Origin of the sequence: Flavobacterium orientale (assembly GCF_014638005.1) — a bacterium.
In the GTDB taxonomy this organism is placed as follows: Bacteria; Bacteroidota; Bacteroidia; order Flavobacteriales; family Flavobacteriaceae; genus Flavobacterium; species Flavobacterium orientale.
Genome location: NZ_BMFG01000004.1, coordinates 1 through 115,343 on the forward strand (window position 1 = coordinate 1; position 115,343 = coordinate 115,343).

Consider the following 115,343-nt stretch of genomic DNA (forward strand, 5'->3'; position numbering starts at 1 on the left):
AGCCAACCAAACAGATTTTGAAGAACACCACAGGGTCAATGCTCTCTTGTCCTTCGTCTCCATAATAATCTTGTGTAGCTTTGTATAAAAACCGAAAGTCAATGGCTTTATCCAACAATCGGTAGAAATTATGCTCTGGAATCAAGTCCTGTAAATGAACTTGATAGAGCATTTTTGGGGTGAGTTCTTTTTTTCCTTGCATGACTAAAAATACAAAAAGTGAATCTTTTTTGCAAGATTTTTTTGGTATATTTGGGGAGTTGTGCAACAAGCACAACAGTCGTGCGTCGGGTAAAAACTTAGTAGTACCCGGTAACTTACAAGGGAATTGGACGAATGCATTAAACAATCAAAATATTACCTTAACAGGGAATCTTGAGCTTACTGCACACGATTATTTGATTTTGAAGAAATAACAGTAAATTTACTTTCCTAATTTTTAGATAGAAATTAAGTGACCGACAATTTGAGAATAATAAAAACATCAGCATTGGGTGAGCAAGAAAAAATCCAACTGTTTGATTTGTGGAACACTGAATATCCCGAGCAACTTTCCTACCAAGATCAGTCTGAATTGGATACTTATTTGTTGAAATTAGGTCCTACTACTCATTTTTTGTTACAAAATGACATAGGAATTATAATGGGTTGGGCCTTTTCTTTTGTACGAGATAATCAAAAATGGTTTGCCATTATTCTATCCGAAAAAGTGCAACGTAAAGGGTTTGGAAAAAAATTGCTTGATCTGCTTAAACAATCGGAAGCGTTGTTATATGGATGGGTAATCGATCATTCTAAGGATAAGAAAAGAAATGGAAATCCGTATCTTTCTCCCCTTTCTTTTTATAAAAAATGTGATTTTGTAGCACTTGAAGAAGAACGACTTGAACTTGATACAATCTCTGCAGTGAAAATAAAATGGATTGCTACTGATACAATTGCTTGATGAAAGTACTACTTCTTCCCTTACAACTACTACCTTATTCTACTGTCATATGAATAAATACTTTTTTATTATACTGTTGGTTTTAGCTTCCTGTCAATCAAAGATTGATTCCAATACGGTTGTTGGGATTCAGCCTTATGAAGGTTTTCCAAAAGAGAAAACAGATACCATTGCCCACACTATTGCTACTTTTTATACTGTAAAAACAGTGATTTTACCGGAGCTACCACTCCCGAAAAATGCTTTCATTCAAGTAAAATCGGCAAGATACCGAGCTGACAGTTTGATACGGATACAACAACGTGAAAAAGCGGCAAATCTGGATTATATTATTGGAGTAACCCATAAAGATATTTCTGTTACCAAAAAAGGGAAAGACGGCAAGGTCAAACAACCATCGAGTAACTACTCCGATTGGGGAATTATGGGTTTGGCTTATTGTCCGGGAAACAGTTGTATTGTTTCTACCTTCCGAATCCAACACCCTAGTACCGAAAAACACTTTACACGCTTAAAGAAAGTGGCCGTTCATGAATTTGGTCATAATTTGGGATTACCTCATTGTGCCGATAAAACCTGTGTGATGACGGATGCTGTTGAAAGTGTGGCAACAATTGATAAAGCTCAATTGGCTTTGTGTAAAAGTTGTGTTTCCAAATTAAAGTAAAAAAGGACACGTTTCCATGTCCTTTAGTTGTATGCTTGTCCTTTGTTTAATTCAATGTAAACTCAACAGATATTGCGGTATCCAATAGTTTAGAAATCGGGCAGTTTAGTTCGGCATCTTTTACCAATTCGGCAAATTTTTCTTCAGAGATGTCTGCCACAGTGGCTTTTAACACCAAATGTGATTGGGTTACCGCACCATTTTCAAACGTTACTTGTCCTTCCGTTTGCAATTCTTCCGGCGGAAAACCTGCTTCGGTAAGATTGAAACTCAACTTCATGGTAAAACAACCTGCGTGAGCGGCTGCAATCAATTCTTCGGGATTGGTTCCGATACCTTCTTCAAATCGCGATCCAAACGAATATTGGGTTTTGTTTAAAACAGTGCTTTGTGTGGTTAAATGGCCTTTGCCTTCTTTACCTGTGCCGTTCCATACGGCTGTTGCTTTTCTTTTCATTTTTAGTTGTATTTGGTGATAGCCAAATTTAAAAAAAGATAATTTGATTTATGGTAAGATTATCTTAAATGATTGATACGAATTGGTGTTAATTCACTAAAAGAAGTTTCAACCGAATAACTACATAGTATTTAAATAAAGTTGAAGTCTCTTCGCTTTATTTTAGTAGACATAGCTATACAATGTAGTTTTCAGTTTGAGACAAAACCTGATGAATCAAAAGTTCATTTGGTTATGAGGTTACTTTTAAATTAATTTACTTTAGCTTTCTCATAGAGCTCCGATAGACCCACAGTTAAAAATTCTTTCAGAAGTCGGGAAGTCTCTTTTTTATATAATTCGCCATCACAAGTCACCGAATGCGAGGCGGCTAAAGATTTATCTGTTGTAACATACACATAATTCGCCCAATTTGGAATATTGGTTGCTTGAGCTTGAGTAGTTTCACTAAATTTTTCATCTTTGAATACAGGAGCCTCAATCGGAATACTTTTCTTTAACACATTTTCAATTGCGGCGGTTGCGGCTGTAAACGTTTTTCCGTAGCTGAAGCTCACTTTTGACATATCCATGGAAGGACCCGGTGTAACATCAACTTTAAAATTTACTTTCCCTTTTACATTAGATATTTTAAGCAATTCCGAACGGAATACTTTCATATCAATAAAATCAAAGGTAAACGAAACATTCGCAATAATGGCGTCGCCCAATTCTTTTGAAAGTGCCGGTGAGCGGTCGAATACTGTTGTTCGTTCTTTTCCGGATTTCTTTTCACCCGGTACAAAATAATCAAAACCTGCAGGGGTAACCCTTACGAATCCTGTTGCTTCTGCACTACTTAATTCGCCTCCCGATTTTCTGGTCCAACTACTGTAAAGATCCGTTTTTGCTGCAACGTCAGGCGAAACAATTTCAAAACCTTTGCTGATTAAATCATTTTTAAAATACTCGTATGCCTGATTGGTGATTTCTAAAAAATCATCACTGTCTACACCATATAAGGCAACACCCATGGCTGTTTTGGTACCGGAATGAACCCTGCCAAAGCTTTCGCCGCCGGTAGTAGACGCTTCAGCACTTCCAAATACTTCAAAATAAACATTAAAACTATTGATGAAAACCTTTTTTGGGGCACTTTTAAATTTGGCTTGATTAAATCCATTGCCGCCGCCGGTCTCTTTGTCGGTGATTGTTTGCGAAAAGCCGTTAAATGATAGTGTAAAAGTGAACAATAACAATGCAATTGTGTAACTAGTTTTTTTCATGTAACTAAAATTTTATTTTCTTACTCGTTTGGCTTTTCAGTAACGCCTCGTTTTTATTGTGGTTTCTGAACTCCACTTTTCAATTCATTTTGTCGTTTATTCCTCTTGCTTTTGATTCAATTATTTTTTTTAATAATTTATTTGGGCAAGAATAGTAAATCAACTTTGTAAATTTGATAAATGATTGAAAGTGAAACAATAGGGCATTTGCCTTATAAATGTTTTAGGAAGTGTAAGAGAGAAAAGTGTAGGTTTTTAAAAGAATAGAGTTACAATTATTGATTGGTATTTTTAATAGCAAAAAGCATCGGTTTATTGCCGATGCTTTTTTAGTTTTACTATAATAATAAACGTTATGATGAGTATAGGAATGGAAAATGCAAAATAGATTCCGTATGTTCGGAGCATTACAATTCCTATTACTAGAAATAAGGAAAAAGCGATACTATATTTTAAGAATTTTATCAATAGTTTCCATTCAATAATTCGCCACCAATACTTGATTTGGCCTCAATACCCAATTTTTTCATCATTTCATAAGTGGTACAAACTGCTGCTGACGTTACAGGAATACCACATTCCGCTTGAATCATATCAATTGCTTCCAAGGATGGCATTTGAACGCAAGCAGAAACCACTAAAACGTCCACATCAGTTAAATCCAATTGTTTGTAGATTTCTAATAAGTTCATTGGATTTTGTGCGGCTACTTCTAAATTATCCGGAATTTCAAGTGCGATGCTTTCTTTTACTTTGAATCCTTGGTGTTCGATATAATCTACTACCATATTGGTCAAAGGACGCATGTAAGGTGTTATGATTGAGATTTGTTTGGCACCCAAAACTTTCAACCCGTTGATCAATGCTCCTGCAGAAGTGACGATAGGCGTAGGGAAGTCGTTGGCAATAGTTTCCTGATGTAGATTCACTTCCGAAACGCAATGGTAGCCTCGACCCATGCTCATGATGGCGACCAAGCACGCATAACCCATAACATCAACATGAGCATCCGATAATTCTTGGGCACATTTCAGGCTCATGGCATCCATGGCTTCTAGTTCTTCTTTGGTTACTTTTTTCATTCGCATTCTGCTGGAATGAAAGGTGAAACGTTCAGGTAAAATGGTTTCCCTAGCTCTGAAAATAGCAGGGATTTCGGTTTCCATGGTGATGTTGGAGGAGGGGACGATTTGGCCTATTCTGTATTTCATTTTGTATAATTTTTTGAACACAGATTGAAAGAATCTGAGAAATTTTAAAAATCTATATTAGTTTTTGTAATTGTTTTTTTTTGAACACAGATTTAAGAAATTTTTAAAATTATTATAATTTCTAAAATCTGTGTTCTACATTTAAATTTCTTTCACTGTATTAATTATCGTTCCAATGCCTTCCACAGTTGCTTCTACAACATCGCCATCCCACATCCATTCTTGTGGATTGCGGCCGGCACCAACTCCTGCGGGTGTTCCTGTTGCGATAATGTCGCCGGGTTCTAGGGTGAAAACGGTGCTTAAATCTTCAATTAAAGCATTGATGTTGAATAATAAGAATTTGGTATTGGAATTTTGTTTTTCCACGCCATTTACTTTTAAGGATAAATTCAAGTTATGTGGATCCGGAATTTCATCTTTTGTTACCAAATACGGTCCCATTGGTGCAAACGTGTCTTGTCCTTTAGAAACAATCCATTGGCCTTCACGGCGGCAATCACGTGCTGAAATATCGTTGATAACCGTATAGCCAAAAACATAATCCAACGCTTCTTTGTTTGGAACATATTTTCCGTGTTTTCCAATAACTACAGCCAATTCTACTTCCCAATCTAACTGTTGTGTCAACTTAGGATTCATCAAAATATTGGTATTTGGCCCCGTAACTGTTGTTGGCGGTTTAGAAAAGATGATTGGTTTTTGAGGTAATTTTCCGGTAGTATCTAACGTTCTGGCACTTTCTGCCACGTGTTCGGTATAATTCAAACCAATTCCGATAATGTTTTTTCTCGGACGTTGAATAGGAGCGAGGATTTCCACTTCCTCGAAAGTATATCCGATTTGCTCGAAGTCGATTTCTCTGGTTTCATTGATCATTTCGGTGATTTCTTCGATGATTTCATAACCCATGTCAATCAAATCCAACATATCAATTGGAAGAGGAAAATTGGATATTTCGCCAAAATCTTCCATATCAATGATGCGATTGTTGTGTAAAAAACCTAAGCGAGGTTCGGTGTGTTTTGTTTTGTAGGTGAGTAGTTTCATTTTTAGAGTTTCTGAGGTGCAAAGGTACTGAGATTATTGTTCTATTTTTACTGTTTTGGTTTCCGTTGTTTCTTTTGATTTTACTTCTAATTCATAAGATTCTATATTTTTTCTGAATTCTTTGATTTTTACTACGTCACAAAATTCCATTTCATTGATAATAAAAGAATCCACTCGGATGATTTCGTCACCATAGTTCAAGATATCTTTAAAAGCGGCATCCCAAACAAATCCAATTGAATATTTGGTATCAATCAATGTTGCCGAATAAACAGGTGGTTTTTCGGTTAAAGCAATTTTTTCTGTCGCTTCAAAATAGAATTTTTTGTTGATGAAATCAATGATAATATCGCCATGTAATAATAAATCCAATCCGATTCTGGAATTGTTGTCATCGGTTGTATTGGCAATTAGATTTTCAAATGTGGTTTGATTTAATTTATAAAAAGGAGTCCTAAATAGGATTTGTTCTTTTTCAGGAGCTGAACCAAATAAGCCAATACCACTGGAACCGGTAGCTCGAGCTAATTCTTCAAATACGTTTTCATTGGATAAAATACCGAAAGCACGATTTGACATTTCATAAAAACCATCCATTCCGGTATCAATAAGCACATCTTCAGTAACTTTTTTTTGACTTTTAGCATTGAAATTAATCGTAACATAAGGTGATTTTTGCTCTCCAAATAATTTTAACTTTGTAGGTTTGGCAGTCGTATTCAGATTTTTGATTTTATCTGTAATGGTAATTTTTTTATCTTTTAAACTGATTTTAACTATCGAATTTTGAAATAAATTACTACCAATAAAACCATCCATTTGGTAACATTTCAAAATAAAATGATTGTCTAAATCACTGACTAAAGCTACATTGTTTTCAAAATTAAGTTTGCCGATTTGAATGGAGTTGACCGAAACCAATTCCATCGTATCACTTTTGTTATTCGCATCTGAGACATTTATTTTTAAGGAATTTTGAATGTTAAGTTCATTTAGTACTCTTTTTGATATGACATTTGGAGCTCCGGTGTCTAATAAAAAACGATAGGTTTTGTTGTTAATCACCACCGGTAACATTATTTTATTATTTACCAATTCGAAACTAATCTCTTCGTAATAGTGCTTTTGGTTTATTTTACCTTGGTCAAAGGCTATTTTTTGGGAAACTACTAGTCCGGAAATGAATAAAAAGAGTAAAGTAATATATAACTTATTCATTTAAATAAGGTTAATTAACAGATTGATTTCCATTATTTTCGGAATATATTTTTTCCTGATACAAACCTAAACCTTCAATCACCGGTAAGTCATTAAAAGAAAATAAACAGGCATCTTCCGAGTCTGAAAGATTATGATGTTCATGCCAAGCCCAAGACGGCACACAGAAAATATCTCTTTCCTTCCAATCAAAACGTTGCCCGTTGATAATGGAATAGCCTTTTCCTTTGGCACATTGATAAACGAACGAACCCGTATGTCGGTGTGCCTTTCCACTAAAACCAGCAGGTAATAATTGCATCGAAGCTCCCATGGTTTGCATCACGTGACCACCCGTTAACGGATTGGAATATTTCATGAAAATCCCATCAAATGGATTGACTTCATTTACTTTTTGAGCTGCCACTAAAGCAGGATAGACGTTAGACCACGAGTATTTGAATAATGGTGAATACGGTTTGTCCCAAGATTTATCCGCAGGAATGAGTCCTGCACAACCGTAAGTTATTGGTGAATAGTTTAACGGAGCTACTACTTCCTGTTTGCCATCATATACAGCGTAATCATTAGCTTCCAAGGCATTTACAAGCGGAATATCGAGACCGTCTTGCCAAATGCAGGTTTTCCCGCCTTCTTCCACGCCGTGTTCGTGCCAAGTGGAATTTGGAGTAATCACAAAATCGTTGACTTCCAACATTATTTTATTGCCATCTACGACGGTATATCCTTTTTCGCCTTCCATAATAAAACGCAGGGCAGAAGCACGATGTCGATGAGCCGACGTGAATTCACCCGGACGGGTAACTTGAATTCCGGTGTATAACCAACCCACAGCGGCGGCAACGTCTTTTCGTTTGTCGTTAACCAAATACACCACACGTCTTCCGGCTTGTTCGGGAGTAACGAGTTCGGATGATTTGAGTACCAAAGATCGTAAATCATCATATTTCCACAACATGGGAACAGAATTAGCACGAGGTTCCCAAGGCTCAATATCATTGGCAACTGTCCATAATGCACCGGCTCCTAAATCTTCCAATTCTTTGTAATAGGCTTTTAGTTCATCAGAATCTTGAACTCTAGCTCTACCGTATACGTCGTCTGAATGTTTTGCGTCCATCTCTTATAATCTTAATACTTAATACTTCAATCTTACTACTATCTTTTATTAAACTCCTCATGATTATCAATAAACGTAATCTTTCTTGTTGGAGCGGTATTTACCCGTAAATCAAAGATATCAAATCGGTTGTAATGTCCCAAAATATCATGCATTTGTTTCGGTTGAATACATTTTTCCAAATCGATGTCTGCATACACAATTCCTTCATCATCTATCAAAGGTTCACCAACAACAGCTCCGTTTGGACCTATAATTCCTGAGAAAGCAGAACTTTTTCGAGTTAATAACTCTTCAATATTCGGAACATCCGGTTTTAAAACATCCATAATTTCTTTTGAAATCGTAGAACACGAAACAACGGTGAATAATTTCCCTTCGAACGAATGAGCAGCAGCACGAATTTTAATCGCTTCCGCCATATTGTAATCGGGTGGAGCAACAGGAAGAGAAATGTAATTGGCAATGTGAATTAATTCACCTTGTGATAATAACGTAAATCGAGCCAACGTATTTGTGTTTTCGCCACAAGCTAAGGTTCCAATGGGTCCGATTTCGGTTTTATAGACTTTTAAAGAGGAACCATCACCACTTGACCACGTTAGTTTTTCTGCCCAAGTTGGGACTAACTTTCTGTGCTTTCCGATTAGGTTTCCGTGGTTATCGATGATGAGATTGGTGTTATAAATTTCGCCATAACTATCGCCACGTTCGTTAATTCCGATGACCACGTGCATATTGAAATCTTTTGCAGCTTTGAATAAGGGTTTCATCGACTCATCCGTAACAGCAACCGAATTTTTATATAATTGTTCGTACCATTTGCTACCTTGAACCGGAGTCATAATCCAGTTCCAATAGGGGTATCCGGCTATGAAAACTTCCGGAAATGCAATTAATTGAGCTCCGTTTGAACTAGCTTCTTTGATGAAAGAAATTGCTTTTTCAATGGTTTTCTCTACGTTTAAAAAAAAGGGAGAGGTTTGGACGGCGGCGGCTTTGAATTTTGGAAAGTTCATTTTGAAAGTATTAAGACGGGAGTATTAAGTATTAAGACAATAGTATTAAGACAATAGTATTAAGTAGTAGGATTGATGAATTTCGAAATTTTCTTTTTCATTTCTTCTGAAAAGCCTTCTGCTTTTATTTTTTCTCGGTCTTCGGCGATTTTTACGTTAACGAGGGTTACTTCGCCGTCTAAAACGGTTACTTCATTTTCATTAACGAATTGAAATCCGCACAACACAGAGGCAAAACCAAGTTCTTCTACCCATAATTTTTTGGTTAAGACTTCTCCCAATCGAGCAGGGTTTTTAAACTGTATCTTCAAATCTACCGTTGGAATACCATTGGTTTCGTGCATTTTAGAAAACGGTCGGTCGAGTGCTTCTTCAAACCAATCTTCTACTAAATCATTGAGCATTTCCAAAAATCGCGGATAGAACACAATGCCGGCATAGTCGATGTGTTTGAATTTTATTTTTTCTAGTTTGGTGAAGATTTTACTCATTATTATTCTTTTTTTCCTTATACTTTTTATATTTTTCTTCCATTGCGTCGGATTCCTCTTTCCTTTTTCTTTTAAATTCCTCTTTTTCTTCTTCTGTATCATCAAAATAGGTGATTCCAAATTCTTTAAATAATTTTTTTTGTCTTAATGTACATTCTGCTAGAAATTCTAAGTTTTTAGAAGAATAAGCTCGATTACAGTCAAAACATATTTCAATATATCCAATAATTTCATCATCTTCATTGTAGAATACTATTATATGTCTTGGCATATAACACATTATTATTTCGGAAAATTCAGATTCACAATTCTCAAATCTAGTTTTTAGTTTATAAATCTGTTCTTTATTTAAAGTAATTATATTTCTTAAGTATTTTTCTCTAATCTCAATTTTATTATTTTTAATATAGCTTACTTTTTGATACATATAACTCGGTTTGTCTTCACGCTCCCATTTATATCTGTCATAAAATGCTAAAATTTCAATTTTTTTTGTTTGATTAAAAATAGAATCAAGAGCTTCATTTTTCTGAGCTATGCACGAAGAATAGATCATCAAAAAAAGTAAAATGAATTTTGTTTTCATAAGTTATGTCTTTATACTTAATACTCCCATCTTACTACTTCCTTACTTTAATTTAAACCTTTGTATTTTTCCCGTTTCCGTTTTCGGTAAAGCATCCGTAAAATAAATCACTCTAGGGTATTTATAAGGAGCAGCTACTTCTTTGAACCAGTGTTGGATATGGTTTTTCATATTGTCTGTTGCTTTAGCTGTATCTTTCAAAACAATATGAGCACAAACCAACATCCCACGTTCATCATCGGGTAAACCCACTACGGCACATTCCAGAATTTCTTCGTGGGTTAAAAGTACGGATTCTACTTCAATAGCCGCGATATTATAGCCGGAAGAAATGATCATATCATCACCACGAGCTACAAACCAAAAGTAGCCATCTTCGTCTTGTTTGAAAATATCTCCCGTGATATTCCAACCGTTTTGCACGTATTCTTGTTGTTTTTCGATGCGATTGAGGTATTTGCAACCTGTAATTCCGCGAACGGCTAAACGTCCGGGTTCGTTTTTAGTAACTTCATTTCCATCATTGTCAATGATTTTCGCTTCATAACCTGTGATAGCCAAACCGGTTGATCCTGGTTTCATATTCTCTTCATTAGATGAAATGAAAATATGTAGCATTTCGGTTGCTCCAATTCCGTCAATGATTTTTAATCCGGTGGCGTTGTACCAATCTTCCCAAACTTTTAAAGGTAACGTTTCTCCGGCAGAGACACATTTGCGTAAGCTTGAAATATCATAATCCTTGACTTTAGTCGTAATAATTCGCCAAGCAGTAGGAGCGGTAAAACAAATCGTGATTTTATGTTCCTGAATAGCTTGCAACAAAATATCCGGTGTTGGTTTTTCTATTAAAAATGTGGAAGCACCAAAATACAACGGAAACAAAACCAATCCTCCCAAGCCAAAAGTAAAACCAATGGGCGGACTTCCTGTAAAAATATCATTTGCGGTTGGTTGAAGCGAATATGTTGGAAATGCTTCGCAAATATTCAAAATATCTTTATGGTAGTGAGCCGTCATTTTGGGTAATCCTGTTGTGCCGGAAGTAAAACCAATTAAGGCAACACTATCTGATTTGGAATGAAAATTAGTAAAGGTTTTTGGTTTATTAATCATCAGATTTTCTAATTCGGAAGTGCCGCTTTCTGAACCACAAAATTTACAGATTCTTTTCAGAAAATCGGAATCCACTAAATCCATTTCACTTTCTAAAGCAATATCACAAAACACGTGGGAGATTTCGGCACATTCGATGATTGTTTTGAGTTCTTTGGAACGTAATAAAGGCATCGTCGCCACTACAATTCCGCCTGCTTTCAGAATTCCGAACCACAACGCCACCATCATAGGATTATTGGCAGAACGAATGAGCACACGATTTCCGGATTGTAAACCTAAATCATCGACTAAAACATTAGCAATTTGATTGGCTTTTTCAAATAAATCCTGATAAGTCCACGTTTTTTTGAAAGTACGAAGACAAGGAGCATTTCCGTTACCGTTTTTGATGTGAGAATCTAAAAGTCGTTCGACACAATTAAGCATCTCATTTTCGTACAAACCTTGTAAATAGGTAGGTTGCAAGTTGATGCTTGGTAGGGAATCGTGAGCGAAGTTGTCGGTGTAGTGGTTCATCTATTCTTTCAATTTAGTAAATAAATCGTTAGCTGTAATTGATTTTAGTTGTAAAATCGCTATTTGATTAAGTTTCAATAATCGTTCTTTTTGAGGAATTTCCATTCTAATAAATTCAGCATTCATACTTTCAATATTTGCCAAAACTAACAATTGTTCAATCGTTGCATAATCACGAATATTTCCTTCAGAGCTTTTGTTTTCTTCACGCCATTGTTTTGCTGTTTTTCCAAATAAAGCTACATTTAATACATCTGCTTCTGAGGCATAAACAAAGTTTGCTTGATCTTTAGTTATATTTTTTGGAATGATGTGTTCTTTAATGGCGTCTGTATGAATTCTATAATTTAACTTTGATAAAGTTCTGTTTAAATTCCATTCCAATGATAATCTACTGTTTTCTTCTTCCTTTAATCGTTGAAATTCTTTAATCAGATATAACTTGAATTCTGCCGAAATCCATGAAGCGAATTCAAAAGCAATGTCTTTGTGAGCAAACGTTCCTCCGTATCTACCGGCACTTGAAGTTAATCCTATTGCATTTGTTTTATCTATCCATTGTTTAGAAGAGAGAATAAATCCATTACTACCCGCTTCATTTTTAATGTTACGGAATTCAGTAACATTAAAATTTTTGTTATGCATTTGTTCCCATAAACCCATGAATTCGATAGTAAATTTTGTACTCAACCAATGTGCAATAACTAATCCTGTTGATTCTGCATTTTTTTGTTTGGCAATATCTGTCAAAGAAATATAATCGCTGTTACTTTGATTCACAACGGCAATTTCAAAACCTTGAACATCTATTTTAGATTTTTTTTCTTTCATTTTTTTATGGCTTAGATATTTTCTGAGTAATCAAATTTTTAAACTTAATTTTTTTTATTGCTTTTCGGCTTCAACGCTTTCTTCATTCCTTCCACTTGTTTTCGTTCTGATGCTTTCAACGGATACAAATGTGAACTTCCCATTTTATATTGTAATGAAATATCATCCGTTTGCACATTTTCATACGCTTGAGCATTTCTAACAAAATTCGCATCGGCTAATAAAGGTCGGCCCAATGCCACTAAATCAGCTCTACCGTTTAAAATAATGGTATTGATTTGATCAATGTCTTGGATATAACCTGCTGTAATCGTTGGAATATGAACCGTATTTCTAACCAAATCCGAAAAAGGTGTTTGCCACATTCTTCCCATTTGAGGTTTTTGGTGTTCAACTGTATTTCCGGTTGAAACGTTGATGATGTCTGCTCCGGCTGATTTGAAAGCATTGGCGATATAAATTACATCTTCTTCCGAAATACCGTTTTCAGCCCAATCTGAAGCGGAAATTCGAACTGACATTGGTTTTTGTTGCGGAAATACTTTTCGCATTTCTGTGAATACTCGTAGTGGAAATTTGATTCGATTTTCAATACTTCCTCCAAATTCATCACTACGAATATTTGTCAAAGGCGATAAAAACGAAGCCAATAAAAATCCGTGATGAGCTTGTAATTCAATCATATCAAAACCAGCTTTTTCTGTATTTTTTGTGGCTTGGACAAATTCAGCAGTAACTTTATCCATATCTTCCAAAGTCATTTCCTTCGGAGTTGCCATTTTGGAATTGAATGGAATAGGAGAGGCGGAAAGCAATTCCCAAGCCTGATCAATTGGTTCGTTTTGACCTTCCCAAGGTTTTTTGATTGCACCTTTTCTGCCTGAATGTCCGAGTTGAATTCCGATTTTAGTTGATGTGTTTTGATGAATAAAATCAGTAATTTTTTTCCATTCAACAATCTGATTTTCATTATAAATACCGGCACAACCTAAAGTGATACGTCCATTTAGAGAAACGGCTGTCATTTCGGTTAAAATCAATCCAACACCTCCGGTTGCTCGGCTTCCGTAATGAACTAAATGCCAGTTATTAATTAATCCATTTTCAGCTGAATATTGTCCCATCGGAGCCATTACAATTCGGTTTGATAATTCTAAATCCCGAAGTTTAAATTTTGAAAAAGCAGCCGATTTTGAGTTAGAAGTTGAGAGTTGGGAGTTGGGAGATTCTGAAACAAGTTCAGAATGACAGTTGTTCAAAGTATTGAATTCATTCAAAACTTTATCTGTAAAGGATTTATCTCGAATTTGAAGATTTTCAAACGTCACTTTTTTAGAACGCGTCATACAACCAAAAGCAAATTGATAGAAGGGATGTTGCATGTGTCTATCCATATTTTCGAACCAATCTAATGAAACCAGAGCGGCATACTGAATCATTTCTACCGTATTTCTTCTGGTTTTGTCATATTGTTCGAAAGCAGCATGTACATTGGTGGGATTCGCAACCACAGCATCGGAAAGTCCAATCGCTGAATCCATCGCCAATTTTGTTCCTGAACCAATGGAGTAGTGGGCGGTTGCTTTGGCATCGCCTAATAAAACGATGTTGTTATGAAACCATTTTTCGTTCGTTACATGCGGAAATTGTCGCCAGTGTGATTTGTTGGAAATTAATGGATGTCCGTCTAATTCTGCTGCGAAAATTTCAGCTATTTTTTTAATCGTGTCTTCTTCATTGGTTACTTCAAAACCAATGTTTTGCCAAGTTTGTTCGGAACATTCAAAAATCCACGTACTCATTCCTTCTTCATATTGATAAGTGTGAGCTACAATGGTTCCGAAAGGTGTTGTTCTGAAAAAATAGGTAAAAGCATCCAACGGTTTTGTGGAACCTAACCAAACAAAACGATTCTTTTTAAGTTCAATTTTAGTGCCGAATTCTGTGACAAATTGCGTTCGAATAGCACTTCCAATCCCATCACAAGCGACAATTATATCTGAGTCGGCAAATTGACTTAAATCATCCACATTTTGTTCAAAATGAAGATTTACGCCTTCTTCACGACAACGTTGGTGTAATAGTTTCAATAAGGTTTTTCGAGAACAGCCGCAAAAACCATTACCTGAACTGTTTACGGTTTGTCCGTCTCGAGCAATGATAATATCATCCCAATACGCAAATTCACTGCGAATAAGTTCATAGGATTTTAAATCACGCATTAAAAATTCGCCTAAGGTTTCATCGGAGAATACTACACCAAAACCGAAACTATCCTCGGGTTTATTGCGTTCATAAACATCGATTTGGCAATTGGGCATTGCTTTTTTGGTTAATATGGAAAAGTAGAGTCCGCCAGGGCCACCACCGATTACTGTTATTTTTTTCATTTCTCGCAAAGTCGCAAAGACGCGACATTAATATTATATTGTTACAATTTCTCAAATTTTTAAAATCAGTGTTCTCTTGTTTTGAACACAGATTAAAGAAATTATTAAAATTTTTAAAATTCTATTGTTATTATTTCTCAAATTTTTAAAATCAGTGTTCTCTTGTTTTGAACACAGATTAAAGAAATTATAGAAATTTTTAAAATCAGTGTTCCAAAATTTTACGCTCTTTTTATCGAAAAAAGTTCTCCCAACGTACTATAATTAGAACCCGCCAAACGAGCTACAGGTTTATAAACCTCTAAATTAATACGGTTGTTCTCCATCAAAATAGCATCATCAATATGCATCGTTTTTATTATTCCGATGACAATGCAAGCACCGCCACCTTCGCTGTTATCCATAAAATAATGATGAATCATTTCGCATTCCAAATGAATCGGACTTTCTTTGACGCGTTTGGGTTTAATGAAAACAGCATCAATAGGAGTAAGGCTGGCCAATTCAAATTCATCTATATCGGAAGCAACTGTGGCTGATGTAGCATTCATTTGTTCCACCACAGCTAACGTTGCTAAATTCACCACAAACTGTCCGTTTAGCAACACATTATTCAAAGTATCTTTATTTTTATTATTGTCTCTCGCTGTGGAAAACATTACACATGGAGGATTGTGGGACACCATATTAAAATAAGAAAAAGGGGCGAGGTTGTTGATTCCGTCAGCATCTACGGTCGAAATCCAGCCAATTGGTCTCGGAATAATAGTTCCGGTCAATAATTTATATAAAACAGCGGGATCTGTTTCATCAGTATTAAATTGCATAGTTGGTTTGTTGTTTCTACAAATTAAAGAAATTTGAAAGAATATTGTTGTTTAATACACACTAAAATTATCAACTTTTTGATGAATTTTGTTTCAATTTGCAGTAATTCACTGTTACGTATGAATTTAATTAAAATTATGTTGTTTATAAATTTTAGCCAATAAAAATGCATACTTCATAAATTTATCTGAAAAAAAGTAAAGAATCTGTTTTTACATAGTTGCTAATTTAATATATTTATGCAAATTTTTTATATATGGAGATTTTAGCGTGTCCGAAATGCCAAAACAATCAGATTGTTAAAAGTGGTATTATCAAAGACAGACAAAGGTATTTATGCAAAAAATGCAACTATTATTTTACCGTTAATAAGTTAGGCAAAAAGATAGATGACTACTATGTTACCAAAGCACTACAGTTGTATTTGGAAGGGTTGAGTTACCGTGAAATTGAACGCATCATAGGAGTTTCACATGTAACAGTGAGCAATTGGGTAAAAGAGTTCAAAATCAAAAAACCGGCTCACACCGATTATCATCCCACCTATAAGATATACAACCATTTAGAGTTGGTAGAATTCTTAAAAAACAAAGACCAACTCAAAGGAGCCGGAATGATTATTACGGAACTTGGAGACAAATTTATGCTTATAAAATGGGAACGTTTTAAAGATTAACTATAGTCATTAACAAAAATATATAGAAGAATTTTTTTCTTCATGATAAAAATAGAATTTGGTACTGTCAAAAATAGACAATCTAACCCTTAACTAACCCAATTTCTATTTATGAAAAAAAGTATTCTAACAAGTACCATTATGTTATTGTCATTCTTTGCTTTCTCGCAAGGTTCACCCGATTACGGTGGCGGAATGAAATTCAACATAAATCCCGAAGGTACAAAATACATGCGATTTATAGCTTGGAATCAAATTTGGCTTCGGTCATCTCAAATGAATCCGGGTACAATGATTGGTGACGAAGGAATTTCACAACAAGAAGATATCGGACTCCGACGATTGCGATTGTTGGCTTATGCACAAATTTCGCCTCGTTATATGATTGTAACCCATATTGGTATCAACAATCAAACGTTTATTAACGGCGGAGCTTCCGGATCCTCAGGAACGGGTGGATATGGAAACGGAAAAAAACCGGGACTGTTTTTTCACGATGCTTGGAATGAATATGCTGTTGTACTTCCAAAAGAAGACAAACCGTTCAGTTTGAGTTTGGGAGCCGGTTTGCATTATTATATGGGATTATCCCGCATGACAATGTCATCCACACTAAACTACATGACCATTGATGCCCCAATATTCAATTGGCCATTGATTGAAAATTCCGATCAGTTTGCCCGACAAATTGGTGTTTTTGCTAAAGGGAAATACAATCGTATTGAATACCGGTTCAGTATTAATAAACCGTTTGCTACCAATCAACTACCAGTTGATGTTGCCGATGAAGCTGTTGCTAGAGCGGTGGACAATAATAACAATGCTCATTGGTCTAAAGCCGGTTATGTGGAATACCAGTTTTTTGATAAAGAATCTAACTTTTTACCTTTTAAAGTTGGTACCTATTTGGGAACGAAAAAGATGCTTAACATTGGAGCAGGGTTTTACACCGCTCCGAGTTCCACTAAAACTTCGGTAAACGGGGAAACAGAACGTCATGCTACCAATTTATTTTCAGGTGATGTGTTTTTAGATTTACCCATTGGAAATAAAGAGAAAAAAATGGCCTTTACGGGATACAGTGTTTTTTATTCCTATGATTTTGGTCCGAATTATTTGAGAAATATCGGAATTATGAATGAAGGTGTTGCTGATTCTAACTTCACAGGAGATAGAGCATTGGCCGGACCGGGCAATTTACAACCCATGATTGGAACCGGTTCTATATGGTATACTCAAGCCGGTGTTTTATTACCCAACAAAAACGAAAAACCAAAGGTGCGAATTCAACCTTTTGCAGCCTATACTTATAAAAACTTTGATGCTTTAGAAAAAGCGAGTAATCAATTTGATTTTGGAACCAATTTTTTCTTAGATGGTCATCATGCCAAAATAACGGCTCAATATTCAAACAGACCTATCTATACGGCTGTTGATAAAATTGATTCCTATAAAGGAGAATTTTTATTGCAATTACATATTTATCTATAACAACCTAAAAAACAAAAACAATGAGTAATCAAGCCAATGCAACCGCCTACTGGAAAGAGAATTTACGATACCTTCTCATTCTCTTGGCCATCTGGTTTTTAGTTTCCTACGGAGCCGGAATTTTATTTAAAGATGCTTTAGATGCTTTCAAAATTGGTGGTTTTCCACTCGGATTTTGGTTTGCACAACAAGGTTCCATCTACGTATTCGTGATTTTAATTTTTGTCTATGTTCGATTGATGAACAAGTTAGATAAGAAGTATGGATATGACGAAGAGTAATCTTCGGTTGTCTGTTATCAGTTAAAAAATATATAAAAAACTAAAAACTCAGTTGCTCAGTAACTCAGCTATTCAGCAACTCTAAAAACAAAAGAAAATGGATGTACAAATTTGGACATATATAATAGTAGGGATCACATTTGCTCTCTACATCGGAATCGCAATTTGGTCAAGAGCAGGTTCTACCAAAGAATTTTATGTAGCCGGTGGTGGTGTTTCACCTTTGGCAAACGGAATGGCTACAGCAGCCGATTGGATGTCGGCCGCATCTTTCATCTCAATGGCCGGTATTATTTCCTTTGCAGGATACGATGGAGCCGTTTATTTAATGGGATGGACAGGAGGTTATGTTTTATTAGCCTTATTATTGGCTCCTTACCTTAGAAAATTCGGAAAATTTACGGTGCCTGATTTTATTGGTGATCGTTATTATTCAAAAACCGCTAGAACTGTAGCTGTTATTTGTGCGTTGATTGTTTCGTTTACATATGTAGCCGGACAAATGCGTGGTGTAGGAGTGGTTTTTTCCAGATTCTTAGAAGTTGATATTAATACCGGAGTAATTATAGGTATGATAATCGTTTTATTTTATGCTGTTTTAGGAGGCATGAAAGGAATCACATATACTCAAGTAGCACAATATTGTGTATTGATTTTTGCGTTCATGGTACCTGCGATTTTTATTTCTATTCAAATGACCGGAAATCCTATTCCGCAACTAGGAATGGGTGGTACTGTGGCTGACGGATCAGGAACTTATTTATTAGATAAATTAAACGGATTACAAACCGAATTAGGTTTTACAGAATATACCAGTGGTACAAAATCGTTAGTTGATGTCTTTGCTATTACTTTAGCCTTAATGGTTGGTACAGCCGGTTTACCTCATGTTATTGTTCGATTTTTTACGGTTAAGAAAGTACGCGATGCACGTAAATCTGCCGGTTACGCTTTATTATTAATTGCTATTTTATATACCACAGCTCCTGCAGTTGCCGTTTTTGCTAAAGCTAATTTGATTCAAACCGTTAGTGATAAAGAATACAGTTCGATGCCACAATGGTTCACCAACTGGGAAAAAACAGGTTTATTAACTTTTGATGATAAAAATGCCGATGGTAAAATTCAATACGTTGCAGACAAAGAAGCCAACGAATTAAAAATAGACAATGACATTATGGTATTGGCCAATCCTGAAATTGCGAATTTACCAAATTGGGTAATCGCTTTAGTTGCTGCAGGAGCTTTGGCGGCTGCACTTTCAACGGCAGCGGGATTATTATTAGTAATCTCATCTTCGGTATCTCACGATTTAATTAAAAAGATGATTAACCCAAATATCTCAGATAAAAATGAACTTTGGGCAGCTCGAATTGCAGCTACAGTTGCTGTTTGTATTGCAGGTTATTTTGGTATCAATCCACCCGGTTTTGTAGCGGCAGTCGTCGCCCTAGCTTTTGGTCTAGCAGCAGCCTCCTTTTTCCCGGCTATTATTTTGGGTATTTTCTATAAAAAAATGAACAAAGAAGGAGCGGTAAGTGGAATGATTGTAGGGATGTTGTTGATGCTATATTATATGCTAAAATTCAAATTCGGAATATTTGACGGAGGTAAAGAAATGGTTGATGCTTTAAAACCCGATTGGTGGTTTGGCATTTCGCCTGAAGGTTTTGGAACCGTTGCTATGATTGTTAATTTTGTTGTTGCCATAGTTGTTAACAGATTTACACCGGAGCCACCACAAGATGTGCAAGAAATTGTTGAAAATATCCGCATTCCCTCGGGTGCAGGTGAAGCAACAGGACATTAAATAGTTTAGTTGATTACTTTGGTTAGTAATTACTTTCTCTGCTCTTGTTTTTCGGGAGCAGAGTTTGTAATTTTAGAAATTTAGAAACAAGAGCATGAAAAAAAGACATATTCAAAAGTTAATCGTACTTGGCATAGGGTTATGGATGTTATTCAACGTTCCTTTTATTCTCTTGTGCAATAGTGCCGATGCCTTTTTCGGAATTCCAATTTTTTATGCTTACCTGTTTTCTGTTTGGATTTTGGCGGTAGTACTAAGTTTTTTAATCATTCACAAATACAATGAATAGCATCGGATTATTACTTATTGTATTAGTTTATTTGGGACTTTTGTTTCTCATCGCTCAATGGGCGGAACGAAATAGAAATTCAAAATGGACTAACAATCCGTATGTTTATTCGTTGTCATTAGCCGTTTATTGCACAGCTTGGACGTATTATGGTAGCATTGGTGTTGCAGCCGATTCGGGGTTGAATTATTTACCTATTTATATCGGACCGGTTATCGCTTTTCCGTTGTGGATTGTTATTCTAAAAAAAATCATCCGAATTTCAAGAGTTAACAAAATTTCAAGTATTGCCGATTTCATTTCTTTGCGTTATGGAAACAGTCGATTTTTAGGTGCTTTGGTTACCGTAATTGCACTTTTAGCTATTATTCCGTATATCGGATTGCAACTAAAAGCCATCTCGGAAACATTTCATATTGTCTCACAAACATCAGAAAGCACGAATATATTTTTTGATACTTCTACCTACGTAGCTTTTATTTTGGCTTTGTTCGCTTCTTACTACGGAACTCGCTATGTTGACGCTTCAGAAAAACGAATAGGTATGGTTACAGCTGTTGCTTTTGAATCGGTTTTAAAGCTCTTTTTCTTCATAATCTTGGGCTTATATGTTACCTTTTATGTGTTTGACGGGTTTGCTGACATCCATAATCAAGCTGTTGTTTTAGAACATTTTGAAGAACGAAATACCATCGGTGGATTAGAAGGTGCTGTAAATTGGATGATGTTGATTGTTTTATCCTTCTTTGCCATTTTTTTACTTCCGAGACAATTTCACATGAGCATAGTGGAAAATAACAGAGAACGTCACGTTCAAACAGCAATTTGGTTATTTCCATTATACCTCTTATTATTTAATTTTTTCATCTATCCAATTGCTTGGGGCGGCAACATCCTATTTGACGGCCAAGGTATGAATTCCGATATGTTTTCATTATTAATTCCGCAATCCAGAGGAAATGAGTTCATGACAGTTTTGGTTTTTTTGGGCGGATTTTCAGCTGCGATTTCCATGATTGTAGTTTCTTCAATTAGTCTGTCAAACATGTTGAGTAATAATTTATTAATTCCTTACGGATTTTTAGGTTCCCTCCAAAAAGACAACCAAGAACGCAACTCCAGTCGAATTATGCGTATCAGACGTATCGGAATTTTCAGTTTGATTATTCTATCGTTTTTGTATTACCGTTTTTTTATCATGGATTTCTCGCTCGTTTCTGTCGGGTTGATATCGTTTGTGATTGTGGCTCAATTGGCACCTGCATTTTTTGGAGCTTTATTTTGGAAACGCGGTTCTTTAATTGGAGCCATTAGCGGTGTTTTTGTTGGTTTTAGCATTTGTTTTTACACCTTATTATTACCCTTTTTTTTAAGTTCATTGAATCCTGACAGTTTGTTTTTTAAAGAAGGTTTTTGGGGATTTGAATTATTGCAACCCTTTCAGTTATTTGGATTAAACTATCTTGATCCTGTGCCTCATGCCTTGTTTTGGAGTTTGTTTTTTAACTTGATGGTTTATTTGGCATTTTCGGTAAGTTTTAAAGGTAATTACAGAGAACGCAATTATGCCGAAATGTTTGTAGATATTGACAAATACATTACCAACCATGAGAATGCATTTGTATGGAAAGGAACTGCTTATGTTTCAGATATTGAAAAAGTATTAAAACGTTTTTTAGGTGAAGAACGAACAAATAGAGCGTTGCATCTTTTTAAAATGAAATACAATATTGCTCCGGATAATTTGATGGCAGATGCCCGATTAATCAAATTTGCAGAGAATTTATTAACAGGACATATCGGAACTGCTTCGGCAAAAATTTTAATTGACGGTGTTACCAAAGAAGATAAAATCAGCTTACCGGAAGTATTAAAAATATTGGAGGAATCTAAAGAAAACATAACCATCAACAAAAAATTGGTGGAAACGTCAAACGAACTCAAGCAACTGTCGGGACAATTGAAAGAAGCTAATTTTGCGTTGTTGGTAAAAGACAAACAAAAAGATGAATTTTTAGATACTGTGACACATGAATTGAGAACCCCAATCACAGCCATCAGAGCCGCCAGTGAAATTTTACATGACGATGAAGATATTCCGGAAGCTATGCGAAAACAGTTTCTTCAAAATATCATTTCAGAATCGGACCGATTAAATCGATTGATTGATAAGATTTTAGATTTAGAAAAATTTGAAACCGGAAAACAAAAAATCAGTTTAACAGAGCAAGATATTATTACAACCATTGCCAACTCCATTAGACCGTTACAGCAGTTGATTTCCAATAAAAAAATCTACCTTGAATTTAACGAAAATCAAAAAGCCATAAAGTTGTATTTTGATGAAGAACGCATGATTCAAGTCATCACCAACTTGGTTTCAAACGCTATTAAATTTTGTGATGAAAAGGAAGGCGTTATCATTATTTCTTTGCAGAATAACGACACCGAATACAGTATACATATATTTAATAACGGAAAAGGGGTGAACCCTAACGAATTGGAGGCCGTATTCGAAAAATTCTACCAATCTAGTGACCAGACTATCAAGAAGCCAATTGGAAGCGGATTAGGATTAGCCATTTGCAAACAAATTATTGAAGCCCATAAAGGAAAAATATGGGCTACAAATGTGGAAAAAGGTGTTACATTTTCGTTTACCATTCCCAAACAATTAATTGATTAAAATAGAGCTTATGAAAAAGATATTATTAGTTGATGATGAACCCAATATCATTATGTCGTTGGAATATACGTTCAAGAAAAACAATTTTGAAGTGTTCATAGCCCGAGATGGTCAAGAAGCTCTGGATATTCTCAAAACAGAACAACCCGATTTGATTATTCTGGACATCATGATGCCAAATGTTGACGGTTATGCCACGATTGAAGCCGTTAAAAAAGACGAAAAATTGAATGCTTGTAAAGTGATTTTCCTTTCTGCAAAAAATAAAGAAAGTGATATCGAAAAAGGAATGAAATTAGGAGCCAACGCTTATATGACCAAGCCGTTTTCCATTAAAAAATTAGTGGAACAGGTGAATGTCTTGCTTTTGGAAAGTGATTAATCACTCCTTTAGTGAAAAGTAAATTATTAAATCAAACTCAGCAACTCAGCATCTCAGCAACTTAGCACCTCAAAAAATGAACTACAAAGATTTCTATCAAAAAAGTCTTGAACAACCGGAACAATTCTGGAAAGAACAAGCCGAACAAATTGAGTGGTATGCTCAACCTCAAACCATTTTATCAAAAGATCAAAATGACTATCCGCTTTGGTATGCTGATGGCGAACTCAACATGTGTTATTTGGCTTTAGACAAACACATTCAAGATGGCTTTGGTGATCATGTGGCGATTATTTACGATTCTCCGGTAACACAAACAGTAATAAAATATACTTATCATCAAGTTAAAACGGAAGTAGCTAAGTTAGCCGGAGGTTTACTTTCTTTAGGTTTGAAAAAAGGAGATACCGCTGTAGTTTATATGCCAATGATTCCTCAAGCTGCCTTTGCTATGTTGGCTTGTGCTCGAATTGGTGTGACACATTCTGTTGTTTTTGGCGGATTTGCACCGCATGAACTAGCTATACGTATCAACGATTGCAAACCTCGCGTTATTTTAACGGCTTCGTCAGGCATTGAAGTAGATCGATTGATTGCTTATAAACCTTTGGTAGATGAAGCTATTGAATTGGCAGAACACAAACCTAAAAAAGTGGTAGTTTTCAATCGCAAATTAGGAGCAAGGGTGCCTTTTAAAAAATACGATGTCGATTATGATGCCTTGGTTTATGGTTCTGAAGAAGTGCCTTGCGTTGCAGTAAATGCCACGCATCCTTTATATGTATTATATACTTCCGGAACAACCGGAAAACCAAAAGGAATTGTGAGAGATACAGGAGGTTATGCAGTGTCACTTAAATTTTCAATGCACTATATTTACGGAGTAAAACCCGATGAAGTTTTTTGGGCGGCTTCCGATGTGGGCTGGGTGGTTGGTCATAGTTATATTGTTTATGGTCCACTAATCAATCGAAATACAACCGTACTTTTTGAAGGGAAACCCATCAAAACTCCCGATGCCTCCACTTTTTGGCGAGTCATTTCTGAACACAAAGTGGCTGTGATGTTTACTGCTCCAACAGCTATCCGAGCCATAAAAAAAGAAGATCCTAAAGGAGATTTTATCAAACACTATGATTTGTCGTGTTTGCGAACGCAATTTTTAGCAGGAGAACGTTGTGATGTGGCTACTTTAGAATGGTACAACCAACATATTCCGGTACCTGCCATTGATCATTGGTGGCAAACCGAATCCGGATGGCCTATGATTGCCAACATGATGGGAGTGGAGTTTCTGGCTATAAAACCCGGGTCGGCAGGAAAAGCAGTTTGCGGTTATGCTATTCAAATTTTAAATGAAAACGGACAAGAAAACGGTCCAAACGAAGAAGGATTTGTAGTAATCAAATTGCCGTTACCTCCGGGAACCATGTTGGATTTATGGAAGGATTCTCCACGATTCAAATCGGGTTATTTGAGTGCGTTTCCCGGTTATTATTTTTCAGGTGATGGCGGATTTAAAGATACTGAAGGTTATATTTATATCACCGGAAGAGTTGATGACGTAATTAATGTTGCCGGTCATCGTTTATCAACAGCAGAAATGGAAGAAATTGTTGCTTCGCATCCCGCTGTTGCAGAATGTGCTGTTGTTGGAATTCATGATGAATTAAGAGGACAAATTCCTTTAGCCATGGTAGTCACCAAAACCGGAGAGTTAATGGAACATTTTCAATTGGAATATGAAATTGTACACTTAATACGAGATCAAATTGGAGCTGTGGCCTGTTTGCGAAATGTGATGGTAGTGCAACGCTTACCCAAAACACGTTCCGGTAAAATATTGCGTAAACTGTTACGAAGTATTGTTGATAAAGAAAACTTTCAAATTCCATCCACAATTGATGACGAAGCAATCATTGGTGAAATTCAGGAAGTGATTGATAAATACGCAACTAACAAACAAAAATAATATCAAATTCCTAATTTTAACTATATCTTTTTAGCAAACATACATTGGTATGAAACAATAGAATGGTTATTTTTACAAAAAATTACACACAAAAAAAGAAGATTATGAGCTATTATAAAATCCATGATTTAGAGAATTATTTTAAAATGTATAAAAAGTCGGTTCGCGAACCCCGAAAATTCTGGGATCGAATTGCCGATGAAAACTTTACTTGGTATCAGAAATGGGACAAAGTATTTGAATTTGATATGCAAGAAGCTAAATTCAAATGGTTTGTAGATGCCAAAGTAAACATAACTAAAAACTGCATTGACAGACACTTAGCCCGAAGAGGAGATAAAACCGCTATTATATTTGAACCTAATGATCCAAAAGAAGAAGCTCAACATATAACTTATTCTGATTTATATGCCAGAGTGGCCAAAATGGCGAATGTTTTGAGAGATCAAGGTATAAAAAAAGGGGACAGAGTTTGTATTTATCTGCCAATGATTCCTGAATTGGCTGTTTCTGTTTTAGCTTGTGCCCGAATTGGAGCCATTCATTCGGTTGTTTTTGCCGGATTTTCAGCTTCTGCAGTTGCTACACGAATCAATGATTCTGAATGTAACATGGTTATCACTTCTGATGGAGGTTTCAGAGGAAATAAAACCATCGATTTAAAAGGTATTATTGATGAAGCTCTTGAAAAATGTCCAACCGTTGAAAAAGTATTGGTTGCCAAACGCACACATGAAACGGTAAACATGAAAGAAGGTCGCGATTTATGGTTACAACCCCTTTTAGATGAAGCCATTCCAAACAATGTAGCTGAAATTATTGATGCAGAAGATCCGTTATTCATTTTATATACATCCGGTTCCACCGGAAAACCAAAAGGAATGTTGCATACCACTGCGGGATATATGGTTTATACTGCGTATACGTTTAAAAACGTTTTCAATTATGAAGAAAATGATGTCTATTGGTGTACCGCCGATATTGGTTGGATTACGGGACATTCTTATATCTTATATGGTCCGTTATTAAACGGAGCTACAACTGTATTGTTTGAAGGCGTACCATCCTATCCTGATTTTAGTCGTTTTTGGGAAGTGATAGAAAAACATAAAATCACACAGTTTTACACTGCTCCAACAGCCATTCGGGCTTTAGCTAAAGAAAGTTTGGATTTCGTGCAGCGTTTTCCTTTGAAATCTTTAAAAGTTATTGGTTCCGTGGGTGAACCTATAAACGAGGAAGCTTGGCACTGGTACAACGACCACGTTGGTGGAAAACGTTGTCCATTGGTAGATACCTGGTGGCAAACAGAAACAGGCGGCATTATGATTTCCCCGATTCCATTTGTTACACCAACCAAACCAACTTATGCGTCGTTACCATTACCCGGAATTCAGCCGGTTTTGATGGATGAATTGCGTAATGAAATTGAAGGCAATCAAGTTACCGGAAGTTTGTGTATTAAATTCCCGTGGCCGGCAATGGCACGATCAATTTGGGGAGATCATGAACGATATAAAGAAACGTATTTCTCTGCTTTCCCCGGCAAGTATTTCACCGGAGATGGAGCTTTACGCGATGAAGTAGGTTATTACCGAATTACCGGTAGAGTTGATGATGTAATCATTGTTTCCGGACATAATTTAGGAACAGCACCAATTGAAGATTCAATCAACGAGCATCCGGCTGTGGCAGAAAGTGCGATTGTTGGTTTCCCTCATGATGTAAAAGGAAATGCGTTGTATGGATTTGTAATTTTAAAAGAATCGGGAGAAGGTAGGAATCAAGACAATCTTAGAAAAGAAATCAATCAACAAATTTCCGATCAAATCGGACCAATTGCCAAATTAGATAAAATCCAGTTTGTCTCCGGTTTACCAAAAACAAGAAGTGGAAAAATCATGCGTCGTATTTTGCGAAAAATAGCCGAAGGTGATTATTCAAATTTTGGCGACATTTCAACTTTATTAAATCCTGAAATTGTGGAGGAAATAAAAGAAGGAAAATTATAATACTTTTTAAGTTTTAAATAGTTAAAAGTCGTTTCAGTTGCGAAACGGCTTTTTTTATGGTTACTACTTAGTGATTTCTAGTTCTACTAGTTCTTTTTATAAAATTAATAAGTTTAAAACAATACGCTATAGTTTTTATCTATTAATAATTAAAAGTTATACGAAAAGCTTTTACTATATTAGCAGTATCAATAATTTCAATACACAATAATTTACCTGAATAATAATTAGTATCGTAAAAACTACCTTACTAAACATTGTATAACTAACCTTTTTTAAAATTATGGACAATTCAACATCCGGAAAATGCCCCTTTAACCTTGGAGCAAATACTGAGAGTAGCCGATCAATTATGGAGTGGTGGCCAAAATCACTTAACTTAGACATCCTTCATCAACATGACACCAAAACAAATCCTGCAGGAGAAAAATTCAACTACGCAGAAGAATTCAAAAAACTAGATTTAACAGCTTTAAAAAACGATTTAAAAGCGGCAATGACAGACAGTCAAGATTGGTGGCCTGCTGATTGGGGTCATTATGGCGGTTTAATGATTCGTATGGCTTGGCACGCAGCAGGAACATACAGAGTTGCAGACGGTAGAGGTGGAAGTAACACCGGAAACCTTCGTTTTGCTCCATTGAGTAGTTGGCCGGACAACGGTAACTTAGACAAAGCCAGAAGATTATTATGGCCAATTAAGAAAAAATACGGAAATAAAATTTCATGGGCAGATTTATTCATTCTAGCCGGAAACATGGCCTATGAGTCTATGGGATTCAAAACCTTTGGCTTTGCCGGAGGTCGTGAAGATATTTGGCATCCTGAAAAAGACATCTATTGGGGTTCAGAAAAAGAATGGTTAGCTAAATCAGGCAGTGAAGGAAGTCGTTATTCCGGGGAACGTGATTTAGAAAATCCATTAGCCGCTGTAATGATGGGACTTATATACGTAAACCCTGAAGGAGTAGACGGTAACCCAGACCCTTTAAAAACCGCTCGTGACATGCGAATTACGTTCGAACGTATGGCGATGAATGACGAAGAAACAGTAGCCCTTACTGCAGGTGGGCACACCGTAGGTAAAGCTCATGGTAACGGAGATGCATCTATTTTAGGACAAAATCCCGAAGCAGGAGATATCAAAGACCAAGGTTTTGGCTGGATGAATCCAAAAGGAAAAGGAAATGGTGGTGATACAGTAACCAGTGGATTAGAAGGAGCATGGACCACACATCCTACGAAGTGGGACAACGGTTATTTTGAAATGCTTTTCAACCATGAATGGGAATTGAGAAAAAGTCCGGCAGGAGCATGGCAGTGGGAACCTATCAACATTAAGGAAGAAGACAAACCTATAGATGCTCACAACCCAAACGCACGTCAAAATCCAATTATGACTGATGCGGATATGGCGTTAAAAATGGATCCGGAGTATCGTAAAATTTCAGAGCGATTCAAAAATGATCCTGCTTATTTTGATGATGTATTTGCCAGAGCATGGTTCAAATTAACCCACCGTGATTTAGGACCAAAAAGCAGATATCTTGGATCGGATGTTCCAAGTGAAGATTTGATTTGGCAAGATCCAATTCCGGCTACAGATTATGCTTTGACAGCTAATGAAATTGAAGATTTAAAAGAAACCTTATTAAACAGTGGTTTAACACAAACAGAGTTGATTAACACCGCCTGGGATAGTGCGAGAACCTTTAGACAATCTGATTTCAGAGGAGGAGCAAACGGAGCTCGTATTCGTTTAGCCCCACAAAAAGATTGGGATGGCAACGAACCGCCACGTTTACAAAAAGTACTAAACAAACTCACTGAAATTCAAAGTAGTTTAGCAAAAAAAGTCAGCCTTGCCGATTTAATCGTATTAGGCGGAACTGCGGCAGTTGAGAAAGCAGCCAGACAAGCAGGTGTAAACGTAACTGTTCCATTCACCTCAGGTCGTGGTGATGCCACAGCAGAAATGACAGACGCAGCATCTTTTGAAGTATTAGAGCCTTTACATGACGGTTTCAGAAACTGGCAAAAAAAGGAATATACCGTAAACCCGGAAGAATTACTATTAGACAAAGCCCAACTTCTTGGCTTATCAGCCCCTGAAATGACAGTATTGATAGGAGGTATGCGAGTGTTAGGCACTAACTATGCCGGATTCAAACAAGGTGTTTTTACAGACAGAGTAGGAGTATTGACCAATGATTTCTTTGTGAACCTAACAGATATGAGCAACTCATGGAATCCTGTGGCTAACAACCTTTACAACATAGTAGACCGAAAAACCGGAGCCACAAAATGGACCGCTACACGAGTAGATTTAGTATTCGGTTCAAATGCCGTCTTGAGAGGCTATGCAGAATTCTATGCCCAAGATGACAACAAAGAAAAATTCGTAAACGATTTCATCGCTGCTTGGAACAAAGTGATGAATGCAGATCGTTTTGATTTAGCATAATTCAAATTTTTTCATATCAAAAAGGTGGTTTGGCAAACAAGCCACCTTTTTTTTAATGGTCAGCGTGTCTTTTTAAAATACCTCCAACAGTTTCCTTAATTGTATTTGTAAATACAAAAGCTTTTGGATCAATATTTTTGATTTCGTTTTTTAATCGTCTTACTTCCAGGCGGGTTACAACGGTATAAATAATATCGCAATCGTTATGTTCATGAAAATTATCTTTTAAATAACCTCTTTCACCTTTATAAACTGTTATTCCTTTATCAAGTTTGTTAACCAAAACGGATTTAATAGCTTCACTTTCACCTGAAATAATAGTAACCCCTGTAAATTCTTCCAATCCATTAACTACATATTCAGTAGCTTTTGTAACCATATAATAGGTTAAAATGGCATAAAGTGCCGTTTCAAAACCAATAAAATGAGCCGCTGATAAAAAGATTAAAACATTAATTCCTAATATAACTTCACTCATCGAAAAGCTAGTGCGACGAAGCGTATATACAGCTAAAATCTCAATACCGTCAAGAGCACAGCCACCTCGCATTCCCAAGCCGATTCCAACTCCAAGAAAAACACCTCCAAAGGTAGATATCAATAGTTTATCATAAAAAAATTCAGGATAAGGGAAAAAAGCTAGAAACAAACCCAGCAAAACTACTCCAACAATAGATCGAATTACAAAGACTTTGCTCATAATTCGTGATCCCACCAAAATAAATGGAATATTAGCCAGTATAATAACCAAAGCAATGTTCCAATGTTTAATTTCGTGGACCAGCAAAGAAATTCCAGTTACGCCGCCATCAAAAAAATGATTGGGAACCAAAAAACCTCGAAGTGCAAAACCACTTACCCAAGCTCCCAATAAGATGTAAATAAAATCTATTGTATGGTATTTAAATGATGAATTAGTTTTCATATGTTTGATTTTTAAGGGTTAGTTCTTTTATATATTCTGCTTTTTGAGGTTGTCTCTCAGATAATGAGGTGGCTGTAAAATAAGTGTGAGCTTTTAAAAAGTCCAATTGAATTTTGTTCCATTCCTTTCGATCATTTATACTTTTAGAATCCAATAATTCTTTAAACAATAAATCGCCAATTACATAAAAATCACCTCTTCCTAAATAGTCTAAATCGGCATCACAAAGTATTTCTTCCATAAGAGTTTGAGGCTGATGAGGAATCTTAGTAGCCAAAATCATGTTACAAATTATTGAAATATCAGAGGAGGAATAACCAAATTGTGGTAGACTATTTTTCGCAATCTCACAAGAAGCCGTTTCATGGTCTATTGTAGAAATCATATAGCCACAGTCATGATATAGAGCGGCAGTTTTTACCAATATAGTATCATTTCTACTTAAACCTTCTTTATTTGCAATACGTTTTGCCGCTGCATAAACATCCAAAACATGTCGCAATGAATGATAATATAAATGAGAAGAAAGTGCTTCTTTTTGTCTATTCAAGATATAAGCTTTCGCACTTGGGAAGTTTTTTTTGTTTGTCATAACATCCTATTCCTAAAATAGACTTGTGAAATGTTTAAATATAAAAAGGTATTTTGTAATTAAACTAGTTGTTTTTGAAACTTAGCATTATTTCAAATGTATAAAATTTTACTTAAAAAAGTAACTTTTATCATATATTTATATAATTTTAATGACAATATAATTGTATTTTTTATAAATTATTGTTTTTTAAAATAGGATAAATTAAAGGAGTTTTTAAATGAATCAAATAAAACAACGCTTAATTATTGGATTTTTTTACAAGTGTTACCATTTGAATTACTGGAAAAATTATAAAATCTTGATTACAATTTTTAAAAATTTAAAGCTATTTTTGATTTGAAATAGGGTAGGTAAACTAATGTATATTTAAGTTAAATCATTAGTTAACAATAAGATTTTGATTATTTTTCTCATTATTTTTTCTCATAATAGCATTTTTAACAACCAAAAATTATACATATTTTAGTTTTATTAAAAATAATTATTATATTTGTGTAATCGATTACAACAAATATACTCATGACAAATTTCAGTTTTAGATATGCATCAAATCCTATTGATGCTAGAAAATATGATACACAAGAAATCAGAAGTCAATTTCTAATAGATAATTTATTCTCAGAAAATGAAATAAATTTAACCTATTCCATGTATGATCGTTACATTGTGGGAGGAATTATGCCGGTTTCAAAAGACTTAAAACTAGAAACAATTCCGTACTTAAAATCAGAAAACTTTTTAGATCGTCGAGAATTAGGAATTGTCAACGTAGGCGGAAAAGGAACGGTAACCGTTGACGGAGAAGCTTTTGAACTAAACAAAAAAGAAGCTTTATATGTTGGAATGGGAGCAAAAGAAGTTGTTTTTTCAAGCAATGAAGAAATTCCGGCTTTGTTTTATATTAATTCAGCACCCGCTCACACTCATTTTCCAAATAAAAAAGTTACCAAAGAAAATGCAATCGTAATTCAGTTAGGCGAAGAAAAAACGGCTAACAAACGAATTTTAAATAAATTGATCGTGAACGAAATTGTTCAGACCTGCCAACTTCAAATGGGTTTGACCGAATTATTGCCCGGAAATGTTTGGAACACAATGCCGGCTCACACGCACAACCGCAGAATGGAAGCCTATTTCTATTTTGATTTAGAAGAAGGTCAAACCATTTCTCATTTTATGGGAGAAACACAACACACACGTCACATTTTTATGCAAAATAATCAAGCGGTTTTATCGCCGGAGTGGTCTATTCATTCAGGTGCCGGAACATCTAACTATTCTTTTATTTGGGGAATGGCGGGTGAAAATTTAGATTATAGCGATATGGATATTTGTCCACCAAACGAACTAAGATAAGATGAAATTATTCGATTTAACACATAAAAACGCTTTAATAACCGGTGGAACACACGGTTTAGGAATGGCCATTGCTGATGCATTAGCTCAAGCCGGTGCTCAATTAATCATCACGGGAACCACGCCATCCAAGATGGAGGAAGCGATTTCGTATTACAAATCCAAAGGCTATCAAGCAACAGGTTATTTATTTGATGTAACCGATGAAATTGATGCCGCTAAACACGTTGAATTAATTCAAAAAGAAATTGGTGACATCCATATTTTAGTGAATAACGCCGGAATCATCAAAAGAGAATTGGCCATCACAATGCCGGTTTCCGATTTCAGAAAAGTGATTGATGTAGATTTAGTTGGTCCATTCATTATGTCGCAATTAGTTGCAAAACAAATGATTGAACGCAAAGAAGGCAAAATCATCAACATTTGTTCAATGATGAGCGAGCTTGGAAGAAACAGCGTTTCGGCTTATGCTGCGGCAAAAGGTGGGTTGAAAATGCTGACTAAAAACTTAGCAACCGAATGGGCAAAGCACAACATTCAAGTGAACGGAATTGGTCCGGGTTATTTTGCCACTTCGCAAACAGCTCCGATTAGAGTGGACGGTCATCCTTTTAACGAGTTTATCATCAGTCGTACGCCTGCAGCACGATGGGGAGATCCGGAAGATTTGGCGGGGGCAGCGATATTTCTATCGTCTAAAGCGAGTGATTTTGTAAACGGACAAATAATTTATGTGGATGGTGGAATTTTAGCTACCATCGGAAAACCATCGAACGAAGATTAAAAACAATCATAATGAGCACAAAATTCATACACGATAATTTTTTGTTAGAAAATAAATATGCTGAAGAATTGTATCACAACTATTCTAAAAATCAGCCTATTATTGACTATCACAATCATTTATCGCCAAAATTAATAGCTGAAAATAATCAATTTAAAAACATAACCGATGTTTGGATTAATGGCGACCATTACAAATGGAGAGCTATGCGAACGTTGGGTGTGAATGAGAAATTCATTACCGGAGATGCTTCCGACAAAGATAAATTTATTCAATGGGCAAAAACGGTTCCGTACACCATGCGAAATCCTTTGTATCATTGGACGCATTTGGAATTAGCTCGCTATTTTGATATTTATGAATTATTAAATGAAAAGTCTGCAGAAGCTATTTACGAAGCAACATCTCAAAAATTAAGCACTCCAGAATTTTCATGTCAGAATTTATTAAAGAAAGTAAATGCCGAAGTGGTTTGCACAACAGAAGATCCAACAGATGATTTGGCGTATCACAAGCAATTAGCCAACAGCGATTATTCAGTAAAAGTAAGTACTGCTTTCCGACCTGATAAAGCGATTTTGATTGCAGGTGAAATGTATAATAGTTACATTGATTCATTAGCAAAAGTAGTTGATTTTGATATAAATACATACTCTGACTTATGCAATGCTTTAAGTAATAGAATTGCCTATTTCAACGAAAATGGTTGTCAACTTTCCGATCATGGTTTAGATCAAATTCAGTTTGAAAACTTTACCGAAAGTGAAATCAATTCCATTTTTGAAAAAAGAAGAAGTAATCAGCCGATTTCTGCTATAGAAGATGCTAAATTCCAAACGGCAATCTTATTGTTTTTATGTGAAAATTATCATCAACACGGTTGGGTGCAACAGTTCCATTTGGGAGCTTTGCGTAATAACAATGCCAGAATGCACCGAATTTTAGGACCGGATACAGGATGGGATTCAATTGGCGATTTTTCACAAGCCAGAAATCTTTCTGCCTTATTAAATGCATTGGATTCCAAAGATAAATTAACCAAAACGATTTTATACAACCTAAATCCTGCCGATAATGAAGTAATGGCAACTATGATTGGCAATTTCAATGATGGAAGCATTAAAGGAAAAGTGCAATTTGGTTCCGGTTGGTGGTTTTTAGACCAAAAAGACGGAATGACCAAACAAATGAATGCCTTATCAAATATGGGTTTAATCAGTTGTTTTATTGGGATGTTAACCGATTCCAGAAGCTTTTTATCCTTTCCAAGACACGAGTATTTCAGACGTGTTTTATGTAATTTATTAGGTGACGAAATCAAAAGAGGTGAATTGCCAAATGATATGGAATGGATAGGAAAGATGGTCGCTGATATCAGTTACAACAACGCTAAAAACTATTTTAATTTTAAGTAATTCAAAATGGCTGAAAGCAAAATGTTTTTTGAAAACAAATCAACTCATTGGGAAACTATTGATGAGCATATCGATCGACAAATTGTGGGTTATAATCAATCGGTGATGATGGTTAATGTACAATTTAAAAAAGGTGGAATTGGTGTGATGCATCACCACGTACATTCACAAGTCACTCATATCGCTGAAGGCAAATTTGAAGTTACAATTAATAATGAAACGAAGCTATTACAAAAAGGAGATTCATTTTACGTAGCTCCAAACCTGGAACACGGCGTAGTTTGTATAGAAGATGGTTTATTAATTGACGTTTTTAGCCCAATGCGAGAAGATTTTATAAAAGTATAAATGAGTAGAGTAGTAACATTTGGAGAACTTTTACTTAGGCTTTCGCCGCCAAGTCATTTACGACTCACGCAAGCAAGGTCGTTTGATTTGTATTATGGTTGTGCCGAAGCAAATGTTGCTGCCTCTTTATCAAAATTTGGAGTTTCCGTAAAATTTATAACGGCGGTTCCTGACAATGAATTGGGCGAATCATCGCTCAGTATGTTACGTTCTTTTGGTGTGGAACCCATTTCCTTTATTCAAGGAAAAAGGCTCGGCATCTATTATTTTGAACAAGGTGCATCTGAGAGACCGGGAAAAGTGGTTTATGATAGAGAAGATTCCTCATTTTCTACCTTAAAAAAAGGAATGATTAATTGGGAAGATGCGTTCAAAGATGCCGATTGGTTTCATTGGTCAGGCATCACACCATCATTGACACTTGAATTAGCAGAAATCTGTGAAGAAGCATTAACAGTTGCTTCACGAATGGGTTTGACGATTTCAGCCGACTTAAATTTTCGTCCAACCCTCTGGAAGTACGGAAAAAAAGCGAATGAAATCATGCCTAACTTAGTTCAATATTGCGATTTTCTTTTGGGTGGTGCCGATGAATCAGAAAACGTTTTAGGCATTACGGTTGAAGAAAACGCCACAAGAGAAGAAATTTATACCAAATGGATGGAAAAATTTCCTAAACTCAAAAATATTGTTTCCACACGAAGAATCAAAGCCAATGCTTCTTCTAATGGATTAAATGCTGTTTTTTGGGATGGAAAAAAACTCTATCGCTCACAAAAATATTATGTGTCACACATTATTGATAGAATTGGAGCCGGAGATGCTTTTATGGCGGGGATTATTTATGGCATGATTACCTGGCCGGAAGATCATCAAATGGCATTAGAATTTGCAGTAGCTGCCACTTGTTTAAAACATTCGATTTCGGGTGATATCAATTTAGCAACTGTAAATGAAATAAAAGCATTAATGGAAGGTTCAGGCGGGGGAAGAGTGTCGAGATAATCTAAAACCTGAAACAAATTATATAATAATAAATTTAAAAAAAATGTCAAAAAAAGTAGTAACATTCGGTGAGATAATGTTAAGATTAGCACCACAAGGATTTTTAAGATTTTCACAAGCAGACAATTTTGATGTAGTTTATGGCGGAGGAGAATCAAACGTAGCAGTTTCATTAGCTAATTATGGAATTCCGGTTGATTTTGTAACCCGTTTACCAAAAAATGATATTGGTCAGTGTGCCATGATGGAAATGCGTAAAAGAGGCGTTGGTGTTGATAAAATTGTTTGGGGAGGCGATCGTTTAGGAATTTATTTCTTGGAAACAGGAGCCGTAAGCAGAGGTAGTAAAGTAGTTTATGACAGAGCCCATTCTGCTATGGCGGAAATTCAACCGGGAATGATCAATTGGGAAGAAGTTTTTCAAGGAGCAGATTGGTTCCATTGGACAGGAATTACGCCTGCCATTTCTCAAAGTTCTGCCGATGTTTGTTTGGAAGCGGTTAAAACAGCCAGTAAAATGGGTGTAACCATTTCAACCGACTTGAATTACCGTGCTAAATTATGGAAATATGGTGGTGACAGAGAAGCGATTATGACAGAACTAACTTCTTATTGCGATATCATTTTAGGAAACGAAGAAGATGCAGAAATGCATTTCGGAATCAAACCGGATGGTGCAGCAGTTCAAACGCATGGTCATGACGTAAAAGCGGAAGCCTTTTTATCAGTTTGTAAACAAATGATGGAAAAATTCCCAAGAGCAAGCAAAGTGATTACCACTTTACGTGGTTCTATCTCAGCTTCTCATAATACATGGGCCGGAGTTTTATATGATGGAAAAGAAATGTTACAAACGCGTCAATATCAAATTACAGATATTGTAGATAGAGTAGGTGGTGGCGATAGTTTTATGGGTGGATTAATCTATGGTTTATTAACCTATCCGGACGATGATCAAAATGCATTGGATTTTGCTGTAGCTGCTTCTTGTTTGAAACACACCATTAAAGGTGATGCCAACTTGGTTACTGTAGATGAAGTTCAAAAATTAATGGGAGGCGATGCTTCCGGCCGTGTAGCAAGATAATTATGATAGTAGACACACTAAATAACGCATCAAAATACACGAGTTTACATCCATTGTTTACAAAAGCTTTTGAGTTTTTAAAAACAAATGATATCAATTCGTTGGAAGATGGAACAATTGAAATTACTGATGGTTTAAAAGTAATCGTTAGCAATAAAAAAGGCAAAACAAAAGAAGAAAGTTTAGCCAAATTTGAATGCCACAATCAAAATATTGACATTCAATTTTGTGCAAAAGGAATAGAAACCATCGCTTGGAAACCAAGAGAAAAATGTGTGACACCAAACGGAGAATACAACACTGAAAAAGATGTTTTATTTTTTAATGACAAACCGGATATGTTTTTTCAATTAACGGATAATCAATTTGTTATTTTCTATCCGGATGATGTTCATGCTCCAATGATTGGTGATGATGAAATCAAAAAATTAGTATTTAAAGTAAAAATTTAAGAGATGAATAATAGTCAAAAAGTTTCTGAAGCTATTGTAAAGCAAGGTATTTTACCCTTGTATTTCAATGCAGATGAAATCGTAACCATAGAAGTACTAAGAGCCATTTATCGAGCAGGAATCAAAGCGGTAGAATATACCAACCGTGGTGAAGCTGCTTTGAAAAACTTCGCCAAAATGGTTGAAGTTCGAAATGCTGAAATGCCCGATTTGTTGCTTGGAATAGGAACTATCAAAAATTTAGAGCAAGCCAAAGCATTTGAAAGCGTTGGAGCAGATTTTTACATCAGTCCCGGCTTTGTTCCCGAAGTAGCTCAGTATTTAATAGCAAAAGATTTATTTTACAGTCCGGGTTGTATGACGCCAACTGAAATTATTGCCGCTGAAAATGCCGGAGTAAAATTCATCAAACTTTTCCCCGGAAATATGCTTGGTCCTGATTTTTTAAGTGGTATCAAAGATATATTCCCAAAATTACTATTCATGCCAACAGGAGGTGTTGATACAACCAAAGAAAATATTTCAGGTTGGTACAAAGCAGGTGTTTCTGCTGTTGGAATGGGAAGTAAGCTAATCAGCAAGCAATTAATGGCTGATCAAGATTATGCTACAATTGAAGCTGAAACCAAAAAAGTATTGGAAGTAATTCAATCTATAAAATAGAATTTTTTTAACACCCTGTTGCGTGTAATCATCAACGAAATTTGACCGAAAGCACGCAACAGGAAAAAAAACAATTTTAAAAATGACGACATTAAAAAAAATATCACATTTAACGGGTTTTTCCATTTCAACGATTTCAAAAGCGTTGAACGATAAACATGATATTAATGTCGATACCAAACGAATTATACAAGAATTTGCTCTAAAAACGGATTACAGGCCCAATAAAAATGCGTTGGCTTTACGAAGCAGTAAGTCCAGTATCATAGCGATTATTGTTCCTAGAATTAATAACGCACTTTATAGTGAAATGCTTTATGATATTCAAAAATGTGCTTCCAAAAAAGGGTACAGAATAATGTTGTTTCAATCTTTTGAAGAAGTGGCAACAATCAAACATTATTTAGAAGATATTAATGATGGTAGTGTTGATGCCGCAATTGTACTAACTATCAATAAAAACATTGAAAACGAAATTAGTTTGTCAAAAAGAAGAAATTTACCAACGGTATTTATTCAAATTAATCATGAACAATCTAATTTTAACATCAAAGAAAGTTGTGCGGAATTATTTGAAAATTTACTCAAACAAATCAATTAAGAAATGCGACAAATTATCAAAATAGAAATGGGCCGAATCACAAATAAAAGGCATTCATTGACGGTTAAACAACTAAATAAGTAAAGATGAAATTAAAATCAACTATACTACTTTCATTTTTAATGCTGTTGACTTTCAATCAATGTGCAGAAATTAGTCAAACAAAAACATTGAAATTGGCTCATGGTTTGGATGTTTCGCATTCTGTCCATTTAGCAATGGTAAAAATGGGTGAAGACTTAGCCGCAATTTCAGGAAATAAGATAAAATTAGAAATATATCCCAATCAGCAATTAGGAACGGAAAGAGAATGCATCGAATTATTGCAAATTGGAAGTTTGGATATGACCAAGGTTTCTGTTGGAGTTTTAGAAAATTTTGCACCAAAGATGAAAGTGTTTGGACTTCCTTTTCTTTTTAGAGACAGACAACATTCTTTTTCGGTTTTAGATGGTCCGGTTGGAAAAGAATTATTAGACGAGGGACTAGAGTATTGGATAAAAGGATTAGGATATTACGACGCAGGAAGTAGAAGTTTCTATACAAAAACCCGACCAATTGATTCACCTTCTGATTTAAAAGGCATGAAAATCAGAGTAATGGAAAGCCCAACGGCTTATGAAATGATAAAAAGTTTTGGTGGTTCACCAACGCCCATTTCTTGGGGAGAATTATATACTTCGTTACAACAAGGTGTAGTGGATGGAGCTGAAAACAATCCGCCAAGTTTTTATTTATCAAGACATTATGAAGTTTGTAAATTCTATTCTATTGACGAGCATACTGTTTTGCCGGATGTTTTAATCATTGGTACAAACACTTGGAATCGTTTTACAAAAGAGGAACAAGCTTGGATACAACAAGCAGTTGATAACTCGGTTGTTCACCAACGAAAACTATGGAAAATAGCCGAACAAGAAGCTTTGGATGAAGTAATTAAAGCCGGAGTACAAGTTTCTTATCCTGATAAAACAAAATTTAGAGCTACGGTAAATGGTATTTATGAACGAGTGAAACAAGATAAAAAAATGGCTCGACTAGTAATGAAAATTCAAGAAACGAAATAGTATGAAATTTAGAAGTAAAGTAGATAAAGTACTGGAAGTTGCCCTAATTACAATTTTAAGTATTATGGTTCTGAATGTGCTATGGCAAGTTACTACTCGTTTTATTATGGGTAACCCCAGTTCGTTTACAGATGAATTGGCTCGCTATTTAATGATATGGTTAGGCGTCTTAGGAGCTGCTTATGTTTCAGGTAAAAATATGCATGTGGCAATTGATATTTTACCACAACAATTTTCTTTAGAAACCCAAAAGAAATTCAAATTTGTAGTGTTTTCAATGGTGATATTATTTGCTTTTTTTGCCTTTTTTATTGGCGGACTCCGATTGGTATATATTACTTACACTTTAAATCAATATTCCCCCGGAATGCAAATGCCTTTAGCCGCTATTTATTTTGTTATACCACTTAGCGGATTGTTGATTGTATATTATAAAATTTCAGATATTTTAAATCTTAAATAATGGATTATTTACCAATTTTTGTTTTAGTATTTAGCTTTGTGTTTTTTCTAAGCATAGGAACTCCCGTTGCTTGGAGTATTTCAATAGCATCGCTATTAACCATGCTGGTTAGTATTCCATTATTGCCATCGGTTACCACAGTTTCACAACGAATGGGAACGGGTTTGGATAGTTTTGCACTACTCGCCATTCCGTTTTTTATATTATCCGGACAATTAATGAACAAAGGCGGCATTGCTCATCGACTGATTGCTTTTGCTAAAACATTAGTGGGAGCTTTACCCGGCGGTTTAGCATTAATAAATGTCATTGGAGCCATGCTAATGGGAGCCATTGCAGGTTCTGCAATGGCATCAGCCTCTGCGATGGGAAGTATTCTTGGTCCTGAAATGGAAAAGGAAGGCTATTCGAAAGAATTTGGTGCAGCGGTAAATATAACTTCTTCAACATTAGGTCTTGTAATTCCTCCGAGTAATGTGTTGATTGTTTATTCTTTAGCTAGCGGTGGTGTTTCCATTGCGGCATTATTTTTAGCAGGTTACATTCCGGGAATTTTGACCGGTTTGTTCTTGATGGTATTGGCTTATTTCTGGGCAAAAAAGAAAAAATATAAATTGGGAGAAAAAAGCAGTCTTAAAAATGTGGTAAAAACATTTTTTGCCGCTTTACCGAGTTTATTGTTATTGATTATTGTTATTGGCGGTATCGTTGCCGGCGTTTTTACGGCAACGGAAGCTTCAGCTGTAGCGGTACTTTATACGCTAATTTTAGGTTTTGTATACAAAGAAATTCGCACTCGTGATTTACCGAAAATTCTTTTAGAATCTTCAATGACAACTGCGGTTGTCATGCTGTTGATTGGTGCTTCAATGAGTATGTCATGGGTAATGTCGTATGAAAACATTCCACAAGATATAACTACCAGTTTATTGTCTATTAGTGACAACAAAATAATCATTCTTCTGATAATCAACCTTTTATTGTTGTTTGTTGGAATTTTTATGGACATGACTCCGGCAGTATTAATTTTTACACCTATTTTTTTACCGGTAGTCACCAAATTAGGAATTGATCCGGTGCATTTCGGAATTATCATGGTGCTTAATTTGAGTATCGGTTTGTGTACGCCTCCTGTTGGGTCCGTATTGTTTGTTGGAGTAGGGGTTGCCAAAACTACTATCCAAAAAGTCATAAAACCATTGATACCCTTATTTTTAGTAATGATTTTTGCATTGCTTTTAGTCACCTATATACCTGCACTTTCAATGTGGTTGCCACAATTGTTTAACTTATAATACCCTTACTTATGTTTGAATCAAATGCTGTAAAGAAACAATTAAATAGAGACACTACTCAAAACACGAATAAACTCCCAATCAAAGTTTTACAATTTGGTGAAGGTAACTTTTTGAGGGCCTTTGTTGATTATGCTTTTCAAGTTTTAAATAAAGAATTGAATTACAATGCCGGAATAGCGGTAGTGCAACCTCTAGATAATGGATTGGTGCCAATACTTAATCAGCAAGACGGATTGTATACTTTATTTTTGAATGGTGTAAAAAAAGGTGAAAAAATTCAAGAAATTGAATTGATTACCAATATTGTTAAAGGAGTGAATACCTATACTCATTTTGACGATTATGTAGCTTTAGCAAGAATTGAATCGTTGGAGTTTGTAATCTCGAACACCACAGAAGCCGGAATTGAATATGTGGATACTGACACCATTTTAATGCGACCACCCAATTCTTTCCCTGCAAAATTGACGGTTTTATTATACGAACGTTACAGCTATTTTAAAGGTGATACCTCAAAAGGATTGACCATTATTCCATGTGAATTAATCAATTACAATGCCGATACGTTAAAAGAAATTTTATTGAAACTTGCCGATTTATGGCAATTGGAAGAAGGTTATAAAAATTGGCTAACATCAAGTTGCTCTTTTCATAATACGTTAGTGGACCGAATTGTTCCGGGGTATCCAAGAAATGAAATTGAAGAATACAATAGCAAATTGGACTATCAAGATAATTTGATGGTTACAGCCGAACCCTTTTTCTTGTGGGTTATTGAAGGCGATGAAAAACTGAAAGCGAAATTACCGTTCCACAAAACCAATTTAGATGTAAAAATTGTTGCGGACATGCAACCGTATCGTACAAGAAAAGTGCGTATTTTAAACGGAGCTCACACGGCACTAGTCCCTTTTTCAATTTTATTTGGAAATGAAACCGTGAAAGAAACTTTAGACAATCCTTTTACCGAAGATTTTGTAACCAAAGTAATTTTTGACGAAATCAACCCAACACTTCCAATGGAAAAAGAGGAGTTAGATATCTTTGCTGAGGAAATTTTAGATCGTTTCAGAAATCCGTTTATCAAACATCAATTGTCCGATATTGCTTTAAATTCAGTTTCAAAATTTAAAGTGAGAGTCCTGCCAAGTTTGTTAGAATATGTGGAATTGAATAAAAAATTACCGGTTCATTTGACATTTTCACTGGCTTGTTTAATTCGATTTTATAAAAAAGAATGGCAAGAGAGAATACTGCCAATTAATGACACAAAAGATATTGTATTGTATTTTGAAACTATTTGGAAATCAAATGATTTAAATAACGTAGTTAAACAAACACTTTCGAATTTAGATTTTTGGGAACAAGATTTAAATAACGTTTCCGGTTTATCGGAAGCACTAGTTTTTGCTTTAAATGAAATAGAAAATAACGGTATTGAAATTGGATTTACAAATTTTAAAAATCACTATCGTTCTTAATTAAACGACCATGCAAAAGAAATTAATAAAAGTACACCCTTCAGATAATATAATCGTTGCTTTAGTCGACATTGAGCAAGGCGAAACCATTGCATTTGAAGAAAAAGAAATAATTACAGCCACCGCTGTAAAAGCAAAACATAAAATTGCAGAAGTTGATTTTGCCATTGGTGACAGCATTTATATGTATGGTGTTTTAATTGGAAAAGCGAGCCAACCCATTCAAAAAGGGGAAGTAATCACAACTTCTAACGTAAAACATCAAAGCGGAAAAGTTTCTCACAAAACAGAAACAACTTCTTGGAATCCACCAAATGTTGACAAATGGAAAGACCGAACTTTTATGGGGTACCACAGAAGTGACGGACAAGTGGGAACTGCCAATGTTTGGTTGTTCTTCCCTTTGGTTTTTTGTGAAAATAAAAATATCGAACGTTTAAAAGAAGTTTTCGAAGAATTAGTTCCAAAAAAAACGGATGCTTATAAACAGCTTTTACGTTCATTAATTTCTAATAATCCGGAAACTTCCCTAGAAAACGAACGTGTTGAAAAACCAACCTTTGACAACATTGAAGTAAAATTCATCACACATCAAGGCGGTTGTGGGGGAATCCGACAAGATTCTGAAAGTTTAGCCCGACTTCTTGCCGGATATGTCAACAACCCTAATGTAGCCGGTGCAACTGTTTTGAGTTTAGGTTGTCAAAATTTGCAAATTGAATTGTTTCAAAAAACCTTAAAAGCAATCAATCCAAATTTGAATAAAGAAGTGATAATCTACGAACAACAACAAATGGGAACCGTAGATCACATGCTTCAAACTATAATTAAAGATTCTTATGAAGCAATAAAACGAGCCAATCAAATTGAACGCAAACCCGCACCATTATCTAAACTTTGTGTTGGATTGGAATGCGGCGGATCGGATGGCTTTTCTGGAATTTCTGCTAATCCAGCGTTGGGACATGTGTCCGATGTTTTAGCGGCTTTGGGCGGAAAAAGTATTTTGGCCGAGTTTCCGGAATTGTGTGGCGTGGAACAAGAGTTAATGAACCGCTGTGTCACCGAAGAAAAAGCCAACAAGTTTTTATCATTGATGAAAGCGTATGAAAAATCAGTAGTAGATGCCGGTTCCGGTTTTGACATGAATCCGTCACCAGGAAATATAAAAGACGGCTTGATTACCGATGCGATGAAATCGGCTGGTGCAGCAAAAAAAGGAGGTACATCTCCTGTGGTTGATGTTTTGGATTACGGAGAATATGTTACCGAATCAGGATTAAATTTATTAAATACGCCCGGTAATGATGTGGAAAGTACCACAGCGATGGTAGGGTCTGGAGCAACCATTGTTTTGTTTACAACAGGCTTGGGAACTCCAACAGGAAATCCAATTACTCCGGTTATTAAAGTAGCTTCTAATTCAATATTAGCTCAACGAATGAGTGATATTATTGACATTGATACCGGTGCTGTAATTGATGGCTCAAAAACAATCGAAGAAGTAGGAGAAACTATTTTAGACTATATAATAGAAGTGGCTAGCGGACGAATTATTTCTAAAGCAAGCCAATTAAACCAAGATGATTTTATTCCTTGGAAACGAGGAGTTTCATTATAATTTTTTTTGTTGATAATTAATTGTTGAAAATCCGTTTAGATGCATTTCTAAGCGGATTTTTTATTATTTTGAAGTAATTTTCCGTGTTGATTTTCTAAGAATTAATTCCGGTTCTAAAACTACTTTCTTTTCAATTTTTACATTTTCAGAATTGGCTACTTGTTCCAAAAATACTTTTGCAGTCATTCGTCCCATCTCTAACGGAAACTGATCAATAGTGCTGATCGACAACTCCATGAACATCGTAAAAGGCTCATTACTAAATCCAATCACTGAAAAATCAGTAGGTATTTTTATATTTTTTGCTTTTAATTCCTGAATAGCACCCAAAGCTGCAAAATCACTCGATGAAAAAATAGCATCGGGTGGAGGTGTTGATTTCATTAATTTTCTAACGGCCTTTCTACCATCTTCAATCGTACTTTTGGTTTGAACAACATATTCTTTGTTAAAATCTATTTTATTGTCTAGCAAAGCTTGTTTATAACCTAAAAAACGATCTTTAAAAATTTCAATATTAGTATCTCCAGAAAGGTAGGCTATGCGTTTACAGCCTGTTTCAATAAGATGTTTCGTAGCTTTATAACCACCATCAAAGTCATTGATTGTAACAGAACTCACGTTTTTCATGGTTTTTTTTCTGTCAAAAAAGACCAGAGGAACTTCCTTTTTTATAATTCTATCAAATGTTGCCGTATGATTACTCGACGTTGAAATCAAAATACCATCAACTTGTGAGTTTAAAAGGGCTTCAATATTAGCTACTTCTTTTGCTTCAATTCCATCTGTTTGACAAATAATTACGTGATAGCCGTTTTTGTTCAATTCTTCCTCGATGCCATGAATTACAGAACCAAAAAAATTACTGTCTATTCTAGGCACCACAACTCCTACATTGTTACTTTTACCACTTTTTAAAGCTAAAGCCAGTCGGTTTTGTTCATAATTCATTTTCTCAGCAGTTGAAACAACTAATTCTCGGGTTGCATCACTGATGTTTGGATTGTTATTTAAGGCTCTTGAAACTGTAGCTGCCGTTATATTTAACTTTTTAGCTATGTCATAAATGGTTGTTTTTTTCTTCATAAAGCAAAAACCTAAGGAATATTCTGTTATAAATTCTATATAGTATGTCGCAAATGTAACAATTCCATTTAATTTTTTGTTTTTTTTATAATAAAAGGACTAGTAAATAAAGGGTTGTGTTATCAATATGCCATTTTTTAAGTACTTTTTTTTAATTTTATAAAAAAAAACTTGGTTATTATTATAGTATTATTTATTTTTGGTAATCGATTACATTAATTAAAATCATCAGAATGAATTTTACAAACAAAAGAAAACCTTTTATCCTACTATTTTCAGCATGTATTTTACTGACACTTCTTTTTTCATGTAATGCGAATAAAACAATAAATACTTCTAAAGAAGTAGATCCTTGGCTTCAATTAGAACAAATTTTAAAAACCATAAAAGAACCAACATTTAAAAATGCAGACTATTCCATTTTAGCGTATGGAGCTGTAGCTGATGGAAAAACCAATTGTACAGAAGCATTTAAAAAAGCAATTAAAGCTTGTACAGAAAATGGAGGAGGCAGAGTAATCGTACCGGTTGGAAAATTTTTTACAGGACCTATTCATTTAGACAATAATGTAAACCTTCATCTGGAAGAGGGTGCAGAAATACTTTTCAGCACCAATCCAAATGATTTTTATCCGTTAGTGCACACTTCCTTTGAAGGAATGGAATTAATGAATTATTCGCCTCTAATCTATGCAAAAAACAAAAAAAATATTGCTATTACAGGAAAAGGAATTTTAAATGGTCAAGCTGATAAAACAAATTGGTGGCCTTGGAAAGGTAAAACTTCTGAAGATTATGGTTATGTGCAAGGACAACCCTCTCAATTAGACAGTTTAAATCTTCCGGCATTGATGAAAATGGCTAATGACAATGTTCCGGTTGAAAAACGTGTTTTTGGAAACGGACATTATTTACGGTCTAATTTTATTGAGCCTTTTGAATGCCAAAACGTACTTATTAAAGATGTGAAAATTATCAATGCTCCTTTTTGGATTATTCATCCAATAAAGTGTAACAATGTGATAGTTGATGGTGTAAATATTGACAGTCACGGACCAAACAATGATGGTTGTGATCCTGAATATTCAAAAAATGTACTGATTCAGAATTGTACTTTTAATACCGGTGATGATTGTATTGCCATAAAAGCCGGAAGAGATAACGAAGGTAGACGAGTAGGCATTATGAGTGAAAATATTGTGGTTAGAAACTGCAAAATGATTGATGGTCATGGCGGTGTTGTGATAGGAAGTGAAATGTCTGCAGGTGTGAAAAATGTGTTTGTAGAAAATTGTTTTATGGATAGCCCGCAACTTGATAGGGCAATTCGCTTGAAAACAAATACCAAAAGAGGCGGAGTTGTAGATGGCTTGTATGTTAGAAATATTCAAGTTGGAAAGGTAAAAGAAGCCGTTCTACATATCACTATGAATTATTCGGTTTATGCCGGTCAAAGAGATGGTGATTTTATACCAAAAATAAAAAACATCGTATTAGAAAACATCACTGTTAAAGATGGTGGTAAGTATGCCATTTTTGCCGATGGTATTGAAAGTTCTCCAATAGAAAACATCACTTTTAAAAATGTAAAAATTGAAAATGTAAAGAAGAACTTCATGCTAAAACATGTCACAAATTTAAAATTAATAGATACCTATATTAACAATCAAAAAATTGAACAAGCAGACTAAAGAACAAACTAACCCAATTAAAAATTAATCAAACAAATCATGAAAGTAAAATTAGTACTTACGAATAGCATAAGAATTGCTTCGCTACTATTCGTGTTTTCAATCTTTTTTTCGGCAGCTTCAGTAGTTGCCCAAAATGTGGTTGAAATTTCCGGAACCGTAGTTGATTCCGGTGACAAAATATCAATTCCGGGAGTTAACATTATTGAAAAAGGAACATCAAATGGAGTCTCAACAGATTTTGATGGAGCTTTTTCATTTAAAGTAAAATCAGCCAATTCAATAATTGTTGTGAGTTATATTGGTTATAAAACACAAGAAATAGAATTGAAAGGGCGAACAAAATTAACCATAGAATTGGTTGAGGATCAACAAGCTCTGGAGGAAGTAGTTTTAGTTGGATACGGTTCGGTAAGAAAAAAAGATTTAACAGGAGCTGTTTCTGTACTTTCCGGTCAAGATATTGAAAGACAACCGATAGCAAATGTGGGTGAAGCTCTAACAGGTCGTTTAGCGGGAGTTCAAGTGACCTCTTCAGAAGGTTCGCCTGATTCTGACATTAACATTAGAATTAGAGGAGGAGGTTCTTTAACACAAGATGCTTCACCTTTACTAATTGTTGATGGTTTTCCGGTGAATAGTATAAATGAAATTGCACCTTCAGATATTGAGAATGTTACTGTATTAAAAGATGCATCATCTACCGCTATTTATGGTGCCAGAGGTGCTTATGGTGTAATTTTAATTACAACAAAAAGTGGTAAATCAGGTGAAAAAGTGAGTGTAACTTATAATATGTTTACCGGATTTAAAAGAATTGCAAATACAATAGATGTTCTTAAACCGGCTGATTTTGCAAAGTGGCAATATGAATATGCTTTACTTGAAGATGACTTACCTTCATATGAAGACTTTTTTGGAAGTTATAGTGAAATTGGTCAATATGATAACGCACCAAATACGAATTGGCAAAAAGAAATATATGGTCGCAACGGTGCTGTTGAAAGTCACAACATTGGAATTAGAGGCGGTTCAGAAAAACTAAACTACAACTTTAACTTTGTAAGATTTACAGACCAGACCATTATGGTGGGTTCTAATTTTAGAAGAGATAATATTTCCATGAACTTGAAAAATAAAGTTAATGAAAAAATTGAACTTAATTTCACATTTCGTTACTCTAATTCAGTAATTAAAGGTGGAGGGGCCAACGAACAACGTGAATTTTCATCATCTGCAGATGCTCGTTTAAGACATAGTATTGGTTATTCTCCAATTCCAATTCCGGGTCTGACTGATGATGATACTGATGAGGCCGTTGCCGGATATCTAGTAAATCCATTCTTAGCAGTAGCCGATAATGATCGTTTACAAGAAAGAAGAAATTATAACATGCTGGGTGGTATTACATACAAAATCACTAAAGAACTACAATTTAGATCCGATGTTGGTTTAGATTACTTCAAAAACGATGACTACCGTTTTTATGGACGCTCAACATTTTATGTACGAAACATTCCTGCGGCGGAAAACCAAGGTTTACCTTCTTTATTGATGAGTAATCGTAATGATAATCGATTTAGAAATGCAAATACGCTTAATTATGATTTTAAAAAAATATTGAGTCCTGACCATAAATTAAAATTATTATTGGGTCAAGAAACGATTATATATAAATCAAATAATTTACAAACTGTTATCCACGGTTACCCTGACTTCTTTACTTTTAATAATGCAATAAACTTAACTACTTTAGGTACACCACAATCAGTTAATAATTTCAACAATCCTGAAGATAATTTAATGTCCTTTTTTGGACGTGTTAATTATGATTTAAAAGATAAGTACTTATTTACTGCAACATTCAGAGCGGATGGTTCAAGTAAATTTCTTGGAGACAACAAATGGGGCTATTTCCCTTCAGCGGCTGTTGCATGGAAAATCAATGAAGAAAATTTTTTAAAAGATGTTTCATGGTTGGATGCACTTAAAATAAGATTTAGTTACGGGCAAGCAGGAAATAACAATATTCCTACCGGTCAAACCATACAAAATTTCCTTTCTACAAATTCTACTTGGATAAGTGGTGTAGATAATTTTTGGGCACCTTCAAATGTATTGGCTAACCCCGATTTAAAATGGGAAACTATGATTTCTCAAAATTTAGGTTTAGATTTTGAATTATACGACCGTCGTATTAGTGGTTCTTTTGAATTGTATAAAAATATCACTAAAGATTTATTAATCAATTTCCTAATACCGGGTTCAGGTTATAATTCTCAGTTCAGAAATATGGGAGAAACTCAAAACATGGGTCTTGAAGCTTCTTTAAATCTTGATGCCATTAGAAAAGAAAATTACGGATTGAGTTTTGGATTCAACATTGGAATGAATAAAAACAGAATTAATTCAACCGGTACATTAGGTGATTTTGGAGTTCCAACCAACTGGGCTTCAACCGCCATTGGTAATGATTTTGCTGTACAAGTAGGTCAACCTATTGGTTTAATGTTGGGTTATAGAAATGATGGTCGTTATGAAGTATCCGATTTTGATTATAACGATGGTGTCTACACCTTAAAACCGGAAGTAGCTAATGCATCAACAATTGTTGGGCCTGTTAGACCGGGATCTATGAAATTAAAAGATCTTAATGGAGATGGCGTCGTTAATGGTGAAGATGTTACTGTTATTGGTAATGCCAACCCAACAAGTACCGGTGGTTTTACTATTAATGCAAATGCCTATAATTTTGATTTATCAGCGGCTTTCAACTGGAGCTATGGAAATGATATATACAATGCCGGTAAAATTGAACATAATACCGCAACAATTACATCTCCTGATGGACAATATAGAAATTTAACAACAACAATGGCAGATGGTAACAGATGGACAAATTTAGACCCTGTTAGTGGTCAATTAGTAACTGACCCTACGGCATTAGCAGCGTTAAACGCTACTACTTCTTTATGGTCTCCTTATATGCCAAGATATGTTATGACTGACTGGGCTGTTGAAGACGGATCATTTTTGAGGCTTAACACGCTTACATTGGGTTATTCATTACCGGAATCGATTATTTCAAAAACTAAAATATCCAGATTGAGAATATATGCAACTGCAAATAACGTATTCATATTAACCAATTATTCAGGATTAGATCCTGAAGTTTCAACCCGAAGAGCATCACCATTAACACCGGGTGTAGATTATTCACCTTATCCAAGAAATAGACAATTTGTACTAGGATTAAACGTAAACTTTTAAATAAAAAAATAGTATTATGAAAAATAAATTAATAACCTCAGGACTATTCTTCCTATTGCTTTTGGTTTCCTGTAATGATGATTTTTTAGAATCTCAAACGAAATCAACTTTAGATGAATCAGTGATTTTTTCAACACCGGGCTTAGCTGAAGGTGCTGTTAATGGAATAAAAATTCCTTTTGGTGAAACCAATTCATACAGAGGTAGATTTTTACCTTGGTATGGTTTAAATACCGATACAGAATGGTACAACTCAAATGAAACAACCTCAAATGACAATCCGGATTTGTGTGTGTATGACGCAAAACCAATCAACAGTCAAATGAACACAAATAATAATGCCTGGGCAATGATGTATTCAGGTATTGAACGTGCTAACATTTGTATTAGAGGTCTTCGTACCTATGGTAACCCTACTGCAAATGAAGAAATGGGTTATTTATTGGGTGAAGCTCTTACTTTAAGGGCGGTATATTATGCTGATTTATTAAAAGCTTGGGGAGATGTTCCCGCACGTTTTGAACCTGTAAATACTAATACTATTTATATTCCTAAATCGAATAGAGATATCATTTATAAACAATTGATTCAAGATTTAGAAGAGGCTGCTACTTTAGTAGCTTGGCCAAATGAAATTGCTAAAACAACTAGTGTTGAACGTGTAAACAAAGCATTTGTAAAAGGTTTACGTGCCCGATTAGCTTTAGCAGCAAGTGGATTTCAACAATATCCTGATGGAATTAGAAGAAGTAATGACCCTGATCTTTCAGTAGCTACTATGTATGCAATTGCACTTAACGAGTGTAGATCTGTTATTCAAAGTGGAACTGCCCATCTGGAGCCTTCTTTTGAAACTTTGTGGAGAAAATACAACCAAGATGTAACTACTGCAGGTGGTGAATCTTTATGGGAATTACCTTTTGCTGACGGTAGAGGAAGAATGTTGTTTACGTTTGCAGTAAGACATACTAATAACAATCAACATCATGCCAATGGTAGTAATAGAGGCGGACAAGCTGGGCCGCTACCTTATGTTTTTTATGATTATGATGAGGCAGACAGTAGAAGAGATGTCACTTGTGTTCCGTATAGATATGGTCCTGCAGTTAATGGCTTTGCAAAACAACAATTAGGTGCTTTCAACTTGTGGTATTTTGGTAAATACCGTTATGAGTGGATGTCGCGTTTTGTAACATCAACAAATGATGATGGTGTTAACAAAATGTACATGCGTTATGCTGAAATTTTAATGATGGCTGCTGAAGCAGCAAATGAATTAGAAGGTCCTGCATCTGCTGCTATATATTTAAAAGAAATTCGAATGAGAGCTTTCCCACCACAAGATCATCCAATAAAAGTGGATAATTATGTGAACGGATTAACTAGCAAAGCAGCAATGTTTAACGCGATTGTTGAAGAGCACAAATTTGAATTTACAGGAGAAATGGAACGTAAACAAGCATTAATTCGATGGAATTTATTAGCCTCTAATATTGATGCGGCAAAAGAAAAATTATTCCGTTTAAGAGACAGAACCGGAGAATATGCAGATGTTCCAACGGTATTATATTTTAAATATGCTGAAGACAATGAAACATTAATTATTCACGGATTAAATAGAGGTGAAGATACTAGTCCTGGTGCAGAGTATACCTCATTCACTTGGAGTGCAATCACAGATTCAAAAATTAATGCAATTTATAGATTGAATCCTGATACAAGACAATTTTGGCCAATTTGGCAAGTGTTTCTTGATGGAAGTAATGGGGCTTTAGTTAATGATTACGGCTATTAATTACATCTAAAATAATTAATAACTATAAACTTAAAACTCATCATTTTAGAAATCAAATTGATGAGTTTTTAGTTATAACATAGATGGTTCTTTGCATCAATTTATAGATCGAATCTATTCTTTTTAAAAATTTTAATTATGAAAAAACATACTAAGTATATCGCAATTGCATTTATACTATTTTCTTCCTTTATTTATGCCCAAGACAAAAAAATTACTTGGAAAAGTATAACTGAAATTAAAGACGAAAGTTGGTTTGAAACAGAAGAAGCAAAGAAAATTGCAGATAATGTTCTTTTATATCAAAGAGATAATGGGGGATGGCCTAAAAATGTTGAAATGCAAAATGAGCTTTCTGCCAAAGAAAAACAAAACCTTCTTACGTTAAAATCAGACCCAGCGGGTTGTACAATTGACAATGGAGCCACTTGTCAGGAATTACTATATTTATCAAAAGTCTATAAAAAATTTCCGGAAGAAAAGTATAAAACTGCTTTCTTGAAAGGTTTGTTATACCTGATTTCTGCACAGTATAAAAATGGCGGTTGGCCGCAGTTTTATCCTTTAAAGGATGGCTATTATACACATATTACTTATAACGATAATGCCATGGTGAATGTCTTGAATTTATTTAAAGAAATAAAAGATAAAACAGGTTATTATTCGATAGAGGTACCCAATGATATCACAAAACGAATTTCAGTTTCTTTTAATAATGGAATTCAATGCATTTTAAAAACACAGTACCAACAAAATGGTGTCCTTACAGCCTGGTGTGCCCAACATGACAGAGAAACTTTAGCACCTGCCAAAGCCAGAGATTATGAATTACCTTCTCTGAGTGGAAAAGAATCGGCAAAAATTGTGTTGCTTTTGATGTCAATTGAAAAACCTTCAAAAGAAGTGATAGAGGCAGTTGAAGCTGCCGTAGCTTGGTTTGACAAAACCAAAATTGAAGGGATCAAAATTGAAACGGTTCCAACAAGTAAAGGAAATCAAACCGATAGAGTAGTAGTTGAAAGTCCGGATGCAGAGCCTTTGTGGGCAAGATTCATGGAGTTAAAAGACAACAAACCTTTTTTCTGTGACAGAAACGGGAAGAAAAAATATACCATCGCAGAAATCAGTCACGAACGAAGAAATGGCTATGGTTGGTATACCAACGAACCTAAAGAAGTTTTGAAGCGATATAACCAATGGAAAAAATCTTTAGAATAAACAAACTATTCAAAAAAAAATCATGATAAAAAAAATACAATTTATAGTGCTTTTTTGTGTGTTTTACACAACGGCAACTTTTTCGCAATCCACAGATGTTTGGGATTTTGGTTCCACACAATTGGATAATACGCTACACAACAATCGGTTGAATGAAGCCATTATCAATTCTTGGTATGATGCTTCAATTACTCCTGGAAGTGTTGCTACTACTAACACCATGCCTGTCAGTTTTATTTCCGGGCCATTAACGTGGGTGGGTGCCGCTAGTGATCGGTTGCGTTCAACCAATACGGCTATTACCCGATATGATAATAATGTGGCAAGTGTGGCATCCCACAATGGTCGTGTATATTGTAATGGAAACGCCGGGCTTTCAAACGGTTCTCCTACGTCGCGGTATTTTATTTTAAACGTAAATGAAGATGACGAAGTAACGATCATCGCCAGAGGTGATACTGCCGGTTTGCTAAGTTTTGTATACCAATCAAATCCAACTTTACAAACCGATACTTTTCCAATTACTGCTACAGCGGGAAGTGTGACTGAAGTAAAATTTGTGGCAAAATATACCGGAAATTATCTTTTTTATGACACCACTTCAAAAGTAAGTTTCTATAGGATATATAGAAAAGATGCCGTTTATACTTCGGTTACCGGAGCTATAGATGTTTCTCAAGCTGCTGGAATTACCGATGGTTATTCGATTGTATTCACCAATGAAGCCGGAAAATCTTGGACGGCTCAAATTAATGCTGGTGTTTATAGTGTGAATGTACCTGTGGGTTATTCGTATACCATTAGCTTGCTTAACGCCAGCGGTTATATTATCAGTAGTGGTGATAGTTTTGATACAACTGGTGTTACTACGCCAACAGTAAATCATCCGATTGCTATTGCTGCAGTAAGTTTATATACGGTAACCGGAACTATTACCGGTTTAGGAACGTCCATTTCTAATCTGAATTTGAACTTTGTACCAAACCCTTCCAGTGGTTCTTTGTATGTTCCCTCTCCTATAGTTAATACTGCAAATGCTACTTATTCGGTTCAATTAGAACCAAATGTTCAATACACAATTAGTGGTAGTGGTGTTAATGATTATGAAATAGTGGAAAATACGTTGACTATTCCAGCTGAAAACACAACACATGCTATAGCTTTTTCCTCAAAACCGGTTCATTCGGTTACTATGAATATTTCGGGTTTAAATGCCACTCAAGCAAGTAATCTGCAATTGATTTTTACAAATTTAAATGAGAGTGGTTATGTGTATGAATTCAATAATGTAGCTTCAATTGCTTTGCGAAACGGAACGTATGGAGTTTCATTTAATGGCTTAGATAATCATCCGGTTGAATTAGGTTTGGTTTCTAACTTAGTAGTCAATAACAATCCCGTAACTAAATCATTGGAATTTCAACCCGTAACTGTTTGGTCTTTTAATGACAAAGTGATCAACTCAACCACGACAGCTTTTTATAAAGGGATGCAATTAAACGGACAAATAACCACGGTAGTGGCTTCCGGACATTTAACGGCTAAAACAGGAGCAACGCTTTTAGTGCCTATCAATCCCGGATTTAAAGTGGTTGTTTCTTATTATTACACGGCTAACTTTTCTATTGAAGGGGGAGCAACAATTACTACAGCTACAAACAGTACATCAATTGTTGAAAATGTTGAATATTCATATACCGGAAACACTCCGGGATTTGTAACCATCACAGTGGGAGGTCTCGCTTCATTAACCACCTATTTTACTGAAATAAAAGTGGTGCCAAATGTTGCTTATAGTCAGAGTATTACAGTGGGAACGGATAAAGACTATCAAACGATTAACGAAGCTTTATTAGCGGTATCCTACATGGTTAGATCAGCTACAGATCGAGTGACCATTCTGATTGACTCAGGAAATTATGAAGAAATGCTGGTGATTGACCAACCCAATATCACCTTAAAAAATGCAGCTACAACACCTAATACAAATCTGGTTAACGGTGGCGTGAATATTACCGAAGGTGCCGTTAGAGTAACTTCGTATTACGGTCATGGCTACCATTATTATAGTATGGGAAGTAATCAAAAATGGAACCAAGACGTGCTGAATGTCAATATGGCTAATGGAAATTATTCGCATACTAATGCCGGTGCAGGAACAACAAATGGTTCCTATTGGAATGCTACTGTGGTGGTACGAGCAAATGGTTTTGAAGCAGAAGGAATTATTTTTGAAAATTCATTCAACCAATATATTTCTACAAAAGAGTCACAAGATGTTGTTGTGGCTTGGTCTTCAGGAAGTCCGGGTGTCAGACCAATTAATTACGGAAACACAAGTGTTCAAAATAAAACTTTTGTTGAAAGAGCGGCTGCTATTGCTATTGCAAACAATATTGACAAAGTCATTTTAAACAAGTGCAGAGTAGTGGGACGACAAGATTCCTTTTTTGGAGGTACAGGTTCCCGAGTGGTTGTTTACAAAGGGGATGTAATGGGTGCTGTTGACTTTATTTTTGGTGGAATGGACGCTGTTTTTTATAAAACCAATTTGGTGATGAATACCAGTGATCAATCTAGTGATTTGTCTTATATCACGGCTGCTCAACAATCATCAGGAAGAGGATTCTTACTATACGAATGTATGATTACTACCGCTCAACCTCTAATCGAAACCGCCTCTGTGTATCGTTCAAAACCGGGTTATTTTGGCAGACCTTGGCAAGCCAATACCAGTGAAGTTGTTTTTTACAACACTACTATTGAAACTTCAAATTATCCCGGGTTTATAGATCAATCCTTAATCATGCCGTTAGGTTGGTTGAGCACACTTGGTGGCACCTCAAGCGGTATGTATGAAATTGGTACTATTGAAAATTCAGGGGTAAACAACATTCCTTTTAGAGCAAGTTGGGCAACTACGTTAACAACGCCTGTGTTGAATGACGGAACAGCAATTACTACTTTTAATTTTACAAAAGGTAATGATAATTGGGACCCACTTCCTTCATTAATAAACAATGATACGTTGAGTAGCAATGATTTTAATCCGCAATCTTCTGTAAAAGTATTTTCAGCTAATAAAGATATTTATATAAACAATGTAAATGGAACCACAACGGTTACTGTTTATGCTTTAAGTGGTGCAAAAGTAAAATCATTTGTAACCAATGAAGATGTAAAATTCAACATGACTCCTGGTCTTTGGATAGTAAATGTTCAAGCTCAAGATGGTTCAAAATCAATTAAAGTAATAACAAACTAAAAAATTATAGGCTATGAAAAAAAAATATTTTTTACTTCTTATTGTATTTAGTTTTATAAACGTTTTTAGTCAAGATTACTATGTGGCTACTCCTCAAGGTTATGGGGCTGCAACTACCGGTGGTGGAGCTGTCACCCCTATAACTGTAACCACTTGGGCAGCTTTAAGAACCCAAATGCAATCCGCAGGCTCAAAAGTTATTTTGGTTTCCGGCGTACTGACAGTACCGGCAACTCAACAGTTAAGAGCAATAATTAGCAATAAAAGCTTAATCGGACTTCCCGGTGCAAAATTAGTGAGTAATACATTAGCTCATCCTGGCGGAGGAATTATTTATCTCAGACCGGGTTCTAACAATGTAATCATTCGAAATTTAATTTTTGAAGGGCCGGGTGCTTATGATATTGACGGAGAAGATTTACTTACTGCCGACGGATGTACCAATTTATGGGTAGACCATTGTGAGTTTCAAGATGGTTTAGATGGTAATTTTGATATCAAAGGATTGACCGATAATGTCACCGTTTCGTGGTGTAAATTCACCTATTTAAAACCTCCTGTTCCCGGTGGTTCCGGTGGTTCAAATGACCATAGGTTTTCAAATCTTGTGGGTTCAGGGGCAAATGATGCTCCTGCCGATGGCAATTTTAGTGTGACTTTTCAAAGTTGTTTATGGGGTACAGGTTGTCGTGAAAGAATGCCAAGAGCCCGAAATGCTCAGCTTCATATTTTGAATTGTTATTATAATACGGAGGTTACAAACGCCAGAGCTCTCGGACTTGGTGGTGGCATCAACAACACCACTTGCTTTGTTCAAAACAGTGATTTTTCAGGAATTTCAAATGTTTATACCAACTATCCCGGAGATGGCGGAACAGTGGCACTTGCTTTTAATAATTGTATCAATGGAGCTACCAACATTGGTACAGTTACGCCTCCAACTTATACCACTACGATAATACCGGTAAATGAGGTAATCACCAATTTGACCGATGCAACCTGTGGAGCAGGAGCAACGCTAAATGTGACTGCTACCGGTGTAATCACACCAAATGAATGTACGTTTTTGGGAATAGCTGACATTGAAAATGAAAATAACATTCGTTTGTATCCGAGTTTAGTAAAAGACATTTTGAATATTGAATTATCTGAAAGTAATTTTGGAAAAACAGAAATTACGATCTACAATCTAAATGGACAAGAAGTTTTCAACTATACTGAAAATTCTACTTCAAACGAAATACTACAATTAAATTTAGAAAAACTGGCCAAGGGAATGTATGTCTGTAAAATAGAAAGCAACGAAAAAATAGTGTTTAAAAAATTTATTAAGCACTAATATTTTTTTAAAATAGTTTTGATAAATTGCTATAAAAACACCCTTAAAAATAAAAATTAGACCTAAAATTAAATAAAATATAAAAATTAACTCCTTTTTTTTTGCATTTACAAAAAATACTATTATTTTTATGCAATCGATTGTATTACAAATAAACAATAAACTTTAAAACAAATTATTATGAAGAAAAAATTACTTTTTATGGTGTTTGCTGCTTTAGCAATTACTACAACAGCTACAAATGCTCAGACAACAGTTTGGGATTTTGGAAATAGTACAGATTGGCCTGAGAATAGTGGATATTCTACAAATACAGTTGTAAATAATTTCGGAATCTTCCCTGGACAAGATTTGAGTGGAAATGCATATGCAAACACTGGTCAACTGGAAATTGGTCAAAATTCTGGAGCATTTCCAGATGGATTTACTGCTACAAAAAGATTTAAATTTAATGGATCTAGTTATGAAACAGGTTTTCTACCAGTAACCACACCACCAACCAAAAGATATTTTTATTTTGCTGTTGCTGGTCCTGTTACTGTTAAAGTATGGTTTAGAACTGGTGGTTCAGGTACTCGTACTCTTTATATTACTGACGGAACAAATTTAGTGGGTTCACTAGGTTCAGATTCATCAAATGATAGACTTATATTGACTGCTAATTACACTGGAACAAGTGGAAATCTATATATTTCTTGCGACGCAGCCTGTAATATTATGAAAATTGAAGTTACCGGAGCATTAGGAACAACTCAGACACTTAGCGTTAACGATTTTGATCAAATTGCTACAAAAGTGCATTCATACAAAAATCAAGTTTTTGTTTCAAATGTTTTAACCGCAACTGAAGTTAAAGTGTATAACGTTTTAGGTGCTTTAGTAAAATCATTTACAACGTCATCAGATACCGATTTCCAATTAAATCAAACCGGTGTTTTTGTCGTGAATGTAAAAACAGACGAAGGTGAAAAATCAGTTAAAGTACTTTTAAATTAAGACACTTTAGTGCTTTAAAAAATTAATGAGTAGTTAATTAATATTTATAGTTTTTGGAAAACAGTAGTAATTTTTTACTACTGTTTTTTTGTGTTTGTTTCATTCTATATTTAGATAGTTATAAATTGAATGTCAGTATGGCTATTTCAGCATGAGTAACGACAAGTCAAAGTCATATCAAAGCCATGTCAAAGTCAGCCTTGTGGTACCCCTACCAACTCTTTTACTCAAATAGTTCCTCAACCTGCAAAACCATTTCTTCTTTCAAAATAGGGTGGAAGAAGCTGAGTTGTTCCGCATGAAGATGAAGCCGGTTTGCTTTGGTACCATAAAGGTCATCACCCACAATAGGAGCATTTAAACCCTCCGGATGAGCGGCATGCACACGAAGTTGATGCGTTCTGCCTGTAATAGGGTAAAAGTAAACCAACGTCTGATTGCCCCGGTGCTCTATAACTTCCCATTTTGTTACTGCCGGTTTGCCATAGGTATAACACACCAATTGATTGGGACGGTTGTCTAAATCAACCCGCAACGGCAATTCTATTATTCCGCTACTTTGTGTAACCTTTCCATCCAACAAGGCCACATATCGCTTCTTAATAGTTCGCTTAATGAATTGTGATTGCAACTGTAAGTAGATAGCACTGCTTTTAGCAACCAACAACAATCCGGAAGTAGACATATCCAGACGGTGTACAATCAAAGGTCCTGTAGCTTCAGGATAGCGTATTCTCACGCGATCATAAACCGAATCGGTGATTGTCTTTCCAGGCACAGAGAGAAACTCTGCCGGCTTGTTGATAACTGCAAGATAGTCGTCTTCATAAACAATAGTGATGTCTTTTCCCAAAGCAGGATTAACTTCTAAAGGGTTGTCATCCATAACAATTCCTTCAAGCATATGTGCCAAAATGGGTTTGCATTTTCCTGTACAAGCCGGATAAAATTGACCATGCTTCCGCACTTCCGACTTAGGTGATTGACCCCACCAAAACTCAGCCAAAGCAATAGGTTTTAATTGGTTGGCAAAGGCATATTGCAACAACTTAGGAGCTGCACATTCACCGGCACTGGCAGGTGGATTCTCTTCAAAAATAGCTCCCAAACTCTTGGGAATTCCTTGTTGGTTTAAAAAGGCATACTGATGAAATAACTTTTGCTGTAATCGTGCCGATTTCTGTTTCCTTTCTTCCTTCAAAGCATCAATTTTCGATTGAAAAACAGCCACATTCTTTTGAGCCGCATCAAGCGTTGCTTTCCAATATTGATTCATCATCTTCAATTGAATGCTTTCTTCACGACTTTGCTGACTGAGTTGTTTCTGAAGGGCTTTGTACGCTTCAAAAACAGCCTCTTTTTCCGATTTTAAACGCAAGGCATCCCGTAGCAATTTGTTTTGCTTGCTGGCATCTTTCTTTTCTTGTTTGTCTTTTTCAGCCGTTGCTTGAAGAGCAACCCATTCCTTTTTAGCTTCTAAAAAATCAGTATCGTTTTCTAAAGCTTCAATTTTCCGGTTGTATTCGTTGAGAATTTTTTCTTCCTTTTTAAAAAAGCCGTCCTGCTTTAGCATATCAAAAACAGGCGGCACAAAGTGTTGGTGCTCATTACTATCAGCAAGTTTTCCCGAAAAAGCAGCGAGATAGCCCAATTCACCCTGCTTGTTTTGTACTACCAAAACACCAAACATCTTACCAATGACCAATCCTTTTTGTCCTGCTTTCAACCCAAAGTTGTGTTCCCAATCCGTCTGTGTTTCCAGATAGTTTTGCAGTTCCGTTGCAGCTATTTTACTAAGCGGATGTGGTTCGTAATAAAAAGGGAAAGTAAACTTTTCAGGTAGTGTAATGGAAGTAACGTCGTGTTTAAAAGTGATAAAATGAAAGTCTTTTTTCATGGTACTATTTTCAGTCCTTCACAGACTTTTCCATTCCATTAACGAAATTGATCCATTCCCGGAAGGTTTGGCATGCCTTCTTTGGCAACTGCTGCTAATTCGGCTTCGTTAATTTGTGTAGCCCGAGTGATGGCTTTGTTTATAACCAATACCAAATAATCTTCCAATTGGTCTTTATCTCCTAATAATGAGGCATCAACTTCTATCGATTTAATTGTGCGATTTGCAGTAAGTGTCACCTTCAAAAGCCCGTCATTGCTTTGTTCATCTATCAAAACATGGTCCAACTGCTTTTTAGTTGCTTCTATTTTTTGTTGGGCCTCTTTAAGTTTACCCATCATTCCCATCAAGTCTCCAAACATGTTAATAATTTTTATGTTATATGAATTGCAAATGTAGTATATTGCATAGTTTTGATAAACTATTTTTTATGAATTATAAGTTAAGCATTAGTTTAATTTGCGTTATTTTTGCAACCTCTTGTCAAAAAAAGGAGACCACTATGACCGATACCCTTGTTCCGCCGCTTGCGGCAAAAAAAGATACCGTGTTGGAAAAGCACGGAGATAAACGCCTCGATTCCTATTTTTGGCTAAACGATCGTGAAAATCCCGAGGTAATTCAATACCTAAAAGATGAAAATGAGTACTATCAGCAAATGACGACTCACACGCAAGCTTTTCAAAAAGATTTGTTTGAAGAAATGAAAGCCCGTATTAAGGAAGATGATGAATCGGTTCCTTATTTATACAATGGTTATTACTACATCACTCGTTTTGAAAAAGGAAAAGAATATCCCATTTTTTCCCGTAAAAAAGGAAGTCTTACTGCCGAAGAAGAGATTTTGTTCAATTGTAATGAAATGGCAAAAGGACAATCCTACTTTAACTTAGGTGGATTAAATATTAGTGAAGACAATAAATTAGCTTCTTTTTCTACTGATTTAGTTGGTAGAAGAATTTATACTTTACAAGTAAAAAACTTAGAAACCGGAGAAATTCTGGCTGACAAAATTAAAAATGTTTCCGGTACTGCAATCTGGGCAAACGACAACAAAACGTTGTTTTATACCACAAAAGATGAAGTAACCTTGCGTTCGGATAAAATTCACAAACACGTTTTAGGCACTGATGTAAAAAACGATGTATTGGTATTTCATGAAAAAGATGAAACTTTTAACAGTTACATTGCCAAAACAAAGTCTAAAAAATTCTTAGTTATCAATAGTAGCAGTACTTTAACCTCCGAATTTCAGGTTTTAGATGCCAATAAGCCCAATGACAAGTTCAAAGTATTTCAACCCAGAACAAGAGGGTTGGAGTACAACATTTCTCATTTTGATGATCACTTTTATATTGTGACCAATAAAGATAAAGCAACCAATTTTAAAGTGATGAAAACACCGGATAACGCTACCACCAAAGAAAATTGGGTAGATGTTATTCCGCACAACGATGCCGTTTTAATTGAAGGAATTGAAATCTTTAAAAATTATTTAGTCGTTGAAGAACGTTCGAACGGTTTAAACAAAATTCGTATCATGCCATGGAATGGCGGTGGGGAGTATTACTTACCGTTTGAAATTGAAACCTATTCGGCTTTTGTGGGTACCAATGTTGATTTTGATACTGAAATTCTAAGATATGGTTATCAATCTTTAGCAACTCCTTATTCGGTTATTGATTTTAATATGCGAACTAAAACTAAGGAAGTTAAAAAAGAACTAGACGTTTTAGGAGGTAAGTTTGATAAAAACAACTATAAGGAGGAACGTGTTTGGGCAACAGCGACAGACGGCACGAAAGTTCCAATTTCATTAGTTTATCGAAAAGAAGTAAAGAAAGACGGCAACAATCCGTTGTTGCAATATGCTTATGGTTCCTATGGTCATTCGATGGATCCTAATTTTGATTCCACCATATTAAGTTTGTTAGACAGAGGTTTCATCTATGCAATAGCTCACATTCGTGGAGGTGAAGATATGGGTCGTCAATGGTATGAAGACGGAAAATTATTGAAAAAGAAAAACACGTTTACTGATTTTATTGATTGTTCTAAGTTTTTAATCGAACAAAAATATACCAATCCGAAAAAGCTTTATGCTCAAGGCGGCTCTGCAGGAGGTCTCTTAATGGGTGCTATTATTAACATGGCTCCGAAATTGTATCATGGCGTTTTAGCGGGCGTACCCTTTGTAGATGTAGTAACCACAATGTTAGACGAAACTATTCCTTTAACCACGGGAGAGTATGATGAATGGGGAAATCCGAATGACAAATTATATTATGATTACATGAAGTCGTATTCACCTTATGATAACATAAAAGCACAAGATTACCCTAACATGTTGGTAACAACCGGATTACATGATTCACAAGTGCAATATTGGGAACCGGCAAAATGGGTAGCCAAACTGCGTGTTATGAAAACAGATAAAAATTTATTGTTTCTAGATACGAACATGGATGCGGGTCATGGCGGGGCTTCAGGCCGATTTGAGTCGTTGAAAGAACTGGCCAAAGAATTTAGTTTTTTATTAGATTTGGAAGGAATTAAGGAGTAATTAAAAAAATTTTATACATTTGCAAAGTTATAAGGTATCCAAAATTTTTATTTAAAATTTGCCTTGACTAACCTATTTTTTATGAAAGAACATATAAAAGCTTACAATAGTGTGTTGGACTTAATAGGGAATACCCCATTAATCAAGCTCAACAAAGTCACATCAAATTTGGAAGGTAATTATTATGCAAAAGTAGAGGCTTTTAATCCGGGTCATTCTACTAAAGATAGAATAGCACTTTATATTATTGAAGAAGCTGAACGTCAGGGACTACTTTCACCGGGTGATACTATCATAGAAACAACTTCAGGAAATACCGGCTTTAGCTTGGCTATGGTTAGTATTATAAAGGGTTATAATTGTATTTTGGCCGTTAGTTCTAAATCATCAAGAGATAAAATTGACATGTTACGCAGCATGGGAGCGAAGGTTTATGTTTGCCCGGCTCACGTTTCTGCAGATGATGAGCGTTCTTACTACAACGTTGCCAAACGCTTGCATGAAGAAACAAAAGGTTCGATTTATATCAATCAATATTTTAATCAATTGAATATTGATGCTCATTATAAAACTACAGGCCCAGAGATTTGGGAACAAACCAACGGAAAAATCACCCATTTAATCGCTTGTAGCGGAACAGGTGGTACCCTTTCAGGAGCTGCCAAGTATTTAAAAGAGAAAAATCCAAACATTCGAATTTTAGGTGTTGATGCTTATGGTTCGGTATTAAAGAAATATCACGAAACCAAAGAATTTGATAGCGAAGAGATTTATCCTTACCGTATAGAAGGTTTAGGGAAAAATTTAATTCCAACGGCAACTGATTTTGATGCGATTGATAAATTCATCAAAGTAACTGACGAAGAAAGTGCTCATACCACACGTGAAATTGCTGTCAAAGAAGGCTTATTTGTTGGATATACTTCAGGAGCTGTGGTTCAAGCCATTCGTCAATTTGCTGAAGAAGGAGAGTTTGATGAAAACTCTAATGTTATTGCAATTTTCCCTGATCACGGTTCTCGTTATATGAGTAAAGTATTCAGCGATGACTGGATGAGCGAACAAGGATTTTTTGACAGTGTGAATATGGAAGAAGTTCAGAAGATTGAGTTTATTAAGTAAGAAGAGAATAGAAGAAAGAAGAAAGATAAAGATTAGTATAGAAAAACTCCAAGTGGAAAGCTTGGAGTTTTTTATGTTTAAGAATTTTTTAATCGAATGGTTTTAAACTCATTCGCAAATAAATTATTCCTGCATGGTGTGATACACATTCATCACATCATCATCTTCTTCAATTTTTTCTAATAATTTTTCAATGTCGGCCATCTGTTCAGTAGTCACTTCTTTGGTGATTTGTGGAATTCGTTCAAACCCTGACGATAAGATTTCGATGTTTCTGTTTTCTAATTCTTTTTGAATAGCACCAAAACTTTCAAAAGGAGCATACATTAGAATTCCGTCTTCATCGGCAAAGATTTCTTCTACACCAAAATCAATCATTTCCAATTCTAATTCATCAACATCTTGACCTTCGGCAGGAATTCTGAAATTACAAGTGTGATCAAACATGAACTCTACCGAACCTTGTGTTCCTAAAGTACCGTTACATTTATTAAAATAGCTTCTGATATTTGCCACCGTTCTATTGTTATTATCCGTAGCAGTTTCAATTAAAACTGCGATTCCGTGTGGTGCATAGCCTTCAAACAATACTTCTTTGAAGTTGGCGGTATCTTTATCTGATGCTTTCTTGATGGCACGCTCCACATTGTCTTTTGGCATGTTAGCAGCCTTTGCATTTTGAATAACAGCCCTTAATCTTGAGTTGGTTTCCGGATTTGGACCACCTTCTTTCACGGCCATTACGATATCTTTTCCAATTCTGGTAAACGTTTTGGCCATGGCTGACCAACGTTTCATCTTTCGTGCTTTTCTAAATTCAAATGCTCTTCCCATTTCTATTTATTTCAGTATTCTTTAGTAGAAATTAATTTTAAAAATTTGTTATGCAAAAGTATAAAATCAACTTGCTATAAAAAACTTTATTTACCATAAAAATTAAAGTATTATTCTATATTTGTGGCCTTAAACTTAATTTTTTATTAAATGAAAAAATTTATTTATTTATCAATTCTTTTGACAGGTTTTTTTGGTTTTTCGCAAAACAGAGAAAAAGGAACTATTGAATTAACACCAATTGTTGGTTTTTCTTCTGCCAATTATTATGGTGATAGTGCATTAGACAATTCTTCTATCAGTGCTGTTGATTTTGGAGTAAATGGCGATTATTATTTCAATGACCGTTGGAGTTTACGTTCAGGTCTCCTTTATCAAACTATGGGAAGTAAATATTCAGGTTTTGATGGTAATCAAATTATAAATCTTGAAGAAAAATTAAAATATGTAACCATCCCTGTTAACGCAAATTGGCATTTTGGAAGTACCAGAAAATGGAGCCTAAATTTTGGACCAAGTATTGGTTTTTTAACTTCTGCTGATGTAAATGGTCAAGACATTAAAGATTTAGCAAATGCAACACAAGTTGGTTTCAATTATGGTATTGGTTATAAAATTGAAATTTCTGAAAAATTCAGCATATTAGTAGATTTTCAAGGTATGACTGGATTGACTGAAGTTCCTAAAGAATCAGATTTTACAATCAAAAACTCTTATGGTGCTTTCAATGTTGGAGGTGTATTTAAATTATAAATAATCTTATATAAATAAAAAAATCCGCAATTGCGGATTTTTTTATGTTCAAAATTTTAAGTTTTACTTCTTATAAAACGGCAATTTTACCACTTTCGCTTTAACTTTATTGTTTCTAATTTGAATAAAAATTTCAGAACCTTCTGAAGCAAATTCGGTTTTTACATAACCCATTCCAATTCCTTTACCCACAGTTGGAGCCATAGTTCCTGAGGTTACTATTCCAATGTTACTTCCTTCAGCATCCACAATTTGGTAATCATGACGTGGAATTCCTCTTTCCAACAATTCAAAGCCTACTAGTTTCTTTGTAACACCTTCTTCTTTTTGTTTTTTAAGGTTTTCGGAATTGGTAAATTCTTTTGTAAATTTTGTAATCCATCCCAAACCTGCTTCAAGTGGCGAAGTAGTATCGTTGATGTCATTTCCATACAAACAAAAACCCATTTCCAAACGTAAGGTATCGCGGGCTGCCAATCCGATTGGTTTGATACCAAAAGAAGCACCGACTTCAAACACTTTTTTCCAAATGTGTTCCACTTCGTCATTTTTACAATAAATTTCAAAACCACCTGAACCTGTATATCCGGTTGCTGAGATGATTACATTTTCAATTCCTGCAAAATCGGCCACTTCAAAATGGTAATATTTTATGGTACTTAAATCGATTGAAGTAAGCGTTTGCATGGCTTCCACACTTTTTGGTCCTTGAATAGCTAAAAGGGAATAGTTTTCAGAAAGGTTTCGCATGTCAACACCTAAATCATTATGCGACGCAATCCAGTTCCAATCTTTTTCAATATTTGAAGCATTCACCACCAAAAGGTATTGTTCCTCTTCTAATTTATAGACAATTAAATCGTCAACAATTCCACCGGTTTCATTGGGCAAACAAGAATATTGAGCTCTACCTACAGTTAAAACCGAGGCATCGTTGGAAGTAACTTTTTGAATTAAAGCCAAAGCATTTGGCCCGGAGAGAATAAATTCACCCATGTGTGAAACATCAAAAACACCAATTCCGTTTCTTACGGTTTCGTGTTCTGCAGAGACTCCTTCATATTGCACCGGCATGTTATAACCAGCAAAGGGTACCATTTTTGCTCCTAAACTTTCATGAATGTGTGATAAGGCGGTATTTTTCATTTGATTGTTGTGTAAAATTTGAAGTGGCTAATTTATTAAAAATAATGCGATTTCAGGTTGCTTAAAGCAGTCAAATTTGATTAATTATTACTATTCCATTCAAAATTCAACAATTCCTTCATTTATCTGATTTCCGTTAAAAAATATTTTCATTCACCATCCTAAAAAGCTATATTTACTTTTTGAATAATTAAAATTTTCGTTTCCAAAACGCATGAAGTCAGCAGAAAATATACTACCACCCTCACCGGAAAAAGAAATAAAAGAGCCCCATCTAAATATAATTTTAACTACTGATGAAGATGATGACCGCCCCGTTTACCTATCCGGTAATTTTAATCAGTGGGTGACACAAGACAAGAATTTTTTAATGGAAAAAGTGGGTCAGGGCTTATATCATTTTAAATTCCCTGAAAATTTCAAATATCCTGATGAATTGCTTTATAAATTTACTCGAGGCGACTGGAGTGAAGTCGAGATTGATAAATATGGCAACCGTACAGAAAATAGGTCTTGTAAACAACACAATGGCGTTCGACGGGAACACGTTGCTAAATGGCGTCACAATTGGTTGCCTTTTAAGTCAACTTTTTTACCGCAGGTACATTTGATTTCAAAAGAATTTGAAATTCCGCAATTGAATAAAACCCGAAAAGTTTGGGCCTTATTGCCCCATGATTATGATACAACTACGGAACATTATCCGGTGATGTATTTGCAGGATGCTCAAAATTTATTTAATGAAAAAGCCAAGTATGGCAATTGGGAAATTGATAAAAAACTTGCCGTTATGGCAGAATATAAAATAGGCAAAATCATTGTCATTGCTGTTGAACATGCCGAAAAAGAACGCTTAATTGAGTACAATGTCGGCAACACCGTTTTGGGTTCCGGTCAAGGAAAAAAGTACATTCGTTTTTTAACCGATACGTTAAAACCCTTTGTGGATACTAACTTCAGAACAAAACCTGAACGAGATTATACCGGAATTGGCGGCAGTTCAATGGGAGGTTTGGTGAGTATTTTTAGCGGCATCATGTATCCGGAAGTATTTGGAAAATTGATGATTTTTTCGCCATCGCTTTGGGTGGTTCCCAAAATTAAATTGTCCTTTTTGGATATGGAAGAGCCGCAAGAAACACGTATCTATTTGTATGCCGGTGGTGATGAAAGTGCCACAATGATTGACCATGTGCAACATTTCAAAAAACGATTATTGAAAAGAAAAACACTGGAAGACAAAATGAAAGTACGACTAAGTATCAATGAGTTTGGCAAACACAATGAAGTTCATTGGAGTGATGAATTTCCAAAAGCGATTGAGTGGTTGTTTTTTAGTAACAAAGATGAATAACAATTACAATGTCAAAAATCTAATTGAAAAAAATTATGAAAATCCATTATACAAATAATCAATCCTATAAAGCATTAAATTTAATTCCGTTTTTGGAGACAGAAACGGCTATTGTTTTTAATGACTTTCAAATTTCCCATTCCACCTTTTCAGGAAAAAAAGACAGTCATCACCTTCTAGAAAAAGAGGAACAACTGTTTTTGTTTATCGGTTTAGGAAAAAATCCGGACTATAAATCGGTCAAAACAGCTTTTAGAAGAATTGCTGCAAAACAAACGTCACATTTTAAAAACGAAGCCAAACTATTTCTATCTTCTGCATTTAAGGGAGATTATATTGAAGCACTTATTTCCGGTTTGTGGTTAGGAACATATCAGTTAGGTCATTACAAAAAAGAAAAAAAGCAACATCCTTTAACTTCAACTGATTTTGTTTTAGAAATCAATACGTATACAGATGTTACAAATGCTGTTGAAAGAGGATTAAAAATTGCCAATGCACAATTAGAAACTTTTCACTTAGTTGATTTACCTCCTAATAGAGTAACCCCAAAACATTTGGCCGATTGGTCAATCACTTCTGGAGAGAAGTATGGCTTTAAAGTAACAGTGTTCGGATTTCAACAAGCAAAAGAATTGGGACTTGATGCCTTTGTGTCTGTTGGAAAAGGAAGTGCCAACGATTCTCAATTTATTATCATGGATTATGTGCCTGTTGAATCCAAAAAACACATAGGTTTGGTTGGGAAAGGGATCACCTTTGATACCGGAGGTTTGAACATCAAAACAGCAGGAATGGTTCATATGAAGTGTGACATGGCGGGAGCTGCAGCAGTTTTAGGAACCATGCAACTGATTGCAGATTTACAATTGCCTTATCGGGTTACAGCTATAGTTCCTGCGTGTGAGAATTCGGTGGATGCCAATTCTTTTTTACCCAGTGATGTGATTGGAAGTTATAGCGGCCATTCTATTGAAATTATTGATACAGATGCCGAAGGAAGATTAATCTTGGCCGATGGATTATCTTATTTAATTAAAAATTACAATCCTGAAACGGTTATTGATATTGCCACTTTAACAGGAAGTAGTGTAGCCACTTTAGGTAGTGAATGTGGAGCTTTATTTACCAACAATCCGGATTTATCAAAACAATTGCAACATGCCGGAGATGAAATTGGGGAGCGATTATGGCCTTTACCGTTATGGGATGCTTATAAATCAGACATTGAAAGTGATATTGCTGATGTAAAAAACTACTCCGGAAAACCGGTTGCAGGAGCTATTTCAGCAGCAAAATTTTTAGAATTTTTTACTAATAATCATACATCTTGGGCTCATCTTGATGTTGCAGGAGTAACATTTATTGATGATGAATTTGCAAAAACAAAACATGCCTCAGCATTTGGGGTACATTTACTAACCAATTTTATTGAAAACCTGTAGCTTATGGATACGACTGCTAAAACTTTTATCTGCATTTCCAATTATTTTAAAGGAAATGATTTTTTAATCAATATGAAAAAATTAGGAAACAAAGTATTCTTAATTACTTCCGAAAAGTTGCGAAACAAACCTTGGGCTTTTGATTCGATAGACGAAATTTTTTATATGCCGGGTCAGGATATTGATTGGGATTTAGACATGTTGCTTCAAGGCGTTGCCGGAATCATGCGGAATGAAAAAATAGCCGCAATTGTTGCTTTGGATGATTTTGATGTTGAAAAAGCGACTTATTTACGAGAAAATCTTCGTGTAGATGGAATGGGTCAAACTACAGGAAGGTATTTCAGAGATAAATTGGCCATGCGAGTAAAAGCACAAGCAGAAGGAGTTCCGGTTCCGGCTTTTAGTGCATTGTTTAATGACGAATACATCAACACTTTCGCAGACAGCGTTTCGCCACCATGGGTTTTGAAACCACGTTCTGAAGCATCAGCCTCCGGAATTATGAAAGTACATTCCAAAGAAGAATTATGGGAAAAAATAAATGAATTGGGTGATAATCGCATTAAATATTTAGTAGAGCAATTCAAACCGGGAGCAGTTTATCATTGTGATGGCCTGAATTTTAATAGTAAAGTTTTATTCAGTTTAACATCTCAATATTTAGCCACTCCAATGGAAATTTCACAAGGAGGCGGAATTTTTAGAAGTGCTAACATTCCATATAATAGTGCTGATGAAAAAGCCATAAAAAAAGTGAATGAGCAGGTAATGAAAGCTTTCGGAATGAAACACGGAGCTACGCATACGGAATTTATTAAATGTAATGAAGATGGCAAAATTTACTTTTTGGAAACATCTTCCAGAGTAGGTGGAGCTCATTTGGCTGAAATGGTTGAAGCCGCTTCAGGAATTAATTTATGGGGAGAATGGGCAAAGATTGAAGATGCTTTGGTGCGACAAGAAACGTATAAAGTACCCTCACAAAAGAAACAATTTGCCGGAATTGTGTTGACTTTATCCAAATTTGAACATCCTGATTTGAGTGGGTTTAATGATGCTGAAGTGTGTTTCCGTGTTCCTTTGGAATATCATGCAGGATTAATTATAAAATCAGAGAAACATGAACGCGTTCGTGAATTATTAGACGATTATGCCGAACGATTGGTTAAAGATTTTGCAACTGTAGCAGCTCAGGAGAAAGTGAAGAAGTTACATTAATTTTTTAGCCACTAATTAACACTAATTTCACGAATTAATTTGATTGTATTTTTTTAATTAGTGGGAATTCGTGTAATTCGTGGCAACTGACAAAATGAAAAAATATAACTCTAAAAACTTTCACAAATACACTTTTTGCCTTTGGAAAGAAGTTTCTCAAACGGATTTTGAATTACAAAAATCGCATTTCAAAAGTAAATCGGGTAGCGAATATTATTTCACTGACGAGGGTGTTTTCCGAATTTCCAATCATTGGGGTAGGGTAGCCAATTGCCGATGGCGGTTAGTTCCTTTAACTGATTATAAAAACCAATATACCAAAGTAGGTTTTGCACGTTGGAATGATTTTTTGCCTAATGATGAAAATGCAAAGTTATTCTTTATCCAAGTGGATTGGGAGCAAAAAACAGCTGATTTTTTTCATAAAGACTTATCGTTTTACGACGGAAAAGCAGTTTTAAGAAATGCTGCTGAAACTGCAAAAGTGATGAAAACTATCAAACAAGTTTTGAATGAAGAAAATTGGGCGAAACATTTGGAGTATGAGGATTTGGATGTGATTCGGAAAGAAATCGTTGAAAGTATGGTTACTACAGATTTAAGTTTTTTGCAAATAAGAAAAAAAATAATGGAGTAAAAACGAATTGAATTAATTTTTTAATATGCTTCCCTATACTTGTTCAAAGCAATATGAGATTGATAAAAATAAGGTCATTTTAAGAGTAAAAAGATCTCCTTTTTTTGTACGGTTTTCATTATATAGCATAACATTTTTATTATTTTTTTTACCAATTTCTAGTGTTATATATTCAATACAAAATGGAGGAGAATTAAAATTTTTAATGATTGTAATGATTGGTTTTTTCGGTTTAATTTGTTTTTATATGTTACGAGTTTCTCTTTGGAATACGTATGGCATTGAAGTTTTACATTTTGATAAAGATAAAATCACATATAGTGCCGATTACGGATGGTTTAAAGACGGAACAAAAGATTACGAAATAAAGGCACCGGAACTAGAAATAAAACAAATTGGATATGAAAATGATTCAAAAGGAGTTTTGTTGATCTTTGATTCTAAGAATTATATTGAAACAGTAACTCAAATTCCTATTAAAGAATTAGAATCTTTAATTTTAGAGATTCAACATATAATCAAATAATCCTTCAATTTAAAACTCGAAATATCTTATTGTTTTTCAAACATCCCAACAGTTCCGCCAACCCAATCTTTGTCTTTGTTGAATTTTACACCAATCATTTCACCACGACTTAATCGAACTAAATTGGTAACCGGAATAGGAGCGGCAGCATCTTTTGGCCAAACACACAAAATGCGGACTTCTGCTTTTACTTTACCATCAGGTGATTGAATAATAGGCAGGTAGTTTACTTTTTTCTGTAAAATATATAAGTCCTTTTCTTTTACGGCTTCAATATCTTCGGGTTTGACATGAAATACAACACCACTCCCTGAAAAGGAAAATAAAGGCTTGAGCACATAATTCTCTAAATCGGATGGGATTTCTTTTAATTCACTAAGCAATGTAGTTTCAATAAAATACTTCCCTTTGAGATAAGGCAAAATAAACTTACTGATACGGAAAAACCAATTGGGATGTCCAGCCCATTCTACATCCAAATCATCAGAAAAATCAAAGTTGAGTTGCAAATCAGTTCGCAAATCTAATTCGTCAAATATGACACGATTGTAAATGCGTTTCACTTCAATTTCAACTCCATCAGCATTGGTGTAAAATAGCTTTTTACCTTTCTGAATGAGTTCTGTTACACAAACAATCGGAATTCCAATGTCACGTTTGCAGTAATAAAAATCAATCTTTGTATTTTGCTTTTCAGGTTCAATTTCTAAAAGGATGACATTTTCTTTTGGGTACTCATCACAAATCACTTCTTCAATTAACTTCAAATAGGAATCGTGATTTAATCCGTTAAGATAGGGAGTCAGTTCAGAAAGAAAAGGGTAGTGGTTCGTAAATTTTTGAGCCAAATTATTTTGAAAATTGAACAACGAAGGAAAACCTTGTACTTCAATTAGCTTTGGAATCAATTGATTGTTTTCTTCACAAATACCAAAATCAATAGCTAAAAAAGAAGTGTGATTGTCTTCGTTAGGCACTTTTCTATTTAACTCTAAAGCTATGTTTGTTAATTCTTTAAAACCTTCTTTCTGAATAAAAACTATAACTTCATTACAACCTTCAAGTAACTGAGATTTTAATTCATTAGAAATAAAAAACGGAGTTTCCCCAATACGAAATGTAGGTTTGTAATCAAACTCATTAGTTATTGAATCGATAAGTTGGTTATATTTTTCAACAGAGAATTGTTCGTTAAAAAGCTTTCTATATTTAGTATTCATGTTAAAAAATCGTTTTAAAAAAGGCACAAAAGAAAAACTTGTGTGCCTTTACAATTGAAATAAATTGAGATTTCAGTTAGAGAGTATTCTTTTGTGTTTCATCAAATCGTTTATGGCTATGCGTAAAAAATTTGGAATAATAGTTTCGTTGGTTTTATAAATTTTATCTTCTTCAACCAAATTTTCAAGCATTCTTAAAAACTTCATTCGTCCTTTCATTTCAATAATTTTTTCTCTGAAAGTTCTATTTTTCATATGAGCTAAGAAACTTATAGGATCTGCTTCGGGATGAAATTGAACACCAACAAATTCTTTCGAAAAACGAATTCCCATAATGGCTCGTTCGTATTGCACATGATCTCTAATTTTTTCTAAGGCAATAATCTGAGCTCCCATTTTTTTGAAAATTTTTAAATGCGGTTGCACAACTTGAAAATCACGACTATCAATTGTATAAAATGGATTTTCGAGACCTTCAAATAAAGTATCATTCAAACCTTCATTAACTTTATGGGTTGTCATTATTCCGAACGAAGTATCTTTTCGCTTATTAATTTCAGCTAAACCGAAGTGTTTACAAGCCATTTGAAAGGAATGGCAAATAAACAACACGTGTTTTTTCATTTCATTTTCCTTGTTCCAATTCCAAAGACTATCAATCAATTCAAAATATTTTTTATCCCAAATTCCGTTACCTTCCAACGGATTTCCGGGTCCGCCACTTGAAATGTAAATGTCAAACTTGTTTATATCCGGAATTTCATTTTTGCCTCTAACATCAAAAACCTGAAAGGAAACCATTTGGTTGAAACGATTTATGATATCAAAAATGCATCGCATTCCTTGATTTGCCTCTCCGTCATACATATCTAATACGGCAATTCTGATTTGTCTATCCATTTGATTTTGATTTAATAAAGCAAATATACCTATTTTTTAAAAGAAGCTATTTAGCTTTAACTTGGGTTTATTACTAAATCTATTAACATTTTTCACATTTTAATCAATCCCTTTAGTAAATTGAGCTGTAATGAAATCTACTACTTTGGTTAAATCTTGAGTTTCTTCAAAAATAGCTAATTGTTTTGCTGCTCCTGTTCCTTCTCTAAGGATAGTATGCACATAATTAATTTCTTCACGACTACCCAATTCGTCAACTACATCTTCAATAAACTCGAGAAGTTCCAGAATGAGTTCTTTGGTTGGCACCTCTTTTTGTAAACCAAAATCAATCATATTACCCTGAACACCATAACGTGCAGCTCTGAACTTATTTTCTTTTATCAAAGCCAATCTGTAAATATTAAAACTTGTGTTAGCTTGTGTCAATTTATACAATTTAGCCACAACAGCTTGAATGATGGCGACAATACAAATGGTTTCATCAACTGTTAAACTCATGTCGCAAATACGAAATTCAATAGTGTTATAGAACGGATGCAGACGTAAATCCCACCATATTTTCTTAGGATTGTCAATGCAATTTGTTTTAACCAATGTTTCCAAGAAATTATCATAAGATTGGACCGAATCAAAATATTCAGGCAAACCCGTTCTTGGAAACTTGTCAAATACTTTTGTTCGAAACGATTTGTAACCGGTGTTTCGTCCTTCCCAAAATGGGGAATTGGTAGATAAAGCAAATATATGCGGGAGGAAATAGCATGCTTGGTTCATCAATTGCAAGCCAATTTCGCGACTTTCAATACCAACATGGCAATGCATTCCAAAAATCAAATTGGAACGAGCAGCGTCTTGTAATTCATTCACAATAGTATGATAACGCGGATCGTCAGTGATAGGTTGATCTTGCCATTTTGAAAAAGGGTGTGTTCCGGCAGCACCAACTACTAAACCTTGCTTTGCGGCTAGTTCAACAATTTTTTTTCGCAGAAATGTAATTTCTTCGCGAGCTTCTTTGACATTTTTACAAATATTGGTACCAACTTCCACCACTGATTGGTGCATTTCGGCCTTAACTTGTTCTTGCAAAATTATTTTGGCTCCATCCACAATTTTAGACATGTGGGAACGTAAATCTCTGGTTTCAGGATCAATAATTAAATATTCCTCTTCAACACCTAGTGTGAAAACAGGCAGTTCTTTCTTCATAATTTAATTTTTACTTCTTATTTGAATCTTGGAGCTTGATTAACAGAACCGTTCATAAAAGTTCCCCAAGTTAAATTCATTTGTCCGTCTTTGTGTTTCTTAGCATATTCAATGGCCATTTTTGCTGCTTCTTCTACAACCCATTCAAAATTTTCTTTACCAACCGAAGTTAATTCAGCATCGGGAGCCGGATTTCCAAAATCGATGGCATATGGAATTCCGTCACGAACTGCAAATTCAACTGTATTGAAATCATATCCTAAACCTTTGCAAAGACGTAAGGTATAATCTTTAACTGTAGCTAATAATTTTTTGTCAGCAGGAGGTCCGTCAACAACATAACGCAAATGATGTGGGTTTCTTGGTTCGTAAGGCATGATTCTAACTGCTTTTCCACCTAAACAATATACACGAAAATAAAGGTCAAAAACAATTTCTTCTTGTAACAACATTACCAATTGTCCAGTTTCACGGTGTACTTCCCAAAATTCATCTCTGTTTTCCAATCGATACACATTTTTCCAACCACCACCGGCATATGGCTTCATGTAGGCCGGAAAACCAATATAATTGAACATTTCTTCCCAATCTAAAGGGTATTTCAAATTACGGAATGACTTACTGGTTGTGTCAGTAGGGTGTTCGGCAGAAGGAAGAAGAACGGTGTTTGGTAATGGAACGCCCAATACATCGGCTAAACAATTGTTGAAAAACTTATCATCAGCACTCCACCAAAAAGGGTTATTGATTACTGCAGTTCCCGTAAGAGCTGCATTTTTTAAATAGGCTCTATAAAAGGGTACATCTTGTGAAATACGATCAATGATTACGGCATAATCTGATGCTTTATTTTGAACTACCTTGTCAATAGATACGGCTTCTGCAATAATCCCTTTTTCATTTTTTGAGTTAACACGATCTATAAAAGCTTGTGGAAAGGTGTCTTCCATTCCGAATAAAATTCCAATTTTTTTCATATACTTTTTATTTAGTTGTACTTTTTTTGAACTTTTTTGATTTTAATTAAATTTAATTCGTGATAAATAATGGGGAAACATTTCTCTCCAAACCGGCCAATCATGTTCGCGGTTTTGTCTGATATCAAGCCAATGTGGCACATCTCTATGGGCAAGAATTCTACTTAATCGCAAATTGGCATCCAAACAAATATCCCAATTTGAAGTACCTAATACAATATCCATTCGCCATAACTCAGGATCGTTTAAACCGTGTATAAAATCTTCGGGGCTATTGTAAAACACATTTTCATCGTGATGACCATCCATAAAACTTTTGATGCTAAAAGCACCACTCATGGCAAACATATGACTTACATAGCCAGGATGTCTGAAAGCAAAGTTTGCGGCATGATATGCACCAAAACTGCAGCCTGCAACGGCAACTTTTCCAACTGAGGTATTGTTTCGCACACGTTCTACAATTTCATGACAAATCATTTTGTCATACCATACATGGTTTTGAATACGATGAACCGGATGAATGTTTTTATTGTAAAAACTATCTTTATCGATACTACCCGGGCAAAAAATTTGAATTAATCCTTGTTCGATATACCATTGAGCTGATTTAATTAGTCCTTGATCTCGATTTTCATGATAACTTCCCATTGAAGTAGGAAAAACAATTACCGGATATCCGGCGTGACCAAAAACCAACATTTCAATTTCTCTATTTAAGTTGGGCGAGTACCATTTAAAATATTCTTCTTTCATACTTATACTTTTAACAATAATACAGAAAATTGTACAAAAAAACTCGTAAAACCTAAACTTTTGAAAATTATTATGATAAATAAACAATACTACTTATATGACTAAAAATATCTTAAAAAACTAGTTATAATTGGGTACTCATTTTAAGTTTTTTCAATAAATTGTGTTAATAAGAAACAGACAAACAGCACTTATGTACTTATTTTAGTAAAAAAATCAGTTTAAAACGCCAATAAATATCGGAGAATTGGAATTATTTAATAAATTTATACTTAAAATATAGAATATGAGAACTACAATTTTAACACTATTTTTAATAGGAATGGTAGTATCCTGCAAAACCAATTCAAATTTGAAACCATTACCTGAGGAGACGATAGAAATTCCGACTAAAATAACGTTGAGTTATTTTAAAGCCATTGGAACAGAACCGTTTTGGAGTTTGGAACTATCTGAAGCTTTGATAAAATTTACGGCAGTTGACGAAAGTATGAATTTTAACGCACCACATGTTGAACCAATTCTGGCTATGGATGCTAATGTAAAAATGTATCGTGCTGCAACAGAAAGCGGAACTATTGAAATTACGATACGTAAAGCCACATGTTCCGATTCGATGTCTGATACAGTTTATTCGTATGCTGTAGAAGTTCGATTAAAAAAAGGGGTTGCTTCGGACTATACTACTCTTACTGGTTGTGGAAATTATATTGTAGATTACAGATTGCATGATATTTGGGTCTTGGAAGAATTAGAAGGAAAAAATCTTTCTAAAGATTACTTTTTAGATGATTTTCCGTTCTTAGAAATCAACAGCAAGGAAATGAATTTTTCAGGTTTTGGCGGGTGCAATCGAATCAGAGGAAATTTATTTCAAGAACGAAAAGTAGTACGATTTATGGATATAGCAAGTTCAAAAATGATGTGTGACCCCAAGAATAAAGAAGATATGTTTTTAAAAGCATTAACAGCTGCAACTACTTATGAAATAAAAAATAATAGACTATATCTTTCCAATCCGGATGGAATGAAAATTATTATGAAAAAAGTGGACTAAATTTATTCCAATTCAAAAAGCTGCACTTGACTTTTGAGTCGTTCAATCACTAAATTCATCATTCGTTTGTTTAGATTGGATGAATTTTGAATGTATTCAATATATTCATTAACCGTAAACAAACCAATGACAATTCCTTTTAATGAGTTTCTGAATTTGATATCTTTTTGAATGGCATTTTCTATAAACTGCAATTTTTTCTCAATAGAGTAGGAGTAGAAATCCGTTTTATGTTTTGAAATATAATTTTTAAAGACCTCTATTAACAAGTCGGTTTGCAATTTTAAGACAGGTCTGATGGTACTGTTTTGAAAACGTTCTTCAGAAGATGATTGTTCTGTAACGATTCCCAGCGTTTCACCACGATTTTCGGATATGTAAAAGTCTCTTGCTGTCATTTTTTCTTTTAAAATTATAAAAAAACCTCTGTCAAAAAACAGAGGTTTGCTTATAGTTATTAAGAATTGATTGTTAATTATTTTACTCTAAACGTTACACGTCTAACCAAACGTCTTGCTTCAACTGAAGAAGCATCTACGCTTGTATCTTCACCGTTTGATATAGCATTTAAACGAGAGGCATTAATTCCTGCTTTTACAAGCGTTTGTTTTACGTTCTCAGCTCTTTCTTTTGCTAATTTATCATTGTAAGGTGTTCTTCCAATTTCATCAGCATGACCAATGATATCGATTGAAGCTTCAGGATTATTTCTAAGATAAGTCAACATGAAATCAATACCTTCTGTAGAAACGTTGGTTGGTTTACGTTTATCAAAATCAAAATAAGTTGCTACATAACCGTCATTGATGAATTTTGTTACCATTTGTTTGTCAGTAACGGTAATTGAATCTTTAGTAGCATAAGTACGCTCTAAATATTTTTCTAATTCATCAGGAACACCATTCTTATTTTGATCAATCATTCTACCTTTAGTATCCACTGCGATTCCTGTAATAGAATTTGGTTCAACATCTAAATAATCAGGAACACCATCTTTATCGCTATCTGTTAAGTCAATTTCAATTTTAGCAACTCGTTCTTCAAGAGCTTCTAATTCTTTTCTGGTTTTATCGCGTAAGATTGCAAAATCTCCATGTACCTTTTCAGAACCAAATGAAATTGAAAGTCCTAATGAAGTGGTAAACAAACTGCCTGCTAAGTTGTTATTTGGTTCAGAATAAGCTCCATCCCAATTAAAATGTTGTCTGATATTAGAATTAAATGTGAAGTCGGTATTAAATGCAATGTTTTTTGTAATTCTGAATTCAGGTGTAATTCCAAACATAATACCGCCATTTCTTTCAGTTCTTCCTTCATTTATTCCCATTTGAGGTGTCATAAAAGCAACTTGAATACCCCCATGAAACAAAAAACTAAATCGGCCTAAGTTATCTTGAATATCAAATAGACGAGCTCCATTAACAACACCTTGAAGACCGACGCGGATGTGACGCATTTCAAAATCTAAACTACCGCTATTTTTAAAATTTTCCAGATTATCATAAGCTCCATCTAATTTTAAACCAAATTTTGGGCTAAACATATAACGAACGCCACCACTAAAATGGTTTATAGCGATACTTCCAAAATTTTTGCCCGGATCGCTTGCAAAATAACCAACCGAATAAGGTTTAATTCCTTTGCTTTGTCCAACATTAAATTCAATGGACCATTTGTTGTATTCATCATCAACAATTTTTTCTTCTTGAGCACTAACAACAGTGTTATAACTAATAACTATTGCTATGGTAAGTAAAATTTTTTTCATAAATTCATATAGGGTTTTTGGAAAATTAACAAAATTTTAATTTTTACAAATATATAAGAATTGTAATGAAAATGAATTGAATGTTAAAAAAATATAATAAAATTAATATAGACCTAATAATTTAATTACAAACGATTTAATAAGTTCTACATTTTAATAGTAGATTGTTTACTAATAGTTATAAATATTTTTTATCAACATAAAAAGTTCCAAAAGGAATGATTGAGGCAAAGGAAACTATAAGTAGTTTGGAAAATGGCCATTTTTCTAAAAAACTGAGCCTTAAAGCTATTACTATGTACAGAATAAAGAGAATGCCGTGAGCCATTCCAATATATTTTACTAATATGGGTATATCCAAAAAATACTTAAAAGGCATTGCAATAAACAATAAAACAATGAGTGATATACCTTCCCAAAAAGCTATTTTTTTAAAAAAATCTTTCATTAATTAAGCATTTGATAAATCGCAAAACCATAGATTACGAAACGAAGAAATCGCAATAGAGCAAAAATTAAAAAATTTCTGAAATCAAATCGAATCATTCCGGCAGCCATTGCTGCAATAGCAAAAGGTAAGGGGAGAAGTGCACCGGCAGCAATAAGCAAGCCGCCCCATTTTCTCATATTTATAATGTGTTTAGCCATTTTTTCTTCCATGTATTTTTGAATAGATGGAATCAAAAGCATTGCTTTACCTAATATGTAGGAAATAACACCTCCTAGATAAGATAAGATGGCTAATACACCAAGATATAAAATGGGAAAGTTTGTGTTTTTTGTCCAAGCAATAAAAATATCAGGAGGAAGTAAACCTAATATGGATTCAGAAATAAAGAAAACACTAAAAATAGTTAGGTCATCATATCTTTCAGTTAATATTTTTAATAAATCATTAATTTTTATAACTTCATAATTAACATACAATAAAGCTACAACAACAAGAACAATAGGTAATGATGCTTTTTTTATCCCATCAAGAATAAATCTGTAAAATCCTGTATAAGAATAATACTGATGCAAAAGTCGCCACCTGTTCTTTTTTAATCTATCTTTTGACATCTTTCAATTCGATTCAAACCTTTAAAGGAACTATAAAACTAAGAAAACACATTTTGGGGGTAAATTTAGCAATAATAGTTTATGGTTGTTTATCCGAAAGCCCCACCAGTCTTATTTTTAAGTTAAATTTAACCTTTCGAAAAGTTTATTGTTATTCTAACGATAAAGTAGCTAATAATGTACTTTTTGTATGTATTTTTGCAAAATTCGAAATTACAAGAAGCCTTCTTAATGAAAACTAAAGAGTTACTTAAAGACTATGAAGAAAAAAAACAACTTTATTGTTATCAATTAGGGGATATTGATGCTATTTTTGATAGAATTGACAATAAACCTTCAAATCATCACTTACTCTATCAATTGCCAACAGGAGGCGGAAAAACGGTAATTTTTTCTGAAATAGTCAGACGTTATATTGAAAAATTTGACAAAAAAGTAGTCATTCTTACTCACAGAATTGAATTGTGTAAACAAACTTCCAAAATTTTAAAAGGATTTGATGTAAAGAATAAAATCATCAACAGCAGTATTAAAGAAATTCCTGATCAGGAAGATTATTCGTGTTTTGTTGCAATGGTTGAAACATTGAAAAACAGGTTGTTAGATGAAAAACTAGAAATTGACAATGTTGGTTTAGTAATAATTGATGAAGCACATTACAATTCGTTCAGAAAATTGTTGAGTTCGTTTAAAAATTCGTTTGTTTTAGGAGTAACAGCAACGCCGTTAAGTTCGAATTTTAAATTGCCGATGTATGAAAATTACAATGAATTATTGGTTGGAGAATCTATTGCGTCATTAGTTAATAAAGGGTATTTAGCAAAAGCTACAACATATAGTTATGACGTAGGTTTAACCAGTTTAAAAATTGGAATTAATGGTGATTATACCGTTAAATCTTCAGATGAACTATATACTAATATTGCACTGCAAGAGAAGCTAGTACATGCTTATAAAAACCATTGTTTAGGAAAAAAGACATTGATTTTTAATAATGGAATTAAAACCTCAATTCAAGTCTTAGAAACGTTTAAACAAGCCGGTTTTCCTATAAAACATTTAGACAATACCAATTCGAATGAAGAGCGAAAAATGATATTGGATTGGTTCAAAAATACTCCGGATGCCATTTTAACTTCTGTCGGAATTTTAACCACCGGTTTTGATGAACCAACCGTTGAATGCATCATTTTGAACAGAGCTACAAAATCTTTGACCTTATATTTGCAAATGATTGGAAGAGGCTCTAGAAATCTTCCTAATAAGAATACTTTTGCTATTGTTGATCTAGGAAACAATGCGTTGCGATTTGGATTATGGACTGATCCGTTTGACTGGCATCATATTTTTAAATATCCGGAACAATATATCCATAATCTAAGAGATGATATGGAGATTGAACGTTATTTTACTTATAAAATGCCACCGGAAATCAGAGCACTTTTTTCTAAAACTAATGACATTTCATTTGATGTGGAATTAGAATACAAATTAGCCGTTCAATCTTTACAACGACCAAAAATTGTTATTGAGAAATCAATTCAACAACATGCAGAAATGTGTGTTGATAATTCAGAAAATTTAAATCAAGCAAAAGCTTTAGCAAAAATTTTAGATGAAGATATTGAAAGTAGAATGCGTCATTATGCTAATTGTTTAAATAATGCAACCAAGAATTATAAAGATTGGTTAATTGAAGATTACAAAATCAAACTTATCATTGCTATTGGTAGAACATATCGAATTAGAATTATGGAATCTGAGTAATTTAATAATGTATATTATTTGAACTATAATTTATATTATGTAAAATAGAAAATTCAAGAACTACCTTCTACTAAATCGAACAGCTATTAAAGAAACAACTACAAAAGCCAGTAAAACAATGCAACTGTTTACCACTACTTGATTATATCCTATTTTAAAAACATCGATGAACGGATAAGGATAATAATTTGAAAAATGACCTCGAATTAAAATCAAAACTAAATAAGCAGCCGGAAAAAATAAAATTTTAAAAATATACTTATAATATAATTGAATTACATCAGTAAATTTAATCCAATAAAAAACATATAAAATCGGAACTATAACATGTAATAATTCATCTGTGACCTTTTGTAAACCTTGTGGTTCCCAAATAAACCGAAGCACTAAATTATATACAATTGCAACAATACTAATATAAACCACCAAAGCAGTTTGTGTTGCATATCTTGTAAAAAAGTTTTTTTGATTGAAATAAAAAAAAGTAAAACTTAAAGTCACTAGTATATTAGACAAAATGGTAAAAAAACTAAAAAAACGAATGGTAGTTTCAATAGTATCCGTAGCACTATTTTGGATAATTAAAACATATTGCGTGCTTATGGCAAACCATCCTAACAGCATGCCAATCAAAGTGGTAACTTTTTTCAAAATTGTAAGATTAGATTATAAAAATACTAAAATTAATTCGCGTTGCAATTTGTTTTACGTTTTTGTACATTTATAAACATTATTTCTTTTTTCTATGAAAAATTCTATTGCCGAACGTATAGCAGATTTTTTAAAAAATTTTCCGCCATTCATTAGTCTGCCCTTTCATGATTTAGTAACTATCGCCAGCGAGGTTAAAGTTGTTCATGCTGAAAAAAACCAAGTGTTGTTTAAAGTTGGAGATGCCACCCACCCCAATTTTTATATTGTTAAAGAAGGAGCAATTGGATTATCGGTTACTTCTGATGCAGAAGAAGCATTGATCGACAAATGTGACGAAGGTGATATTTTGGGATTGCGACCTTTTTTTGCAAAAGACAACTATCTAATGACTGCAAAAGCTCGTGAAGAATCGTTACTTTATGCTATTCCGATAGAAATATTCAAACCATATGTAGAAAAAAACACCGAAGTTTTATCATTTCTATTGGAAAGTTTTGCTTCCAACACCAGGAATCCATATGATAAAGTAAACAAAGGAAAATTAATTTCTGAAAATGTAATTTATGATGATCAAAGTTCTGAAATTCAGTATTTTCAACCTATTTCTTATATAAAAAATCCCATTACAACCAAACGGAAAAATCCGGTTCAGTCGGTTGCACAATTAATGACTCAATACAAAATTGGAAGTATTATTATTGAAGAAAATGATATTCCAATTGGAATTATTACGGATAAAGATTTGCGATCAAAAATTGCAACCGGGCAATTTCCAATTACTACTCCGGTTGAAGAAATAATGTCAGCTCCAGTGGTTACCGTTCCTGAGAATATTTCAGTGGCCGAAACCCAATTAATGATGTTAAAACACAATATTGGCCACCTTTGTGTAACACTTGATGGCACCAATAAGTCAAAAATAATGGGAATTATTTCAGAACATGATGTGATTGTTGCCCAAGCTAATAATCCGGGTGTGCTTTTAAAGCAAACAAAGCGAGCCAATCGTTCCAAAGAATTGAAAGGCATTCGAGAAAAATTAACCGATTTAATTCAAAATTCTTTAGACAAAAATATTCCCATTCAACACATTTGTAATTTGGTTGGCGAAATAAATAGTGCCATTACCAAAAGAGCAATCGAATTGGCTATCGAAAAAATGGAGAAGCAACCCCCTGCCCGTTTTGCTTGGATGAATATTGGAAGTCAAGGCAGAAAAGAACAATTGTTGATGACAGATCAAGATAATGCATTGGTTTTTGAAGATGTTGAAGAAGAAAACTATGACGATGTAAAAAAATATTTTCTAGAATTAGCTGATAAAGTAACTAAAACGCTCAATAAAATAGGCTACGAATTTTGTCCGGCAGAAATGATGGCCAATAACCCAATGTGGTGTAAATCAATAACTGATTGGAATAAACAATTTAATGCTTGGATAAATACGCCTGGTGAAAAAGGAATTTTAATGTGTTCGATATTTTTTGATTATGATTTTATTTATGGAGATGCCGCTTTGGTTGAATCAATTACAGAAAACATAAGCAAACAAGTGGACAACAATCAGTTGTTTTTTGCTTATTTGGGAACAGATGCATTAAAAAACCCGCCTCCTTTGGGCTTTTTCCGTCAGTTTTTAGTTGAAAATGATGGTGAACACAAAGATAGTTTTGATTTAAAAAGCAGAGCACTAATGCCATTAATTGATGCCGCCCGATTGCTGACTTTAAGTCAAAATTGTATTGGTATTACCAACACTTATCAACGGTTTAAAAAAATGGCCGAACTAGAACCTCAAAATGCTCATGTTTTTGAAGAATGTGCCGAAGCATTTTCGGTATTATTAAAATTTAGAACTGAAGAAGGATTACAACATAGTTCAGGTGGTAGGTATTTGAATTTAAATTACTTATCTAAATCAGATAAAGTAAAACTTAAGAATACTTTTTCTCCCATTCAGGATATTCAAGATGCAATAAAAAGTCGTTTTCAACTTACTTATTTTACATAAACTATGGCATTCAATTGGTTCAAAAAAATTAGTAAAGACAATCCAAAATTTTGGGAGACTTACCTATCACATTTTAGTCAAGATAAAAACCCTGAAGTGGCACAACGTTATGTTATTTTTGATTGTGAAACGACTGGTTTGGATTTTAAAAAAGATGTGATATTATCAATTGGAGGTGTTTCAGTGGTTCAAAACATGATTCTTGTAAATGATTCTATCGAATTATTTCTCAAACAAGATATATACAAAAAAGAATCGGCTGCTATTCATGGTATTTTAAAAGATGGTAAAGAAGAAAAAATTGTAGAGGCTGAAGCCATCATTCGCTTTTTGGAGTATATTAAAGATGCTATTTTAGTGGGACATCATGTTCGATTTGATATTGAAATGATCAATCAAGCTCTCAAAAGATTGGATTTAGGAAAACTCAAAAATGACAGTATGGATACCGATGCGATGTATCAAAAATTCAAAGGATTGCAAGAAGATCAACATTCAAGTTTGGATGAATTGTGTAAACTTTTAAAAGTTGAAAAAAGCGATAGACACACTGCTTCAGGCGACGCTTTTATTACAGCAATGTTATTTTTGAAATTAAAAAATAGGTTGTCAATCTAATTTACTTTTTAATATACTTTGCTAATGGTAATTGTTGCTTTTGCAATTCCGCTACAAAAATTTTACAAATTTCAGTAGCTCCTAAAACCGATAAATGAGTATTATCAGTAATTCCTTCTGGGAAATAATCATTTTCTCCGGGAGCAAAATGCAAATGCAGTTTTTTAGATGCTTCAACACCATATGATACTTCCATTTGTTCTGTAAGGTATTGCATGTCAAAAAATGGTACATTCAATTCCTGAGCCACTAAACGAGCCATTAATGTATAATTTCCGTGTGCATCTAACAAGACGCCTTCTGAATTGAATCGTCTTCTGGCGATGGATGAAAACAAAATTGGGATAGCCCCTTTGGCTCTGGTTTCTTCAACATATCGTATTAAATTGTATCGATAAGCAGTCTGTGGATTGGTATATCTTGTTGGATCAGTTTCTTTTCCATCATTATGCCCGAATTGAATAAACACAAAATTCCCTGGTTGTAATGATTCCAAAACCGGTTGCCAATGGTTTAATTCTCTAAAACTCTTGGTACTTCTTCCGTTTACAGCATGGTTTTTTATGGTAACTTTTTCATTAAAGAATTGTGGGAGAATCTGTCCCCATCCCCTTTCCGGATTTTCGTCCGGATTTTTTTTGTTGGCCATTGTGGAATCACCAATCATGTGAATGGTGATATTTTGTAAAGTAGGTTCTTCTGTTTGAGCACTTTTGCATCCCATCAAAAGTATTAGTACAACTACGATTGCTGATTTATAATTTTTCATACCATTTTTTATTACTCTCATTTTCTCCTAAAATATTTTGTATTGTATAATTTTTCACGTCACGTTTTGATAACTGATATGACCAATTTACTCTTGCTTTTGAATTAGCTCCTTCTCCTCTACTTTCATATTCCGCATAAAAAGTTGTTTTTTCTGCTTCGGGTTTTGACCAATTATGCCAACCTTCAGGTAAAATATGACTTCCTAATTCGCAATTTAAAAATACGGTTTTAGCATAATTACGCCATGGACGACCCAAGTAGACTTTTCTGATTTGTTCGTTTGCGGTTAGTTTACAATTCTTAAAAACATAACCAAAATGAGTGTCTTTTGGAGTTGATGCTGCTGTGATATATGAATCTTTTTTGCTATGAATTTGGCAATTTTCAAAAAAAGCTGTGGCACTTCCAAAAATAAAATCAGTGGTTCCTTCAATATAACAATCTTTGTAATATTGTTTTCCTGTTCCAGTGGCATATAAGGTATCTTGATTTCCAAGAAGATTGCAATTGATTACCCCTACTCTATTTGAAGTAACTGATAATGCAACAGCTTGACCTATTTCTCCGGAAGAATTTTCGATAGTGAGGTTTTTTAAAACAGTATCATCTGCCTGAACGAGCAATGTATAGGTATAAAAAGTACTATTTCGTCCTAATCCCATTTTATTAAAATAATCATCAAATGTGATTATGGTTTTTTCTTTGCTTTCACCAAGCAGGGTTATGTTTGTATTCCATTCATGGATTTTAATCTTTTCTTTATAAATTCCATTTTTAATAAAAATAGTAATTCGATCATATGGAAATGCTCTTGATTGATCAATTGCTTCTTGAATGGATGTAAAATCTCCCGAACCATCTAATGCTACCACCAGATTCGTTTCGTCATTGGGCTTTTTAATTACATTTTTTAATTTCCATTTTTCATAGATATCTAACACTTTTTGAGGAGCGTTTACATACCATGCATAACCCAATCTTCTTTCGAGAGTGATTTCAGCGATAGTTTCTTTTTTGATACCATCTCTATCACAAAAAATAGGTTTGTTGTTTTCTAACTCCATGAAGCGAGCCCAAATGGGTTTTTCATTTTGCGATGGAATCATAATTTTTTCAATAACTTTTCCTTTTTCATCAACAATCAATTCTTCTTTTAAGTTGGTAATTTTTGTTTTTTCAAACCAAGCCACGGCATTATTTACTGCTGTTATTACTTTATTGGAAGGATTTTCAATTGCCATTAAAAACAAGACAATTTTTGCTGATTCTCCACCACTCAAAGATGCCAATTCAAAACTACGAGCTGCTTCCGGAAGTAATGTAAATTCATTATGTTGAGCACACCAACTTGTAGGGATACCGTTTTGTAAGTATTGCGTTTTTAGAATGCAATCAATTCCTTTGTTGATTGCTATTTCAATTTTTTGGAGTAGTTCGTCAGAAGGTCGTATTGAAATCGGTTTGTTTTGCAATTTAATGTCTTTTAGTAAATTTAAGACATTAATCATGGCATCATCGTTATACGTAATATGTGAAGAATAGCCTTTCTTTAAAGGATAAAACTGTGGCCAACCACCATTTTCGTATTGGGCTTCCAATAAATAATTTAAACCGGAAAGAAACGCCTTTTTGTATCGCTCATCCGGATTTTGCTGATAAAGTTTCGATAGAAAAATCATTTCTTGGCTTGTTGCTCCATTGTCTATCGTACAATCTTTTAGAGTTGATTTTGAAGCAATTAACTCTTTCTTTTCCTTTTCAGAAAGAGGAAGATGCATTAAGATGTTTTTCGGCCAACAACCATTATCTCGTTGGTATAACAAGACATTTTCAGCAATGGCTTTCGCTTCATCAGAAGCATACCAAGTTGGACTGCTTTTATAAATGAGGTTTCGCCAAGATAAATCATTGACTAATTGAGCTTTTGCAGTTGTAACAAAAAGCAATACTATAATTATTGTTTTTATAGTTTTAAATTTCAACATGCTATTTGTCAAGTTCTAAAGCTGCCAAAATAAACGGCCCGGTTGCTTTTGGATCGTTGTCTTTCTTTTTTTCATTGATATAATAATCAAATGACCCATCTCTGTTTTCTTTACCACCCAAACCGGCTACGGCACAAACTTGCGTTAAAATAGTATATCCTTCGGGTGTCACTTTCACTAAATCTCGTGTTAGACCATTGAATGCTTTCTCAGCATGTTGTTTGTATCTTTTTGGCAAGTAGCCTTTGTTAGCTCCTTTTGCAAAAGCATAAGCAAACATGGCAGAACCTGAAGCTTCAAGATAATTACCTTCTCTATCACCTTGGTCAGTCACTTGGTACCATAAACCTGATGCATGTTGGTATTTTAATAAAGCGTCAGATAAACTATTTAAATATGAAATCAACTGTTGACGTTTCGGATGATTTTCAGGAAAATAATCTAATGCATCTACTAAAGCCATCGCATACCATCCTAAAGATCGTGACCAGAAGTTGGGTGAAGTTCCGGTTTCTTTGTTTGCCCAATTCATTTCTTTAGTTTCATCCCAACCGTGATATAACAATCCGGTTTTTGTATCTAAAAGATTTTTTTGAATTAAATCAAATTGTTTAGCAACATCGTCCAATTGTTTTCCATTTTCATAAGTAACCGTATAGCGAGCATAAAAAGGAGCTCCCATATACAAACCATCTAACCACATTTGGTAGGGATATATTTTTTTATGCCAAAACCCGCCTTCAGAAGTTCGGGGTTGTGCAGCCAATTGAGAACGAAGGGTTTGCAATGCTTTTAAATATCTTTTGTCTTGCGTTTTTTCATGTAAATAAAATAAATGATTACCGGCGATTACCATATCAATGTTATAGTTTTCAAATTTATAACTTGGTATATTTCCTTCGGAATCGATTGTGGCATCAGCATAACCTTTTACGTAATCATAATATTTTTTGTTATTTGTTTTTTTATATAATTCTTCAAATGAAGTCATTACTAATCCATGAACATAATCCCATTTTGGTGCAGTTTTATTATCAATTTCATAAGCATTCGGATGTTTTGCCATTAAGGTTTGAGCCATGCGTTCTGACCATTTTAACTTGTCGGAAACCACTAGTTCATTGGAAGAAACGGTTGTTGCTGATTTACAACTCGTGAACAATAAGCCCAATAAAATTACAAAAGCTAAAGCCCAGAAAATTAAACGGATTGATTTTAATTTTTCTTCCATGTTAGTTTAATTTGTTTGTAGTATTTAATTTATTCAATAGTGTATCAAGATACTCAAAAAATTCCTTTTCTGTTGTAATTCCGCCTACTTCTTTATCCCAAGCACCTAAAAAATAAAAGTCGATCGGTTGGGTTGTTGGTTTAAATTGAATCAAATGATCATGAGGCCCTTGGTATACTTTTTCGGCATCTATAACTTCATAAAATATAGCCATACCTAGGTTGTCATCAAAAAGGGTTTGTTTTCCATAAGTAGCAATATAGGCCCATTTATTAGAATCATTTCCTTTTTGAATCATCGGTAAGTTGTATAAATTCACAATTCCTGTACAAATTCCGTTCAATGCTTCAGAAAGTTGAATGGTATGTTTTGTATATCGTTCATCAGGAAAAATGGACAACTCTGATTTTAAATTTGTTTTTTGTTCGTTGGTTTTCCATCCTGTATAATCTATTGAAACGACCGATTTATTATTGAAATTTTCCACTTTTGTAAAAGTAGCATCGACTTCCTTAAAATGATTCATTTCGTTGTTTACCATTCTTCCAATTGAACCAATACCGAGACCTTTACCTACTTTTAAAATATCGGCACCCCATTCGTCCATATTATGATAGGAATCAAAACCGTCTTGTCCTACTTTAGGTAAAACCATTTCATCGGTTAATTTTCCAAAAATATCAATGGCATTTCTCCAATCGAGATACAAGCGATAGCCAATTTTGTTGCTTTCCCAACCCGGACCTTCATAGCGAATATAGAACGAATGATCGGTGTGATTTTCCGGAACTTGTAGTTGATTTATATTTTTAAAAGTACCTCCTTCATATTTTTTACCATTCCACTTTCCTCCTTCTTTCACAGAGATTTCCGCATATGTTTTCTGTTTCTCGTTTTGATTTGTCGTTACTTTTGAACTGTTACAACTCACTAAGGTAAAGAGGGTTGTGATGGCAATGATTGATTTTGTGGAGTTCATAGGCTATGATTTTAATTTTTCATTTAAGAAAGTTATAATATAATTTGATGTTTTTTCAAACCAAGGATGAAACAACCAAAAAGTGTGTGGACTGTTTTCTAGGGTTTCAATTTGATAGTTGATATTAAATTCTTTTAATTTGAGAATCATGTCATTTCTTCCGGCATGAAATCGTTCAAATTGACTGTTTATAAAAAGAATTGGCGGTGTGTTTTTGTTTGTATGAGTCAATGCTGAAGCATCTTTCCATACTTCCGGTTTTTCTTCAAAAGTGCCACCAAGCCACTTTGACGCTAATTTACCTTCTTTGGATTGTGGGTGATGAAAAGCCAGAATTCCATCTAAATTAACAATTGCTTTTATTGATGAATTAAATTTTGTACCAATCAACGAAGCCATTTGACCTCCGGAAGAACAGCCTAAAATTACAATTTTATTCACATCAATACTATAATCAGTAGCATTTTGAACAATAAACTCGAGAGCTTTTAAAACATCATCAATTGCCGCGGGGTATATTGCTTCATCTGATAATCGGTATTCAACCACAAAGCAATGATAATTATTCAAAGCTAATTGTTGAGCCAAAGGTTGAAGCATCGATTTATCGCCGGAATTCCAACCGCCACCATGAAGCATAATGATTGCAGGTAAAATTTCTTCTGAATTATTTTTATATAAATCAAAATGAAGGTTGCGATTTGAAATGGTTTGATAAACGATATCTTTTTTTTCTACAAGCAAATTATTGTTTATTGATTTTACCACTTTAATTTGAGGAAAGATTTTGATTTGTTTTTTATATTCTGATTGAACTGTATATGAAGTATCCTTTTGAACTTGTGAAAAGCCAAAAACATTGAGAGAACACAAAAGTATAAGTGTTATGTATTTCATTAGTAAGCACTTCGTTTTGATTGTTTATTATAAAGTGTAATTATAAAAAACAGAATCGCAGATAGAAGTAATCGATTACACAAATATAATAAAAAATAGTAATTTAATAAAATATATGAGTTAAAATTTCATATACTGTCATTTATAGTGACTTAAAGTGCTATTATGTTAAAATACTTCAGAATCAAAACAGTTGTTTAATTTATAATTTTAAAGCAACAAATGTAATTATTGGCACATAAATTTGTCTTTTTCTAGAATAGTTGTTTTAAAAATCTAAAAATTGTCTGATTAAAATTTATATTATTTTGCCTATTTTCATATTATTCGATTCAATATAATCTTAACAAACCTAATAAAAACAATGAATAGCATAAAAAATATTTACTATTTTTTAATTTTCAATAAAATATTTGCTTTATAATTTTATATACTATAATTTTGTGTAATCCATTACATTGAATTATAAATATAAAATTACCAAATTATCTCATGAAAAAAGTTTTACTTTATTTGTCTTTTCTTATGGTTACTGTGACTACTTTCTCACAGACCATAACAATTACTGAACAGTCAGGCTGGCTAGAATCTGCCTATTTAAAATGGACTCCTGTTGATGGAGTTGACAGTTACAAGGTGTTTTACACCGGCGGCGGATTTACTGACCAAATTATAGACACACAACTTATTCGTAGTTATGGATCTTATTTTCGTGCAGATATAATGGGTTTAACACCGAGTAGTTATACTTTTAAAGTAGTACCTGTTACCGGAAACGTTGATGGCGTGGGAACAGTTTCAAGTAGTGTAGCTGTTTTGGCACATGAAAGAAATGGTTTTGCACACAGCAATGGAAAAGTGCCGGGTGGTTATACTATGAATGGGACGGTGAAGCCAAATGCTGTAATCTTATATATTACTCAAGACAACAAAAATACAATATCTATGTTTGTTACAGGAGCCAATTCAAATCCTTGTGTTGGTTTGCAGGCAATATTAGATGGTTTCAAAAAAGGACAAGACACGCGACCATTGATTGTTAGATTGATTGGCAATATTACCCCTTTTGCTTATATGTATAATGGTGATATTGTAATTGAAAACAATAACAATGCAAATGGTTACATCACTTTTGAAGGAGTTGGATCAGATGCACTTGCTAATGGATGGGGAATTAGAATCAAAAAAGGAACAAATATTCAAATTAGAAACCTTGGATTCATGCTTACTAGTTCAGGTGAAGGAGATAATATTGGATTACAACAAGACAATGAATATGTTTGGGTTCACAACAATGATTTATTTTATGGATTGCCCGGTGGTTCTTCAGATCAAGCAAAAGGCGATGGAGCTTTAGATGTTAAACGTTCAGGAAATGTAACTGTTTCTTACAATCACTTTTGGGATACCGGAAAATCAAACTTATTAGGAAACGGAACTGAAGCGGCAAGAATGTTGACCTATCATCACAATTGGTATGATCATTCAGATAGTCGTCATCCACGTGTAAGAAGTCATACGGTTCATATTTATAATAATTATTATGATGGGATTTCTAAATATGGAGCAGGTTCAACATTAGCCTCTTCCCTATTTATTGAAGGAAACTATTTCCGTAACTGTAAATATCCGATGTTAATTTCAAAACAAGGGTCTGATATTTTGAATGGTGCTCCCGGTACATTTTCAGGAGAAAATGGTGGGATGATTAAAGCATTCAACAATTATATGATCGGGCAGCAAAGTTTTATACCTTACAATGCAACAACACATCCTAGTCAGTTTGATGCTTATGTTGCCACAACCAGAAATGAAACCCTTCCAAGTTCAGTGGCAGCTTTTCAAGGTGGTGCTACTTATAATAATTTTGACACAAATCCAATACATTATGTTAATGGGCTTGTAATTGATACACCTGAAACAGCAAAAGCAAAAGTAATGCAATATTCAGGACGAGTTGGTGGAGGTGATATCACTTGGACTTTCGATAATGCTGTTGATGATACCTCTTATGCAATAAACCCGGGTTTATTAGCTCTTTTGAATTCGTATACTTCTTCATTAGTATTTGTTCAGGGAACTACTCCTGTTGTTGTAAACCCACAAGTTTTAAACATACCAACTAACAATGACCAAACGGTTCCTGAAGGAATTGCAATAACTAACATGGTGTTTTCTTGGGGTGGTACAGCTACTGATGTAACCGTTACCGGATTGCCAAGTTCAGGAATCACTTTTGTGAAAAATGTTGCTAATAAAACGGTTACTGTTTCCGGGACTCCAACTGCGGATGTTGATTTTACGATAACAACGTCGGGAACTAGTGGTACACCAGTTTCAGGAAGCGGAAGTATTACCATTGGTGATTTTGTTCCACAAGGAGATGAAATTCATAATTTCACTGAATCGGTATTGAATAGTTCTTTCTATTCGTTTACAAGTGCTAATATGAATTCAAACCCAGGTTCTACCACTTACAATGGTCTTACGTTAACCGCTCGATTAAAAATTGAGACACCAACTGTAATTAATTATACTACTTTGGTGGAATCAACTTTAACTTTGGTTTTAGATCCCAACTTTAATGGAACCATCAAATTGGATAACGTAAATTATACGGCAGTAAACGGTTTGGTTGTTATTCCGTCTGTTGCTCCCGGAAGTCATGCTATAACAAAAGGCAGTGTTGCTAATTTATACTATATTAAAACAGAATTTAACACGTTAAGTGTGGGTAATCCGATTACGAGAGATGCTATTCGTTTTTATCCAAATCCGGTTACTAATGAGTTGAACATTGCCATAGTTGATGGAAATACCATTGAAGGCGTATCCGTGTATACTATGGTTGGTCAACTAATCCAAACCTATAAAGGTTCGGTTTCAGTACTTAACATGAGTGATTTTAGCGATGGAATGTATTTGGTTAAAGTTCAAACTAATAATGGAACGATAGATCAAAAGATTATCAAGAAATAAATTTCATAATAACCAGTAAAAGGGCTGTTTCAAGATTTTGAGACAGCCTTTTTTTATTTGATAATGACAGTAGTATACTTGCACTACTATATGACTTATATATGGTTGTTATATGAGTACTATATGCTATGACTACGCTATAACTACGCTATGAGTACGCTATACCTACGCTTTTGCCAAGACATTTAAATAGCTATACAGACTGATGGCTCTCTATTGATATAAAATGACCGGATTGATTTACGGTTAATCTGTCACCATTGATGCTTTATCTATGGCTTTGATAGGACGTTGATAGGGCGTTGCTATATAGTATCTATGATTGCGACTCGTCCTTGAACCGTCCTAAAATAACTATACATATTATTAAATAATATACTTCCTAATTGGTTGACTTACTTTTGTAATAATCCTTTCTTTCTGGGTACGAGCGAGACACTCGTATAAGTGGAGGACAAACAAGGTTTTATAAGCTTTGTGTGACTTAGATTATGGGATCCTTTCCACCTCGGCGGGCAGGTATTCGTCAGGATAACAAACTAGGTATGATTAGCACTAGCGAAGGCTATAAAACCTGACCCTCGAAATTATCAACACTACTATTTTAATATATAGAATTTACAACTAGTGCCAAATCATGAAAGTGGTAGCCTTCCATTTCCCGTTTGTTTTTTTATAAATAATGGAACGGCCTCCAAAAATAGTATTACAATCAATATAAATTGTCTTTTTATCCAAGGAATATAAAGGCAGGCTAAAGGATGTGAAATAATTTTCGCCAAATTTCAAATTGTAATTTTTGAGAAATTCATTTTTATTGTAGTTACTCGATGCCGTCAAGCTGTCTATTGTTTGATGTGAGATTAACTTTTTGGGGCTTATTGAGTCTTGTGCTAGTTGGTAATTCTCCCTTTCTGCTAATTGTTTCTCCAGAAAAGCAAGATCCTCTTCAGAAAAATAGGTAGTTAGTTTTTCGGTGGGTCTCGGTAGTTTTGTTTTAAAAACGGGAGCTTTTAATACGTCTTCAATATAGTAGTTTTCCGTTCCGTCTTGTTTCTCATGCAGCTTTAAATCATTAATTGCCAACTTTAAAGCAGCATAGACTTCGTGGTCCGTAACCGCTTCCGGGTTCACTTTAGTATTTGAATTGGAACAACTCAGTAAAATCAAACCAACCAAATAAAATAAGCTATACTGTTTCATAAATGATAATTAAGTTGTTATGCTTCCTACTTTAATTGAATTTTTTATAATAATCCTTTCTCCACCAAATTACCCAAACCATCAAAAGCGGCACAAACCACACTGAAATGTCAGATACCAGTAACGCCCAATGTTCGTTTGGTGTTATCCAACGGAAGAAACCCATGAAGACAAGACTTATTACTCGCACGGTGACGAAATAGGCGGCACAAATAAAGGCACTAATCATAAAACGTTGGTGGTGTTCCATTTTTCGCTTTCGAATACTGTAGAAGCCAACTACAAGGAACAGCAGCCATAATGTGGTAGTGGCATACTGTGAGGGTAGACAACTCTTACATAAAGAATTGGGCAATATGGCGATGTATAATGAAAGTATGCAAACTAAGGAAGCACTAATAAACACCCTCCCCAGCATTTTGTGCCGTTTAGAAATTCCTTTTTTTAAAGATGACGAAAGTTGAAACGGTGCGATTACATAGACGACAGTACCTGACAGTATGTGAGTAGCAAACCACAGTTTATAACCAACCTCTTTATTCACTACAAAATCAGGAAACCCCGCAACGAAATAATATGCAGTAGGCAGCATAAACACTACAAAAAGAAGTAAAAAAAGAATTTGGAACAATTTACTCATCGTTGTACAATTGAGATAGTACCAGTTTGTTTATCAAAACTTCCATTAGCATTTATAAAAATAAAAAATAAATCCCATTCCACTACCGTACACCCTAAAATTTCAGAATGATTCACTCTAAAAATGACTCGTAACCACATTCTTCTCCTTCCTCCGCTCTGACCAAATCCAAAAAATTCCTATCTTTATAAAAAAAAAGCGCGTGTCTACCCAATCCCAAATAGCCATTATCGGTGGTGGTTTAGCAGGCCTTACTGCTGCAATACACCTGGCCAAAAAGGGATGCGATGTTACCCTTTTTGAAAAAAACAACTACCCTAAACACAAAGTCTGTGGCGAGTTTATTTCCAATGAAGTGCTTCCCTACTTGCAGCAATTGGGTATTGACCTCACTGTTTTACAACCCACACAAATTCACACCACGATTCTTTCACTGCCTTCCGGAACATCACTTACGGCCAAGTTACCTTTGGGCGGTTTTGGTATCAGTCGGTTTACTTTAGACCATCATTTGTATCAGCTTGCTCTACAACATGGGGTATCGGTTGTTCATCAAACGGTGACCAACACCACTTTTTCCAACAACCAAATAACACTTACTACCGAAAACGGTGGGACACATACGGCAAACGTGGTTTTAGGAGCTTATGGCAAACGCTCCAATTTGGATCATACCTTGGAACGCACCTTCATCAAAAAAAAATCACCATGGCTAGCTGTAAAAGCCCATTATTGCGGTCATTTTCCGAACAATGTTGTGGCACTTCACAATTTTGAAGGTGGCTATTGCGGCGTTTCCAAAGTAGAAAACAATACCATTAATATCTGTTATTTGGTGCAATACGACACCTTCAAGCAATTCAAAAACATCCCTGAGTTTGAAACCCACATTCTCCAGCACAACCCTCATCTAAAAGTCCTTTTAGAAAATGCCACGATGCTGTTTGTAAAACCTTTGACCATCAGTCAAATTTCCTTTGAAAACAAAACCCAAGTAGAAAACCACATCTTGATGTTGGGTGACACAGCCGGTTTGATTCATCCTCTTTGTGGCAACGGCATGGCTATGGCGATTCACAGTGCTAAAATCGCGAGTGAATGCACCCTAGCCTATTTAAATGACAATATTAGCCGTGAGACTTTTGAAGCTCGTTATCGCAAACAATGGAATTACCACTTTAAATCCAGAATACAAACCGGAAAACTATTATCGAAATTGCTACTTAGTACTTTTTTTAGTCAAGTTGTAATGCGAATCGTGATTACGTTTCCTAAATTAGTACCCTATATCATTTCAAAAACCCACGGCAAACCCATTAGCGAATGAATCTTGATACTACATACCGATCGCAAGCAGAAGAATTGATGGACGATTTCAGCATGGAAGGGACAGCACTTCAAGAAGCTTTGGATAAAATAGCAAGCATCAACCGCTTGTTGGGTGGCAATACACTTACATTACAAGGCGTTCAACAATTACTAAAGCAACCCACTGAAGACACCCTCACGATTGTAGATGTAGGCTGTGGTAACGGCGACATGCTTCGAACCCTTGCCAATTATGCCAATGACAACGACTTAAACTGGCAACTTATTGGTATTGATGCCAACGCTTTCACTATCAATTATGCCAAATCTTTATCTGTAATTTATCCCAACATCACCTACCATTGTAAGGATTTATTTTCTGAAGCTTTCAGTCAAATGAATTACGATATCTTACTATGTACCTTAACCTTACATCATTTTAGAAACGACCAAATAGCGACACTACTCGATGTATTCCATAGACAAAGCAGGATTGGTATTGTCATCAATGACCTCCACAGAAGTAAGCTTGCCTACCGCCTATTTCAGTTGGTTTGTTTCGTCTTCCGACTCAACCCCATGTCACGTCAGGACGGGTTGACTTCTATCCTTCGTGGTTTTAAAAAAGAGGAATTAGAAGGCTTTGCTAAAGGCATTACTGCGGAAAAGCAGCGTATTAAATGGAAATGGGCGTTTCGGTATCAGTGGGTGGTTTGGAAGGGTTAAAAGGTTAAATGGTTAATCGGTTAAAGGATTAATCGGTTAAATGGTTAAACGATTAACCCTTTAACCAAATTAAAAAAAATAAAAATGTCAGTAAAAATAGTAACAGTTGCTACTTCACTACCGCCTTATTCAAGGGAAACGGCGGCTATACTTCCTTTTTTGGAAGTGTGGTTGGCGGATCAGGACCCGCGTTTTATTAAAAAAGTGACAAAGATTTTTGAAGGAGCACAAGTAGACCGTCGCTATTCCATTATGGAGCCGGAGGAAGTTTTTACCAAAACCTCGTTTGAAGCACGCAACCAAATCTATGTACGCGAAGCCATCAAGTTGGGGCAAGACGTGCTCCAAAAAGCCTTAACGCAAGCCAAGTGGCAACCCGAAGAGCTTGATTACATCGTCACGGTGAGTTGCACCGGAATCATGATTCCGTCTTTAGATGCCTACCTCATCAATATATTGGGATTACGGCAAGACATAGTTCGATTGCCTGTTACCGAAATGGGTTGTGTGGGTGGTGTTTCCGGGATGATTTATGCTAAAAACTTCCTCAAAGCCAATCCTCATACCAAAGCCGCCGTGATAACTGTGGAGAGTCCCACTGCAACGTTACAACTCGATGATTTTTCGATGGCTAATATGGTGAGTGCCGCAATTTTTGGCGATGGAGCCGCTTGTGTTTTGCTTTCGTCACACGAAGCAGACAAAGGCCCTATCATCTTGGACGACTCGATGTATCATTTTTATGACAACGAGCACATGATGGGTTTTGAACTCACCAATTCCGGTTTGAAAATGGTGTTGGATATAGAAGTACCTGAAACCATCAGCGAGCATTTTCCGAAGTTTATTCATCCCTTTTTAGCAAAGAACCAGCTTACAATCCATGCTATTGACCATTTCATCTTCCATCCCGGAGGAAAGAAAATAGTCAAGACTGTAGAGGCTCTTTTTGCCGAATCCGGTAAAAACATCGACGATACGAAAGAAGTTTTACGCCAATACGGCAATATGTCCAGTGCCACCATACTGTACGTTTTAGAACGCTTCTTAAACAAAAACACCCAATCCGGCGAGAAAGGCTTGCTTTTGAGCTTTGGTCCCGGATTTACCGCCCAACGCATGCTCATTGAATTTTAGTACCCGTTATGAATAAAGAAGCCATTATACAACAACTGCCTTACGCCAAACCCTTTCTTTTTGTGGATGACATCACCCACATTGATACGAATGGTGTAACCGGTACGTTTACATATGATGCCAACTTGGACTTTTACCGAGGGCATTTTAAGGACCACCCTATCACGCCAGGGGTTATTCTAACAGAAACTATGGCACAAATTGGTGTCGTTTGTTTGGGCATTTACCTCACTGAGGAGGAGCAACCCACACAAATGGCTCTGACTTCCTCTGAAATAGAATTTTTACAACCTGTTTATCCCAATGAGACGGTAACGGTTATTTCAGAGAAAATCTATTTCCGGTTTGGAAAATTAAAATGTAATGTACGAATGCTAAATAGCCGTAATGAAGAAGTTTCTCGTGGTACTATTGCGGGAATGCTTGTAAATCGATAAGTATGCAAAACAAACGCGTTGTCATCACCGGATTAGGAGTCGTTGCCCCCAATGGTGTGGGTATTTCTGATTTCACCAAAGCTATCCAAAACGGCACCTCCGGTATCCGTCACGATGCAGAATTGGAACGTTTACAATTCTCCTGTCAAATAGCAGGTAAACCGATAATTACAGACGCTGTACTAAATGAATACTTTACCCCATTAGAACTCCGCAATTTCAATTCGTCAGGTATCATGTATGGCGTAATTGCCGGTATGCAAGCCTGGCAAGATGCCGGTCTTTCTTTTGAAGTCCAAGTTGATCCCGATTGGGACAGCGGTACTATTTTTGGCACCGGTACGTCAGGTATTGATAAGTTTCGCGAAAGCATTTACAAGATAGACCATTTTGAAACCCGCAAACTGGGAAGTACGGCTGTGGCACAAACCATGAACAGCGGAATCAGTGCCTACCTTGCCGGAAAACTCGGTTTGGGCAACCAAGTCACGACGAACTCTTCCGCATGCACAACAGGTACCGAAAGCATCTTAATGGGGTTTGACCGCATCCGCAGCGGACAAGCCAAACGCATGTTGGTTGGCAGCACCAGCGACAGCGGTCCTTATATCTGGGGTGGTTTTGACGCCATGCGGGTGTGCACTTTCAAACACAACGACACCCCCGAGGAAGGTTCGCGTCCCATGAGTGCCACCGCCTCCGGATTTGTACCCAGTAGTGGAGCCGGTGCTTTGGTTTTAGAAGATTTGGAATCTGCACTGGCCAGAAAAGCAACGATTTATGCTGAAGTTTTAGGCGGCACTATCAATTCCGGAGGCCAACGAGGCGAAGGTACGATGACCGCTCCCAATTCTGTTGCCGTTCAGAAATGCATTACTGATGCTTTACAGCAAACCGGTATTCAGGCTAGTGCGATTGACACCATAAATGGGCATTTGACCGCTACCTCCAAAGACAGTTTAGAAATCAAAAACTGGACTGAAGCCTTAGGTTTATCTGGAACGGACTTCCCTCCTATCAATTCCTTAAAATCTACCGTAGGTCATTGTCTTTCTGCCGCAGGAAGCATTGAATGTGTCGCCACGGTTTTGCAGCTCCACCACGGGTTTATTTTTCCCAATCGGAACTGTTCGGACTTACATCCTGAAATAGCGGCTCTCATTGACCCTAACAAAGTGCCACAACAAATGCTGATCAAAGACCTTACGATTGCCATTAAAGCCAGCTTTGGCTTTGGAGATGTTAATGCGTGTGTTGTATTTAAAAAGTACGCCTAATTTACTACCTTAGTAAAAAAAAATGAAACAAGAAGCAATAATTGACCAACTAAAAGTCATCGTTAAACCCTATGTTACCGATGAACAGGCTTTTTCCAACTTAACAGAAGCCACTGATTTTATCAACGATTTAAAAATAAACTCTGCCAATTTGATTGACGTCATTTTGGATATCGAAGAATTTTTTGCCATCGAAATTGACAATACCTCCATGGAACGCATGATTGATGTCCAATCGGCCGTAGCAATAATCACTGCTAAACTGGAAGCACAATGATTGGGAACGATGTAGTTGATTTAGACCTTGCGGGTCGTCAAAGTAATTGGCGACGCAAGGGCTATTTGGACAAGATTTTTACTCCTGACGAACAGCACTACATTTTACAAGCTCCCGATCCCGATACTGTTGTATGGACATTATGGACCAGGAAAGAAGCTGTTTATAAAATCATTCGACAACAAAACGGAATTAGAGGTTTTTATCCGTTACGCATTGCTACTACCCATTTTGAAAACGGGACTGTTTGTTTTGATAACCAACTTTTTTACACACAAACGGAAGTGACAGCTACTTCCATTCATACGATTGCTTTATTAATTCCCACCTTTGATCAAGTAATCACACTTCCATTGCATCAGGAGCTTTTTAAGATTGACGAGGTGCCTTATGTGATACTTGACGATAAGAAACATGCGGTTTCAAAAAGCCATCATGGAAGGTTTGAGCGGGTTGTCGGTTGTCGGTTGTCGGTTGTCGGTTAACGGTTGTCTGTTGTACTTACTAGTTATTTTATTCGGATGAATTTTCCTGAGTAAGAAATCACGTGTAAATTTACTCGTAATGTAAAGTCAATTGTATCTTCCTTACAATTTGTAATTTCATAATAAGCTTGTCCTTGTGAAGCCAATGCTTTTTGGAATTTGGTCAAAGAATCAGTTTGCTTTTCTAATGAATTTAATTGAAAAGCATTTTTTCCAATGGATTCCATTTTAAACTTTCTTTGTGAATCCGAATTGGTTTCTGTTACATTTTGTCCGTTCACTTCAAATTCAAAGGCCGGATAATTCTCGAACTGCTTGTCATAGATAACTTTATATTTTCCGTCCTTAAATTCGCAATTGTAATCAGCGAATTTAAATCCGAAACAGAATATTATCAATATGTAATAGGTTTGTTTCATACTATTAGTTATTCGATAGCTTTCTTTATGCAGAAAACTTAGTTCCAATTAAAATCGAACTGTTTATGAAATAATATACTATACAACTACAAATAATTCCAACAGTTAAAATTGCAATGTTTTTCAAAATGCTTTTCCTATTAAATATAAAACAATAAATAAACATTATAGCTGATCCAATTGCTAATGACAATAAATATGTAATCGTAAGATTATAACTCGTTCCGCCATCGTATGTGCTGTTGTAAAGCAGTCTGATTAGTGAATCATTTAACAATAATAAGAATAGATTGTAAACTAAAGCATATTGGAAATTAATTTTGTACAATGGAATGTTTATCAGCAAAATGAAGAGGTTTACGATATTTAAAAAAAATGGATGTATAGGCTAAAACATATATATGTATAAATCCATTTCTTTAGGTGTGAAGTTTTTTATGATAATTAAAAAGACCTCGATGAAAATAATGAATAATACTATCTTTTCTCTCTTATAGTTGCCGAGCAAAAGTACATTCGTATTCATTTTTTTATATAAAATTGTGGTTATTCTGTATTGTATGACAAATTTCTGCTAGGCAATAATCACCTTCAAATATATCCATCTTTTTCTACCTCGCCAAAAAAGAAACAAGCTTTTACTAAGGCCTGTTTGCTTTGAGCTCGGTGGTGAAAGATGCTCTTACTTTCAGTTTCTTGAAGGGCGGTTTACTGGATTGTATGACTGTTAGGCTTACTATTCTAAGTTAGTATTTTCGACAATAAAGTTTATAGCTAATTTAGTTTTTTCAGGTTTAGTCAACATCAAAATTTTTTGCTTTTGATTTTCATTTATCATTCCAATTGTAAAACCGGTTACTGAATGATTTAAATCTGGTTCCCAATTATGAAATTCTTTTATGTCGAACGAATATGCGTAATTTGTTGAAAGTTTTCCTTTCTGCAAAGTGATTTCTTTAAACTCTGAAGTTTTGATTAAATTTTTTTTCACGGTAAATCCAAGCAGAAAAATACAAACAAAGAGTTTACCTTTTTCAAAAAGCAAACCTTTTTTGGTAAATAAAATTGCAACAAATAAAATATTTAGAAAAATAAGAACAAACTTTATAAAAATGTAAGAATTAGATTCTACTGAATTGAGCATTCCTAACAATATCATCATAGTAATGAATGTCAAAATGATTAAGTTTTGAAATTGTCTAAAATCTAAATTACGTTCTAATATTAGCTTCATTGTTGTTAGTTTTGTGAGGTAAACTCGAAGTCAGTAGTACTGTTTTTATTTTAATCGGTTAAACATTTTCTTTTTAGAAATCATTCAAGTCATTTCTCTCTGCTTTGTCCATTCAAATCGTCAAACAACTCCAACTGATTCCCTTGCTCCAACGCCAACAATTTCTTCTTCGCCGGTAAACCACCCGCATAACCGACTAACTCCTGATTGCTCCCAATAATCCGATGACAAGGAATGAGAATCGCAATCGCATTAGCTCCATTAGCTGCCGCTACAGCCCTTATGGCTTTAGGATTATCCAAATGTTTAGACAACCCCATGTAGGTTTGTGTCTTACCATAAGGAACAGCCTGTAAGGCTTTCCAAACCGTTTGTTGAAAAGGCGTGCCCACCAATAGCAAGGGAATAGTAAACGCATTAAGCTTTCTGTCAAAATAAGCTTGCAGCTGGTTTTGAGTTTCAGTAAGTAAAGGCGTAGGCTTTTCTTCAAAAACGGCAGCTAAACCTTTACGGATTCTGGCATCCACCTCAGTTCGCATGGAGCGATAACGCCAATCACACAAACAAAGCTGGTCGTTAAAATCCCCTAAAACGAGTTCGCCCACAGGTGATTTATAATATTGAATAGCTATAGTGTTAGACATCATGACTTATTGGTTTGCTGCTGTTGCTAAATCAGAAAGCGATAAAGGTTTGGTGTACATGTCAAGGCCCTTGTCATTTTGTGGCCAAATGTCCATCGGTTTGTCCCAATACAGTTCCACACCATTTCCATCAGGGTCGTCCAGATAAAGAGCTTCAGAAACACCATGGTCGGCAGCACCGGTGAGTGGATAATCGAATTCTTGCAAACGCAGTAAGACAACAGCCAAATCTTTTCGGGTAGGATATACAATTGCGGTATGAAACAAACCTACACTATTTTTGGAAGCCGGTGAAGCATTTTTACTAAACCACGTATTCAATCCAATATGATGATGGTAATTGCCTGCCGCGATAAAGGCAGCATCCGTGCCATACCGTTGCGTCATGTGAAATCCCAAAATTCCACAATAGAAATCAAGCGAACGCTGTAAGTCCGCCACTTTTAAATGCACATGCCCAATACGGGCCCCACTTGGAATGGTATAGGAATTCATACAATTGAATTTTCGGTTTTAAACATGGGTTAAATTTAACCTTATCGATTGAACTATAAAAAAGTTTGAAGTTAAAAAAACCACCTATGTTCATAGAAAGAACCTCAAAACAGATTTTATAAAGCTCTATGAAACTTAAAAGCGAAGCGTTTTTACAGAAGAAAATCCTATTTTCTGCTATGATTTAAAAAAGAAAACCTAAGAAACAAACAACCAAATACCCAACCCCAACAAAATCAAGTGCACTCCGAAGATCAACAACCCAAATACCAATCCCCTTTTTCCTGACACCAACAACGATTTAAAACTCACTTTCAAACCAATAGCCGTCATGGCAACCGTTAGAATCACCTTCCCCATTTCCGAAGCCACATCTATTACCCCATCCGGAGTAGGCACTATTGAAACCAACACTGTAATCAAAAGAAATCCCCACAAATACCATGGTAATTGAAAGTAGTGCTTCCAGTTTTTACCCGTATTCCGTTGCGTCAAATAGGAAAACAAAATCAATCCCGGCGAGAGCAAAGCCACTCTAGCCAGTTTTATCGTCAAAGCCTGCTCGCCAATTTCATTAGACATCGCAAACCCCGCTCCCGCAACATTACCCACCGCATGCAACGATCCGCCCAAAAGCAAACTACTTTCCAACGTTGAAAAAGAAAAGGCTGCCAAAACCAACGGCAACACCAACATACCAATAGTGCCATAAAAATTAACCACCGCAATGGCTACTCCAACATCTTCCTTGTTTTTACTCACACTCGGAGCCAAAGCCGCTATCGCACTAGACCCGCAAATAGCAGTCCCAAAACCAACCAACCACCCCACCGAACCGGGACAATGTAATTTTTTAGCTAAATACACCGTAAGCAACAAGACCAAAACCACTACTACCAGAATCAGCACAAAACTTTCCCATCCCAAATGAGCAATATGTGAGTAATTGATTCCAAATGCCAAAAACAATATCGATACTTCCAACATCTTATTTCCCACAAACCCAATCCCGGGTTGCCATTCATAAGGCAATTTAAATACATTACCCACCAAAATCCCCAACAGCAAGCCAAGCAAAATACCATTAACGGACGTCACCCAATAACCAAGCACTATTGCCACGGCCGCCAAAGCCACAGCAAATACCACCCCGCCTATTGCTACTTTTATATCTTTCATTTAGAAAACAAGCTCTTTTAAAATAATATAGACTCCCATTATCAACACAAACCATCCAAACCCGGTCTTTAACTTACCGCCATCAATTTTAGCCGCGAGCAACCCTCCAATAAATATCCCCACCACCGAAAATAATGTGAATAGCAATAGAAAAGGCCAGTCCATCAGCTGTTCCGGTCGTAGGTCTCCCACAAATCCCAACAACGACTGTATCGCAATGATAAAAAGAGAAGTACCCACCGCTATTTTCATTGGCGTTTTTCCCAAAAACAACAATGCCGGTATGATGAGGAAGCCGCCACCGGCTCCAACAAACCCCGCCACCAGACCGATAAACAACCCTTGAAAAAAGATCAAAAAATAATTAGGTTTCACCGCTACTACTTCAGAAGCCCCGTTCCTCCTATTCGACCGAATCATTTTAACTGCCGCCACCACCATCACTATGGCAAAAACCACCATAATAAAAACCGATTTTTGGATTGGAAAAGCCGTGTTGGCCAACAGCACCTCGGGCAAAGCAGGAACAATATACTTTCGGGTCATAAACACCGCCAACAAGGTAGGCAAACCAAAGAGTAGTACTTTTTTAAAATCCACCAATTGCTGTCTCGCCTTTTGAATACCGCCAACCAAAGCGGTTGTGCCCACAATAAAAAGCGAGTAAGCCGTGGCTAAGACAGGTTCTATTGCCACCACATACACCAAAATAGGAACGGTCAAAATAGAGCCACCGCTTCCAATTAACCCTAGTGTAATTCCCACCAAGATAGCTAAAGCGTAACCTATAACATGTGATACCTCCATACTGTAATTTTGGATAACAAAAGTAGTTGTATTAAAAAGTGTAAAGCGTAACAAAGGTTACAATTCATGAATTCAGAGCAATTCCACCGACGCTCGATGGAGTCGCAACTTCCCCTTATTCTCCAACGCCTTCAACAATCGGGAAACCACGACACGAGACGTGTGCAAATCATAAGCAATATCCTGATGCGTAGCATGAATCTCTTTCGATTTGTTTATTTTAGACTTGTCATGGAGGTAGTTGAGCAAACGTTCGTCCATATTCATAAACGCCAGATTATCAATTGCTAAAAGCATCTCTTTTAAACGATTATTATAACTGTTAAACACATAGTTTCGCCAACTCTTGTACTTCCCTAACCACTCCTCCATTTTCTGCACGGGAATCATAATCACTTTACCTTTTGTCTCAGCAACGGCACGAATTTCACTTTTGGTTTGACCCAAACAGCACGCCATAGTCATGGCACAGGTATCGCCTTTTTCGATGAAGTAAAGCAACAATTCGCCTTCATCAAAGTCTTCGCGAAGTATTTTAATTGCACCTTCAATCAGCAACGGCATCTTTTTGATGTAATCGCCAAAATCAATCAGCACGTCCCCTTCTTCAAAGTCTTTCAATAGCGAGACTTCGGCAATTTCAGTAATAAGTTGGTCTTCAAATACAAACCCGTAGGTGTCTCGAATCAGTTCTTTCATTTTTTGGGTTTTAGTTGCTCTTCATAAATGGCAATCCAATCGGCTACCGTTATTTTGGTTAGTAGTTCGCCAATCAATTCATAGGGAATATGTTCCGGCTTTTTAAATCGAATACAGCTTTTACCCATATCCAGTTTTGCTTTAGTGTACTTTGGATACCTTTCCACAAACCAGTCATACAAATCTTTACGAACATAAATGCCCATGTGGTATAGGTTTATCGAATTCTTCTGCGATGCCATTCCGAAAAATGGCAACGGTTGTTTTGGGTCACAATGGTACCCATTCGGGTACAGACTATGCGGAACGGTATAGCCCAGCATGCCATAGCCTATACTTTCTTCAAACCCTTTCGGTAGGTTTTTTAATGAAATAGCACGAAGTCTTTCAATGGCTTCCTTTCTATCCGAGGGAAGCTCACTAATGTATTTGTCAACAGTTATAGCGTTAGATTGCATCGATTTAAATTTTTATAAAATTAGAAAAATCTATTGAATGTCGCACTTTATATTGAATAATTAGCGAAATTTGATACTTAAAATTGCTAAAAACACAGTATCATGAAAAAGTTCTTATTTTGTTTGTTGTGGATTCCATTACCAATCCATGCTCAGTTACAATCTGTTAGCTACAACGATGGCGTTCAATCCCTAAACGGATTTGTATCCAAACCAGCAACGCCCAATAAGGAGCAGTCGGGCATCCTTATCCTACCCGCCTGGATGGGAATTGACGATCATTCCAAAGAAGTCGCACAACAGCTTTCCGCTTTGGGTCATCATGCGTTTATTGCCGATATTTACGGCGAAGGGAATTACCCTACAAGCACTTCAGAAGCCGGAAAACAAGCCGGTATTTACAAAAAAAATGTCGGCGATTACCAACGGCGAATTCAATTGGCTTTAGATGAATTAATCAAAGCGGGAGCCAACAAAGACAAAATTATCGTCATAGGCTATTGTTTTGGCGGAACCGGGGCACTAGAAGCCGCACGAGCGGGACTAAACGTAGTGGGTGTCGTTTCCTTTCACGGTGGTTTAGGCAAAGCGGAAGACCGAACCACAAAGGAAGTCCGACCAAAAGTATTGGTACTCCATGGTGCCGATGATCCCTTTGTACCGGAAAAAGAAATTGCTGCTTTTCAAAAAGAGATGAAAGACGCAAAAGCAGATTGGCAAATGGTTTATTATTCCGGAGCCGTGCATTCGTTTACCAATAAAAAAGCAGGTACAGATAATTCCAGAGGAGCTGCCTATAACGAGTTGGCCGACAAACGTTCGTTTCAACATTTCCTAACATTTGTTAAAGAGATTTTATAATTCGTAAGAATTAGTATATTTGTTCAAAATCAAGATACTTTATGAAAAATTTTTTTTTAGGATATGCTTGCATCGCTTTTTTAGCGGCCGGTTGTTCCTCCAACAAAGGTTCGTCAACAACAGCAACGGATGAAGGTGCTAAACCGTATTTAGAGCTAATCCAAGCCGAACAGTTACGCAAACACCTCTTTATTGTTGCATCTGACGAAATGGAAGGCAGAAACACGGGCGAACCCGGACAAAAAAAAGCAGGAGAATATCTAATCAATCAGTATAAAAAAATGGGAGTAGGCTTTCCTAAAAGAGCCACCACCTATTACCAACCGATTCCTTCGGAGTTTTTCAAAAAGGCATTCAGTCCCAAACTAGGTGATTCTGAAAACATTTGGGCCTTCATTGAAGGTACTGAAAAACCGGATGAAATCTTAGTCATCTCCGCTCATTATGACCATGTGGGCATGAAAAACGGTGAAGTGTATAACGGAGCAGATGATGATGGTTCGGGAACTGTAGCTTTGTTAGAATTAGCCGCCGCTTTTCAAAAAGCCAAAAAAGACGGCAAGGGTCCAAAACGTTCGATATTATTTTTACACGTAACCGGTGAAGAACACGGTTTGCACGGTTCGCGTTTTTATGCGGAAAATCCTTTATATGATTTGAAGGCAACCATTGCCAACATCAACATTGATATGATTGGACGCAGAGGCTATGGCAAAGAAGAAAATGACAATTATGTGTATGTAATCGGTTCTGATCGATTGAGTACCGACTTACACCGTATTTCTGAAGAAGCCAACACCAAATATGTTGGTTTAGAATTGGATTACAAATACAACGATTTGAATGATCCGAACCGTTTTTATTACCGTTCCGATCATTACAACTTTGCTAAAAAAGGAATTCCGGCCATCTTTTATTTCAATGGCGTACACGATGATTATCACAAACCAACCGACACGCCTGATAAAATTGATTATCCGTTGTTGGCCAAGAGAGCACGATTGGCTTTTGCGGTAGCTTGGGAATTAGCCAATGCCAAAGAAAGACCGTTGGTTGATAAAGACGGGAAGTAATTTACACTAGTATATTTCTATTAAAACGCAAAAGTTTCTTTTGCGTTTTTTTGTACCTTTAGTATTCATTTACCAACGCATGGCACTCGACAGAACTTTGTTGTTTCTTTTATTGACCTTACTGGCAGAAATCATTGGTACCATTGGCGGTTTTGGTTCTTCTGTGTTTTTTGTGCCCTTTGCCAACATTTTCTTTGATTTTCATACTGTATTGGGAATCACAGCAATTTTTCATTTGTCGAGTAATCTATCAAAAATCTTTTTGTTTCGAAAAGGGTTAGATAAAAAGTTGCTTCTACAGATTGGAATACCGTCTGTAGTATTCGTTATTATTGGCGGTTATTTAAGCAAACTTTTTGAAAGTCGTATATTGGAAATCGCTTTGGGCATTTTTCTAATTGCACTCAGTTTGTTGTTTTTACTAAAAGACAAACTTGTAATTCCACCCAAACTAAAACAAACGGTGATTGGCGGTGCCCTTTCCGGATTTTCAGCGGGTTTAATAGGGACAGGTGGTGCCATTCGGGGATTGACTATGGCAGCATTTAATTTAGAAAAAAGTGTATTTGTAGCCACTTCTGCCGCTATTGACATGATGATTGATATGTCGAGAACGGTGGTGTATTACAGCAACGGCTATATAACAAAAGACATTCTGATTTATATCCCATTTCTATTCCTCATTGGTTTTATCGGCAGCTGGATAGGTCAAAAGATTTTGAAAACTATTTCACAGGCTGTTTTCAAACGCATTTCTTTATTTTTAATCCTGCTAATTGGCTTGTTCTCCCTTTATCAAAGTTTAAAATAAAAAAGCCCTGATTTCTCAAGGCTTAGTGCTATAGTAAGTACGGTGGTTATCCTAAATCTTCTTTTGTATCTGCATCAGGTGCATTTTTAGCAACAGAAGCAATTCCGTTTTCGCGAGCTGCTACTGATTCATACATTTCACTGGTTCCAATGATTTGTCCGTTAGTTGCTTTTAAATTAAAATAAGGTTTTCCGTTTTTGGCTTCTAAGCGATCAAAACGAGCATCGGTTTGTGCGTTCTTTTTAACGGATTCAATTCCGTTTTCACAAGCTGCTTTAGTAGTATATCCTTCGCTAGCTAAAATTACTTGACCGTTTCCTGCTTTTAATACAAATTGAAATTCGCCGTTTTTTCTTTTACTAATTACAAATGATCCCATATTTATTATAATTTAAAGATTATATTCAATCGAACTACTAAAATACAAAGATAAATTCTAAAATCATATTATTTTATTGTAAAATTTGATTGCCGTAGCATTGATTCTACAAAAAAAGCCTCAAGTTTCCTTGAAGCTTTGTATTTCTGGGTGAAAGACGGGTCTCGAACCCGCGACCTTCGGAACCACAATCCGACGCTCTAACCAACTGAGCTACAATCACCATTTATTTTGCGAGTGCAAATATAGTGCAAACCTTGTATTTTGCAAAGATTTTTTAAATAAATTAAATCAAATTTTCTAAGCTATTGACAGCCACATACCTTTCTGCTGTGAAACCCTCTGCAAAATCAGTACCAATCAATCTTCCCAAGTCTTGAGAACGGTATTTAATGCTATCCAGAAAGTTTTTTGTGGCAATTGGGGTAATGGGTTCCTTGGTATTCGGATTAAAAAACTGCGAATCATAGGCCATAATTGCTTCCATTTTTTTATCCATAAATCCGGAGATATCAACTACAAAATCCGGTGAAATAGTTTCCCATTGAATGTAATGGTAGACTACTTTTGGACGCCAAGCCGTTTGTTTTTCACCTTCAAAATCTGTTTCTATTTTTTGTAATCCTGATAAAAAACAAGCGTCAGCAACCAGTTTACTTCCTTTAGCATGGTCAATATGGCGATCCTGTATGGCATTGCACAACACAATCTCCGGTTGGTATTTTCGAATCATTTGGATGACTTGTAATTGATGGGCTTCATCATTTTGAAAAAAACCATCTCTCATTTTTAAATTTTCGCGAGCTGAAAGACCCAATATCTGAGCTGCTTTTGCCGCTTCAGTAGCTCGAATAGCTGCAGAACCTCGAGTGCCCAATTCCCCTTGCGTTAAATCAATAATTCCGACTTTTTTGCCCAATGCAATTTCTTTTGCAATAGTTCCGGCACAACCCAATTCCACGTCATCCGGATGGGCTCCAAAAGCTAAGATGTCTAATTTCATTTTAGGATATTTCATTATTCAAAGATACTTAATCTGCCAGAATTCGTTTCATGGTTTGTGATTTGTTTACCGTTTCCCAAAATTCATTTTCAGGACTACTATCTTTTGTAATGCCACAACCCATGAACAGTTCGGCTTCGTTCTTTTCCATTTTCATACAACGTAGGTTGACAAACAAATCAGATGAATTGGGAACTTCATTTTCGAAATCCTTCAACCATTCCCCCAAATAACCGGTATAAAATGTTCGGTCGTATCCTTCGGATTTGTCAATAAATTCCAGTGCTTTGTCTTTCGGAACACCGCAAACCGCAGGAGTAGGATGCAATTTTTGAATGACTTTTATAAAATCAGCATCCGAAAGCAACTCCCCTTTTATATCCGATTTCAAATGCAACAAATTACCTGCTTTTTGGGTATATGTTTCCGAAATATGCACTTCCGAACAATAGTTTTGTAACCCACTTTGAATATACGAAGTGACAATTTGTTGTTCTTCTATCTCTTTATCCGACCAGTTTACAACAGTATTTTCATGAAAGAGTTGTGTTCCTGCCAAAGAAACGGTTTCAATAGTTTGCTTTGATTTCTTTAGGAAACGTTCCGGTGTAGCTCCGGCCCAACACCCAACTTTCGGATGATACCATACATAACAAAAGGCATCGGGATAGGTAGATTTCAATCGTTTGAAAAGTTCGTAAGGTTGTATTTCCTTAGTTTTTACCAACTCTTTTCGGGACAAAACTACTTTTTCCAATGCGTTACTGTGGATAGCGGTAACGGCTGCTGTCACCATAGCTTCAAAGCTACTTTTATCCATTTCTGAGAAAGAAGCATTTGGAGTAAAAGGTTTCGGATTTTGCAGGAAATCAATAGTTTCCACAAAAACTTCCGCATGCTTTTCTGAAATAAGGATACTTGCCTCTCCTTTAAAAGGGGCAAAAACAAATCCGCTAGCCGCTTGTGAAGGCTTATAAATGTTGCTGTTTTTTTGAAGAACAGCAATCATTTTAGTAGCATTAGGTTTGGAATAAATAACAAACGGCAATTCTTGCTCAAAGTAGAGTTTTACTGCAATTTCGCCTGTTGTCATGAGGAAACTCTTTTAGGCAGAATCATATTGGTCAATTTACACAAGGAAATCAATTGGTCTTTTTCATCGGTAATTTTTATTTCCCACAAATGAATACTTCTGCCTTGATGCATAATTTTAGCTGTGCAATACACCACCCCCTCGCGTTTGCTTTTCAAGTGATTGGCTGAAATTTCAATACCTCTCGCCTCTTGTTTTTCAGGATTAATAAACAATAGAGAAGCCGCACTTCCCACGCTTTCTGCCAAAGCAACTGTTGCACCACCGTGTAAAAGTCCCATCGGTTGATGCACTCTGGAATTCACAGGCATTTTGGCGGTTAAAAATCCTTCTCCCGCATCTATGTATTCAATTTCTAAGGTTTCCATTAAGGTGTTTTTACACCAGTCATTGCACAATTGCAACACTTTTTGCTTGTCAAACATCGATTTAATTTTTTGGTAAATTTACTATTTATAATTTTCAAAATAAAGGCATCAAACTATTATCCTACTTTTTTCGTTATGATTCTTAGATTTTGAAATTAATAGTTATTTTTACAAAAATTCTAACAGAATGCGTCCACTCCTATTAGTTGTATTTGGTTTTATAGTTATCTCGTTTATTTCATGTCGTAATGATTTTGAATTTTCTCCCAGTACCGGAGGATTGGAGTTTTCAAGAGATACCATCTACTTAGACACTGTTTTTACGAATGTAAGTTCGAGTACGTACATGTTGAAAGTGTACAACAAATCAAATAAAGACATCAGCAT

The 115,343-nt window shown here is 35.3% G+C and carries 108 protein-coding genes and 1 tRNA gene (1 of these 109 running past the window's edge); 58 read left to right on the top strand and 51 right to left on the bottom strand.

The genetic code is table 11. The features are described from left to right. The coding region (locus tag IEV15_RS14720) for a transposase (protein WP_505661209.1) at nucleotides 1-202 on the bottom strand (202 nt) is incomplete at its 3' end. A gap of 28 nt (nucleotides 203-230) precedes the next feature. On the opposite strand from IEV15_RS14720, the gene IEV15_RS06115 reads away from it, so the two are divergent. From IEV15_RS06115 to IEV15_RS06125, 3 genes are read left to right on the top strand one after another with little or no spacing between them, the layout of a single operon-like run. Then, nucleotides 231-416 (top strand): hypothetical protein, encoded by a 186-nt coding sequence (locus tag IEV15_RS06115; RefSeq protein ID WP_188361637.1) that lies wholly within the window; start codon nucleotides 231-233, stop codon nucleotides 414-416. 50 nt (nucleotides 417-466) lie between these two features. Beyond that, nucleotides 467-946, top strand: coding sequence for a GNAT family N-acetyltransferase (locus tag IEV15_RS06120; protein ID WP_229734105.1), 480 nt, complete (start codon nucleotides 467-469; stop codon nucleotides 944-946). Then, the gene (locus tag IEV15_RS06125; RefSeq protein ID WP_188361639.1) at nucleotides 924-1,613 is read left to right on the top strand and encodes a matrixin family metalloprotease; all 690 of its coding nucleotides are present in this window, start codon (nucleotides 924-926) and stop codon (nucleotides 1,611-1,613) included. The genes IEV15_RS06120 and IEV15_RS06125 overlap by 23 nt, the downstream gene beginning before the upstream one ends. Nucleotides 1,614-1,659: 46 nt before the next feature. On the opposite strand, the gene IEV15_RS06130 is transcribed toward IEV15_RS06125, so the two are convergent. From IEV15_RS06130 to IEV15_RS06190, 13 genes are all read right to left on the bottom strand, one after another. Next, nucleotides 1,660-2,070, bottom strand: coding sequence for an OsmC family protein (locus IEV15_RS06130; protein WP_188361640.1), 411 nt, complete (start codon nucleotides 2,068-2,070; stop codon nucleotides 1,660-1,662). A gap of 251 nt (nucleotides 2,071-2,321) precedes the next feature. Then, a complete protein-coding gene (locus IEV15_RS06135) occupies nucleotides 2,322-3,335 on the bottom strand; it encodes a hypothetical protein (RefSeq protein WP_188361641.1) in 1,014 nt (337 codons plus the stop codon). A 464-nt stretch (nucleotides 3,336-3,799) separates the two neighbouring features. Continuing rightward, a complete protein-coding gene (locus IEV15_RS06140) occupies nucleotides 3,800-4,546 on the bottom strand; it encodes a maleate cis-trans isomerase family protein (RefSeq protein ID WP_308418835.1) in 747 nt (248 codons plus the stop codon). 141 nt (nucleotides 4,547-4,687) lie between these two features. Further along, nucleotides 4,688-5,596 carry a fumarylacetoacetate hydrolase family protein gene (locus IEV15_RS06145; RefSeq protein WP_188361642.1) on the bottom strand — a complete coding sequence of 303 codons (909 nt, stop codon included), beginning with the start codon at nucleotides 5,594-5,596 and terminating at the stop codon, nucleotides 4,688-4,690. Nucleotides 5,597-5,629: 33 nt separating this feature from the next. Then, nucleotides 5,630-6,814 carry a retropepsin-like aspartic protease gene (locus IEV15_RS06150; protein WP_188361643.1) on the bottom strand — a complete coding sequence of 395 codons (1,185 nt, stop codon included), beginning with the start codon at nucleotides 6,812-6,814 and terminating at the stop codon, nucleotides 5,630-5,632. 10 nt (nucleotides 6,815-6,824) lie between these two features. Further along, on the bottom strand, nucleotides 6,825-7,934 hold the full coding sequence (locus IEV15_RS06155; RefSeq protein ID WP_188361644.1) for a cupin domain-containing protein: 1,110 nt from the start codon (nucleotides 7,932-7,934) through the stop codon (nucleotides 6,825-6,827). 38 nt (nucleotides 7,935-7,972) lie between these two features. Continuing rightward, entirely contained in the window at nucleotides 7,973-8,953 is a 981-nt protein-coding gene (locus tag IEV15_RS06160) for a carbon-nitrogen hydrolase family protein (RefSeq protein WP_188361645.1), read from the bottom strand. Nucleotides 8,954-9,012: 59 nt separating this feature from the next. Then, the gene (locus IEV15_RS06165; RefSeq protein ID WP_188361646.1) at nucleotides 9,013-9,444 is read right to left on the bottom strand and encodes an acyl-CoA thioesterase; all 432 of its coding nucleotides are present in this window, start codon (nucleotides 9,442-9,444) and stop codon (nucleotides 9,013-9,015) included. Beyond that, entirely contained in the window at nucleotides 9,437-10,030 is a 594-nt protein-coding gene (locus IEV15_RS06170; protein ID WP_188361647.1) for a hypothetical protein, read from the bottom strand. Before IEV15_RS06170 ends, IEV15_RS06165 begins: the two co-directional genes overlap by 8 nt. 42 nt (nucleotides 10,031-10,072) lie before the next feature. Beyond that, the gene (locus IEV15_RS06175) at nucleotides 10,073-11,665 is read right to left on the bottom strand and encodes an AMP-binding protein (RefSeq protein WP_188361648.1); all 1,593 of its coding nucleotides are present in this window, start codon (nucleotides 11,663-11,665) and stop codon (nucleotides 10,073-10,075) included. Further along, nucleotides 11,666-12,496, bottom strand: a complete 831-nt coding sequence (locus IEV15_RS06180) for a KilA-N domain-containing protein (protein ID WP_188361649.1) — start codon at nucleotides 12,494-12,496, stop codon at nucleotides 11,666-11,668. Between the two features lie 44 nt (nucleotides 12,497-12,540). Continuing rightward, entirely contained in the window at nucleotides 12,541-14,886 is a 2,346-nt protein-coding gene (locus tag IEV15_RS06185) for an oxidoreductase (protein ID WP_188361650.1), read from the bottom strand. 221 nt (nucleotides 14,887-15,107) lie between these two features. After that, entirely contained in the window at nucleotides 15,108-15,713 is a 606-nt protein-coding gene (locus IEV15_RS06190; RefSeq protein ID WP_188361651.1) for a flavin reductase family protein, read from the bottom strand. 257 nt (nucleotides 15,714-15,970) lie between these two features. Between IEV15_RS06190 and IEV15_RS06195 the strand changes: the two genes are divergently transcribed. The 10 genes from IEV15_RS06195 (at nucleotide 15,971) to katG (ending at nucleotide 29,777) form a co-directional block, all read left to right on the top strand. Further along, nucleotides 15,971-16,390: an IS1/IS1595 family N-terminal zinc-binding domain-containing protein gene (locus tag IEV15_RS06195; protein ID WP_026709909.1), complete on the top strand. Its 420-nt coding sequence runs from the start codon at nucleotides 15,971-15,973 to the stop codon at nucleotides 16,388-16,390. 111 nt (nucleotides 16,391-16,501) lie between these two features. Next, nucleotides 16,502-17,881: a porin gene (locus IEV15_RS06200; RefSeq protein ID WP_188361652.1), complete on the top strand. Its 1,380-nt coding sequence runs from the start codon at nucleotides 16,502-16,504 to the stop codon at nucleotides 17,879-17,881. A gap of 20 nt (nucleotides 17,882-17,901) precedes the next feature. Continuing rightward, nucleotides 17,902-18,162 (top strand): DUF4212 domain-containing protein, encoded by a 261-nt coding sequence (locus tag IEV15_RS06205; RefSeq protein ID WP_188361653.1) that lies wholly within the window; start codon nucleotides 17,902-17,904, stop codon nucleotides 18,160-18,162. A gap of 97 nt (nucleotides 18,163-18,259) precedes the next feature. Then, the gene (locus IEV15_RS06210) at nucleotides 18,260-19,972 is read left to right on the top strand and encodes a sodium:solute symporter family protein (protein WP_188361654.1); all 1,713 of its coding nucleotides are present in this window, start codon (nucleotides 18,260-18,262) and stop codon (nucleotides 19,970-19,972) included. 94 nt (nucleotides 19,973-20,066) lie between these two features. Then, nucleotides 20,067-20,261, top strand: coding sequence for a hypothetical protein (locus IEV15_RS06215; RefSeq protein WP_188361655.1), 195 nt, complete (start codon nucleotides 20,067-20,069; stop codon nucleotides 20,259-20,261). Continuing rightward, nucleotides 20,254-22,947 (top strand): ATP-binding protein, encoded by a 2,694-nt coding sequence (locus tag IEV15_RS06220; RefSeq protein ID WP_188361656.1) that lies wholly within the window; start codon nucleotides 20,254-20,256, stop codon nucleotides 22,945-22,947. Before IEV15_RS06215 ends, IEV15_RS06220 begins: the two co-directional genes overlap by 8 nt. Before the next feature lie 10 nt (nucleotides 22,948-22,957). Then, nucleotides 22,958-23,329 carry a response regulator transcription factor gene (locus IEV15_RS06225; RefSeq protein ID WP_188361657.1) on the top strand — a complete coding sequence of 124 codons (372 nt, stop codon included), beginning with the start codon at nucleotides 22,958-22,960 and terminating at the stop codon, nucleotides 23,327-23,329. 25 nt (nucleotides 23,330-23,354) lie between these two features. Then, nucleotides 23,355-25,301, top strand: a complete 1,947-nt coding sequence (locus IEV15_RS06230) for an acetate--CoA ligase (protein WP_262891223.1) — start codon at nucleotides 23,355-23,357, stop codon at nucleotides 25,299-25,301. A 62-nt stretch (nucleotides 25,302-25,363) separates the two neighbouring features. Then, the gene (acs, locus tag IEV15_RS06235; RefSeq protein WP_188361659.1) at nucleotides 25,364-27,313 is read left to right on the top strand and encodes an acetate--CoA ligase; all 1,950 of its coding nucleotides are present in this window, start codon (nucleotides 25,364-25,366) and stop codon (nucleotides 27,311-27,313) included. Between the two features lie 283 nt (nucleotides 27,314-27,596). Next, the gene (gene katG, locus IEV15_RS06240; protein WP_188361660.1) at nucleotides 27,597-29,777 is read left to right on the top strand and encodes a catalase/peroxidase HPI; all 2,181 of its coding nucleotides are present in this window, start codon (nucleotides 27,597-27,599) and stop codon (nucleotides 29,775-29,777) included. Between the two features lie 52 nt (nucleotides 29,778-29,829). Here katG and IEV15_RS06245 read toward each other — a convergent pair whose 3' ends face one another. Beyond that, nucleotides 29,830-30,702, bottom strand: a complete 873-nt coding sequence (locus IEV15_RS06245) for a YitT family protein (RefSeq protein WP_188361661.1) — start codon at nucleotides 30,700-30,702, stop codon at nucleotides 29,830-29,832. Continuing rightward, complete coding sequence (locus IEV15_RS06250) at nucleotides 30,692-31,294, bottom strand: HD domain-containing protein (protein ID WP_188361662.1); 603 nt, start codon at nucleotides 31,292-31,294, stop codon at nucleotides 30,692-30,694. Before IEV15_RS06250 ends, IEV15_RS06245 begins: the two co-directional genes overlap by 11 nt. Nucleotides 31,295-31,816: 522 nt before the next feature. Between IEV15_RS06250 and kduI the strand changes: the two genes are divergently transcribed. The 14 genes from kduI to IEV15_RS06320 all read left to right on the top strand — a co-directional run bounded on the left by kduI (nucleotide 31,817) and on the right by IEV15_RS06320 (nucleotide 44,941). Next, a complete protein-coding gene (gene kduI / locus IEV15_RS06255) occupies nucleotides 31,817-32,653 on the top strand; it encodes a 5-dehydro-4-deoxy-D-glucuronate isomerase (RefSeq protein WP_188361663.1) in 837 nt (278 codons plus the stop codon). A 1-nt stretch (nucleotide 32,654) separates the two neighbouring features. Continuing rightward, complete coding sequence (locus IEV15_RS06260; RefSeq protein ID WP_188361664.1) at nucleotides 32,655-33,440, top strand: gluconate 5-dehydrogenase; 786 nt, start codon at nucleotides 32,655-32,657, stop codon at nucleotides 33,438-33,440. A gap of 11 nt (nucleotides 33,441-33,451) precedes the next feature. Then, nucleotides 33,452-34,855 (top strand): glucuronate isomerase, encoded by a 1,404-nt coding sequence (uxaC, locus tag IEV15_RS06265; protein ID WP_188361665.1) that lies wholly within the window; start codon nucleotides 33,452-33,454, stop codon nucleotides 34,853-34,855. A 6-nt stretch (nucleotides 34,856-34,861) separates the two neighbouring features. Then, nucleotides 34,862-35,203 (top strand): cupin domain-containing protein, encoded by a 342-nt coding sequence (locus IEV15_RS06270; RefSeq protein WP_229734107.1) that lies wholly within the window; start codon nucleotides 34,862-34,864, stop codon nucleotides 35,201-35,203. Next, nucleotides 35,204-36,208: a sugar kinase gene (locus IEV15_RS06275; protein ID WP_188361666.1), complete on the top strand. Its 1,005-nt coding sequence runs from the start codon at nucleotides 35,204-35,206 to the stop codon at nucleotides 36,206-36,208. Between the two features lie 43 nt (nucleotides 36,209-36,251). Further along, nucleotides 36,252-37,295 carry a sugar kinase gene (locus tag IEV15_RS06280; RefSeq protein ID WP_188361667.1) on the top strand — a complete coding sequence of 348 codons (1,044 nt, stop codon included), beginning with the start codon at nucleotides 36,252-36,254 and terminating at the stop codon, nucleotides 37,293-37,295. Between the two features lie 2 nt (nucleotides 37,296-37,297). Then, nucleotides 37,298-37,747: a NanQ anomerase/TabA/YiaL family protein gene (locus IEV15_RS06285; protein WP_188361668.1), complete on the top strand. Its 450-nt coding sequence runs from the start codon at nucleotides 37,298-37,300 to the stop codon at nucleotides 37,745-37,747. A gap of 3 nt (nucleotides 37,748-37,750) precedes the next feature. Beyond that, nucleotides 37,751-38,410 (top strand): beta/alpha barrel domain-containing protein, encoded by a 660-nt coding sequence (locus tag IEV15_RS06290; RefSeq protein ID WP_188361669.1) that lies wholly within the window; start codon nucleotides 37,751-37,753, stop codon nucleotides 38,408-38,410. Between the two features lie 82 nt (nucleotides 38,411-38,492). Continuing rightward, nucleotides 38,493-39,011 carry a LacI family DNA-binding transcriptional regulator gene (locus IEV15_RS06295; RefSeq protein ID WP_188361670.1) on the top strand — a complete coding sequence of 173 codons (519 nt, stop codon included), beginning with the start codon at nucleotides 38,493-38,495 and terminating at the stop codon, nucleotides 39,009-39,011. 86 nt (nucleotides 39,012-39,097) lie between these two features. Continuing rightward, complete coding sequence (locus tag IEV15_RS06300) at nucleotides 39,098-40,078, top strand: TRAP transporter substrate-binding protein (protein ID WP_188361671.1); 981 nt, start codon at nucleotides 39,098-39,100, stop codon at nucleotides 40,076-40,078. A 1-nt stretch (nucleotide 40,079) separates the two neighbouring features. Then, the gene (locus IEV15_RS06305) at nucleotides 40,080-40,541 is read left to right on the top strand and encodes a TRAP transporter small permease (protein WP_188361672.1); all 462 of its coding nucleotides are present in this window, start codon (nucleotides 40,080-40,082) and stop codon (nucleotides 40,539-40,541) included. Then, nucleotides 40,541-41,836: a TRAP transporter large permease gene (locus tag IEV15_RS06310; RefSeq protein WP_188361673.1), complete on the top strand. Its 1,296-nt coding sequence runs from the start codon at nucleotides 40,541-40,543 to the stop codon at nucleotides 41,834-41,836. The genes IEV15_RS06305 and IEV15_RS06310 overlap by 1 nt, the downstream gene beginning before the upstream one ends. Before the next feature lie 11 nt (nucleotides 41,837-41,847). After that, nucleotides 41,848-43,320 (top strand): tagaturonate reductase, encoded by a 1,473-nt coding sequence (locus IEV15_RS06315; protein ID WP_188361674.1) that lies wholly within the window; start codon nucleotides 41,848-41,850, stop codon nucleotides 43,318-43,320. 10 nt (nucleotides 43,321-43,330) lie between these two features. Beyond that, entirely contained in the window at nucleotides 43,331-44,941 is a 1,611-nt protein-coding gene (locus IEV15_RS06320) for a UxaA family hydrolase (RefSeq protein ID WP_188361675.1), read from the top strand. Nucleotides 44,942-45,004: 63 nt separating this feature from the next. Here IEV15_RS06320 and IEV15_RS06325 read toward each other — a convergent pair whose 3' ends face one another. Next, nucleotides 45,005-46,027, bottom strand: coding sequence for a LacI family DNA-binding transcriptional regulator (locus tag IEV15_RS06325; protein WP_188361676.1), 1,023 nt, complete (start codon nucleotides 46,025-46,027; stop codon nucleotides 45,005-45,007). Between the two features lie 233 nt (nucleotides 46,028-46,260). Between IEV15_RS06325 and IEV15_RS06330 the strand changes: the two genes are divergently transcribed. From IEV15_RS06330 to IEV15_RS06360, 7 genes are all read left to right on the top strand, one after another. Next, a complete protein-coding gene (locus tag IEV15_RS06330; protein WP_188361677.1) occupies nucleotides 46,261-47,718 on the top strand; it encodes a glycoside hydrolase family 28 protein in 1,458 nt (485 codons plus the stop codon). Between the two features lie 39 nt (nucleotides 47,719-47,757). After that, nucleotides 47,758-50,988 carry a SusC/RagA family TonB-linked outer membrane protein gene (locus IEV15_RS06335; protein ID WP_188361678.1) on the top strand — a complete coding sequence of 1,077 codons (3,231 nt, stop codon included), beginning with the start codon at nucleotides 47,758-47,760 and terminating at the stop codon, nucleotides 50,986-50,988. A gap of 16 nt (nucleotides 50,989-51,004) precedes the next feature. Next, nucleotides 51,005-52,783, top strand: a complete 1,779-nt coding sequence (locus IEV15_RS06340) for a RagB/SusD family nutrient uptake outer membrane protein (protein ID WP_188361679.1) — start codon at nucleotides 51,005-51,007, stop codon at nucleotides 52,781-52,783. Between the two features lie 138 nt (nucleotides 52,784-52,921). Continuing rightward, complete coding sequence (pelA, locus tag IEV15_RS06345) at nucleotides 52,922-54,001, top strand: pectate lyase (protein WP_188361680.1); 1,080 nt, start codon at nucleotides 52,922-52,924, stop codon at nucleotides 53,999-54,001. Between the two features lie 22 nt (nucleotides 54,002-54,023). Beyond that, a complete protein-coding gene (locus IEV15_RS06350) occupies nucleotides 54,024-57,266 on the top strand; it encodes a pectinesterase family protein (protein WP_188361681.1) in 3,243 nt (1,080 codons plus the stop codon). Nucleotides 57,267-57,279: 13 nt separating this feature from the next. Further along, nucleotides 57,280-58,605 (top strand): T9SS type A sorting domain-containing protein, encoded by a 1,326-nt coding sequence (locus IEV15_RS06355; RefSeq protein ID WP_188361682.1) that lies wholly within the window; start codon nucleotides 57,280-57,282, stop codon nucleotides 58,603-58,605. A gap of 180 nt (nucleotides 58,606-58,785) precedes the next feature. Continuing rightward, on the top strand, nucleotides 58,786-59,601 hold the full coding sequence (locus IEV15_RS06360; protein WP_188361683.1) for a T9SS type A sorting domain-containing protein: 816 nt from the start codon (nucleotides 58,786-58,788) through the stop codon (nucleotides 59,599-59,601). Nucleotides 59,602-59,824: 223 nt separating this feature from the next. Here the strand turns inward: IEV15_RS06360 and IEV15_RS06365 are convergent, their stop codons facing one another. Together IEV15_RS06365 and IEV15_RS06370 are read right to left on the bottom strand one after the other, a co-directional pair. Continuing rightward, nucleotides 59,825-61,498, bottom strand: coding sequence for an RluA family pseudouridine synthase (locus IEV15_RS06365; protein WP_188361684.1), 1,674 nt, complete (start codon nucleotides 61,496-61,498; stop codon nucleotides 59,825-59,827). 38 nt (nucleotides 61,499-61,536) lie between these two features. Continuing rightward, entirely contained in the window at nucleotides 61,537-61,860 is a 324-nt protein-coding gene (locus IEV15_RS06370; protein ID WP_188361685.1) for a YbaB/EbfC family nucleoid-associated protein, read from the bottom strand. Between the two features lie 140 nt (nucleotides 61,861-62,000). Between IEV15_RS06370 and IEV15_RS06375 the strand changes: the two genes are divergently transcribed. Then, nucleotides 62,001-64,061, top strand: coding sequence for a S9 family peptidase (locus IEV15_RS06375; RefSeq protein WP_188361686.1), 2,061 nt, complete (start codon nucleotides 62,001-62,003; stop codon nucleotides 64,059-64,061). Between the two features lie 81 nt (nucleotides 64,062-64,142). After that, nucleotides 64,143-65,183, top strand: coding sequence for a cysteate synthase (capA, locus tag IEV15_RS06380; RefSeq protein ID WP_188361687.1), 1,041 nt, complete (start codon nucleotides 64,143-64,145; stop codon nucleotides 65,181-65,183). A 123-nt stretch (nucleotides 65,184-65,306) separates the two neighbouring features. Here capA and IEV15_RS06385 read toward each other — a convergent pair whose 3' ends face one another. After that, nucleotides 65,307-66,017 carry a YebC/PmpR family DNA-binding transcriptional regulator gene (locus IEV15_RS06385; RefSeq protein ID WP_188361688.1) on the bottom strand — a complete coding sequence of 237 codons (711 nt, stop codon included), beginning with the start codon at nucleotides 66,015-66,017 and terminating at the stop codon, nucleotides 65,307-65,309. 150 nt (nucleotides 66,018-66,167) lie between these two features. On the opposite strand from IEV15_RS06385, the gene IEV15_RS06390 reads away from it, so the two are divergent. Beyond that, nucleotides 66,168-66,770, top strand: coding sequence for a porin family protein (locus tag IEV15_RS06390; protein ID WP_188361689.1), 603 nt, complete (start codon nucleotides 66,168-66,170; stop codon nucleotides 66,768-66,770). A 63-nt stretch (nucleotides 66,771-66,833) separates the two neighbouring features. Here IEV15_RS06390 and gcvT read toward each other — a convergent pair whose 3' ends face one another. Further along, a complete protein-coding gene (gene gcvT, locus IEV15_RS06395) occupies nucleotides 66,834-67,916 on the bottom strand; it encodes a glycine cleavage system aminomethyltransferase GcvT (protein ID WP_188361690.1) in 1,083 nt (360 codons plus the stop codon). Between the two features lie 214 nt (nucleotides 67,917-68,130). Here gcvT and IEV15_RS06400 point away from each other — a divergent pair, with 214 nt between their 5' ends. The 5 genes from IEV15_RS06400 (at nucleotide 68,131) to IEV15_RS06420 (ending at nucleotide 73,099) form a co-directional block, all read left to right on the top strand. Next, the gene (locus tag IEV15_RS06400; RefSeq protein ID WP_188361691.1) at nucleotides 68,131-69,270 is read left to right on the top strand and encodes an alpha/beta hydrolase; all 1,140 of its coding nucleotides are present in this window, start codon (nucleotides 68,131-68,133) and stop codon (nucleotides 69,268-69,270) included. 35 nt (nucleotides 69,271-69,305) lie between these two features. After that, nucleotides 69,306-70,715 (top strand): leucyl aminopeptidase family protein, encoded by a 1,410-nt coding sequence (locus IEV15_RS06405; RefSeq protein WP_188361692.1) that lies wholly within the window; start codon nucleotides 69,306-69,308, stop codon nucleotides 70,713-70,715. Nucleotides 70,716-70,718: 3 nt separating this feature from the next. After that, nucleotides 70,719-71,936, top strand: coding sequence for an ATP-grasp domain-containing protein (locus tag IEV15_RS06410; protein WP_188361693.1), 1,218 nt, complete (start codon nucleotides 70,719-70,721; stop codon nucleotides 71,934-71,936). 94 nt (nucleotides 71,937-72,030) lie between these two features. After that, nucleotides 72,031-72,573 (top strand): hypothetical protein, encoded by a 543-nt coding sequence (locus IEV15_RS06415; protein WP_188361694.1) that lies wholly within the window; start codon nucleotides 72,031-72,033, stop codon nucleotides 72,571-72,573. A 247-nt stretch (nucleotides 72,574-72,820) separates the two neighbouring features. After that, the gene (locus IEV15_RS06420; RefSeq protein WP_188361695.1) at nucleotides 72,821-73,099 is read left to right on the top strand and encodes a hypothetical protein; all 279 of its coding nucleotides are present in this window, start codon (nucleotides 72,821-72,823) and stop codon (nucleotides 73,097-73,099) included. A 26-nt stretch (nucleotides 73,100-73,125) separates the two neighbouring features. Here IEV15_RS06420 and IEV15_RS06425 read toward each other — a convergent pair whose 3' ends face one another. The 5 genes from IEV15_RS06425 to IEV15_RS06445 all read right to left on the bottom strand — a co-directional run bounded on the left by IEV15_RS06425 (nucleotide 73,126) and on the right by IEV15_RS06445 (nucleotide 78,164). After that, entirely contained in the window at nucleotides 73,126-74,319 is a 1,194-nt protein-coding gene (locus tag IEV15_RS06425) for a hypothetical protein (RefSeq protein WP_188361696.1), read from the bottom strand. 72 nt (nucleotides 74,320-74,391) lie between these two features. After that, nucleotides 74,392-75,219 (bottom strand): type 1 glutamine amidotransferase, encoded by an 828-nt coding sequence (locus tag IEV15_RS06430; RefSeq protein ID WP_188361697.1) that lies wholly within the window; start codon nucleotides 75,217-75,219, stop codon nucleotides 74,392-74,394. Between the two features lie 99 nt (nucleotides 75,220-75,318). Next, nucleotides 75,319-76,431, bottom strand: coding sequence for a carboxylate-amine ligase (locus IEV15_RS06435; RefSeq protein ID WP_188361698.1), 1,113 nt, complete (start codon nucleotides 76,429-76,431; stop codon nucleotides 75,319-75,321). A gap of 17 nt (nucleotides 76,432-76,448) precedes the next feature. Continuing rightward, nucleotides 76,449-77,408 carry an ATP-grasp domain-containing protein gene (locus IEV15_RS06440; RefSeq protein WP_188361699.1) on the bottom strand — a complete coding sequence of 320 codons (960 nt, stop codon included), beginning with the start codon at nucleotides 77,406-77,408 and terminating at the stop codon, nucleotides 76,449-76,451. A gap of 42 nt (nucleotides 77,409-77,450) precedes the next feature. After that, on the bottom strand, nucleotides 77,451-78,164 hold the full coding sequence (locus IEV15_RS06445) for an esterase family protein (protein WP_188361700.1): 714 nt from the start codon (nucleotides 78,162-78,164) through the stop codon (nucleotides 77,451-77,453). 286 nt (nucleotides 78,165-78,450) lie between these two features. On the opposite strand from IEV15_RS06445, the gene IEV15_RS06450 reads away from it, so the two are divergent. Next, the gene (locus IEV15_RS06450) at nucleotides 78,451-79,221 is read left to right on the top strand and encodes an META domain-containing protein (protein WP_188361701.1); all 771 of its coding nucleotides are present in this window, start codon (nucleotides 78,451-78,453) and stop codon (nucleotides 79,219-79,221) included. 2 nt (nucleotides 79,222-79,223) lie between these two features. On the opposite strand, the gene IEV15_RS06455 is transcribed toward IEV15_RS06450, so the two are convergent. The 4 genes from IEV15_RS06455 to IEV15_RS06470 all read right to left on the bottom strand — a co-directional run bounded on the left by IEV15_RS06455 (nucleotide 79,224) and on the right by IEV15_RS06470 (nucleotide 82,051). Beyond that, nucleotides 79,224-79,619 (bottom strand): glyoxalase, encoded by a 396-nt coding sequence (locus IEV15_RS06455; protein WP_188361702.1) that lies wholly within the window; start codon nucleotides 79,617-79,619, stop codon nucleotides 79,224-79,226. Between the two features lie 77 nt (nucleotides 79,620-79,696). Continuing rightward, nucleotides 79,697-80,989, bottom strand: coding sequence for an OmpA family protein (locus tag IEV15_RS06460; protein ID WP_188361703.1), 1,293 nt, complete (start codon nucleotides 80,987-80,989; stop codon nucleotides 79,697-79,699). A gap of 178 nt (nucleotides 80,990-81,167) precedes the next feature. Then, nucleotides 81,168-81,437: a DUF3817 domain-containing protein gene (locus tag IEV15_RS06465; protein WP_188361704.1), complete on the bottom strand. Its 270-nt coding sequence runs from the start codon at nucleotides 81,435-81,437 to the stop codon at nucleotides 81,168-81,170. Then, complete coding sequence (locus IEV15_RS06470; protein ID WP_188361705.1) at nucleotides 81,437-82,051, bottom strand: YqaA family protein; 615 nt, start codon at nucleotides 82,049-82,051, stop codon at nucleotides 81,437-81,439. The genes IEV15_RS06465 and IEV15_RS06470 overlap by 1 nt, the downstream gene beginning before the upstream one ends. Before the next feature lie 231 nt (nucleotides 82,052-82,282). On the opposite strand from IEV15_RS06470, the gene IEV15_RS06475 reads away from it, so the two are divergent. Beyond that, entirely contained in the window at nucleotides 82,283-83,818 is a 1,536-nt protein-coding gene (locus tag IEV15_RS06475; RefSeq protein ID WP_188361706.1) for a DEAD/DEAH box helicase, read from the top strand. 60 nt (nucleotides 83,819-83,878) lie between these two features. On the opposite strand, the gene IEV15_RS06480 is transcribed toward IEV15_RS06475, so the two are convergent. Next, nucleotides 83,879-84,469 (bottom strand): Pr6Pr family membrane protein, encoded by a 591-nt coding sequence (locus IEV15_RS06480; RefSeq protein ID WP_188361707.1) that lies wholly within the window; start codon nucleotides 84,467-84,469, stop codon nucleotides 83,879-83,881. 94 nt (nucleotides 84,470-84,563) lie between these two features. Between IEV15_RS06480 and IEV15_RS06485 the strand changes: the two genes are divergently transcribed. Next, complete coding sequence (locus tag IEV15_RS06485; protein WP_188361708.1) at nucleotides 84,564-86,483, top strand: DUF294 nucleotidyltransferase-like domain-containing protein; 1,920 nt, start codon at nucleotides 84,564-84,566, stop codon at nucleotides 86,481-86,483. A gap of 3 nt (nucleotides 86,484-86,486) precedes the next feature. Beyond that, nucleotides 86,487-87,101, top strand: a complete 615-nt coding sequence (locus IEV15_RS06490; RefSeq protein ID WP_188361709.1) for a 3'-5' exonuclease — start codon at nucleotides 86,487-86,489, stop codon at nucleotides 87,099-87,101. 1 nt (nucleotide 87,102) lies between these two features. Here the strand turns inward: IEV15_RS06490 and IEV15_RS06495 are convergent, their stop codons facing one another. Genes IEV15_RS06495 through IEV15_RS06515 form a run of 5 tightly spaced genes read right to left on the bottom strand, consistent with a single transcriptional unit; the run spans nucleotide 87,103 to nucleotide 92,964 of the window. After that, the gene (locus IEV15_RS06495) at nucleotides 87,103-87,891 is read right to left on the bottom strand and encodes a rhamnogalacturonan acetylesterase (RefSeq protein ID WP_229734108.1); all 789 of its coding nucleotides are present in this window, start codon (nucleotides 87,889-87,891) and stop codon (nucleotides 87,103-87,105) included. Further along, nucleotides 87,857-89,857 carry a pectate lyase gene (pelA, locus tag IEV15_RS06500; protein WP_188361710.1) on the bottom strand — a complete coding sequence of 667 codons (2,001 nt, stop codon included), beginning with the start codon at nucleotides 89,855-89,857 and terminating at the stop codon, nucleotides 87,857-87,859. Before pelA (IEV15_RS06500) ends, IEV15_RS06495 begins: the two co-directional genes overlap by 35 nt. A 1-nt stretch (nucleotide 89,858) precedes the next feature. After that, nucleotides 89,859-91,088, bottom strand: a complete 1,230-nt coding sequence (locus IEV15_RS06505) for a glycoside hydrolase family 88/105 protein (RefSeq protein ID WP_188361711.1) — start codon at nucleotides 91,086-91,088, stop codon at nucleotides 89,859-89,861. A 1-nt stretch (nucleotide 91,089) separates the two neighbouring features. Then, nucleotides 91,090-92,067, bottom strand: a complete 978-nt coding sequence (locus IEV15_RS06510) for a DUF4861 family protein (RefSeq protein WP_188361712.1) — start codon at nucleotides 92,065-92,067, stop codon at nucleotides 91,090-91,092. A gap of 3 nt (nucleotides 92,068-92,070) precedes the next feature. Next, nucleotides 92,071-92,964 (bottom strand): alpha/beta hydrolase, encoded by an 894-nt coding sequence (locus tag IEV15_RS06515; RefSeq protein WP_188361713.1) that lies wholly within the window; start codon nucleotides 92,962-92,964, stop codon nucleotides 92,071-92,073. A 492-nt stretch (nucleotides 92,965-93,456) separates the two neighbouring features. Here IEV15_RS06515 and IEV15_RS06520 point away from each other — a divergent pair, with 492 nt between their 5' ends. Further along, nucleotides 93,457-95,943 carry a pectate lyase family protein gene (locus IEV15_RS06520; RefSeq protein WP_188361714.1) on the top strand — a complete coding sequence of 829 codons (2,487 nt, stop codon included), beginning with the start codon at nucleotides 93,457-93,459 and terminating at the stop codon, nucleotides 95,941-95,943. A 624-nt stretch (nucleotides 95,944-96,567) separates the two neighbouring features. Here the strand turns inward: IEV15_RS06520 and IEV15_RS06525 are convergent. Both IEV15_RS06525 and IEV15_RS06530 read right to left on the bottom strand, forming a co-directional pair. Then, nucleotides 96,568-97,146, bottom strand: coding sequence for a hypothetical protein (locus IEV15_RS06525; protein WP_188361715.1), 579 nt, complete (start codon nucleotides 97,144-97,146; stop codon nucleotides 96,568-96,570). A gap of 31 nt (nucleotides 97,147-97,177) precedes the next feature. Next, the gene (locus tag IEV15_RS06530) at nucleotides 97,178-97,786 is read right to left on the bottom strand and encodes a DUF420 domain-containing protein (protein WP_188361716.1); all 609 of its coding nucleotides are present in this window, start codon (nucleotides 97,784-97,786) and stop codon (nucleotides 97,178-97,180) included. A gap of 202 nt (nucleotides 97,787-97,988) precedes the next feature. Between IEV15_RS06530 and IEV15_RS06535 the strand changes: the two genes are divergently transcribed. From IEV15_RS06535 to IEV15_RS06565, 7 genes are all read left to right on the top strand, one after another. Further along, on the top strand, nucleotides 97,989-99,113 hold the full coding sequence (locus IEV15_RS06535) for an NAD(P)/FAD-dependent oxidoreductase (protein WP_188361717.1): 1,125 nt from the start codon (nucleotides 97,989-97,991) through the stop codon (nucleotides 99,111-99,113). Nucleotides 99,114-99,151: 38 nt separating this feature from the next. Next, nucleotides 99,152-99,820, top strand: coding sequence for a methyltransferase domain-containing protein (locus IEV15_RS06540; protein ID WP_229734109.1), 669 nt, complete (start codon nucleotides 99,152-99,154; stop codon nucleotides 99,818-99,820). 84 nt (nucleotides 99,821-99,904) lie between these two features. After that, a complete protein-coding gene (locus tag IEV15_RS06545) occupies nucleotides 99,905-100,957 on the top strand; it encodes a type III polyketide synthase (RefSeq protein WP_188361719.1) in 1,053 nt (350 codons plus the stop codon). 8 nt (nucleotides 100,958-100,965) lie between these two features. Then, a complete protein-coding gene (locus IEV15_RS06550; protein ID WP_188361720.1) occupies nucleotides 100,966-101,394 on the top strand; it encodes a 3-hydroxyacyl-ACP dehydratase FabZ family protein in 429 nt (142 codons plus the stop codon). A 2-nt stretch (nucleotides 101,395-101,396) separates the two neighbouring features. Then, a complete protein-coding gene (locus IEV15_RS06555; RefSeq protein ID WP_188361721.1) occupies nucleotides 101,397-102,671 on the top strand; it encodes a beta-ketoacyl-[acyl-carrier-protein] synthase family protein in 1,275 nt (424 codons plus the stop codon). A 22-nt stretch (nucleotides 102,672-102,693) separates the two neighbouring features. Then, complete coding sequence (locus IEV15_RS06560; RefSeq protein WP_188361722.1) at nucleotides 102,694-102,948, top strand: acyl carrier protein; 255 nt, start codon at nucleotides 102,694-102,696, stop codon at nucleotides 102,946-102,948. After that, on the top strand, nucleotides 102,945-103,433 hold the full coding sequence (locus IEV15_RS06565; protein WP_188361723.1) for a 4'-phosphopantetheinyl transferase family protein: 489 nt from the start codon (nucleotides 102,945-102,947) through the stop codon (nucleotides 103,431-103,433). The genes IEV15_RS06560 and IEV15_RS06565 overlap by 4 nt, the downstream gene beginning before the upstream one ends. A gap of 23 nt (nucleotides 103,434-103,456) precedes the next feature. Here IEV15_RS06565 and IEV15_RS06570 read toward each other — a convergent pair whose 3' ends face one another. From IEV15_RS06570 to IEV15_RS06605, 8 genes are all read right to left on the bottom strand, one after another. Further along, nucleotides 103,457-103,852: a hypothetical protein gene (locus tag IEV15_RS06570; RefSeq protein ID WP_229734110.1), complete on the bottom strand. Its 396-nt coding sequence runs from the start codon at nucleotides 103,850-103,852 to the stop codon at nucleotides 103,457-103,459. Nucleotides 103,853-104,588: 736 nt separating this feature from the next. Further along, nucleotides 104,589-105,086, bottom strand: a complete 498-nt coding sequence (locus IEV15_RS06575; protein ID WP_188361724.1) for a hypothetical protein — start codon at nucleotides 105,084-105,086, stop codon at nucleotides 104,589-104,591. 89 nt (nucleotides 105,087-105,175) lie between these two features. After that, nucleotides 105,176-105,733, bottom strand: a complete 558-nt coding sequence (locus tag IEV15_RS06580) for a methylated-DNA--[protein]-cysteine S-methyltransferase (RefSeq protein ID WP_229734111.1) — start codon at nucleotides 105,731-105,733, stop codon at nucleotides 105,176-105,178. Between the two features lie 3 nt (nucleotides 105,734-105,736). Next, nucleotides 105,737-106,225: a VOC family protein gene (locus IEV15_RS06585; protein WP_188361725.1), complete on the bottom strand. Its 489-nt coding sequence runs from the start codon at nucleotides 106,223-106,225 to the stop codon at nucleotides 105,737-105,739. Nucleotides 106,226-106,423: 198 nt separating this feature from the next. Then, entirely contained in the window at nucleotides 106,424-107,404 is a 981-nt protein-coding gene (locus tag IEV15_RS06590) for a YeiH family protein (protein ID WP_188361726.1), read from the bottom strand. Next, nucleotides 107,405-108,211, bottom strand: coding sequence for a sulfite exporter TauE/SafE family protein (locus IEV15_RS06595; protein ID WP_188361727.1), 807 nt, complete (start codon nucleotides 108,209-108,211; stop codon nucleotides 107,405-107,407). Between the two features lie 72 nt (nucleotides 108,212-108,283). Beyond that, complete coding sequence (locus IEV15_RS06600; RefSeq protein ID WP_188361728.1) at nucleotides 108,284-108,910, bottom strand: Crp/Fnr family transcriptional regulator; 627 nt, start codon at nucleotides 108,908-108,910, stop codon at nucleotides 108,284-108,286. Further along, nucleotides 108,907-109,368 (bottom strand): DUF1801 domain-containing protein, encoded by a 462-nt coding sequence (locus tag IEV15_RS06605; RefSeq protein ID WP_188361729.1) that lies wholly within the window; start codon nucleotides 109,366-109,368, stop codon nucleotides 108,907-108,909. Before IEV15_RS06605 ends, IEV15_RS06600 begins: the two co-directional genes overlap by 4 nt. Nucleotides 109,369-109,470: 102 nt before the next feature. On the opposite strand from IEV15_RS06605, the gene IEV15_RS06610 reads away from it, so the two are divergent. Genes IEV15_RS06610 through IEV15_RS06620 form a run of 3 tightly spaced genes read left to right on the top strand, consistent with a single transcriptional unit; the run spans nucleotide 109,471 to nucleotide 112,113 of the window. Then, on the top strand, nucleotides 109,471-110,229 hold the full coding sequence (locus IEV15_RS06610; protein ID WP_188361730.1) for a dienelactone hydrolase family protein: 759 nt from the start codon (nucleotides 109,471-109,473) through the stop codon (nucleotides 110,227-110,229). 41 nt (nucleotides 110,230-110,270) lie between these two features. After that, entirely contained in the window at nucleotides 110,271-111,302 is a 1,032-nt protein-coding gene (locus IEV15_RS06615) for a M28 family metallopeptidase (protein ID WP_188361731.1), read from the top strand. A gap of 40 nt (nucleotides 111,303-111,342) precedes the next feature. After that, nucleotides 111,343-112,113: a sulfite exporter TauE/SafE family protein gene (locus IEV15_RS06620; protein WP_308418836.1), complete on the top strand. Its 771-nt coding sequence runs from the start codon at nucleotides 111,343-111,345 to the stop codon at nucleotides 112,111-112,113. Nucleotides 112,114-112,159: 46 nt separating this feature from the next. Here IEV15_RS06620 and IEV15_RS06625 read toward each other — a convergent pair whose 3' ends face one another. From IEV15_RS06625 to IEV15_RS06645, 5 genes are all read right to left on the bottom strand, one after another. Next, a complete protein-coding gene (locus tag IEV15_RS06625; protein ID WP_188361732.1) occupies nucleotides 112,160-112,492 on the bottom strand; it encodes a YegP family protein in 333 nt (110 codons plus the stop codon). A gap of 148 nt (nucleotides 112,493-112,640) precedes the next feature. Continuing rightward, a tRNA-His gene (locus IEV15_RS06630) sits at nucleotides 112,641-112,716 on the bottom strand. A 62-nt stretch (nucleotides 112,717-112,778) separates the two neighbouring features. Then, nucleotides 112,779-113,495, bottom strand: coding sequence for a bacillithiol biosynthesis deacetylase BshB1 (gene bshB1, locus IEV15_RS06635; protein ID WP_188361733.1), 717 nt, complete (start codon nucleotides 113,493-113,495; stop codon nucleotides 112,779-112,781). Nucleotides 113,496-113,523: 28 nt separating this feature from the next. Beyond that, the gene (locus IEV15_RS06640; RefSeq protein WP_188361734.1) at nucleotides 113,524-114,588 is read right to left on the bottom strand and encodes an isochorismate synthase; all 1,065 of its coding nucleotides are present in this window, start codon (nucleotides 114,586-114,588) and stop codon (nucleotides 113,524-113,526) included. Next, nucleotides 114,585-115,013: a PaaI family thioesterase gene (locus IEV15_RS06645; protein ID WP_188361735.1), complete on the bottom strand. Its 429-nt coding sequence runs from the start codon at nucleotides 115,011-115,013 to the stop codon at nucleotides 114,585-114,587. The genes IEV15_RS06640 and IEV15_RS06645 overlap by 4 nt, the downstream gene beginning before the upstream one ends. A gap of 130 nt (nucleotides 115,014-115,143) precedes the next feature. Here IEV15_RS06645 and IEV15_RS06650 point away from each other — a divergent pair, with 130 nt between their 5' ends. After that, nucleotides 115,144-115,343, top strand: partial view of a hypothetical protein gene (locus tag IEV15_RS06650; RefSeq protein ID WP_188361736.1) — the 5' portion only. 1,369 nt of this gene lie beyond the right edge of the window; only the first 200 of its 1,569 coding nucleotides appear in the window; the start codon lies at nucleotides 115,144-115,146; its stop codon lies beyond the right edge, outside the window.

Bases quoted from the DNA above. Each gene is read 5' to 3' on its own strand.
- IEV15_RS06130 (WP_188361640.1), bottom strand. From the start codon at position 2,070: ATGAAAAGAAAAGCAACAGCCGTATGGAACGGCACAGGTAAAGAAGGC.
- IEV15_RS06135 (WP_188361641.1), bottom strand. From the start codon at position 3,335: ATGAAAAAAACTAGTTACACAATTGCATTGTTATTGTTCACTTTTACA.
- IEV15_RS06140 (WP_308418835.1), bottom strand. From the start codon at position 4,546: ATGAAATACAGAATAGGCCAAATCGTCCCCTCCTCCAACATCACCATG.
- IEV15_RS06145 (WP_188361642.1), bottom strand. From the start codon at position 5,596: ATGAAACTACTCACCTACAAAACAAAACACACCGAACCTCGCTTAGGT.
- IEV15_RS06150 (WP_188361643.1), bottom strand. From the start codon at position 6,814: ATGAATAAGTTATATATTACTTTACTCTTTTTATTCATTTCCGGACTA.
- IEV15_RS06155 (WP_188361644.1), bottom strand. From the start codon at position 7,934: ATGGACGCAAAACATTCAGACGACGTATACGGTAGAGCTAGAGTTCAA.
- IEV15_RS06160 (WP_188361645.1), bottom strand. From the start codon at position 8,953: ATGAACTTTCCAAAATTCAAAGCCGCCGCCGTCCAAACCTCTCCCTTT.
- IEV15_RS06165 (WP_188361646.1), bottom strand. From the start codon at position 9,444: ATGAGTAAAATCTTCACCAAACTAGAAAAAATAAAATTCAAACACATC.
- IEV15_RS06170 (WP_188361647.1), bottom strand. From the start codon at position 10,030: ATGAAAACAAAATTCATTTTACTTTTTTTGATGATCTATTCTTCGTGC.
- IEV15_RS06175 (WP_188361648.1), bottom strand. From the start codon at position 11,665: ATGAACCACTACACCGACAACTTCGCTCACGATTCCCTACCAAGCATC.
- IEV15_RS06180 (WP_188361649.1), bottom strand. From the start codon at position 12,496: ATGAAAGAAAAAAAATCTAAAATAGATGTTCAAGGTTTTGAAATTGCC.
- IEV15_RS06185 (WP_188361650.1), bottom strand. From the start codon at position 14,886: ATGAAAAAAATAACAGTAATCGGTGGTGGCCCTGGCGGACTCTACTTT.
- IEV15_RS06190 (WP_188361651.1), bottom strand. From the start codon at position 15,713: ATGCAATTTAATACTGATGAAACAGATCCCGCTGTTTTATATAAATTA.
- IEV15_RS06195 (WP_026709909.1), top strand. From the start codon at position 15,971: ATGGAGATTTTAGCGTGTCCGAAATGCCAAAACAATCAGATTGTTAAA.
- IEV15_RS06200 (WP_188361652.1), top strand. From the start codon at position 16,502: ATGAAAAAAAGTATTCTAACAAGTACCATTATGTTATTGTCATTCTTT.
- IEV15_RS06205 (WP_188361653.1), top strand. From the start codon at position 17,902: ATGAGTAATCAAGCCAATGCAACCGCCTACTGGAAAGAGAATTTACGA.
- IEV15_RS06210 (WP_188361654.1), top strand. From the start codon at position 18,260: ATGGATGTACAAATTTGGACATATATAATAGTAGGGATCACATTTGCT.
- IEV15_RS06215 (WP_188361655.1), top strand. From the start codon at position 20,067: ATGAAAAAAAGACATATTCAAAAGTTAATCGTACTTGGCATAGGGTTA.
- IEV15_RS06220 (WP_188361656.1), top strand. From the start codon at position 20,254: ATGAATAGCATCGGATTATTACTTATTGTATTAGTTTATTTGGGACTT.
- IEV15_RS06225 (WP_188361657.1), top strand. From the start codon at position 22,958: ATGAAAAAGATATTATTAGTTGATGATGAACCCAATATCATTATGTCG.
- acs (WP_188361659.1), top strand. From the start codon at position 25,364: ATGGTTATTTTTACAAAAAATTACACACAAAAAAAGAAGATTATGAGC.
- katG (WP_188361660.1), top strand. From the start codon at position 27,597: ATGGACAATTCAACATCCGGAAAATGCCCCTTTAACCTTGGAGCAAAT.
- IEV15_RS06245 (WP_188361661.1), bottom strand. From the start codon at position 30,702: ATGAAAACTAATTCATCATTTAAATACCATACAATAGATTTTATTTAC.
- IEV15_RS06250 (WP_188361662.1), bottom strand. From the start codon at position 31,294: ATGACAAACAAAAAAAACTTCCCAAGTGCGAAAGCTTATATCTTGAAT.
- kduI (WP_188361663.1), top strand. From the start codon at position 31,817: ATGACAAATTTCAGTTTTAGATATGCATCAAATCCTATTGATGCTAGA.
- IEV15_RS06260 (WP_188361664.1), top strand. From the start codon at position 32,655: ATGAAATTATTCGATTTAACACATAAAAACGCTTTAATAACCGGTGGA.
- uxaC (WP_188361665.1), top strand. From the start codon at position 33,452: ATGAGCACAAAATTCATACACGATAATTTTTTGTTAGAAAATAAATAT.
- IEV15_RS06270 (WP_229734107.1), top strand. From the start codon at position 34,862: ATGGCTGAAAGCAAAATGTTTTTTGAAAACAAATCAACTCATTGGGAA.
- IEV15_RS06275 (WP_188361666.1), top strand. From the start codon at position 35,204: ATGAGTAGAGTAGTAACATTTGGAGAACTTTTACTTAGGCTTTCGCCG.
- IEV15_RS06280 (WP_188361667.1), top strand. From the start codon at position 36,252: ATGTCAAAAAAAGTAGTAACATTCGGTGAGATAATGTTAAGATTAGCA.
- IEV15_RS06285 (WP_188361668.1), top strand. From the start codon at position 37,298: ATGATAGTAGACACACTAAATAACGCATCAAAATACACGAGTTTACAT.
- IEV15_RS06290 (WP_188361669.1), top strand. From the start codon at position 37,751: ATGAATAATAGTCAAAAAGTTTCTGAAGCTATTGTAAAGCAAGGTATT.
- IEV15_RS06295 (WP_188361670.1), top strand. From the start codon at position 38,493: ATGACGACATTAAAAAAAATATCACATTTAACGGGTTTTTCCATTTCA.
- IEV15_RS06300 (WP_188361671.1), top strand. From the start codon at position 39,098: ATGAAATTAAAATCAACTATACTACTTTCATTTTTAATGCTGTTGACT.
- IEV15_RS06305 (WP_188361672.1), top strand. From the start codon at position 40,080: ATGAAATTTAGAAGTAAAGTAGATAAAGTACTGGAAGTTGCCCTAATT.
- IEV15_RS06310 (WP_188361673.1), top strand. From the start codon at position 40,541: ATGGATTATTTACCAATTTTTGTTTTAGTATTTAGCTTTGTGTTTTTT.
- IEV15_RS06315 (WP_188361674.1), top strand. From the start codon at position 41,848: ATGTTTGAATCAAATGCTGTAAAGAAACAATTAAATAGAGACACTACT.
- IEV15_RS06320 (WP_188361675.1), top strand. From the start codon at position 43,331: ATGCAAAAGAAATTAATAAAAGTACACCCTTCAGATAATATAATCGTT.
- IEV15_RS06325 (WP_188361676.1), bottom strand. From the start codon at position 46,027: ATGAAGAAAAAAACAACCATTTATGACATAGCTAAAAAGTTAAATATA.
- IEV15_RS06330 (WP_188361677.1), top strand. From the start codon at position 46,261: ATGAATTTTACAAACAAAAGAAAACCTTTTATCCTACTATTTTCAGCA.
- IEV15_RS06335 (WP_188361678.1), top strand. From the start codon at position 47,758: ATGAAAGTAAAATTAGTACTTACGAATAGCATAAGAATTGCTTCGCTA.
- IEV15_RS06340 (WP_188361679.1), top strand. From the start codon at position 51,005: ATGAAAAATAAATTAATAACCTCAGGACTATTCTTCCTATTGCTTTTG.
- pelA (WP_188361680.1), top strand. From the start codon at position 52,922: ATGAAAAAACATACTAAGTATATCGCAATTGCATTTATACTATTTTCT.
- IEV15_RS06350 (WP_188361681.1), top strand. From the start codon at position 54,024: ATGATAAAAAAAATACAATTTATAGTGCTTTTTTGTGTGTTTTACACA.
- IEV15_RS06355 (WP_188361682.1), top strand. From the start codon at position 57,280: ATGAAAAAAAAATATTTTTTACTTCTTATTGTATTTAGTTTTATAAAC.
- IEV15_RS06360 (WP_188361683.1), top strand. From the start codon at position 58,786: ATGAAGAAAAAATTACTTTTTATGGTGTTTGCTGCTTTAGCAATTACT.
- IEV15_RS06365 (WP_188361684.1), bottom strand. From the start codon at position 61,498: ATGAAAAAAGACTTTCATTTTATCACTTTTAAACACGACGTTACTTCC.
- IEV15_RS06370 (WP_188361685.1), bottom strand. From the start codon at position 61,860: ATGTTTGGAGACTTGATGGGAATGATGGGTAAACTTAAAGAGGCCCAA.
- IEV15_RS06375 (WP_188361686.1), top strand. From the start codon at position 62,001: ATGACCGATACCCTTGTTCCGCCGCTTGCGGCAAAAAAAGATACCGTG.
- capA (WP_188361687.1), top strand. From the start codon at position 64,143: ATGAAAGAACATATAAAAGCTTACAATAGTGTGTTGGACTTAATAGGG.
- IEV15_RS06385 (WP_188361688.1), bottom strand. From the start codon at position 66,017: ATGGGAAGAGCATTTGAATTTAGAAAAGCACGAAAGATGAAACGTTGG.
- IEV15_RS06390 (WP_188361689.1), top strand. From the start codon at position 66,168: ATGAAAAAATTTATTTATTTATCAATTCTTTTGACAGGTTTTTTTGGT.
- gcvT (WP_188361690.1), bottom strand. From the start codon at position 67,916: ATGAAAAATACCGCCTTATCACACATTCATGAAAGTTTAGGAGCAAAA.
- IEV15_RS06400 (WP_188361691.1), top strand. From the start codon at position 68,131: ATGAAGTCAGCAGAAAATATACTACCACCCTCACCGGAAAAAGAAATA.
- IEV15_RS06405 (WP_188361692.1), top strand. From the start codon at position 69,306: ATGAAAATCCATTATACAAATAATCAATCCTATAAAGCATTAAATTTA.
- IEV15_RS06410 (WP_188361693.1), top strand. From the start codon at position 70,719: ATGGATACGACTGCTAAAACTTTTATCTGCATTTCCAATTATTTTAAA.
- IEV15_RS06415 (WP_188361694.1), top strand. From the start codon at position 72,031: ATGAAAAAATATAACTCTAAAAACTTTCACAAATACACTTTTTGCCTT.
- IEV15_RS06420 (WP_188361695.1), top strand. From the start codon at position 72,821: ATGTTACGAGTTTCTCTTTGGAATACGTATGGCATTGAAGTTTTACAT.
- IEV15_RS06425 (WP_188361696.1), bottom strand. From the start codon at position 74,319: ATGAATACTAAATATAGAAAGCTTTTTAACGAACAATTCTCTGTTGAA.
- IEV15_RS06430 (WP_188361697.1), bottom strand. From the start codon at position 75,219: ATGGATAGACAAATCAGAATTGCCGTATTAGATATGTATGACGGAGAG.
- IEV15_RS06435 (WP_188361698.1), bottom strand. From the start codon at position 76,431: ATGAAGAAAGAACTGCCTGTTTTCACACTAGGTGTTGAAGAGGAATAT.
- IEV15_RS06440 (WP_188361699.1), bottom strand. From the start codon at position 77,408: ATGAAAAAAATTGGAATTTTATTCGGAATGGAAGACACCTTTCCACAA.
- IEV15_RS06445 (WP_188361700.1), bottom strand. From the start codon at position 78,164: ATGAAAGAAGAATATTTTAAATGGTACTCGCCCAACTTAAATAGAGAA.
- IEV15_RS06450 (WP_188361701.1), top strand. From the start codon at position 78,451: ATGAGAACTACAATTTTAACACTATTTTTAATAGGAATGGTAGTATCC.
- IEV15_RS06455 (WP_188361702.1), bottom strand. From the start codon at position 79,619: ATGACAGCAAGAGACTTTTACATATCCGAAAATCGTGGTGAAACGCTG.
- IEV15_RS06460 (WP_188361703.1), bottom strand. From the start codon at position 80,989: ATGAAAAAAATTTTACTTACCATAGCAATAGTTATTAGTTATAACACT.
- IEV15_RS06465 (WP_188361704.1), bottom strand. From the start codon at position 81,437: ATGAAAGATTTTTTTAAAAAAATAGCTTTTTGGGAAGGTATATCACTC.
- IEV15_RS06470 (WP_188361705.1), bottom strand. From the start codon at position 82,051: ATGTCAAAAGATAGATTAAAAAAGAACAGGTGGCGACTTTTGCATCAG.
- IEV15_RS06475 (WP_188361706.1), top strand. From the start codon at position 82,283: ATGAAAACTAAAGAGTTACTTAAAGACTATGAAGAAAAAAAACAACTT.
- IEV15_RS06485 (WP_188361708.1), top strand. From the start codon at position 84,564: ATGAAAAATTCTATTGCCGAACGTATAGCAGATTTTTTAAAAAATTTT.
- IEV15_RS06490 (WP_188361709.1), top strand. From the start codon at position 86,487: ATGGCATTCAATTGGTTCAAAAAAATTAGTAAAGACAATCCAAAATTT.
- IEV15_RS06495 (WP_229734108.1), bottom strand. From the start codon at position 87,891: ATGAGAGTAATAAAAAATGGTATGAAAAATTATAAATCAGCAATCGTA.
- pelA (WP_188361710.1), bottom strand. From the start codon at position 89,857: ATGTTGAAATTTAAAACTATAAAAACAATAATTATAGTATTGCTTTTT.
- IEV15_RS06505 (WP_188361711.1), bottom strand. From the start codon at position 91,088: ATGGAAGAAAAATTAAAATCAATCCGTTTAATTTTCTGGGCTTTAGCT.
- IEV15_RS06510 (WP_188361712.1), bottom strand. From the start codon at position 92,067: ATGAACTCCACAAAATCAATCATTGCCATCACAACCCTCTTTACCTTA.
- IEV15_RS06515 (WP_188361713.1), bottom strand. From the start codon at position 92,964: ATGAAATACATAACACTTATACTTTTGTGTTCTCTCAATGTTTTTGGC.
- IEV15_RS06520 (WP_188361714.1), top strand. From the start codon at position 93,457: ATGAAAAAAGTTTTACTTTATTTGTCTTTTCTTATGGTTACTGTGACT.
- IEV15_RS06525 (WP_188361715.1), bottom strand. From the start codon at position 97,146: ATGAAACAGTATAGCTTATTTTATTTGGTTGGTTTGATTTTACTGAGT.
- IEV15_RS06530 (WP_188361716.1), bottom strand. From the start codon at position 97,786: ATGAGTAAATTGTTCCAAATTCTTTTTTTACTTCTTTTTGTAGTGTTT.
- IEV15_RS06540 (WP_229734109.1), top strand. From the start codon at position 99,152: ATGGACGATTTCAGCATGGAAGGGACAGCACTTCAAGAAGCTTTGGAT.
- IEV15_RS06545 (WP_188361719.1), top strand. From the start codon at position 99,905: ATGTCAGTAAAAATAGTAACAGTTGCTACTTCACTACCGCCTTATTCA.
- IEV15_RS06550 (WP_188361720.1), top strand. From the start codon at position 100,966: ATGAATAAAGAAGCCATTATACAACAACTGCCTTACGCCAAACCCTTT.
- IEV15_RS06555 (WP_188361721.1), top strand. From the start codon at position 101,397: ATGCAAAACAAACGCGTTGTCATCACCGGATTAGGAGTCGTTGCCCCC.
- IEV15_RS06560 (WP_188361722.1), top strand. From the start codon at position 102,694: ATGAAACAAGAAGCAATAATTGACCAACTAAAAGTCATCGTTAAACCC.
- IEV15_RS06565 (WP_188361723.1), top strand. From the start codon at position 102,945: ATGATTGGGAACGATGTAGTTGATTTAGACCTTGCGGGTCGTCAAAGT.
- IEV15_RS06570 (WP_229734110.1), bottom strand. From the start codon at position 103,852: ATGAAACAAACCTATTACATATTGATAATATTCTGTTTCGGATTTAAA.
- IEV15_RS06575 (WP_188361724.1), bottom strand. From the start codon at position 105,086: ATGAAGCTAATATTAGAACGTAATTTAGATTTTAGACAATTTCAAAAC.
- IEV15_RS06580 (WP_229734111.1), bottom strand. From the start codon at position 105,733: ATGATGTCTAACACTATAGCTATTCAATATTATAAATCACCTGTGGGC.
- IEV15_RS06585 (WP_188361725.1), bottom strand. From the start codon at position 106,225: ATGAATTCCTATACCATTCCAAGTGGGGCCCGTATTGGGCATGTGCAT.
- IEV15_RS06590 (WP_188361726.1), bottom strand. From the start codon at position 107,404: ATGAAAGATATAAAAGTAGCAATAGGCGGGGTGGTATTTGCTGTGGCT.
- IEV15_RS06595 (WP_188361727.1), bottom strand. From the start codon at position 108,211: ATGGAGGTATCACATGTTATAGGTTACGCTTTAGCTATCTTGGTGGGA.
- IEV15_RS06600 (WP_188361728.1), bottom strand. From the start codon at position 108,910: ATGAAAGAACTGATTCGAGACACCTACGGGTTTGTATTTGAAGACCAA.
- IEV15_RS06605 (WP_188361729.1), bottom strand. From the start codon at position 109,368: ATGCAATCTAACGCTATAACTGTTGACAAATACATTAGTGAGCTTCCC.
- IEV15_RS06610 (WP_188361730.1), top strand. From the start codon at position 109,471: ATGAAAAAGTTCTTATTTTGTTTGTTGTGGATTCCATTACCAATCCAT.
- IEV15_RS06615 (WP_188361731.1), top strand. From the start codon at position 110,271: ATGAAAAATTTTTTTTTAGGATATGCTTGCATCGCTTTTTTAGCGGCC.
- IEV15_RS06625 (WP_188361732.1), bottom strand. From the start codon at position 112,492: ATGGGATCATTTGTAATTAGTAAAAGAAAAAACGGCGAATTTCAATTT.
- bshB1 (WP_188361733.1), bottom strand. From the start codon at position 113,495: ATGAAATTAGACATCTTAGCTTTTGGAGCCCATCCGGATGACGTGGAA.
- IEV15_RS06640 (WP_188361734.1), bottom strand. From the start codon at position 114,588: ATGACAACAGGCGAAATTGCAGTAAAACTCTACTTTGAGCAAGAATTG.
- IEV15_RS06645 (WP_188361735.1), bottom strand. From the start codon at position 115,013: ATGTTTGACAAGCAAAAAGTGTTGCAATTGTGCAATGACTGGTGTAAA.